Source organism: Thiothrix unzii (assembly GCF_017901175.1).
Taxonomy (GTDB): domain Bacteria; phylum Pseudomonadota; class Gammaproteobacteria; order Thiotrichales; family Thiotrichaceae; genus Thiothrix; species Thiothrix unzii.
In genome coordinates this window covers 2,001,747-2,117,089 of record NZ_CP072793.1, presented here as the reverse complement: position 1 = coordinate 2,117,089, position 115,343 = coordinate 2,001,747, and the positions used below count along the sequence as shown (strand labels likewise).

Genomic DNA, 115,343 nt, shown 5'->3' with positions numbered 1-115,343 from the left:
CAGGAACGCAGCTTTCTGCTGAATCGCACTTACTCCACCACATTGACGGGGTTGGGTTACGACTCGAATAGCCCCACGACCCCTGAAGGTGAATACACCTTGGCACTGAGCGGTGTTACGCAAACCACCTTTACGGTCACAGCGACACCCGTAACGGGAAAAACGCAGGCCAGTGATAGCAAATGCAACAGTATTATTTTAGATCAGCGCGGCGCGAAGTCGGCAAAAGACAGTAGTAATAACGCTTCTACTGTTTGTTGGTAACTTGGAATAAGGGAATACAACCATGAAAAATACACCCCGGAAATTACGTTGGCTGTTATGGCTGGCTCCATTGTTGTTTGCTTCCACCTTGATGGCGGATGAAACGGATATTTATTACGCGCAAAATACTTCCGCAAATCCTAACATTTTGTTTGTGTTGGATAACTCCGGGAGTATGAACTGTACTGATCCGGCAACAGGTACGGTGATCGCTTCATGTTTAAGCGCGGGGAAAAGTCGTCAGGAAGTAATGAAGGATGTATTTTCCCAAGTGTTGACGACTGCACCAACCAATTTGAACATTGGTCTAATGCGTTACGGCGGTCATGGGGAGGATGCGGCGAACGGGGTGAGCTTTCCGGTGAAGCCGATTGATTTGGATAAGGATGGTAACGGTAGTGCGATGTCGATTATTCAGGCAAGTACTCCAGAGGGGCTGGATAACTTACCTAATCCTCAGGGCATGAATCAACCGGTACGTGAGTTTCTCAAAGACGTAGCCAGCGATTGGGGTGCATATGGTTACACGCCCATTGTGGACGCACTGTATGAAGCGACGCGCTATTACCGGGGTGAGGACGTGCTGTTCGGGCGCAAGCTTCCTGATCATATACGAGCTGCACATCCGTCTAGTTATACTGGCACTTTAGATCCGGGCAGCGCGTGTGGCGAGATAACCAGTTGCGTTAAAGATTGGTGGGAATGCTGGCAGACCATTGTGCCGGGTAGTTGTCGTACTGAACAACGTGATGCTTGTACGTGGGGTGTGGTCGCGAATGATGCCTGTTGCTGGGTTCCTGATAGTGTTGATGAAGCAGGTAATGCTTCGGGTGGTTCTTGCACCAGTTACACTTGTCCTCGTTACGATTGTACTGACACCCCCAAACCCACCAATGTTGAAGTGTGTGACCAACAGCTTTGTGATGGTGAACCTACGGGCGTTGCTAAATACAAGACCCCTATAGAACAAGAATGTCAGTCAAATTACATTGTACTGATGTCTGATGGTCGCCCTGAATACAGTGCCTCACGCGGCGGTATTAATGCTTTACCTACGGCTGCAACTGATATTGCAACGTTGACCACTGAAACCTGCGTTGATAGCCCTAACGGTTATAAAAGTGGCACATGCGGGCCTGAGTTAACCAAGTTCTTATTAAATGAAGACCAATCAACGACTTTGGATGGTGATCAGTTTATTCAAACCTTTGCTATCGGTTTTGGTTTGAATGATGTCAATGCTACGAATTATTTGAAAGCGTTAGCGAGTGTACCTGCGGGTTATGCACAAGCAGATGATGCGGATAGTTTGAAACTGGCATTTGAAAACGTGATTAAGCGCGTGCAGGATGAAACTTCGCCTAAATTACAATTATCTGGTACGCCAATCTTTCAAAGTACGGGTGACGGATTGCAACCTGCATTGCCAGCCGCACCGACATTGGCAGAGTTAACCGATTATGAACAGCAAGTAATGACTTCGTTGTTTAATCCAATGAGCTATATGCGCACTTTAGCGGCAGGTGGTTTCTTTGAAGCATCGGATACTGCGACGTTATTGGATGCTTTTAATAGTATTATCAATAAGGTAACGGCTTCGGCTTCTTCATTCAGTTCACCAAGTTATCAGGTGGATCAAGGCTCATTGTTAAGCCATAGCGAGTTTGTGTACATACCAGTTTTTGACCGTAATGTATTGCCTTTATGGCCGGGAAATCTCAAGAAGTTTAAACGTGATAGTACGGGTAAATTAATTGATAAGAATGGTAATGAAGCCGTCGATGCTCAAGGGGTATTTAAAGATAATGCTCAAGATTTATGGAGTGCGACACAAGATGGTAAAGATGTCACTAAAGGTGGTGCTGCCAATAAACTCCCGTTACCAGATGCTCGAAAGTTATTGACGCATACCTCAGATGTTAAACTCAATGTGCCAGTGCTGAATTTAGATAAAACCAATGTTACACCTGTGATGTTAGGGTTGGCAGCATCCGATAATGCGATGCGCGATAATTTGGTAGACTTCATCCGTGGTAAAAAAGCTGATGGCACACCCCGTTATCACATGGGCGATATGCTCAACGGTAAACCACAACTGATTACCGCAGATGATTCTAAACCGTACATTATAGTTGGTAGTAATGAAGGCTATTTGCACGCGATTGATGCTGATACGGGCGTTGAAAAATGGGCATTTATGCCAAAATCTTTACTGAAAAATGTCGATACTTTCTATCAAAATGCCCAGCCGAAAAAGCATATTTCCGGTATTGATGGTGCATTGAATGTATGGCGTTTTCAATATGACGACGATGGTGATAATGTTTTAGATGCCGCAGATCCTTATAAAACTTATGTGTATTTTGGATTGCGTCAAGGTGGTAATGAATATTACATGCTGGATATTAGCACCATTGCCTCTCCAAAAATCGTTTGGTATATTACGGATCAAACTTCCGGCTTTAGTGAGTTAGGGCAGGCATGGTCAAAACCAGCGTTTGCTAAAATGCGTCTAGCTAAAAATAGCCCGGAAAATGCAACTCATGATAGTGAGTTGGTCGATGTATTGGTATTTGGTGGTGGTTATGATCCGGTAAAAAATACGGAAAATACTGCAAGCGTTACTCGTGCAGCAGATAGTAAAGGGCGCAATGTCTATATCGTGCGGGCGGATACTGGCGCGTTAGTTTGGTCATTGCGTGATAATGTAACAGGTGCAGCAGCGAAATTAACAGACAGTATTCCGGGCGATATTCGGGTAATGGATATGGATCGCAACGGTGCATTAGATCGTTTGTATTTCGCTGATACCGGAGGACACGTATGGCGTGTGGATATGGATGTGGATGTCGGCGATTTATTACCCGCTGGTGCAGATACGTTTTACGACTACAGCAAGGCACGTTTGAGTGAGTTTGCTAACGTAGGCGGAACCGCCGTTAATAAACGCATGTTCTTTTATGAGCCAGATATTGCATTAATGCAGCATCAGGGTAAAACCATCTTAACACTGGCCATTGGCAGCGGTTATCGTACCCGCCCGTTGAGTGAAAGTGATGACCGGTTTTACGTGTTCATTGACCGTAACCCATTTAGTCCGCCTGATAGCAGCATTTTCCCGATTCAAGAAAATGCGAAGCTGGTTAGTTTGACTAATGCTGATGGCACAGATAATACGTCTGCAATTGGTGCGAGCAAAAGTCTGTTAACGGAAACTACTTTGCATGGCTGGTATTACGATTTGCCTAACACCGGTGAAAAAGTCTTAGCTCCGGCTGTAACCTTTATGAATAAAGTCATATTTACAACCTTCGCTTCTGCACCTGCCAGTGAAGAAGGTATTGACCCTTGTTCCGCACCACCAAACAGTGCGAGGGCTTATGTGCTGGATTTATTTAATGGCGGGGCAGCGGTAAACCTCGACCGTAAGGATGGTGATGCCGAGCGTTCTGTTATTGCAGGCGTTAATGAAATCTTAGATGCCGCGCAAGTTGTTTTCAGCAAGCCTACAGCAGCGGATGGTACTGCTTGCAAGGCGGGTGATTGCGGAACACAGGTGGCTGAAGTGCGCATTGGTAAAATGAATTTACCTTTGATTGATAATACCAATATTCCTCTTGGTACTAATATGGGTGATATTTTGCCACGGGTGTTCTGGCGCGATGAATTGAAAGGAACTGAATAATGAATTCCTTAACACCGCACCGATCACTGTTGAAAACCTTCATTGCTATTGCCGTCATTTATTTGGCGGCAATGGTGAATGTTAATGCAGCTTCATTAACAATTCATCCTGACGCTCTCAGTAAGTTGAATAATGTTCCTCCTTCATTTGCGAACAAAATGATTGTTATTGATGATGTAGGTAAAGGAGGGGTCAACTATGAGTTCATGGTAAGTCAAACTCAGATTACGGTTCAGGACTGGGTTAATTTCCTGAATGCAGTAGCCCCTAATGCGAGTGGCAATGGGCTGGTTGGTGATCATGGTGCGGGAAGATCAATGTGGAAGCCTTACGAATTTTCTGGTGGGAAATGGAGGGTGAGGTCTCCATTTGATACGGGGGGAGCAGTCAATATTACTTCTAGCAGTAATGCTGGGAATTTACCAATTGATGGTTTGTCGCTCAATCAAGTGGCTCATTATATGAATTGGTTAGCAACCGGAGATGTCAATTCAGGCGCATTTACTTTTAGCGGTACAAGTGGCAATAGCAATATTTCATCATTTAACGCGAATGACCCTAGACCAAGGCTTCCGCTTCAAAGTGAGCTGATGAAAGCGATGTATTGGAATAAGGCAACTCAGAGCTTGAATACTTATCCTACCGGTAATTCACAGCCATCGAAGGCAAGTATCAGCTTTTCAACCGGGATGTATACAGGGGCATCATCGGGAGTTTTGTTCTACGACCCGAATGGGCCTTGGTGGGCGCAAGTTGGACAGGGCACTGGCAATGCTTGGGGACTGCGTGATATGGGGGGGAATCGCCATGAAACAACGTTGCAAAGTAATTTAAATACTACGGTCGTGATAGGTGCTTCTGCTTTTACCCAGATTGATTGTTCGCATCGTACTAATGCGCCAAGTCACTGTCCAAGTAGTTTGGCTGCAAATGAAAAGTCACCGAGTGTGGGTTATCGTGTTTGGGCAGGTGTGCCGAAGAAGTCTGGAAAGATTTCAGTTAAAAAAGTGGTGACAGGGAGTACTACGGATTCAACCCGTCTGTTTGACTTCACGTTGAAGTGCGATGGTACGACGCTTTACGACAAGAACTTTCAGTTGAAGCATAACGAAACTTTTACCTCGGTTTCGATCCCCATAAATACCACATGCACGGTCACAGAAACGCCGCCTAGTGGTGCACCATCCGGTTATACTTACGGTGCGCCGCAATACAGCATGGCACAGCCTGTTACTATCGGTGATAACACGACGCAAACAGTAACGGTCACTAATCCGTTACAACCGTCAACACCTCCACCTGTGATTGGGGGAAGTTGTCCGGCAGGTACAGTGCCGTCACCTGTTAATTTAGTAGTCAATGGTGGATTTACCACATCACCATCGTCTACAGATATTAATCAACATCCGGGAAAAAACAACACAACGCCCGGTTATTTTTATTCGGCTGCTAACTTTTATTCTCAAGTCCAGTATCGTGGTTATAACACCTACCCGACGGATTGGCCTGCGACTGGTGGTGATGGTGGTACAGTCAATAAGTTTTCTATTATAGAGGGTGATTTCTATTTGGAGAAAGGAAGCTGGATTCTTGATCAGAAGCCATTTCCCGGTGATCCAGCTAACAATGTTTCATCAAGTAACACATGGTTTTATTCCAATGGTAACGCTTTAGGTACAGGTGATCCTAGTGGACCACCTTCCGCAGAATATTTAGTATGGGAACAGCATGTTAGTGGACTAGTCGTAGGCAAGACTTATACATTTTCAGCTTATGTTACTGATGTACACGAGTCCCTCACTTCAGATAATCCGATTGTTCGTTTGAGAACAGGCGGGGTAACTGGAAAACCAGATGGTAACATTGTATTTGGTGCTTACGAAGTTACAGCAGCGGAAACGGCAAATAGTAAGCCTTTAAATGGCTGGAAACGCATAGAGCATGTTTTTACTGCAAGTACCAATAGTATGAAGTTCAAGTTTACTTCAGCAGCAAAGAGTTACTCTGGAGACGACTTTGGTCTTACCCAATTGGGCGTAAATGAATGCGTAACTCCCGGCGCATCGCTGACTATCAGTAAAACCGTAACAGGTGATAAGCCTTTGGGTTTTGTCAGCCCCGATTACAACTTGAATCTTACGTGCTCTAACGCGACCTATAACCGCACGGTGAAGCTGAAAGATGGTGCGAATACAGTGATTACTGATATTCCGGCGGGCATTACCTGTTCATTAACGGAAACCTTGCCAGTCCCTCCAGTGGGATATGCGTATGCCGCTCCGATCATTAGTCCGGCATCTGTCACCTTGAGCAATAGCAACCCCAGTGCCATTAGTGTCACCAATACCCTGAGCTGGAAAACAGGTTCGTTAAGAGTGACCAAGCAGGTGACCGATAAACCCGCCGGTTTTACCAGCCCGGATTACGCTATTGTGGTGGATTGTAGCGATAACAGTTTTGACCAAATCGTGTTGCTCAAAGACGGGGCAAGCAAACTGATTGGCAGTATCCCTGAAAATACCACTTGTACTGTTAGTGAACCCACGTTGCCGACGGCTCCAACCGATCACACTTATGTGACACCGGTTATTACCCCAGCGGGCGCGGTAAGCATCTTGGCTAATCAAACAGTGGATGTGACGGTTACCAATAAACTGGAGCAACTGTGTATCGTGCAGGAAGATAATATCCTCAATGGCAGTACTCCAGCTTACGGTGTGGACAACGCTAGTTTATTGGCAAATAACGAATACGTTTACATGCCGTTGATTAAACGCAGCGATACACCGTTATGGTCGGGTAATCTGAAAAAGTTTGCCCGCAAAGATGGGCGTGTTGTGGATAAGAATGGCAAGGAAGTTACCAATGCTTTTGGTGAAATGAACGATGGGGTACAGGACTTTTGGAGCACCACCAAAGACGGTAAGGATATTACCAAAGGTGGTGCTGCCAATAAGTTACCGTTGCCGGATGCCCGTAAGTTGTATACCGATAAAAACAACAGAACGTTAATTGAATTGAAAGCACCGGGTGTCACGCCTGCAATGATGGAAGCACAGGGCGCACCAGAGCGTAATCAATGGCTCGATTTTATCCGTGGTAAAAAAGCTGATGGCACGCCGCGTTATCACATGGGTGATATGTTGACAGGTAAACCAGAACTGGTGTCTTACGATGCTACGACAACGTTAGTATTTATGGCGACTAACGAGGGTTATCTACATGCTATTGATGCGGCAACAGGTGTGGAAAAATGGGCATTTATGCCGAATGCCTTACTGAAAAATGTGAAAATGTTTTATGAAAATGCCTTGCCGGATACACATGTTGCGGGCATTGATGGCGCATTAAACGTTTGGCGTTTCCAATACGATAGCAATAATGATGGTAAAGTTGATGCCAGTGATGCATTTAAAACTTACCTGTATTTTGGGTTACGTACCGGTGGCACGGCGTATTACATGCTGGATATTAGTAACGCCAGTAAACCCGCATTGGTTTGGTACATTAATGACAAGACCAGTGGTTTCAGCGAATTAGGGGAAACATGGTCAAAACCCGCCTTAGCGAAAATGCGTGTGGCTAAACCTAAAACAGAAAATGCGACTCATGACAGTGAGTTGATTGATGTGCTGGTATTCGGTGGTGGTTACGGTATGAGCAAAGGCCGTAACGTGTATATCGTCGATGCAGAAACGGGTGATCGGTTGTGGTCGCTACGTGATATTAGCGGCGCGAGTGACGGTTTAACCCCATCCAGCGAGTTAACCCATAGCATCCCCGGTGATATTCGGGTGTTAGATATGGATCGTAATGGTGCGCTTGACCGCCTTTACTTTGCGGATACTGGCGGGACTGTATGGCGCGTTGATATGGATGTGGATTTACACGACCTGAAACCAACGAGTGCGGACACTTTTTACGATTACAGCAAGGCGCGTTTAAGCAAATTTGCTGAATTGGGCGGAACGGGTTCAGCCAAACGGCAATTCTTCTTTGAACCGGATGTCGCTTTGATGGAATACCAAGGCAAAACGCTATTATTCTTGTCGATTGGTAGCGGTAATCGTGCGTTCGCGCTTGATACCAGTGTGCAGGATCGTTTTTACGTGATGGTTGATCGTGCGCCATATAGCAACAAGCCGGATAGCAGCGTATTCCCGATTAAAGAAGACAGTACCTTGGCAAGTATTGACGATGCCAGCAAGTTAGGCACAGGTTTGGCAGCGAATACGACACTGAAAGGCTGGTATTATGCCTTGCCGAATAGCGGTGAAAAAGTATTAGCCAGCTCAAATACCGTCCTGAATAAAGTGGTATTCACTACCTTCACACCCGGTTCAGTAACGGTGGGGGATTCGTGCGAAAACCGTCAGGCAAAAGCACGTGCTTACGTGGTTGATTTGTTTACCGGGGCGGCGGTTGCTGACTTGGATCGCAAAGGCGGTAAAGAGCGTGCGCTGGTTGCAGCTAAAAACGAACTATTGGATGGTGCGCAATTGGTGTTCCACAAACCCAGCACCGCTGAGGCTAAAGATTGCACGGATAAAACCGATTGTACTCAGCAATTTGTCGAAGTGCGTGTGGGCAGGATGAGCCGTCCGTTGGTTGATAGCAATAACAGTTTGGTTCCGGGTGTAGTGGATGGTAATGATATGGATTTGGGTAAAATCTTGCCACGTGCTTTCTGGCGTGATCACTAAGCAGTGTTTAATTTAACACCCCTCGCTAACAATTCGGTGGCGAGAGTGTTGAGTGTGCAATGAAATAGCAGGAGAGAAATGAATCAGGATGCAGTATTTGCCAGTTATGTTGTGGTTGCATAAGTTGGGTATAAAGTGGAGCGGCAAGGGGTGAATATCTGCCGCTCCAAGGTGAGTTAATGTTTTGGTTTTGTAAGAATCAGCTAAATTGTTTTGAGATCCACTTGAATTTAACTTAATACATCCGTTCAGGATTGAACGGATGCGAAGGGGGTTAATTGACTTTGGTATTAATGTTCAATGTCATCGTTTGTCTGGCGGGGACTGTGCCAACCGTCCAGTCACCAGATGTACTGTTGTAGTTTGCCGTCGCTGGCGCGTGGTCAACGTATGTCAGGGCACTGGGTAGTTTGTCATTGACGACAACACCCGTGGCATCCACGTCACTTTCGTTTTCCAGCACTAGGGTATAGGTTAGTGTATCACCCTTGCGCACCGTGGTCTTACTAGCTGTTTTCACTAGCTTGAGATCGGTTTTTGGAGTGGCGCAGTTGGCTTGTATAGCGGCAGATGCGCTATTGTTACCAGCAACTGGATCGCTTACCCCTGATTGAGTGATGCTGACATTGTTGGTGATGGTGGTACAGCCTGTTGGCGGTGGCATGGAGCTATACCCCACGTCAAACGAGTGATTATTTGCCCCAGCAACAGGAATGTCTACGGCTGCCACAGCCACTTCACCGGAAGCGGGAGCATTCGAGTCAATCAATGTATTACCGCCCGCGTTCGCCGTTGTCAGATTATAGGTTGTGCCGGATACATCTACGCTGGCTGGGAACTTAATGGTGTAAGCTGTGGTCGGTTGCAATTGCGTCAGTCCGTATTTAATGCTGGTGGTATCAGTGCCAGTTGCACTGCTGAAATAATACGTGCCGTCCGCTGCGGTGGTGGCAGTAGCGATGACACTAGCCCCGGAACGCAGTTCCACCGATACGCCCGGAATACCGTTTTCCCCAGCATCTTGTATACCGTTACCGTTGGTGTCGAGCCACACACGGTTGCCGATTTCAATAGGAGCTAATGTACCTAGTGCTTCAAGATCACCCAAGCCGTTGGCCTTTCCGAACGTACTATCATTGTTTAATCCACCATCATAAAGTCTATAAGCTTTTTCAGGGCTTCCTGAATTATTGTTGAGCCACAGAATACCCGCAGACTCTGTTTTTCTATTCCAAGGATTAAAAGGATTCATTGATGTTAATGCTAAATGCCTGCCTGGAATTTGAGCTAAACCTCCGATACTGATCTCACGATGTAAAAATCCTTCCAGAGGAGAGTCATTCAAACCATCCCCCCAGTAAAACTCGCCATCAGGGTAGCCCCAAGCGGGATTTGAGCCGGGACGATTTGAGCCTGCACTGCCATTGTTTTCTAAAACATAATTATTGCTACTACTATCCCACCACAAAGTTACCACATCACCTTCAGTAATAGAGTTATAATTAGCTCCCGGAATATCGTTCCCTCCTTGATCTCCGATACGGTCACGCATACCAGCAATAATGTCATCACCGTAGAATTCAATATCAGCAAACATATACTGTCTTTTTGCATTGCTAACATTTTGGGTTATCCAAGGAATCGCTTTATTCAAGACGGAGCCATTTGGTTCAAACTGCACTACCTTTGCAAACGTCGCGCTTGCCCCTTGTGCCGGGTCAAGTTTATAAATATAAGCGTGGATGTCTGTATCATTTTGTGTAGTTTCAGCGGTGTTCATAATACCGACGTAAACTTGTCCGCGATAATATTTTACCGCCATTGGTCTTATATCGCCGGGGTCAGTACTACCCGGTAACGATTTAGGGAGAGTCCACGTATTGGTCAAGTTACCCGTGTTAGTCTCTATTTCAAGTAGTTTATTATCAAAGGGAGCATTGATTCCGCTCAAAACCCATACATAAAGAAAACGGTGATCATCTGAAATATCCATATCACCAAGGCTGGCTTTACCGGCATAACTTGCTGCTGTTGCATCGTATTGCAGATTCAAGTCTGCTCCATGATAGCTATGTACCACAACTCCAGGAAAATCTGCTACGTCAACAAACAGGCTGGGTGTTCCGGCAACACCAGTTGTTGGGTCAACGTTAAGTTTGTAGATAGCCCCCGCACCTTCAGGGCCAAATCCTGTATGTTTTTTCTGAAAAGCAGATACAAAAAGCGTGTTATTTTTTCTGTCCCATGCAGTGCCATACGTTGAACCAATTTGTCCGTGTGTTGCTAGGGTGAATGGAGAGCCGCCCGGTTGTTCTGGCAAGAAAACGGTATCAGGATCACCACCCCCCGGAGAGCCATAAGAAAAGGGAATGCCAACTAAGGCTGGTTCATCAGTGAACGATCCATTGTAAGCTCTAGCAATTTGTTGGGGGGTCACTAGAATTGGCGTTTGTTGATAATAATCTGCTGGATAGTTGATTGAAAAATTGGCTGTTCCACCAGCCGATGGAAGGAACTGAATTGAAGTATTATTTCCCGTTCCTGTAACAGATGAGAAGTCACCTTGACGCAAGCTTTTGAATTCAACTCGATAAGGTCCAGCAGGTATCCCAGTAAAATTATAACTACCATTGGTATCTGTTTGTTGTATTCCAAGTGACCCTGAGTTGTTAAATAGCTCAACTGTTACACCAGCGACATAGGGTTCAACAAAAGCGTCAGAACCTGTTGTGTTATTTGCACCAGCTACAGAGGTATCTTCACGGATACCGTTGCTATTGTAGTCACGAAATACGATGCCTGACACATCAGCGGCTGCGTAACTGGATGTAAGTGCTAGAAGGAAGAATAAACTAAATTGCTTGCTTGCTTGCTTGCTTGCTTGCTTGCTTGCTTGCTTGCTTGCTTGCTTGCTTGCTTGCTTGCGACTGTTGACGCGAGTAGGTCATATTGTTGTGCCCCATGTTTTATGTATTGTTTGGTAACGTTATCACAGGATATTTAACCTATCAATTATCAAAAGTTAATTAATGATTGCCGTTTATTCTCCGTTAAGCCACTGGCCTAAACTAACCCGGTCGTTGCCTGCTAAATCCGGCAGGCAACGCACCTCAGTAAACCCTGCATCACGCAGTAACGCGGTAACGGCAACCCCTTGATTGTAACCGTGTTCCAACAGCAACCAGCCGCCTTGAATTAACCATGCAGGCGCGTGCTGCACGATATGACGAATATCATCTAAACCATCATTACCTGCGGTTAATGCACTTAACGGTTCAAAGCGCACATCACCTTGCGCCAAATGCGGGTCGTTAGTTTCAATATACGGCGGGTTAGTGACAATCATCGTAAAGCGTTGCGTGGGTAACGCCTCAAACCAGTTGGATTGAATCAGGGTGACATGATGCAGTCCGTGCGACTGTGCATTTTCTCGCGCAACCGCTAATGCCGTCGCCGAAAAGTCGCAAGCGGTAAGGGTTGCATCCGGGCGTTCACTGGCAATAGCTAAAGCAATTGCCCCCGTTCCCGTGCCAAGATCGAGGATGTGAGGTGGTTCTCCCACTGAGGCTGGAGGGAGTAAAGAGAGTGCTGTTTCTACCAATAACTCGGTATCCGGGCGTGGAATCAGGGTATCGGGAGTCACTTTAAGATTCAGCGTCCAAAACTCACGTTGCCCTGTAAGGTGCGCTACCGGCACGCCGCGTAAACGTTGCGTCAGTAATTGCTGAAAGTGAGCTTCACCCGCCGTTGACACACTCTGTTCAGGCCAAGTAAACAACCAAGTTCGCGATTTTTGCAAACAATGCGCCAGTAAAATTTCCGCATCCGCCCGCGCTGATTCCGACATACTTTCTAGTTGTTGCGCCGCATCAAGCAATAATTCCCGTACTCTTACTCCCTGCCCCCCTTGCGGGGGGCGAAGCGACGCGACTAAGCGTCCGGGAAGGGTTGGGGATGGGGGGGATTGGGGGTTACTCATCAGCCAATGCCGCTAACTGGTCGGCTTGGTATTCATTGATTAACGGCTCAATCACCTGATCCACACTACCAGTCATGATTTCTTCGAGCTTGTAAAGCGTCAAATTAATGCGGTGATCAGTTACACGCCCTTGCGGGAAATTGTAGGTGCGGATGCGTTCCGAGCGATCTCCCGAACCGACCAGATTTTTGCGGGTTTCAGCTTGTTCGGCTGCCTGTTTCTGGCGTTCCCCCTCAAAAATGCGGGCTTGTAACAAGCCCATCGCCCGTGCGCGGTTTTTGTGTTGGGAACGTTCATCTTGGCATTCCACCACAATCCCGGTCGGTAAGTGGGTAATGCGAATCGCTGATTCGGTTTTGTTAATGTGCTGCCCACCCGCACCGGATGCGCGATAAGTATCCACTTTCAAATCAGCAGGATTAATGTCGGTGGCTTCCACCTCGTCGAGTTCCGGCATCACCGCTATGGTGGCGGCGGAAGTGTGGATGCGCCCTTGGGATTCGGTAGCAGGCACGCGCTGTACCCGATGCGCCCCGGATTCAAACTTCAAGCGCGAATAAGCCCCGTGACCGATAATGCGCGAAATGATTTCTTTGTAACCGCCGTGTTCGCCTTCGTTTTGGCTAATGACTTCAATTTGCCAGCGACGGATTTCCGCATAACGTGAGTACATCCGAAATAAATCCCCCGCGAAAATCGCTGCCTCATCACCGCCCGTGCCTGCACGGATTTCGAGGAACACGTTGCTGTTATCGTGTGGGTCTTTCGGCAATAGCAGCTTTTGTAATTCGGTGGCGAGTTCCAGTCGTCGCGCTTTGCTGGTTTCGATTTCCTCTTGCGCCATGTCGCGCATTTCAGGATCAGCGAGCATTTCTTGCGCGGCTTCAATGTCATCGCTGGTTTGTTGATAGGCGCGAAAACCTTGTGCAAGCGGTTCGAGTTGACTGTATTCAATCGACAGTTTACGAAATTGCTGTTGATCGCCGATGACATCCGATTCGCCCAGCAGCGCGGCGATTTCGGTGTAACGTTCGTTGAGGTTTTCTAATTTTTGGAGGATGGATGCTTTCACGGTCAATCAGTCATTAGTGTCCGTGGTGGACAGGTTAAAAAGGGCGCGAGCATGAGCCAGCAGCGCGTGGTCGCCATTGCGGGCGGCGTGGTGCATGGCTTGCGTGGCATCATGCGATAATTTGTTGCTCAAGGTGTGGGCTAAAAATTGCAGGGCTTCTTCGGGTGTTTTGCCGTGATGTAATAACGCCAGGGCTTTATCGAGCGTTTCTTGGCGGGTCTGTTCGGTGCGGGCGCGGTATTCACGGATGGTATCCATGTGATCTTGGGCGCGTAACCAAGCCATGAAATTGCTGGTTTCGGTACCAACCATGCCTTCAGCTTGTTCCGCAGCCGCTCGGCGCGATTGCAGATTTTCTTCGATAACCGATTGCAAATCATCGACGGTGTATAAATAAACGTCGTCGAGTTCGGCGACTTCCTGCTCAATGTCACGCGGTACGGCAATGTCGACCATAAACATCGGACGGTGTTTGCGGATTTTGAGGGCGCGTTCGACAGTGCCTTTGCCCAAAATAGGCACAGGCGAGGCGGTGGAGGAAATTACAATGTCAGCCTTGGGTAAATGGTCGGCTAACTCTTGCAGGCTAATGCCTTTGCCGCCGTATTCCGCCGCCAGTTTTTGCGCTTTATCGACACTGCGATTGGCGACTAATACATGGCCAATTTTGTTGGTGGCGAGGTGTTTGCCGACCAACTCAATGGTTTCCCCCGCACCGATTAATAATGCGGTTTGTTTTTCCAACTGGCTGAAAATTTGTTTCGCCAAGCTAACGGCGGCAAATGCCACTGAAATGGGGTTCGCGCCAATGCTGGTTTGAGTGCGTACTTTTTTCGCGGTGGAAAAGGCGTGTTGCATTAAGCGATTGAGGTGATTGCCGGTGACGGCTTGTTCGGTAGCGACTTGCAGGGCGGATTTGAGTTGCCCCAAAATTTGCGGTTCGCCTAATACGAGGGAATCTAAGCCGCAGGCAACACGCAAGGTATGGCGCACCGCTGCTTCGTCTTGATGCAAGTAAAGGTAAGGTTGCAGTTGACTCACTGGCAGGCTGTGCCATTGTGCCAGCCACTCCACCACGCTTTGTACAGATTGCTGTGGCGGGCATACGACGTAAATTTCCGTGCGGTTACAAGTGGATAGGATCACGCTTTCCTGCACAACCTGACGGGCAGAGTGTAACGCCCGCGTCATGGCATCGGGCGAAAAGGACACTTTCTCCCGAATGGCGACAGGTGCAGTTTTATGGTTAACTCCGACGATCAGAATAGGCATTCAGTCACTTATACCAACGATATAATTTTCAGAACCGCGAATTTTCTGCTACGTTATGCACGATTACAAGGTGATTCGGGGAATATACCCTGAAAATCTCCCCGAACTATGAATAGCTACCCGCGCTCGCACCTTCAGGAGATAGACATGCAACGTTTTTCTTGGACTCATCAGACGCTTAAATGGGTTTTCATGGTGTCAAGTATGTTATTTGGCACGGTTGTTTGCGCAGAATCCACACCCGCATCCACGGCAGTTGCTACTTTTAGCAGCCCGATCAGTTATCAAGTGTACAATATTTTGGCGGCAGAAATTTATGTGCGCCAAGCAAATCCCGGACAAGCGGCATTACATTATATTGCGGTAGCGCAACAAGCCAAAGATGCGTCATTAGCGCAGCGTGCCGCCGAATTAGCGACAATGGCAGATGATGCGCAATTAGTCAGTCGCGCTTTGGAGTTGTGGGCGGAAATTGACCCCAATTCATTGGAAGCACGTCAATACCGCGCCTTAAGCCACGTTCAGGCGGGGCGATACGAAGCCGCAGTCAAAGATTTTGTAGTGATCCGCGACCAAATGAAGAAGAAAGACGGTGGTGGTTTTGAGTTAATGGTTTCCTTGCTGGAAATTCAACGCGATGCTCAGCACGCTTATGGCACATTAAAGCATTACGTGGATACGGTGGATCAATCCGCGCCTGCGCAACTGGCTTTGGCAGAAATGGCGAATGGTTCGGACCATTTTGACGAAGCGATAAGTGCGGCACAAGTCGCTAAAAAAAGCGGCACGAAACCGCAAAAAGAACAAGCGTCGCGTTTAATTGCCGAGGCGTTAATGGGCTTAAAACAACCGAATAAAGCGTTGGATGAGTTTGGCCCGGTTGCTCATGCCAGTAAAGACTGGGATTTAAAACTCAGTTACGGGCGAATGCTGATTCTTACAGATCGTCGCTCGGAAGCTACCCCGCTATACCAACAGCTTTACGCGAAACAACCCGAAAACGTCGATATTTTATACACGCTGGGTTTGCTGCATTTAGAGCAAAAACAATTCAATGTGGCGGAACCACTCATCAAAAAATTGCAGGAAGTGCCGGAACGAGCCAACGATGCCAGTTATTTCCTTGGGCAAATTCACGAAGGACAAAAACGTACCAAAGACGCGATTACTGCTTACAAACAAGCCGCGCGAGGCACATTTGCGATGGAATCAGCGCGGCGTTTAACGGCGTTATTGTTCGCTACCGAGGGCTTGGCTCCGGCGCGGGCGTGGATACACGAGTATTTGCCGACGGTGAGCAATGAGGTACACAAAGCCCGCTTATTAGTCATGGAAGGCAAGCTCTTGCACGAGCAAAAGCAATACGCTGAGGCGGAAAAAGTGTTTGCGCAGGCATTGACGGTGAATCCGCTGGATGCCGACGCGCTGTATAACCGCGCACTTAGCACCGAACGTTTGGGGCGTTTTGCTGATGCCGAAAAAGATTTACGCGACGTGATGAGCTTGCAACCTGATAACGCCAGTGTTTTAAACGCGCTGGGTTATATGTTAATGACCAATACTGAACGTTACACCGAAGCGGAAAGTTTAATCCGTAAAGCCATCGTGTTAGCTCCCGATGATGCGCCAGTGATGGATAGCATGGGGTGGATTTTATTCCGCACCGGCAAAGCAGAAGAGGCTGAAGCGTGGTTGCGTAAAGCTTACGAACATTTGCCCGACCCGGAAATCGCCGGTCACTTGGTGGAGGTGCTGTTGGCGCGTGGCAAAGCCGACGATGCTAAACGTTTATTAAAAGACACACTGGCGAAATTTCCCGATGATCCGCTACTGACTAAGCTGAAAGACAAGCTGGTTGGTTTATAATATCGGGTCAATCGTCACACTTAAGGTTCAGGATGGATAACATGAAACAAGGAATCGTGGTTTTTGCACTTTGCACCGCTTTATTAGGCGGGTGCGCAACGCAAGACAAAGCCGCTACGCCAACCACCACGGCTACACCCGCGAGTGCGCAAGCCGCATGGCAGCAGCGTCAAACTGAATTTGCACGGATGACTTCATGGCGTTTGCAAGGGCGCGTCGGGATGCAGTTCCGTGATCAAAGTGCGGCGTTCACCTTGTCTTGGTTACAGCAAGGCAAAGACCAATACGAAATGAACATTAAAAATCCGTTGACGGGTTCTGTTATGGCGTATTTACAGGGCACGTCCAGCGATGTCACTTTGCAGGCTAATGGTAAAACTTACCGTGATGCAAATGCTGAACGTTTGCTGCAATCGCAAATGGGCGTGTCATTACCGCTGGAAGGCATGAAATATTGGGTACGTGGCATACCATCGCCTGATTCTGCGGTAGAACAGGTGAAACTGGACGCTCAAGGTCGCCCGGAAATGTTGCAACAAGCCGGTTGGCACGTGGAATACACCGGCTGGCAAGGCAACGGCTGGAATGCACTTCCTGAAAAAATCAACCTGAGCCGTGCGGTAGAAAATACCAAAGTGAAAGTCATCGCCAAAGAGTGGCAGACGCGCTACTAAGCATGATGTTGACGCTACCCGCACCCGCTAAACTCAACTTGTTTTTGCACATTACCGGCAGGCGTGCTGACGGCTATCATTTGTTGCAAACCTTGTTTGTGTTTCTCGATTTTTGCGATGAAATCAGCTTGGCAGTACGTGCTGACGGCGTGATCCGGCGCACCACTGCATCGACCAGTGTCGCGGAAGCGGCTGATTTGAGCGTGCGTGCGGCGCGTTTACTTCAACAGGCAACCGGTTGCCGTTTGGGTGCAGACATCGGGGTGTTGAAGCGTATTCCTATGGGGGGCGGTTTAGGGGGGGGGAGTTCCGATGCGGCGACGGTGTTACAAGGTTTAAACCGTTTGTGGCAATGTGGTTTAGATGATGATCAGTTGGCAGCCTTGGGATTGCAGTTAGGTGCGGATGTTCCGGTGTTTGTGCGCGGTCATGCGGCATGGGCTGAAGGTATCGGTGAGCAATTAACCCCCGTTGTTGTGCCAGAAGTGTGGTATGTGGTGATTCATCCACGTGTGCATGTGCCTACAGCCGAACTATTTTCGGCGGAAGACTTGACACGCAACTGCCCTCCCATTAAATTAGCCGCCTTCCATAATGGACTGGGCGTGAACGTGTTCCAGTCAGTAGTAGAAAAGCGTTATCCAGAAGTAGCAGAAGCTTCGAGCTGGTTAGCGCGACACGCCAAAGCGGTATTAACAGGCTCAGGAAGTTGCTTGTTTGCCGAAGTTTCCAGTGAAATTGAAGGAACAAGCATTCTTCAAAGATTGCCGGAAAAGTGGTTTGGCTTTGTTGCAAAAGGTCAGGTTGTTTCACCTTTACAGCAACGATTGCTAAGTAATTAGCTAGGGTTTACGTTTTAGATTCAACAGGGCTGTCGCCAAGCGGTAAGGCACTGGATTTTGATTCCAGCATTCCCAGGTTCGAATCCTGGCAGCCCTGCCATTCCTTTGGGTCTAAATACAATTGGTCACGTGACCATCAATCGGTTTTCAACAGGGCTGTCGCCAAGCGGTAAGGCACTGGATTTTGATTCCAGCATTCCCAGGTTCGAATCCTGGCAGCCCTGCCATCCGCTTCAAAAACTCAAGTATGGGTATATCATGTCTGACGATAGAATGATGGTGTTTACGGGTAATGCAAACCCGGAGCTGGCCCACAAAGTCGTCGACCATCTCGGCATTCCCCTCGGTAAAGTCAAAGCAGAGCGTTTCAGCGATGGTGAAGCGCACGTTGAGATTTTGGAAAATGTACGTGGTCGTGACGTTTTTATTGTGCAGTCCACTTGCGCACCAACCAATGATAACTTGATGGAATTGCTGATCATGGCTGACGCACTTTACCGTGCTTCTGCCGGACGCATTACTGCTGTCATTCCTTATTACGGTTATGCACGTCAAGACCGCCGGGTGCGCTCACGGCGCGTGCCGATTTCTGCCAAGCTGGTGGCAGATATGATCTCGACCGGGCATGTTGACCGGGTATTGACGATTGACTTGCACTCTGACCAGGTTCAGGGTTTCTTCGATTTGCCCGTGGATAATATCTATGCCTCCGGCGTGTTATTAGCGGATATTAAAGCGAAAAACTTACCGAATACGATGGTGGTTTCACCCGACGTAGGTGGTGTGGTGCGGGCGCGAGCTTTAGCCAAAGGCTTGGGCGAAGCAGAATTGGCGATTATTGATAAACGCCGTCCTGAGCCGAACAAATCCGAAATCATGAATATCATCGGTAACGTCGACGGTCGCCATTGCGTGCTGATTGACGACTTGATTGATACCGGCGGTACATTGTGCAATGCCGCTGCTGCTTTGAAGCAACACGGAGCCTTGAGCGTGGTGGCGTATGCAACCCATGCGGTGTTCTCTGGTAATGCGGCACGCAATATTTCCGAGTCTCAATTGGATGAAGTCGTGGTGACGGACACCATTCCATTGAGCCAAACCATTAAAGATTGTGCTAAGATCCGCCAGCTTTCGGTAGCCGGTGTGTTAGCGAAGACCATTTTACGCATCAATCAGGACGAGTCAGTTAGCTCGCTGTTTGAAGGGTTATAAGTTTTAGTCCCCGTTCGCGGGTTTTTTCGGTTGCTGTCCGGTCGCGTTCAGTAGCCATTTGTTTGGAGTTCAACATGTCTAAGAAATACGTTTTGCAAGCGCAAACACGTGAATTGCAGGGTAAGGGTGCGAGCCGCCGCCTGCGTCATACTGGTATGGTTCCTGCCGTTATTTACGGTGCAGGTGGTGAAGCACAATCCATTTCATTACGCCACAATGAAATGATTCGTAACCTGCAAGAAGAAGCATTTTACTCACAGATCATTACCGTTGATTTCGGTGATCGTAAAGAGCAAGTGATTCTGCGTGACCTGCAACGCCATCCAGCCAAGCCAATCATTATGCACGCTGACTTACAGCGCATCAGTGATGACCAAGAAATTCGCGTTCACGTTGCACTGCACTTCCTCAACGAAGAAGCATCAAAAGGCGTGAAAGAGCAGGGTGGTGCAGTTAACCACTCTATGTCTGAAGTTGAAGTGTCTTGCTTGCCTAAGAACCTGCCTGAATTTATCGAAGTTGACATGATCAACGTCGAAAAAGGCCAGATTCTGCACTTGTCTGACCTGAAATTGCCAGACGGCGTAAGCCTGCCACAATTGGCACTGGGCGAAGACCACGATAACGCCATCGCGGCGATTCACTAAGGTCAGTACCGATGGGAACCCCGATCCGCCTTATCGCAGGCTTGGGCAACCCCGGTAGCCAGTACGACAAAACCCGGCACAATGCCGGGTTTTGGTTTGTTGACGAACTGGCAAGGCGTTACTCCGGCAAGTTTGCTGTCGAGAAGCGTTTTTCCGGTGAAGTCTGTAAACTGCAAGTTGGTAGCACTACGGTATGGCTGATTAAGCCGATGATGTTCATGAACCGTAGTGGCTTAGCCGTCAAGCAGTTAGCCAGTTTCTACCAAATTCCGGTGGAACAAATTTTAGTAGCGCACGACGAGCTGGATATTGCACCCGGTGACGTGCGTTTGAAACAAGCCGGTGGTCACGGTGGGCACAACGGTTTGCGTGATTGCCATGCGCATTTGAGTGCAGATTATTGGCGGTTGCGGCTGGGTATCGGACACCCCGGCGACCGTAATAAAGTGGTCGATTATGTGCTGTCACGCCCTTCGCAGGACGATGAAATCGTCATTTTACGTGCGATTGACAAGGCAGCCGACCAGATTGAATTGATTTTAGCAGGTGAGATGCAGAAGGCGATGAACGCGCTGCACACTAAGTAAACATAAGCAGGTACAACTCATGGGATTCAAGTGCGGCATTGTTGGTTTACCAAACGTGGGTAAATCCACATTATTCAATGCGTTGACCAAGGCTGGCATTCAAGCCGCTAACTACCCGTTTTGTACGATTGAGCCGAACGTGGGCATTGTACCAATGCCTGATCCACGTTTGGATGCGTTGGCAGCGATCGTTAAGCCGATCAAAATTTTACCGACCACGATGGAGTTCGTGGACATCGCAGGCTTGGTAGCAGGCGCATCGCAAGGTGAAGGCTTGGGCAACAAGTTTCTGGCGCATATCCGCGAAACGGATGCGATTGCGCAAGTGGTACGTTGCTTTGATAACGACGACATTATCCACGTTGCTGGCAAGATTGACCCCGCTTCCGACATTGACACTATCAATACCGAACTGGCGTTAGCAGATTTGGATACGGCTGAAAAAGCGGTGAATCGCCTGACCCGTTCGGCTAAATCCGGTAGTAAAGATTTGGTTGCGCAAAAAGTCTTGGCAGAACGCTTATTCGCGCACTTGTCCGAAGGGCATTCGGCACGCTCGATGGATATGACTCCCGAAGAACGTGCTTTAGCCATCCGTGAATTCCACTTGATTAGTATTAAGCCGTTGATGTTTATCGCTAACGTCAACGAAGACGGTTTTGAAAACAACCCGTATTTGGATCAGGTGCGTGAGATTGCCAAGCGCGAAAATGCTGTGGTTGTGCCGGTATGTGCTGAAATGGAATCAGAGCTTTCGCAACTAGATGATGCGGAACGCGATGAATTTTTGGCAGGTATGGGGCTGGAAGAACCGGGTTTGAACCGGGTGATTCGCGCTGGTTATGACTTGCTGGGTTTGCAGACTTATTTCACCGCAGGGGTGAAGGAAGTGCGGGCATGGACGATTCCGAAAAATGCGACTGCGCCACAAGCGGCGGGTGTGATTCATACCGATTTCGAGCGCGGCTTTATCCGTGCGCAAACCATTGCGTATGAAGATTTCATTGCTTACAAAGGTGAGCAGGGCGCGAAAGAAGCCGGGAAAATGCGTGCGGAAGGCAAGGAATACATCGTGAAAGACGGCGATGTGTTGAACTTCCTGTTTAACGTTTAAGCGGAATTCGCATTGGCAACTTGGTTTGTTTCAGATCTGCATTTAGACGCAAATACGCCTGCGATTGTGCAGTTGTTCGTGGATTTTCTGGCAAGTATTGCTGATGATGCTGAAGCGTTGTACATCCTCGGTGATTTTTTTGAATACTGGGTGGGTGACGATGCGTTAAACACGCCATCTACCGCTGTTTTCCAGTCGGTTATTGATGCCTTGCAACGTCTCAATGAGTCGGGTGTCGCGCTGTATTTTTTACACGGCAATCGTGACTTTTTGGTGAGCGAGGGGTTTGCTCAGGCAACGGGTTGTAGGTTGTTACCTGAGTACTGCGTGATTGATTTGTACGGTACGCCAACGTTGTTGTTGCACGGCGATACGTTGTGTACAGATGATGTGGATTATCAAAAAGTACGTCAGTTATTTCGTAACCCGCAGTGGCAGGCGCAGTTTTTAGCATTACCTTTAGCAGAGCGTATCCGTCAGGCGGAAGCCATGCGCGAACAAAGTCGCCAAGCGATGCAACATAAAAAAACCGAGATTTTGGACGTAAATCCGCAGTTCGTCGTGGAAACCTTGCAGACACACGGCGTTATACGGATGATTCATGGTCATACGCACCGTCCGGCGATTCACGATTTGCGAATTCACGACGACAGCCGCATCGCGCAACGGGTAGTATTGGGCGATTGGCATGATGACAAAATAAGCTATTTGAGGGTGGATTCCAGCTCAATGGTGCTGGAATCTTGATATTAAAGCGTGAAATCAGATGACTAAGCCATGATTCTCTAAACGTGGCATCGAACGAAACGCATTATTCAACTGGTTAGCCCATTCGTGACGTACTGACAATAAATACGGGTTATCAGCATCAAGACGGTAATGACGTGGCGCACGGAATTGATCCCGTGGGTAAATCAGCATTTCAATCGGCGGCCCCACACTGGCATTACTTTTCATGGTGGAATCCATAGAAATTAATGAGCAAATGGCGGCATCTTCCAGTGAGGTATCGCGGGTAATAAAGCGATCCATGACCGGTTTGCCGTACTTGCTTTCACCAATCTGTAAATACGGGGTATCGTCAGACGAGGTAATGTAATTGCCTTGTGGGTATATCATGTAAATATTGGGATTGCGCCCCAGTACTTGCCCACCAAGAATGAGGGTGGCATCATGAATAAAACCCGTTTGCTCGGTATGCTTGCGAATTTTAGCAACCAGCACATCGCCCAGATATTCCGCTATATCGGCGAGGTAGTGCAGGGTATTAACATTGCGTGGCATTCCTTCTTGTACGTCGCGTCGGACTTGCTGGATAACCGCTTGCGTCGTCGCAAGGTTGCCCGCACTCATAATGACCAAACAGCGATCTGGATTTGTCTCACAGCGATGCATTTTGCTGTAGGTGCTTACATGATCAATGCCCGCATTAGTACGGGAGTCAGAGGTCAATACAAGCCCCGCGTCTAGGGAAATGCCTATACAGTATGTCATATCAACTCAGGGTGATTTAAAGTTAACTAAACTTATTAGAGTCTGCGTGCTAGGTCAATGTTCTATTGCGTTTGTTTTTACCGGAAACGCGAATAGTCCGCTTGTACTACACTCCGCAGCGTCTGTTAGTTGAAAGTATTGGGCATGAATCTTGCTAGGTGAATACTAACAATAAGGTTTGCAGGCTGTTGACAGCCGCTATTTACAACATCGACTCATGACCGGAACAAGTCTATGAAAAAAGAATGGAATCAATATGATCCCGGTTCGTTGTATGACGAACTGATTGCTGCGCTGCATCAGCCGCGTGAGGCCAGTTACAAGCTGGTCGAGTACCTACGTCACCTTACCCCCGAACGTTTTCGCCAATGTGTGCAGGAATCCGAGGCTGTTATCCGTGAAATGGGTATAACCTTCACGGTTTATAGCGATGCGGGCAACATTGACCGAGCTTGGCCGTTCGACATTATTCCGCGCATTATCCCCGCGACGGAATGGGATCGCACCGAAATAGGGCTGAAGCAACGCATCCGCGCACTAAATATGTTCATTCAGGACATCTACAACGGCGGAAAAATCCTTAAAGACGGCGTAATGCCCGCTGACATCGTGCTGCAATCGAAAGGTTATCGCCAAGCGTGCATTGGCATGACTCCGCCGCACGGTGTTTGGGCAAATATTTGCGGTTCCGATTTGGTGCGTCACAGCGATGGCGTGTTGTACGTGTTGGAAGACAATTTGCGCGTACCTTCAGGTGTGGCTTACATGCTCGAAAACCGCAATATTACCAAGCGCGTCTTACCGGAAATTTTTAACACTCTGCCGATTCGCCCGGTGAGTAATTACCCTGCGCAATTGTACGAAATGCTCGCCTCATTACGCCCTGATCTGGACGACCCGACCATCGCGCTAATGACCCCCGGTATCTACAACTCGGCTTACTTTGAACACGCTTTCCTCGCGCAACAAGCGGGTTTGGTGTTGCTGGAAGGCGCGGATTTGGTGGTGGGCAACGACAATTATGTCTACATGAAAACCATCAAGGGCTTAGAGCGCGTTGACGTGATTTACCGCCGCATTGATGATGATTTCATCGACCCAGAAGTGTTCCGTGAAGATTCGATGCTTGGTGTTCCCGGTATTATGCGTGCATGGAAAGAGGGCAAGGTTGCCATCGCCAATGCACCGGGATGTGGCGTGGCAGATGATAAAGTCATCTATGCCTACGTACCGGACATGATTCGCTACTATCTTGGCGAAGAGCCGAGCTTGCCGAATGTGCCGACCTACGTGTGCCGTCGTGACGAAGACCGTGCTTACGTGCTGGAACACCTAGCAGAATTGGTGGTGAAACCCGCCAATGAATCCGGTGGTTACGGCATGTTGGTGGGGCCGCATTCCACGCCCGAAAAAGTCGAGGAATTCCGCAAGCTGATTCAGGAAGACCCTAACAATTACATTGCCCAGCCGACCTTGAGCTTGTCGGTCACGCCGACTTCGTGCGAAACCCCGAATCAAGAACGTATCAAGATTGCCCCGCGTCATGTGGATTTACGCCCGTTCATCCTCAGCGGTAAGGATATTTTTGTAACACCGGGCGGTTTGACCCGTGTGGCATTAGTGGAAGGTTCGTTGGTGGTGAATTCGTCGCAAGGTGGCGGCAGTAAAGACACTTGGATTGTGGGCGATGTGCAGGAAGGGGAGGAAGTCTGATGTTATCCCGTGTAGCTGAACGTGTTTACTGGATGGCGCGTTATTTGGAGCGTGCCGAAAAAACCGCCCGCCTAATCAACGTGCATACCTCATTGTTGATGGATTTGCCGGGGCGCATGGAAATCAACTGGTTTACCCTGATTCGCTTGTTCAATGCCGAAAAGGTCTTCAGCGAGCATTATCAATCAGGCAATGAAGCCAATATCATGCAATTCCTGATTGCGGATACTAACAATTCGTCGTCGCTGGCAACGTCCTTGGCGAACGTGCGTGAAAACGTGCGTACCTCGCTGGATGTGTTGCCGGAAGAAATCTGGGAACAAGCCAACCAGATTCATTTGCTGATGGCCAATAGTTTGCCGCGTATTTCTGATCGTTATTCCCGCCAGATTTTCTTGCGTGAAGTGATGAAACATTGCCAGTGCATCCGTGGTGCATTGGATAGTCACATGAGCCGCGACCACAGCTTCGATTTCATGCAAATCGGCAAGCATCTGGAACGCACCGACATGACCAGCCGGATTCTGGAAATGACATCCTTGCTGTTGTCGGATGATCGTAGCGATACGCTACGCAAGTACGACGGCATATTGTGGACAAACTTGTTGCAAGCCTTGAGTGCGCGGCAGATGTATTTGCAGCATATCCATTCACGGGTTGAAGGCGCGAGCGTGATGCGCTTTTTAATGAATGATACGGTGTTCCCCGGCTCGGTTAGCTATTCACTGGCTGCCATGAGTCGCCGGATGCGCTACTTGCCCGATCCTGAAATGCCGATGACGATGGCGTATCGGGTGCTGGAACATTCACAAGCGCAAGATGTTGGCGCGATTCCGGCAGAAAAGGTTCACACCTTGATGGACTATTTGCAGAGCGAGCTGGGTATGTTGCATACCGAGATTGCCAAGACATGGTTTTACCCGGATCACGCCGGACAACAGCAATCACAAGGGCTTTAAATGAGTATTCACGTCGCTTTAAACCATTACACCGGGTATAAATTTGACCGTCCGGTAAGTTTGTCGCCGCATGTGGTGCGGTTGCGTCCGGCGGTGCATTCGCGCACGCCAATTTTGGCGTATTCCTTGAAAATCAAGCCGGAACAGCATTACATCAACTGGCAGCAAGACCCGTTTGGTAACTGGTTGGGACGCTTGGTATTCCCGGAAAAAACGACGGAATTCAGCGTGGAAGTTGATGTGGTCGCCGATATGGTGCGCATCAACCCGTTCGATTTCTTTTTGGAAGAGTACGCGCAGAAATTCCCGTTCAAATACGATGAAACCCTGCAAAAAGAGCTGGTTCCGTATCTGGAAGTGATGGAAGACGGCGAGTTGCTTCAGGAATGGTTGAAAGGCGTAGATTTCAAACAGCCTAATACCGTGATGTTCCTCGTGGCGATTAATAGCCGTTTGCAGGGGGATATTGGTTACAACATCCGCCTTGAGCCGGGGGTACAAACCTGTCAGGAAACCCTGACCAAGAAAACCGGGTCGTGCCGCGATTCGGCGTGGTTGCTGGTGCAGATTTTGCGGCATTTGGGTTTGGCGGCGCGGTTCGTGTCGGGTTATTTGGTGCAATTGACCGCTGATGAAAAAGCCCTTGATGGCCCCAGTGGCCCTGAGGCGGATTTCACCGACTTGCACGCTTGGACGGAAGTTTATCTGCCGGGTGCAGGCTGGGTAGGGCTTGACCCGACTTCCGGTTTATTTGCTGGGGAAGGACATATTCCGTTGGCGTGTACGCCTTCGCCGGGTAGTGCCGCGCCGATTGATGGTTTCACCGATAAGTGCGAAGTCGAGTTCGATTTCCACAATAATGTGCGCCGGATTCTTGAAGACCCGCGTGTGACCAAGCCGTATTCGGATGAGCAATGGGCGGATGTGCTGGCGTTGGGTAATCAGGTCGAAGCCGACTTGGTGCGTGGCGATGTGCGCTTGACGATGGGTGGCGAACCGACGTTTGTTTCCATCGACGATATGGATGGAGCGGAGTGGAACACTGCTGCCTTGGGTGAACACAAACGCGAACGCGCGGGTGTGTTGTTCCGGCGGATGCAAAAAGTGTTTGCGCCGGGTAGCGTGCTGCAATTCGGGCAGGGTAAATGGTATCCGGGTGAACCGTTCCCGCGTTGGGCGTTGGGCTGTTTCTGGCGACCGGATGGCTTGCCAATTTGGAAAGACCCTAGCCTCGTGGCGGATGACCAAAAGGATTACGGCTTTACCGATGCCGATGCGAAACGCTTTATGGAAACCGCGTGTGCGCATTTGGGGTTAGATCACAAATACATTACGCCGGGTTACGAAGACCGCTTGTATTACTTGTGGAAGGAGGCCAGCCAGCCAGCCAATGTGGATTGGTTGACGTTGAATTTGCGTGATAGCCGCCACCGCAATGACTTGGTGCTGGCGTTGCAGCAAGGGCTGGATGTCGCTACGGGTTACGCGCTGCCGTTGCGTTGGGACAGCGTGGCATTGGCTTGGTCAAGTGCTAAGTGGGAATTCCGTCGCGAGGCGATGTATTTGATTCCCGGTAATTCACCGATGGGCTACCGTTTACCGCTGGATAGCTTGCCTTGGACTGCGGAAGATGAGCGCGAAGTCGAGGCGCAGCCTTGCCCGTTTGAAGACCGCCCACCGTTGTCGGATTTCCACGGTGAAGTCGAACAGCGTTATAGCGCGTATGTTGCCCCGCCTGAACCAACTTTGCAGCACGCCGATGCGACTAAGACGATGGTGAAGGAATGGCGTGAAGTACCGCGTACTACCTTGTGCGTGCAGGCGCGTGAAGGACGCTTGCATGTGTTCTTACCGCCGTTGCATTTCCTTGAGCATTATCTGGATTTGATCGCGACGCTGGAAAAGACCTCTGCTGAATTGAAGATGCCGATTTTGCTGGAAGGTTACGAGCCGCCGTCTGATCCGCGCATGAAGTCGTTCAAGGTCACACCTGATCCGGGCGTTATTGAGGTGAATATTCACCCGGCGAAGACGTGGGAAGAATTGGTTCACAATACCGAAGTGCTGTATGAAGAAGCGCGTTTGTCACGCTTGGGCGCGGAAAAATTCATGCTGGATGGGCGGCATACCGGCACAGGTGGCGGCAATCACGTTACCTTGGGCGCGGCTACGCCAAGCGACAGCCCGTTCTTACGCCAGCCGGATGTATTGCGCAGTTTGTTGACGTTTTGGCAGCATCATCCCGGACTTTCTTACCTGTTTTCTGGCATGTTTATTGGCCCGACCAGCCAAGCCCCACGGGTGGATGAGGCGCGGGATGAGAGTTTGTATGAGCTGGAAATCGCGTTCCAGCAAATGCCGCAGGGGCACAATGATCAGCCTTGGTTGGTTGACCGTTTGCTGCGTAACTTGCTGATTGATATTACCGGTAATACGCATCGTGCCGAGTTCTGTATCGACAAGCTGTATTCGCCGGATTCTTTCAGCGGTCGCCAAGGCTTGCTGGAATTCCGTGGCTTTGAAATGCCGCCTCATGCGCGGATGTCGCTGGTACAGATGTTGCTGATCCGTACCCTGATGGTGCGTTTCTGGAACACGCCGTATGCGCATCGTTTGGTGCGTTGGGGCACGGCGTTGCACGACCGTTTCATGTTGCCGCATTACGTGTGGGAAGACATGAAGGATGTGTGTAGCGATTTGCAGGCGGCGGGGTATCCGTTCCAGTTGGAGTGGCTCGCGCCGTTCCATGAGTTCCGTTTTCCGGTGTATGGGCGGGTGCAATACTGCGGTATTGAGCTGGAAATTCGTGCTGCGCTGGAGCCTTGGAATGTATTGGGCGAAGAGTTAAGCAGTGCAGGCACAGCGCGGTTCGTGGATTCGTCGCTGGAGCGGGTACAGGTGAAAATCAACGGCCTGACCGATTCGCGTTACGTGGTGTCCTGTAATGGGCGGCGCGTGCCGATGAAAGCAACCGGCGTAAAGGGTGAGTATGTCGCTGGAGTGCGGTTCCGTGCTTGGCAGCCGCCTTCCGCGTTGCATCCGACCATTGGGATTCACGCGCCGCTGGTGTTCGACATTATTGATACTTGGAACGGGCGTTCGGTAGGCGGTTGTAGTTACCATGTGTCGCATCCGGGCGGGCGTAACCCCGAAGTGTTCCCAGTGAATGCCTATGAAGCCGAAAGCCGCCGCTTCTCGCGTTTCCGTGAAGAACACACGCCGGGTGTAATTGAGCCGAAGTTCTTGTCGGAAGCGACGCGGGCGTTCTATGAGCACGGGGCGAAGCCGCAACCGATGAGTCCGCCGGTGGAAGAGGTGAATGCGGATTATCCGTATACGTTGGATTTGCGGCGATCATAAGAAGGAAATATTCTTGCCAAACGGGCATATGGTCATTCCATATGCCCGATAATCGAGTTAATCAATCTTTACTAAACGTGCATTTACATACATTCCAACGTAGAATCCCTGCCCCATAACTCTAGGGTCGGGCAGGAATCTTACGGATGCAAAACCTCTTCTTTGAACACCCCATTCTGAATTCACCCTATGCCTACCCTTCCCGCCACTGGGAACTGGATGACCAGGGGCAGCCCACCCAACAAATCCTCACACACCGTCGTCGTGCCGACTTCATTACCCCGATCCCCAAGCCCAAAAAGCGCAAGGATGCCGCGCTCCAGCAAGATTTACTGTTTGATATACCAGAGCTAGCAAGTCAGGGGCAAAAATACGACCCCACGTCGCTAATCAATGAATTGCGCAAGTATGTAGATGACTGGCGCAAACTTCCGCCCAAAGACTGGAAGGTGACACCGGAAACCGCTCGCTTGCTGCAACATTGGCGTTCCCACGAATTCAATAGCATCCGCCCGTTTTTCTGTCAGGTGGAAGCTGTCGAAACCGCTATCTGGCTGCTGGAAGTCGCCCCGTCTTCTGGCAACAAAGGCCGCTATTTTCTGGATCATCTGGAAGGTGCGAATCAGGAAGCCAACCCCGAACTGCTGCGGCTGGCGCTGAAACTGGCGACCGGGGCAGGCAAAACGACCGTGATGGCGATGCTGATCGCGTGGCAAACCATCAATGCGGTACGTTACCCCAACAGCAAACGTTTCACCCGTGGTTTCCTGATTGTCGCACCGGGTTTGACCATCCGTGACCGCTTGCAAGTGTTGCAACCCAATGACCCGTACAGCTATTACTAGAGCCGTGAACTGGTTCCCGGCGACATGTTGCCCGATCTGGAACGCGCCAAAATTGTCATTACCAACTATCACGCCTTCAAGCTGCGCGAACGCATGGAGCTTTCCAAAGGCGGGCGCTTGCTGCTTCAGGGGCGCAAGGGCGAGCCGCTCAACACACAGGAAACCGAAGGCCAGATGTTGCAGCGGGTCATGCCGGAACTGATGGGCATGAAAAACATCATGGTGCTGAATGACGAAGCGCACCATTGCTACCGCGAAAAACCGGGCGAAGATGACCTCAGTGCCTTGAAGGGTGAGGATAAAACCGAGGCACAGAAAAACAACGAAGCTGCCCGCCTGTGGATTTCCGGGCTGGAAGCGGTCAAGCGCAAGCTGGGTGTGCTGCGGGTGATGGACTTGTCCGCCACACCGTTTTTCCTGCGCGGTTCTGGTTATGCCGAAGGCACGCTGTTCCCGTGGACAATGAGCGACTTTTCGCTGATGGATGCGATTGAATGCGGCATTGTCAAACTGCCGCGCGTGCCGGTGTCGGACAATATCCCCGGCGGCGAAATGCCCAAGTTCCGCGATTTGTGGACGCATATCCGCACCCGGATGCCGAAAAAAGGCAGGGGCAAAGCCAATACCCTTGACCCGCTCAGCCTGCCAGTGGAATTGCAAACCGCACTCGAAGCCCTGTACGGGCATTACGAAAAAACCTTCCATTTGTGGCAAGAGAGTGGCATCACCGTCCCGCCCTGTTTCATTGTGGTGTGCAATAACACCTCCACTTCCAAGCTGGTGTATGACTTTATTTCCGGTTTCCAGCGTGACAATGATGACGGTTCCAGCAGTCTGGAAAACGGGCGGCTGGCACTGTTCAGGAACTACGACGCACATGGCAACCCGCTGCCACGTCCCAATACCCTGCTGATCGACAGCGAGCAACTCGAATCTGGTGATGCACTGGATACTAATTTCCGCAGCATGGCAGGCGATGAAATCGAACGTTTCCGCTACGACATGCGCGAGCGTGGCGACCACAAGGGCGCGGAAAACATCACCGATCAGGATTTGCTGCGCGAGGTCATGAACACGGTGGGCAAGCAAGGGCGGCTGGGTGAATCCATCCGCTGCGTGGTGTCGGTTTCGATGCTCACCGAGGGTTGGGATGCCAACACCGTCACGCATGTGCTGGGGGTTCGTGCTTTCGGCACGCAATTGTTGTGCGAACAGGTGATAGGCCGTGCCTTGCGCCGCCAGTCGTATGAGCTGAATGCGGATGGCCTGTTCAACGTGGAATATGCCGACGTGCTGGGCATTCCGTTTGATTTCACTGCCAAGCCGGTGGTGGTGAAACCGCAACCGCCGCGCCAAATCATCCACGTCAAGGCGATCAGCCCGGCACGCAACCCACTGGCTATCACCTTCCCACGGGTGGAAGGCTACCGGGTCGAATTGCCGGAAGAACGCCTCAGCGCCACCTTCAACGCAGATTCGCTGCTGGAACTGACCCCAGCACTGGTGGGGCCATCCATTACCCGCAATTCCGGCATTATTGGCGAAGCGGTGGATTTGAACCTCAAACATCTGGGCGACATGCGCCATTCCACCCTGTTGATGAACCTGACCAAACGGCTGCTGTACACCAAGTGGCGCGACCCCGGCGAAGAACCGAAACTGCATTTGTTCGGGCAACTCAAGCGCATCGCCAAGCAATGGCTGGATGGCTATCTGGTGTGCAAGGGCGGCACGTACCCGGCGCAACTGATGTATCAGGAACTGGCGGACATGGCTTGCGAGCGCATCACTGCCGGGATCACGCGGGCAATGGTCGGGGAACGCCCGGTCAAGGCCATGCTGGATGCTTACAACCCGACCGGCTCCACCGCGCACGTCAGTTTTCACACCGCCAAAACCGACCGCTGGGAAACCAGCCCGCAGCATTGCCACGTCAACTGGGCAATCCTCGACAGCGATTGGGAGGGCGAATTCTGCCGGGTGGTGGAAGCGCACCCGCGTGTCAAAGCCTATGTGAAGAACCACAATCTGGGACTGGAAGCGCCCTACCAATATGGCTCCACGCGGCGCACCTACATCCCCGATTTCATCGTACTGGTGGATGACGGGCAAGCCGACCCGCTGCACCTGATCGTCGAGATCAAGGGCTACCGGCGCGAAGATGCCAAGGAAAAGAAGGCGACGATGGAAAACTACTGGGTTCCGGGAGTCAACAACCTCAAGCGTTACGGGCGCTGGGCGTTTGCCGAATTTGGCGACGTGTGGGGAATGGAAGAAGATTTCGCGCAGAAGATAGCAACGGAATTCGACAAAATACTGGCTAAAGCAGCCATTCAAGGAACTGTTTGATGACAAATTTTTCTATGCCGTTAGGCAATAATAGCCTTGCTAGTAAAAGAAAACTTTACCATAATGTGAAGCACATCCGCCCCTTGGCAGTAAGTCCGCTCACCTATTCCGAGCGAGTACCGAACCCCTGGGGCTTTTTTATGTCTGGTGATATTTCCACTGCAATGGTGGAAAGATGAATAAAAGCCGTATCGCAATCCTCATCGACGGCGGTTTTTTCTTGAAACGCCTTGCCCATCTGGTTCCTGAACAAAAGCGGGATACACCGGAAAAAGTCGTGGCCTGCATCCGCAATATGTGCCGCAACCATATCCAGCGCCTGACCGGCACGGGCGATCCCAAAAATACAAATGGGCACAAAGGTGATCAGAAAAACTGGATACAACACGTGTACCGTATCTTTTTCTATGATGCCCATCCCTATGATGGCAAGGCACACCATCCGCTGGACAACCGCCAGATTGACTTCGGCAAATCAGAGGTTGCCCGCTTCAGGACAACACTGTTTGAGTTATTGCGCAAAGAACGCAAACTGGCTTTACGGCTTGGCAAAGTGTCACGGGATCATGACTGGATCATTAATCCTGCATTGACCAAGAAATTGCTGCGTACACGGCAACATCTGGATGTCTTACAAAGCATCGAACAAGCCAGACAGGAAAATGCCAACGGCGATGGCAGCATAACTCTGCACCTAAGTCCCAGTGATGCGGAGAATCTGGTCAAGTTATACGACTTCTGGCAAGCAATGGATAGCAAGTCTGTCACTCTGGGATTGCGGCAAAAGGGCGTTGATATGCGTATCGGGGTGGACATTGCGAGCATTACCCTGAAAAGGCAGGCAGATACCATCGTGCTGGTGGCAGGCGATAGCGATTTCGTGCCTGCTTCCAAACTTGCCCGTCGGGAGGGACTGGAGTTCATCCTTGATCCTATGTGGCAGCAGATCAATGACGACTTGTTCGAGCATATAGACGGATTGCAGTCTGGCCTGCCCAGACCTAATGACAAAACATCTGCTGCATCAGATTCCTGATTGGATATACATTCACATGGCACAACAACCTTCAGACAAAAAAACCGTTTCTGCCCTCAAGCACACCGAGGCCACGCGCAAGAATATCCCCACCGCTGAATACCAGTCGGTGATGCGTCAGGACGAGGCCAATCCGGTACGGGTGGCGTATGAGCGGCGAAACCGTGACCTTGATCCGCAATTGGTGTGGCGGGGCAAGGATGAGCAGGATTGGTCTGATCTGGTGGTGAATGCGCCGCCGTTGTACATTCAGGACAAGGTGCATCCCAAGGTGTTGATTGATGATTTGCTACGGCGTAGCGGGCAGGATGACAAGGCAGCGGAAAACCAGTTTGAGCTGTTTGCCGATTTCAATGGCGTGCCGAGTGAGGAAGCCCGCACCGAGTTCTACCAGCATGATGCCAACTGGACGAACCGCATGATTCTGGGTGACAGCTTGCAGGTGATGGCGTCACTGGCGGAACGTGAGGGCTTGCGCGGCAAGGTGCAGTGCATTTACCTTGATCCGCCGTATGGGATTAAATTCAACTCCAACTTCCAGTGGTCAACCACCAGCCGCGACGTGAAGGATGGCAACAAGGAACACATCACCCGCGAACCCGAACAGGTCAAAGCCTTCCGCGATACGTGGCGTGATGGCATCCACTCCTACCTCACCTACTTGCGTGACCGGCTCACCGTCGCCCGCGACTTGCTCACCGACTCCGGCTCTATCTTCGTCCAAATCGGCGACGAAAACGTCCACCGTGTCCGCGCCGTCCTCGACGAAGTTTTCGGCGATGAAAATTTTTGCGGACTTATTGGCTACAAAAAAACAACAGGAGCGGGTAGCCCAGCTATTGGAACAGACGTAATTGCTTCGGTAAAAGACTATATCGTTTGGTTCGCGAAAAATAAGGAAGCTGTCAAATATCGGCAGCTATATCTTGAAAAAGAGGCTGGTGGTGTAGGTGCTGCGTCTTACAATAGGATTCAAAGTCCTGATGGCTTTGAAGTTCGAGCCTTACGTACTTCAGAAAACTATGAACGTGATTACCGCTCTTCCGGCTGGCAACTTGTCTCATCTGATAATCTCACCTCTCAAACTGGTGTGGAAAGTACCCAGATTTCTGTTGCATTTCATGGACGTGAATTCAAACCAGCTAAAGGTGGATGGAAAACAAATGCTGTGGGCTTGGAACGTCTACGATGTGCATCACGTATTGCCATTGGCGGTTCAGCTCTTCGATATGTTCGACGGCTTGTAGACTTCCCTGTATCGCCAATCAACAATGATTGGAACGACACGAGCACCGGCAGTTTTACTGAAGAAAAGGTATATGTAGTACAGAGCGGGATTAAGGCAGTGCAGCGGTGCATGTTGATGGCTACTGATCCGGGGGATTTGGTGCTTGACCCGACGTGCGGCAGCGGCACAACCGCATACGTGGCGGAGCAATGGGGTCGCCGCTGGATCACGGTGGACACCTCACGGGTAGCACTGGCCTTGGCACGCGCCCGCATCATGGGCGCACGCTACCCCTATTACTTGCTCGCCGACAGCGTTGAAGGCCAGCAAAAAGAAGCCGACATCACCCGCACCATCCCCGCCACCAAACCCACTTACGGCAACATCCGCCAAGGCTTCGTCTACGAGCGCGTCCCCCACATCACCCTCAAAGCCATTGCCAACAACGCCGAAATCGACGTAATCTGGGAAAACCACCAAGCCAAACTCGAACCCCTGCGCCAACAACTCAACACCACCCTAAAGCAAGACTGGCAGGAATGGGAAATCCCCCGCGAAGCCGATGAGAAATGGTCAAAAGCCGCCAAACAACTGCACGCCGACTGGTGGCAACACCGCATCGCCCGTCAGCAGGAGATCGACGCCTCCATCGCAGCCAAAGCTGACTACGAATACCTCTACGACAAACCCTATGACGACAAAAGCAAAGTGCGCGTTGCCGGGCCATTCACCGTCGAAAGCCTTTCCCCCCACCGCGTCCTCGGCGTGGACGAAAACGACGAGCTGATGGATGGCGTCAAAGAATCCGCCAGTGGCTACACGGATGCCCGCGATTTCGCCCAGATTATCCTCGAAAACCTCAAAACCGCCGGAGTCCAGCAAGCGCACAAGGAAGACAAAATCAACTTCATCAGCTTGCACCCTTGGCCGGGCGACCTGATCTGCGCCGAAGGCCGCTACCTTGAAAGCGGCACTGACAGCAGTGAAGAACGCCGTGCCGCCATTTTCATCGGCCCCGAATTTGGCACAGTCTCGCGCCCCGATCTGGTACAAGCTGCCCGCGAAGCCGGTGACGCCGGATTCGACGTGCTGATTGCCTGTGCCTTCAACTACGACGCGCATTCCGCCGAATTCCACAAACTGGGGCGCATCCCGGTACTCAAAGCCCGCATGAACGCCGACCTGCACATGGCGGAAGACCTCAAAAACACCGGCAAAGGCAACCTGTTCGTCATCTTCGGCGAACCCGACATCGACATCCTCGACGCAGGCAGCAACCGTATCCAAGTCAAAGTCAACGGCGTGGACGTATTCAAACCCCAAACCGGCGAAGTCATCAGCGACAACGCCGACGGCATCGCCTGCTGGTTCATCGACACCGACTACAACGAAGAAAGTTTCTTCGTGCGCCACGCCTACTTCCTCGGCGCAAATGACCCGTACAAGGCACTCAAAACCACCCTCAAAGCCGAAATCAACGAAGAAGCATGGGCAACACTCAACAGCGACGTTTCCCGCCCGTTCAAAAAGCCGCAGTCAGGGCGGATTGCGGTGAAGGTGATCAACCATTTGGGGGATGAGGTGATGAAGGTGTTTAGGATGGTGTAAAGTAAAAAACTGAACTATTTTCAACCTTTCATAGGCTAACTGATGATTATTCATTAGTTTTTTAGATATGTTTATATCTTGATGTTCCACTCTTGGGCTTTAGGGAATAGATCTCAAAGGGTACAGTGGGCAATGATTCTCAAATTTTTAAAGAAGCATTTTTCTTTCAGTAAGGCAGAAAAGTAAGAAGACCCGATTCTACTAAAAGCTGTTTACTCCATAAGGATATTTACTGCTCAATGAAAATGACATTGACTTCATTGAAGAACCATCTGGTAAAGAATGGTCTTTAGCTGATGAGATCAATCTTTTCAAGTCAGAAAATGAAGCTGTAAATGTGAAGGCACAGCAATATCCGCGAAAAACGAATTAACTTTCCTTAGACTGCCTATTTTACGGCTTACCGCACATAGTAAAGATTCTGCTATTGCAACTTCGACAATGCAGAAAGATGTCATACACAATCGGACTTTTAGTCCAGAACAGGCAAGACTGGAAAGAATGGATCAAGGTGAATGCGGATTATCCGTATACGTTGGATTTGCGCAGAGGCTGAACTGGGATTTTTATCCTGCTTCCATCACCCAATCAGAGTCTGTCAAATAAACTGTGTAACACGTTTTTCATAGGGCGGAGAGCGGAACCCGCTCTTCACCGAACATAAGTAAAAAAGTCTGCAAAGCGGGTTTCCAGTGGTGAATGACCGACCACTTTTGCGAGGCTTCGCGTACCGCCAAATACAGGCTTTTGAGGGCTGAACTGTCATTGGGAAAGATGCGCCGGTTGCGGGTAAACTTGCGCAAACTCATGTTCAGGGATTCAATCGCATTGGTGGTGTAAATCACTTTGCGGATCTCCGGCTGGAACTGGAAAAACGGGATGACATTCGCCCAGTTACCGCGCCATAGACGCACGACTGCTTTGTATTTGTTACCCCATTCGGTGTCGAGGGCTTCCAGTTCGTGTTCGGCTTCTTCAGCAGTGCTGGACTGGTAAATGCGCTTGAGGGCAGCGACCACACCTTTGGTATCCTTGGCGGTGACGTAGCGCAAGCTGGCGCGAACCATGTGTACCATGCACAACTGGGTCAGCGTTTTGGGAAGACCGCGTTGACGGCTTCAGGCAAGCCGTTTAAGCCATCCATGCACGCCACGTAGATGTCTTGTACGCCCCGGTGGCGTAGTTCCGTCAAGACCGATAACCAGAACTTGGCACCTTCATTTTCTGCCAACCAGATGCCCAACACGTCCTTTTCACCGCGTAAGTTGACCGCCAATACCACATGGGCTGATTTATTGATGACCTGCTTATCTTGTTGAACTTTAACGACAATCCCATCGAGCCAGACAATCGGGTAGATATTATCCAGTGCTCGCGTCTGCCACGCTTTAGCTTCGCCCTGAACGGCTTCGGTTACTTCCGCGATCAGCGTATGCGAGATGTCCACCCCGTACAGGCGTTTGATCGTGTCTTCGATGTCGCGGGTGGTCATGCCTTTGGCGTACAGCGTCAGGATGTGTTCTTCCATCCCTGCTAACCGTATTTGGCGTTTTTGTATCAACTTCGGCTCAAAGCTGCCATCACGGTCACGCGGTGTCTCTACCTGCAACTCACCAAATTCGCCTTTGATGGTCTTGTTGCCTTTGCCGTTACGGGTATTGCTGCGCCGTTGCCCGGCTTCGCTACGCTCACCCTTGTCGTAGTTTAGGTGCACATCCAATTCGGCTTCCAAGCTGCGGTTGATCATCCGCTGCAAGAGCTGGCTGTAAAGGTTTTTGACATCAGCAGGCGTTTTGCAATCGCTGAGTAAGTCATCCATGAGTTTCGGGTCGAGGCGTTCCATGTTACTGCTCCTTCTTGGGATTCACGTTATATAGCAGTTACACAGTTCAGTTTACAGTCTCCCCAATCATCCACACTCTTCAGCTCACTGCTGAAATTGATACCGACCAACACCTTCGGGCGTTGGTCGTCGCGGAATGCCCCTGCATAATCGCGGCTTTTAATCTGCTCCATCGCCACTTGCGCGGTTTTATCCAGCTTGAATTCGAGAATGTAGATATGCGTGGCAGTCTTTACCACACAATCGACTCGCCCATTATTCTCGTTCACCTCTGCCTCGGCGTATTGCCCCAAATAAAAGAATGTCAGGTAAATCAAGCTGTGGTAGTACGCTTCACGGTCTTTAATGAAAATCTGGTAAGGGATTTTCTTGAACATGGTTTTAATGACCTCAATCAGTGCTGGCATGTCGTTATCGTCGAAGGCATCACTGAGTTGCACTACCATCGGCGTGGTATAGGCTGGCTCGACATGCGCCCATTCTGCCATCAGGAAAATCAGCATGGCATTGCGCACTTCGCGGTTGGGGTAATCCAACCAATACATGCCGCGCTTGTCTTTGCTTTGCAGGGTCAAATAGCCAGTCTGGAACATCACCGGAATCAGTTGCAAGGTCTCCAGATCGTAGTTTCCAAGCATTAATTCATCGACTTTGAATTTATCGAGTCGATAAACTTTATCGCGGTGCATCAGTTTAGGGAGAAACGTGGGTGTACCGGATTCAAACCAGAAATTACGGAAATCCCCGTTAGCAAACAGGTTCAGCACCGAAAAAGGGTTGTAGAGCGAGGTTTGTAAATCCCACGTATAGCCGTTGTACCAATACCGAATTTTTTCCAGTAATTCGGCACGACTGAGTTGGCAGTATTGTTCCAATTCGGGCATATACGGTGCGAAATAATGCTCTAACTCTTGCTGGGTGTAGCCCGTCAAGGTAGCAAAACGGCGGTGCATGGTTAAATCCGCCAGATTATTCAGGTCAGAAAAAATCGACACGCGGCTGAACTTTGACACACCCGTAATCAGCAAAAATTCCAGATGCGGGTCGCTGTCTTTGAGTACCGAATAGAAGGTTTTCATCACCTGTTGGTTGGTTTTTGCCAGCGGAATATCGTCGAGGTAGTCAATCAACGGCTTGTCGTATTCGTCGATGAGCAGAACGACCTTACCATGTTTGGCAGCGAGCTTTTCCAGCAATTCGGCGAAGATGCGGGCAATACCACCGCTATTATCCGAATGGATGCCGTAATTGTTGGCAATGCTTTGTAATTGCAAGCGGATAGCTGCATCCAATCCCAAGTCGCGGTAGCCCATGCTGGCAAACGATAGGTGGATGACCGGATGTACCTTAGCCCAATCCCACCGATCCGCAACCCACAAGCCGTCGAACAGGGCGCGATTGCCTTGGTAAATTTCCTTGATGGTGGAGAGCAGCAGGGATTTACCGAAACGACGTGGGCGCGACAGGAAGAAATATTTTCCCATCGTGATTAATTGGTGGATAGCTTCTGTTTTGTCCACATACAGGCAATCACGGCTGCGAAGCTCAGAAAAGGTTTGGATACCGACGGGTAGGCGTTGCAACATGGCGATGCTCTGTTTTCAGTGGCGATGAGATTAGGATAGCATTTTCTGGAGTAAGCCCCCAACTTGCTGATGTCAACCCGGAGCGGGGCGGGCTTGATGCCTGCCTCGCTTGCGCTTATAGTCAGAGTACCTAAATTACTAGAGAGCGCGTCTATGACTGCGATCACTATTCAAATACCCGATTCCGTTTTACCCGTGTTACACCTAGACCCCGCAGGATTTGTGCAGGAAATGCGCCTTGCCGCTGCCATCAAGTGGTATGAATTACGGCGCGTGTCGCAGGAAAAGGCAGCAGAAATCGCCGGAATCAGCCGTGCTGATTTCATCACTGCATTGTCGTTGGCGAAGGTTTCACCTTTCCAGCTAACAGAGGATGAGGTGCGCGAGGAATTGCATGACCTCTACTAAACGTGTCGTCATCAACGCTTCACCGCTGATTACCTTGTGCCGTAGCCAGTTGCATGTCCTGCTGCCGCAATTGTTTGATGCGGTGTATGTGCCAGATGCGGTATGGCAGGAAGTCGTTAATGGTGGCAAGGATGATGCGGCTGCCCGTATTGTCCCTACTTTGGATTGGTTGCAACGTTTGCCACCTGTCGAGGTTGCGCTGGACATCCAACGCTGGAATTTGGGAGCGGGTGAGTCGGCTGTTATGCACCATGCCCGTGAGTTGACAGCAGACCGTGCCATTCTGGATGATGCCGCTGCTCGTCGTTGTGCGCGTAGTATCAATGTTGCCATGACGGGAACGTGTGGCGTGATTGTGTTGGCGAAGCGGCGCGGATTACTACCTAAGGCAGAACCAGCATTTCGGCAATTACAGGCGGCTGGGTTGTGGTTGTCAGAGGAGTTAATTGCCTCATTGTTACAAGAGGCAGGCGAAGCTTCTAGCTGATGCTACTCAACTGCCGATCATGCCACAGCCCCAACACCACCAGCGCAACCACCGCACCCAGCAACGCCAGTGCCATATCGGATTGCGTATCCCACACATAACCTTGCGTGCCTAAAAACGCTTCAGCCGATTCGCCCGACAATTCAGCGACTGCCCATTCAATCAGTTCGTAGAGCGCACTGAACGCGAGGCAAAAGCTGACGATGAAAAAGTTCATCCAGCCGCGCCCGTTGACGATGGCTTTACGGATGAGGATTTCGCGGGCAATCATCGCAGGCACGAAACCTTGCACAAAATGCCCCACTTTGTCGTAGTTGTTGCGCTCAAAACTGAACCATTCTTTGAACCAGTCAAACAGCGGCACTTCGGCGTAGGTGTAGTGCCCGCCAACCATTAAAATCACGCAATGTAATAGGATGAGCGCGTAGATCAGCGGTGTGAGCGGGAATGATTTCGCGGTTAATGCCAGCACCACGATCCCGATTAACGCGGGGGCGACTTCCAAAAACCAAGTGAAATAATCTTTCGGATTGATGCCAGACCACACTAAGGTGGCGGCAAAAATCCCAATCCACAGTACTTTAAACGGTGTCATACGCTTGCCAAATTACCTTTAGTTTCGAGCCATTGTTTGCGGTCGCCAGCGCGTTTTTTTGCCAGTAACATATCCATCATCAGATCGGCTGCGTCGGTGTCGTCGAGGCTGAGCTTCACCAAGCGGCGGGTGTCGGGGGAAATGGTGGTTTCGCGCAATTGCAGCGGGTTCATTTCGCCCAAGCCTTTAAAGCGGGTGACGGCGACCGTGCCGCGTTTCTTTTCGGCGGCGATAATGTCGAGCCGCGCCTGCTTTTCAGCTTCGTCCAGCGCGTAATAGACTTCCTTGCCAATGTCGATGCGGTACAGCGGTGGCATTGCCACAAACACATGACCAGCTTGAACTAAGGGTCGGAAGTGTTTGACAAATAAGGCACAAAGCAGCGTGGCAATGTGCGCCCCGTCCGAATCCGCGTCGGCGAGAATGCACACTTTGCCGTAGCGCAATTGGCTCAAATCGACATTACCCGGTTCTACGCCGATGGCTACGGAAATGTCGTGTACCTCTTGCGAACCCAGCACTTGTTCGGAATCCACTTCCCACGTATTCAGGATTTTACCGCGCAACGGCATGATGGCTTGGAATTCACGGTCACGCGCTTGCTTGGCGGAACCGCCTGCGGAATCGCCTTCCACCAGAAATAATTCGGTGCGGGTGGTGTCTTGCGAGGAACAATCCGCGAGTTTACCGGGGAGGGCAGGGCCTGCGGTGACGCGCTTGCGGATGACTTTTTTGCTGGCTTTCTGGCGTTTGGTAGCGTTATTGATCGCTAATTGCGCGAGTTGTTCGCCGATCACGGTGTTGTTGTTGAGGTAGAGGCTGAACGCGTCTTTGATTGCGCCGCTGATGAAACTCGCGGCTTCGCGGGAGGATAGGCGTTCTTTGGTTTGCCCGGCGAATTGCGGGTCTTGCATTTTGAACGACAGCACGAAGGCGATATTTTCCCACACGTCATCGGGGGTGAGTTTCATGCCGCGTGGCAACAGGTTGCGGAATTCGCAGTATTCACGCAACGCATCGGTGACACCCGTGCGCAAGCCGTTGACGTGTGTGCCGCCTTGCACGGTCGGAATCAAGTTCACGTAGCTTTCTTGGATGGCTGTGCCGCCTTCGGGCAACCACAGCAATGCCCAATCGAGCGTTTCACGCGGCGCGGTGAGTGAGCCGGTGAACGGATCTTCGGGCAGGGTGATGAATTCGCTGATGGCTTCGTTGAGGTAATCGCGTAAACCGCTTTGGTAATACCATTCGGTCACTTCGGGTTCGGCGGTCGAAGCGTCGGTGAAACGGATGCGTAAGCCGGGGCAGAGTACCGCTTTTGCGCGTAAATTGTGCTTGAGGGCTTTAACGCCGAATTTTACGGTGTCGAAGTATTTGCCATCCGGCCAGAAATGCACGGTTGTGCCGGTTTCGCGCTTGCCTGCTTTGCCGATGACTTCGAGTTCGCTGGCTTTGTTACCGTCGGCAAAGGTCATGCGGTAAAGCTGGCTGTTGCGTTTGATGGTGACTTCGAGCTTGCGCGACAAAGCGTTGACGACGGATACGCCCACGCCGTGTAAGCCGCCGGAGAATTGGTAATTCTGGTCGGAAAACTTGCCACCTGCGTGCAGGGTGCAGAGGATGACTTCGATCCCCGGTTTGCCTTGTTCGGGGTGGATGTCGACCGGCATTCCGCGCCCGTTGTCGGTGACGGATACTGATCCGTCGGCGTGCAGGGTTACGTCGATTTGGTTGGCGTGTCCGGCGAGGGCTTCGTCTACGCTATTGTCGATGACTTCTTGCGCCAGATGGTTGGGGCGCGTGGTGTCGGTGTACATGCCGGGGCGTTTGCGCACGGGGTCGAGTCCGGTGAGGACTTCGATGGAAGAGGCGTTGTAAGTGTTGTTGGTCATTGGTTTTCTTAGTTTCTGTTAAGGTTTAACGTGAAATTAAACGCCGAGTTTATAGAGTACCAGCGAAAGTGTGGTTTGTTTGGGTTGCCTCACTCCGAACTATCCCCCCATCCCCAGCCCTTCCCCCGCAAGGGGGGCAGGGAGCAAGAGACAATGCGTTCCAGTCGTCAATGTCTGTCGTTGGCGCAAAAAGATTACCGACAATTTGTCCTTTTCCTGCAATACGTGTTGAGGGTCGGCGTTTGGTACTGCGTTGTAAGTGAGGTATGTGCATGAGAATCCCTGTTTACGTTTAGGCATCTTCTGCCGTGCTGTGGTATGCCTCGTAGATTTCTTTAACCGTTTTGCCGTTGAATGTCCAGTAGGGCGAAGGTTGTAGTGGGTAGTTATCCGCTAAACCTAGCACTTTGCGGGTGGCGGCGGTGAGTGAGCAGATAACGCCATTCAGGTTAACTTTACGTTCGTCCAGCACGGTAACTTGTGCTTGCCCGTCTTTGAAGACGAGGATTGAGCCAGCCGGAATGTTTAATTCTTGGAAATTCATGCGGGGGCGGCGGGCTTCTTTCAGATGCTGGGCTGATTGCTTGTCTACGGCTTCCACGTCGGCTTCGATTTGTTGCTCGAATTGGGTGGTGATGTCATCCACTTTCAGCAGTTTTAAAACGGCAATAACCCGCTCGGCTTCGATGCTGAAAAACTCGCGATTGGGGTTGGTGCGGTCACGTCCAAAAGCAAAGTGCAGTGCTTTTTCAACCTCGCTGGCATCTTTGACTTGGCAAGCAAACGCACAATCAAACGGCACGGGAACGCCTGTGCTGTAGAGTTGTTTCATGCGCTCGCTGACTTCCAACTGTGTGGTTTTACCGATTTTAACCAGTCCGGGCATCGCGGGATTGGTTAACACATAGACGATTTGGGAGGTATTATCAGCCATGGGTTGCTTCCTTGAGCACTTGCCAGTTTTTGTTTTCTACCCACACGAAGCGGCAACGTCCGTTGCTGCGCCTTGCCCACAGTTCACCGATTTGGCGTTTTTCTTTGTCGTGTTCGGCTATGTGTTTGCCTTTGTATTCGACGGCTAGTGTTATACCGACGGCTTGTTTGCCAATCCAATTGAGCGTGGGCAAGGGCTATTCCTTTGAGCGATACGGTTAGTGCGCGTCAACATAGCGGGTTAAGGCGCATCCGTAAAGTGTCGGCTGAATTCAAAACATCCTTAACCCTTCACTGAATACCTTACGTTGTGAGACACGTTCATTATATGCATTGAGTGCTGCACGATTTTCTGACAGCCACTCTTCACTTTTTTTCTTGTGTACAGGGGCGATAGCCGCAACTTCCAGCCGCTTCGATATTTTAGCTTTGTAAATCAATGGGATTTTCACGATGAGTCTCCGCTTTTGCAGTAGCTTAATGCGTATTGCTGATGCGCATCAAGCATGGGTTTTACTCGCGTAGTGTTACCTGCATCTTTACCACTTTTTGTTTGCTGCTATTTATCCAAAGTCATACAACAGTGCGACAATCCTTGTAAATCATTAGCAGGAATTTTCGTATGTACAAGCAACTGTTTGCATTAGCCATGAGTTTTTTTAGTGCGGCACAGGTGATGGCAGAGCCGGTGAAAGGTGCTGTGACGGATAACGGCTGCCCCGCCGCGTTGAATTTCAGCGTGCGTGCGTTGGGTGAAGATAAGCCGGTGAATTTGTGCGAAACCTACAAGGGCAAGGTGGTGATTATCGTCAATACCGCGAGTAAGTGCGGTTTTACCCCGCAGTTTGAGGGTTTGGAGAAGCTGTACAGCACTTATAAAGACCGTGGGTTGGTGGTGTTAGGGTTCCCATCCAACGATTTTGCTGGGCAAGACCCCGGTTCGGAACAAGAGATTAAGGACTTTTGCGAGTTGACTTACGGGGTGAAGTTCCCGATGTTTGAGAAAACCCATGCGGCAAAGGCGAATGCTTCACCGATTTATCAGACTTTGGGTGAAATGGCGGGGGAATTTCCCAGTTGGAATTTCCACAAGTACGTGTTGAATACCAAGGGTGAATTGATTGGGAGTTTTTCCAGCTTTGTCACCCCGCAAAGTGACAAGCTGATTAAGTTACTTGAGGCGAATTTGCCGCAAAAATAGTGCGAATTGCGGCGCGTTAAAGCAGTTTGGCTTTGAATTTACGGCCTTTGATGGTGCTGTTGAGCAGGCGCGTAATGGCTTGCTTGGCAACGCTGCGTTCGACCGCGACGTAAGCGGCGTAATCCAGCACGTCGATTTTGCCGACTGCTTTACCATTGATCCCGCCTTCGCCAGTGAGTGCGCCGAGAATGTCGCCAGCACGCACTTTTTCTTTGCGTCCGGCGGCAATGCAGAGCGTGGCATTGGGCGGTTGGCGCGGGGTTAGCTGGCTGCCTTTGAGAGCGGAAATCACTTCAAACGGCAATTCGGCTTTTTGGGCAATGCCAATGTCGGCGAGTTTGTGGCGTTCGGCATCGGTCAATAGGTTGAGTGCTAAACCTTCTTTGCCTGCGCGTCCGGTGCGTCCGACGCGGTGGGTGTAAATCGCCGGGTCGTGTGGCAATTCGTAGTTAATCACGCACGGCAGGTCTTCAATATCCAACCCGCGTGCGGCTACGTCGGTGGCAATCAACAGGTTGAAGCTGTGGTGTTTGAATTGCACGAATACTTCGTCGCGGTCGCGCTGTTCCATTTCGCCGTGCAGGGCTTTGACGCTGAAACCGAGTTGGCTGAGGTGTTCGGTAATTTCGCGCACCCCGACTTTCATATTGCAGAAAATCACGGCGGAACTGGGTTTGAAATGCGCCAACAGGGTTTCGAGGGCTTGCAGGCGTTCGCTTTTATTGCAGATAAACGAGAGTTGGTTAATCGCATTTGCTTGATGCAGGGTGTCAGCTTTGACTTGTACCGGCGTGCGTTGAAATTGCGCACTTAAACGCTTGATGTCATCGGGGTAAGTGGCTGAAAACAGCAAGGTTTGACGGTATTTTGGAGTGAGGCTAATGATTTTGCCGATGTCTTCCATAAAGCCCATTTCCAACATGCGGTCGGCTTCGTCAAGCACGAGGGTGTGGATGTGGCTGAGGTCGATGGTGCGTTTGCCGATGTGGTCGTTAATCCGCCCCGGTGTGCCGACAATGACGTGCGCTCCGTGTTCGAGCGAGGCGGCTTGCGGCGCGAGTGGTTGCCCACCGCATAATACCACGACTTTAACATTGGCTTGATAGCGCGCTAAGCGGCGGATTTCATTGGCAACTTGGGTGCTGAGTTCGCGGGTGGGGCATAGCACTAAGGCTTGCGAGACGAAGTTTTGCGGGTCAAGTTTGGCGAGTAAGGTAATCCCGAATACGGCGGTTTTGCCACTGCCAGTTTTGGCTTGCGCGATTAAATCCGCACCTTGTAAGGCGTGGGGCAGGGCTTCGGCTTGAATCGCGGTCATGTGCTGATAACCGAGATTTTCGAGATTGGTCAGTTGGGTTTCGGGCAGATTTAAGGTGGCAAACGAAGTGGGCATGAGGCAGCTCTTGAATAAATGAGTGCTGCATGATAGCGGTTTTTCGCGGGTATTTGCCAACACTTATACTGAAGTAACACAATACCTGCATTAGAAAATACAAGGATTTCGGTATGAAAGTCAGCATTATTGGTGGAACAGGGTTCGTTGGCACATACATTATCGACGCTTTGTTACAGGCGGGGCATACGCCGCGAGTGCTGGTGCGCCCCGGTAGTGCGGGTAAACTGACCGCCGCCGCGCAATGCGAAACTGTTCCCGGCGATATTCGCGACACGACGGCGTTGGACGCTTGTTTGCAAGGCGCGGATGCGGTGATTTACCTCATCGGTATTTTGCGCGAATTTCCGGCAAAGGGCATCACCTACGAAGAAAGCCAGTTCAACGGGGTCGAGCGCACGGTGGCAGCGGCGCAACGTCAGGGCGTGCAACATTTCATCTTAATGAGTGCCAATGGCGTGAAAGCGGGCGGCACGAAATACCAAGATACCAAATTCCGTGCGGAACAATGCGTGCAAGCGTCGGGTTTAGCGTGGACGATTTTCCGCCCTTCGGTGATTTTCGGTGATCCGCGTGGCAAAGCCGAGTTCTGTACGCAATTGCAAAAAGAGTTGGTGTTACCGCCAATCCCCGCGCCGTTATTTTTTGCTGGGGTGAATATCCTGCAAGCGGGCAAATTCGAGATGCAGCCAGTACACGTGGAAGATGTGGCTCAAGCGTTTGCAGCGGCGGTGGATAATCCAGCGGCATTGGGCAAAACCTTCGCGCTGTGCGGGGCGGATGCGGTGAGTTGGAAACAGATTATCCAAACCCTAGCGCAAGCATCGGGGCGTAGCGGCAAATTAGCAGTGCCAGCACCGGCTGAAATCCTCAAAGTGGTAGCGGGCGTGTTGGATAAACAAGCGTGGTTTCCGATTACCCGCGACCAGATTGTGATGTTGCTGGAAGGTAATACCTGTAGCGATAGTGCCGCATGGCAAACGTTTGGCATTGCGCCAAAACGCTTTGCGCTGGAGAATTTGGGTTACTTGGCGTGAGTAGGGGTGAATTACTGCTATCTCCTACCTTTGTGGTATGGTAACAATCACCTACTTAAGCTAGTTTGATGACTTTGAAGGTTTGAGGCAAAACAGATGTCCGCAGAACATTCCACGGAAAAACGCATTTTGATGGCGATGCGTAAGACACTCGGTAAAATTATTCGTGATCTCACCCCGTCAGATTCTGCGGTGCAGTATCCGCTGTCTGACGATACGGTTGAAGACGTGAAAAAGTGTTTTGACCTGATTGCGGCGCGTGAGCGTGAGCTGGCGCAACAAGCCGGTTTAAACGTGCAAGACCGCCCGCACTTCATTGATGAAGAGCGCACTACCAATATCGTGTCCATGCAAGGGCTGAAAAAAAGGGCTGATTGATGCAACAGTTTAGCGATACTGAAATGAGCGCGTTAACCCAAGCGGTTGTGCATCATTTAGATGAGTGGAAAATCAGCGCGGAAGCCATGTTGTGTGTGTTAGGGCTGCCCGAAGAGGTGCGCCCGCGCCATATGCAGCAATACCGCCAAGGCGATAAAGCGTTCCCGCAAACCGAAGACATTATGCACCGCATTGATCATTTGGTGGGGATTGCGGATGCCTTGCGCACTACTTTTCCGTTTAGCAGCCAGATGCGGGTAATGTGGTTGCAAAAACCGCATCGGCGTTTCCAAAAACGTTCGCCGTTGACCGTCATGCTGGATGAAGGCACGGACGGCCTAATGAAAGTGCGCATTGAAGTCGACTGTGCCTACGGCTATGCGATCAACGACGCGCTTCAGGCGCAAGCCATGAAAGCGACGGCGTAAACACGCCTTGCTTGAATTTGTCGTTCCCGGTTTGTTCCAGCCGCTGCGTTTGTGGCGGTCGGATTTCGCGTTTGAGCCAGCCGCACCGGGTATCTTGCGTTTGTGTGCGGGGGCGCGTCGCGTTGCTGTGCCGGTGCGGGGTTTAGAAAATACCTTATTTGCTGCTTTGGGGCATTGCGCCGACGACGAACTGCCGATTGCTTATTACCGTTATTGCCTAGATTTTGGTGTGTCACCAACGGAACCGTTGGTCTGTGCTGATCCGGTGTGGATGCGCAGCGGCATTGATCAAGTTACCTTAAACGCCACGTTACCCACCCCAGACCACGCCGCCGCAACCCAGTTACAAGCGTTACTCAATGCGCATTTGGCACAAGACGGCTTGCGTTTGGTGAGTCAGCACCCGCAGCGTTGGTATTTACTCGGCTCGGCGTTAACGGGTGAAACCGCGCCGCGTACCGTGCCGTTGTCGCAGGCGTTGGGGCAAAGCGTGTTTGCGTTATTGCCGCAACAGAACCGCCGTTACTGGCATCGCTTACTCAATGAAATCCAGATGTTGTTACACGATAATCCGCATGGCATCAATGCGCTGTGGTTGTGGGGAGTAAGCGATTGCGCTCAACCGCCGGGTTTAACCCCGCGCTGGGATTCGGTGATAGGGAATAGTGTCACCGCGCAAACGCTGGCATTGGCAGCCAATGTGCCGTATCAGGCGGCTACCGCATTGGCACAAACTGATTATGCCAGCGGCAAGCATTTGGTCATTTTGGAAGATTTAGCCTTGCCCGCATTGGGTGATAATCCGACAGTGTGGCAAACGGCGTTGGACGCGCTGCAAACCGCTTGGTTTGAACCCGCCTTGGCGTATGCGCGTAACGGTCAAGTCACCCTAAGCAGTGCTGACGGGTGCGAATGGCATTGCCAGCCGCCAGCCGCTTGGCAATTCTGGCAGCCGCGTTTGGCTAGTTGGGCGCAACTTCTTGAATCTGCGTGATAATGCTCTCAAACCCACCGTCTTTAAGCTGGGTATAAACGCTTTGCCCCAAACGTAACGGTGCGGTTTCTTTAATCACGGCTCCGTGTGCATGTTGGCGCACAATGCTATAACCGCGTTCCAACGTCGCTAACGGACTCAGTGCGTGTAATTTCCCTACCTGCATCTGCAAACGATCCTGCGCCTTTCCCAATTGCTGTTGTAAACGTTGCTCCAACGCTTGTTGCCAATGCTCTAGGCGTTGTTGTTGCTGGCGAATCTGGCGCAGTGGCGATTGCGTGTGTAAGCGTGTTTGCGCGTGTGTCAGGCGTTGCGCATGGGTTTGCAAACGGCGGTTAAGCGCGGTGCGTAAGCGCAATTCCAGTTCATCGACGCGCTGAAAACGTTGTTGCAGGCGTTGTGTCGGGCGTTGATTGGCGAGGCGTTGTTGCAAACGTTGCAAATGTTCGTTGGCGTGCTGTAAGCGGCGTTGCTGGTGGCGTTGCAATTGCCACAACAGGCGTTGCGCGTGGGTTTGCAACGCGCCCATGTCCGGGCTGACTAATTCTGCCGCCGCCGATGGCGTAGGAGCGCGGACATCCGCCACGAAATCAGCAATGGTAAAGTCGATTTCATGCCCCACGCCGCTGATAACCGGCAAGCTGCAAGCATGAATCGCGTGCGCTACGCTGGCTTCATTAAATGACCACAAGTCTTCAATAGAACCGCCGCCCCGCGCCACAATCAATACGTCGCAACGCTGTTCGCGGTCGGCTTGGCGAATCGCATTCACAATTTGCTCTTTAGAACCTTCGCCTTGCACCAATACCGGATAAACCACTACCGGAATTTGCGGGCAACGGCGTTTCAATACGTTCAAAATATCGCGCACTGCCGCACCCGTGGGCGAAGTAATCACACCAATGCAGCGCGGAAATGCGGGTAACGGGCGTTTGTGTTCGGGGGCGAATAAACCTTGCGCTTGCAGGGTGTGTTTGAGTTCCTCGAACTGGCGTTGCAATGCACCAACTCCGGCATCTTCCATGTGTTCGATAATGAACTGGTATTCACCGCGCGGCTCGTATAAACCGACTTTGCCGCGCACCAACACTTTCAAGCCGTTTTTGGGTGCGAGTTTGAGGGTGGCGGCACGTCCTTTAAACATGGCGCAGCGCACTTGCGCACCCGCATCTTTCAGGCTGAGGTAAAGATGACCAGAAGACGCACGGATAAAGTTTGAAATTTCGCCTTCGACCCATAAAGCGGGGAAGCCTTGGGCGAGGTGTTGCCCGACTTCGGCGTTGAGTTGGGTGATACTGAAAATGATACGTTCGGTTTGCATGGGGTCACTCTATAAAAAAAGCCGGGGAATGTCCCGGCTTTTTCCACAACAAACATCGTGAGAGTTGATGTGTTAGCTCTTCGCGCCCGCTGCCGCAGGGCCAGCCGTTTTAGCTTTTTCAGCTTGCTCTTGGCCTTGCTTACCCGCAGTTTCAACGGCTTTAGCAATTTTCAGTGCGTCTTCTTTCTTGCCATCGTTAGCCGCTTTGATAGCGTCTTCTAACTGTTTGCTGGCAGATTTGCCACCCCAGTTCCACTCAAAGCCTGCTTTTTTAGCAGCATCGTTAGCCGCTTGTGCCGCGTCGATTGCTGCTTTTACGTCAGCATCAGCGTCAGCTTTCAGTGTTACTTTTTCTTCTGCTTTAGCAGCTTCAGCCGGTTTAGCGTCTGCTGGTTTTTTGTCATCAGCAGCCCATGCAGTAGAAGCCATAACAGATAATGCCACCGCAGCGAATAGTGCTTTCAAGTTCATGTGAGTTCCTCCTCTCCTAGAATTACGTCAATGAGATAAATCAAATTGCTTGAATTACTCTGGGGCGTATTGATAGCAGTTTACCGCTTCGAGGTCAAACTCTATAATGACGTGCTTATTTCTCACAGACGGACATAAGCCTCATGCGAATCCTTCAGGAAGCCCTTACCTTCGACGACGTTCTGTTAGTGCCTGCACACTCCACAGTTTTGCCTGCCGATGCCAATCTGAAAACCCCTTTGACCCGTGATCTTTCCCTAAACATTCCGCTGTTATCTGCTGCGATGGATACAGTGACCGAAGCTCGCCTAGCGATTGCGCTGGCGCAAGAAGGCGGGATGGGCATTATTCATAAAAATATGAGTATTCAGGCGCAAGCAGATCAAGTGCGCACGGTGAAAAAATACGAAAGCGGCATTATTAAAAACCCGATTACGGTTGCTCCTGATACTACCATTAGCGATGTGTTGGCGTTGACCCGTGCTAATAATATTTCCGGCGTGCCTGTCGTACAGGGCGAAGATTTGGTCGGTATCGTCACCGGACGTGACCTGCGTTTTGAAACCAAGCTGGATCAACCCGTCAGCACCATCATGACCCCCAAAGAGCGGTTGGTAACGGTCGAAGAGGGCGCGAGTAAAGGCCAAATCCGCAAATTGCTGCACACCCACCGTATCGAAAAAGTGCTGGTCATCAACGATAAATTCCAGTTACGCGGTTTGATTACCGTGAAAGACATCCAGAAATCCACCGATTTCCCGAATGCGTGTAAAGACGATCAAGGCCAATTATTGGTCGGTGCAGCGGTTGGCGTGGGTTACGGCACGGAAGATCGGGTGCGTGCGCTGGTCGAGGCGGGCGTGGACGTGATCATTGTTGACACCGCGCACGGGCATTCGCAAGGAGTGTTGGATCGGGTGAAGTGGGTTAAAGACAACTTCCCGCAAGTCCAAGTCATCGGCGGCAATATTGCCACGGGTGAAGCAGCATTAGCTCTAGTGGCAGCGGGTGCGGATGCGGTGAAAGTGGGTATCGGCCCCGGTTCCATTTGCACCACTCGAATCGTTGCGGGTGTCGGCGTGCCGCAAGTGTCTGCGGTAATGAATGTGGCGAAAGCACTGCAAGGCACGGGCGTACCGTTGATTGCTGATGGTGGTATCCGCTATTCCGGCGACATTGCCAAAGCCTTGGCGGCGGGGGCGCATACCGTGATGTTGGGCGGGATGTTCGCGGGGACGGAAGAAGCACCGGGCGAGGTGGAATTGTTCCAAGGGCGTTCGTACAAGTCTTACCGTGGCATGGGTTCACTGGGGGCGATGGCGAAGGGTTCTAGCGACCGTTACTTCCAGGATGGTTCGGAAAATGCGGCGGATAAGCTCGTGCCGGAAGGGATCGAAGGGCGTGTGCCGTACAAAGGGCCGCTTGCACCAATTATTCATCAGATGATGGGCGGTTTGCGTTCCAGCATGGGGTATGTGGGCTGCAAGGATTTGGAAGAGATGCGTACCAAGCCGCAATTTGTGCGGATTTCCAGCGCGGGTATGCGTGAATCACACGTTCATGACGTGACTATTACTAAAGAATCGCCTAATTATCGGGTGTAAGAACCCCTCACCCCCAACCCCTCTCCCTCAAGGGGCGAGGGGAGTAAGAGAGTTGTTATGACACAGAATATTCATGCTGACCGCGTACTCATTCTTGATTTCGGTTCGCAATATACGCAGTTGATTGCACGGCGTGTGCGCGAGGTTGGGGTTTATTGTGAGATTTACCCGTGGGATGTGGAAGCGGAAGCGGTTGCGGCATTCGGTGCGAAGGGCATTATTTTGTCCGGTGGCCCTGAATCGGTGACGGATGCGGAACCACCAAAAGCACCTGAGAATGTGTTTACGCTGGGTGTGCCGGTGCTGGGCATTTGCTACGGAATGCAGACGATGGCGGTGCAACTCGGTGGTGCGGTGGAATCGTCCAGCCATTGCGAGTTTGGTTATGCGCAAGTGCGGGCGCGTGGGCATACCGAATTGTTGTGTGAAATCGAAGACCATGTGACTGCCGACGGTTTTGGTTTGCTGGATGTGTGGATGTCGCATGGCGATAAAGTCACCGCGATGCCGGAAGGCTTTAAGCTGATGGCAAGCACCGATTCCGCGCCGATTGCGGGGATGGCGGATGAAGCACGGCATTTCTACGCGCTGCAATTCCACCCTGAAGTGACGCATACCAAGCAGGGCAAGCGCATTTTACAACGCTTTGTGCAGGGCATTTGCGGTTGTGCAGGGTTGTGGACGACGGCGAATATTATCGACGAAAACATCCGTACCGTGCGTGAAAAAGTGGGTTCGGATGAAGTCATTCTGGGCTTGTCCGGCGGGGTGGATTCGTCCGTGGTCGCGGCTTTGTTGCACAAGGCGATTGGTACGCAATTGACGTGCGTATTCGTGGACACTGGCTTGTTGCGTTACCGTGAAGGCGATCAGGTGATGGCGATGTTCGCCGAACACATGGGCGTGAAAGTGATCCGTGTGGATGCGGAGGAACGTTTCCTGTCAGCTCTCGCGGGTGTCACTGACCCTGAGAAGAAGCGCAAGATCATTGGCGGGTTGTTCATTGATATTTTCGATGAGGAATCGTCCAAGTTGACCAGTGCGAAATGGTTGGCGCAAGGCACGATTTACCCCGATGTGATCGAGTCTGCTGGGGCGAAAACGGGCAAGGCGCATTTGATTAAGTCACATCATAATGTCGGCGGTTTACCAGAAAACATGAAGCTGGGGCTGGTCGAGCCGTTGCGTGAATTGTTTAAGGATGAAGTGCGCGTGATGGGCGTGGAACTGGGTTTGCCGCCGGAAATGGTTTACCGTCATCCGTTCCCAGGCCCCGGTTTGGGGGTGCGGATTCTGGGTGAGGTGAAGAAGGAATACGCGGATTTGCTGCGGCTGGCTGACCATATCTTCATTGAGGAACTGCGCAAGCATGATTTGTATGACAAGACTTCGCAGGCGTTCGCGGTGTTTTTGCCGGTGAAATCGGTGGGCGTGACCGGCGATGGGCGGCGTTATGATTACGTGATTGCGTTACGGGCGGTGGAGACGATTGACTTCATGACGGCGCGTTGGGCGCATTTGCCGTATGAGTTGTTGGATCTGTTGTCGCGGCGGATTATCAATGAGATACGCGGGGTTTCTCGTGTGGTTTATGATATTTCGGGGAAACCTCCGGCTACGATTGAGTGGGAGTAAGAAGAGAAAAGACCCTCACCCCCAGCCCCTCTCCCGCGAAGCGGGCGAGGGGAGTAAGAGGGGATGGGGTTAGTCGTAGTGGTAGCGGCAGGCGATGATGGTTAGGTATTCGTCGTCTGCTGCGTAGACTATGAGGTTAGTTTCATCAATGCGGCGTGACCAAAAGCCTGCTAGGTTGTGCCGCAGTGGTTCGGGTTTGCCTAAGTTCAAGTTGATTAACAACCCACTGCGTTTACGTTATATTCCCTGTGGGTGTGTCTTATAACCTCGCAACAGGAATCCCAACTGTGCCGCCAGATATTTTCATCAGTTTTGCTCACGTCGATGATCAGTCGTTTGCTAATCAGCAACAGGGCTGGATTACGCATTTCACCAACCATTTGCGTAATGAATTAAACCGGCGGATGGGTCGCAAAGACAATTACCATTTTTGGAAGGATTTCCGCTTGCAGGGTAATGATGCGGTCACGCCGGAAATTGAGCAGCAGGTGACGCAAGCAAATAAGTAACTAGCTAGAAGTTTCCACGTATAAGATCCTGCTGGTGTAAACTGGTAGTTTGTCACTTAAGAATGTCCGCACCGATGAAATTTGCCCAGCCGATCCCTGAAGAAATCCGCGTGACCTTGCAGGAAATGTATATGAACCACCCTACATTCCGCTGTCGTCAACGTGCGCAAGCAATTTTGTTGAGTACACGCGGCTTTACCCTTGCGGAACTGTGGTCAATCTTGGATGTACGGCGCGATGCCATCAGTGAGTGGCTCGACCGCTGGGAACATGAAGGGCTGCTGGGACTTTACGACCGTCCCCGCTCTGGTTGCCCCCGGATATACACAGAAGCTGAAGTAGCGTTGTTGAAAACCCTAGTGGACGAAGAGCCACGCCAAATCAAGACGGCTCAAACCAAACTGGCTGATCTAACCCAGAAAGTAGCCAGTACCAGCACCTTGAAACGCCTGTTAAAAAAAAGTTCCACTACCTCTGGAAGCGGATGCGTAACTCATTGAAAGATAAACGTGACCCCGTGGCTTTCAAGCGTGAGCAGGAAATTCAAGCATTACTCCACCAGCAAGCGGCGGCTGGCAAGTTGCTTATTTACTACTTCGATGGTTCAGGTTTTACCACAACTCCTTGCGTCCCTTACGGGTGGCAGAAACGGGGGAAACACGCAGGCTACTCACAGCTCAGAGCAAACGCTTGAATGTCTTGGGTTTTATGAGCCTAGACAACGATAGTTTTTTCCACACGGTGGAAGGGCGCGTTGACTCACAAGCTGCCATCGCCGCCTTTAATGCCTTTGCTGACCGTTATGCCGAAGAATTTGCACAAACAAAAATACCTTGCTTGGTTATTCTGGATAACGCCCCGATACAAACCAGCAAAGCCTTTCTTGGTAAACGTGAAGATTGGATGTTGGCGGGAATTTGCTTACATTTTTTGCCAACCTACAGCCCTGAACTCAATCCTATCGAAATACTCTGGCGAAAAATCAAATATGAATGGTTGCCGCTGGATGCCTATAAAAGCTACAAGGACATGAAGGAACTGGTGTTAGCTATACTGGCTGGCTTTGGCGAAAAATACACGATAACTTTTGGATAATTACTTACGTTGGTGATTCTGTTTTCCACGGGCTGGATGGCTTCGCCGTGGTGTCAAAAGGAACTGGAGCTGTTTCAAAGCAGTCACCCCGACCTCAGTAAGCGCATCTTCGTGGTTGAGCTGGAGCGCGTAGCGATGGCTGACAAACCCGTCATTATGCAGGATTTGCTCAATTACCCGTTTTGGCGTGTGACCGATAAAGACCGGGTGCGGCAGTTAGGCTTCCCCGTGCCGCAAGCCACTGACACCGATTATTTCGAGCGGCTGGTGGATTTGTCGTATGACATTGCGGCTACCTTGAAAACGCTGCAAACCAGCACTGCCCAACCTGCCGAACCACCCAAAGCCACGGTGTATGTCGCGCCAGTGGATTACCCCTTGTATAGCCATCGTTCCAACCTGATCAGCGAGTTAAAGCAATTTGGTATTGCCGCTTTGCCTGCTGCCAACGCGCATGACCTCAATATCGACGCGAATTTGGCGCAATGTTCTCACTTCGTGCAATTGCTGGATGCGCATTACACGATGGGGATTCCTTGTAACCAGCATTTCACCGCTGAGGTGGCGAAAAAACCGATCCTGCAATGGCGTGACCCCAAACTCGATTACGCGGGCGGGCATGTGCCGGAAGAACAGCGCAGGTTGTTGGAAGGGAAAACAGTGATTGCTGCGCCGTTGGCAGATTTCATTCGGATGGTGCGCGAAGCGGTGTTGCCCAAACCGAAACCTGTCGATGAAGAAACGCCGAAAGTGAACGGTGAAAAGATGGTGTTTGTCCACGCAGCGCAAGAGGATTACGCACGTGCAGATTGTGTGGCGAATACCTTGTGTGACAAGGGCTTTTCGGTTGTATTACCCGTTTACCAAGGTAAACCTGAACGTATCCGCTCAAGCATTGAACGTGGCTACCAGCGTTGTGACGTGCTGTTGATGTTGTACCAGCAAGCATCCCCGGATGTCGTGGATGACTTTTTATATGATGCGCAGGCGGCAATCGTGAGACGGGAGAGCAAGCCTAGGATTCTGATCTGTCAGGACGCTGAAGCAGAAAGCTTGTCGGTGCGTTTGCCCGGAATGAGAACATGGGTGTGTAACAGCGAGTTCGATGAACACTGCCTTGAACAGTTTTTGGCGGAGGTGGAAGCATGAGCCGCCCTAAACTCCAGCCATACCCCGGTTTACGGGCGTTTGAACGCTACGAATCGCGCATTTTCTTTGGGCGGCAGCAACAAGTCGATGACCTGCTGGCGCGGCTCAAGCAACACCACTTCTTGGCGGTGCTGGGCGCATCCGGCAGTGGCAAATCGTCGCTGGTGAAAGCCGGGTTATTGCCGGGGCTGGAAAAAGGCTACATGGGCGAAGTCGGTTCGCGCTGGGCGATTGCTGAAATGCGCCCCGGTGATCAACCGTTTGTGCGGCTGGCAGAAGGGTTGTTGGCGGATAAGGTGTTTGCGGAAGTGCAGGGGATGGAGGGGAATTCCGCCGCACTTGCCGCCGAATTACGCCGTGGCTCTCGCAGCCTGCACGAAATCCTCAATCACGCGCCGTTGCACGCAGGCACACGCTTGTTGGTGCTGGTTGACCAGTTTGAGGAAATGTTTCGCTTTCGGGAGCAGGAGGAAAATCAGGCGGCGGCATTCGTCGCGCTGTTGTTGGAGGCTTGCACCCACCCGGATGTGTACGTGGTTATCACCATGCGTTCCGATTTCTTGGGGGCTGCGGCGGAATTCCACTGCTTGCCGGAGGCGATCAACGCCGGGTTGTACCTCACGCCGCGTTTGTCGCGGGAACAGTTGCGTGATGCGATTAGCTTGCCTGCGCAATTGTTTGGCGGGTCGGTGGAAGACGCGCTGGCAAACCATCTGTTGAATGAGGCGGGCAATGACCCCGACCAGTTGCCGTTGTTGCAGCACGCGCTGATGCGGTTGTGGGAAAACGACGCGGATAAAATCCTCACGCTCGTTGAATACCGGGGCTTGAGGGGTTTGCGCGGGGCGTTGAATGACCACGCGGAACAGGCGTGGCAGGAACTGGATACTGACGGGCAGGCGGTTGCCGAAGCGATGTTCCGCGCCCTCACCGAACGCAGTAAGGATGGGCAGGACATCCGCCGTCCGCTCAAGGTGCAGGCGTTGCTGGACATGACCGGGGCGGATTTGCCGACCCTGACGCGCATTGTCGATACTTTCCGCCAGCCGGGGCGCAATTTCCTGATGCCGCCACCGCAAGTGGCGTTGACGGCGGATACGGTGCTGGATATTAGCCATGAAAGCCTGATCCGCCAGTGGCAGCGGCTGCAAGGCTGGGTGGTGGCGGAAGGCGACAAGGCAGCGATGTATTTGCGGCTGCTGGAGGGGGCGCAGCGTCATGCGGATGGGCGTGGGGAGTTGTGGCGCGGGACGGATTTGGCGGTGGCGCGGGAGTGGCGGGAGAAGACGCAGCCCAATGGGGCTTGGGCGGGGCGTTATACCCCTCACCCCCCGCCCCCCTCTCCCTCAAGGGGCGAGGGGGAGAAAGAGGTAGGTGGGTTTGGATTGGCGATGCAATTCCTCAACGAGAGTGAAACCGAGGAGCAGCGTATCCGCGAGGCAGAGGAAGCGCGGCGCAAGGCGGAATTGGCGCAGGCGCGGCGGCGGTTTGGGTTGTCGTTGGTGGGTTTGCTGATTGCGGCGGGCTTGGCGGTGTGGGGGGCGGTTGAGCGTAACCGTGCCGAGGAACAGACCGTGCAGGTGCGCAAGACTGAGCAGGCGCGTACCGAAAGCCTGTTTGACTCCACCCTGACCCACGCCTCACTGCTGACCAAGGTGGAAGATTTCGCGGCGACTGCCACCAAGCTGGACAACACCCGCCCGCTGGATGCGGACATCCCCGCGCCGCGCCGCCATGCCCGCGACCTGCTGGCGGGCTATACCACCATTATGGGCGGGGCAGCGCAAGCCACCTTGCAGGATGGCGACCAGCGTTTGCCGTCATTGAATGGCGATGTTGCCATCAGCCCGGACGGGCATTGGCTGGCAGCCTCCGGCGAGCGCGGCACGGTGGCACTGTTTGAGCGAGCCAGCGGCAAGCTGGTGCAGAAGCTGGAGGGGCATAACGCAGAAGGCAGGTCAGCAGAAACTTCTGTTTATGATATTGTTTTCCACCCGAACGGGCAGTGGCTGTTTTCCGGCGGTGCGGATGGGCAGGTTATCCGCTGGGCATTGCCGCAGGCGGGGCAAGCCGCCAAGGTGTTGCAGCAGTGGCCGACAGACAGCAAGGTGTGGGCACTGGCGTTGACCCCGGATGGCAAGGTGCTGGCGAGTGGGCATGGGGGTGGCAAGATTCGGTTGTGGGAAAGCGGGGAGGAGCAAGAGGAAGAGGGTTCGCCGAAGTTGTTGCAGGTGTTGGAAGGGCATAGCAAGATGATTGCCGAGGGACGGAGTTTGACTTTCAGCCCGAATGGGGAACGGCTCGCCAGTGCGTCTTATGACAATACCGTGCGTTTGTGGGATTGGCGCAAAGGCAGCAGTTTGCAGGTGTTGGCAGGGCATAATGATGCTGTGCAGGGTGTGGCATTCAGCGCGGATGGGCAAACCTTGGCAAGTTCCAGTGCCGACCAGAGCATCATCCTGTGGGATGCAGCCAGCGGGCAAGCACTGCGGCGGCTCAAAGGTCACCAGAATATGGTATTTGGTTTGCAATTCCTGCCTGACGGGCTGCTGGCTTCTGCCAGTAGCGACAACACCATCCGCCTGTGGGATGTGGCGACCGGCATTACCCGGCGCATCCTGCAAGGGCATACGGCGGCAGTGACGGGTTTGGCATTGTGGCAGGAGCAAGCAAGCGTGCTGCTGTACAGTGCCAGCACTGATGGCACGGTGAAACGCTGGGGTGGGGAGTTGCCGGGGCAGTGGCTGGTGGATTTGCCGGGTGAGCCATTGGGGAATGCCGTTAATTCTGCCGGAAACCGTTTGGCTGTTTCATTTGCGGATGGTGTTGTCAGGCTTTATTCCATCCCGGAGATGGCATTGCTGTCCGAAACAAAAGCGCACAGCAGCCAAATATATTCCTTGAACTTTAGCCCTGACGACTCCCGTTTGGCTACAGCGGGGTTTGATACAGTGGCAAAAGTGTGGGACGTAAAAAATGACAAACTTTCCCTTTTCAAAGAATTGAAAGGGCATACGGATGCTGTTTTCCGCTTGGCTTTCTCCCCCGACGGTTCCCGCCTCGCCACCGCCAGCTACGACGGGCGCATCGGCCTGTTTGATCTGGCGGGGGATGGGAAAACGCTGTTTGAAGCGCATGAGGGCAAGGTCCCTGCCGTCAGTTTCGCCCCGTCAGGCAACGTTTTGGCAAGTGTCGGAAATGATGATTTCAAGCTCAAACGCTGGGATTTGACCACCCAACCACCGACCGCCACCACGCTTGCCACCGCAACCGATGCTATTCAGTGGGGCAGCCTCAGCCCGGACGGTTCCCAGCTTGCCAGCGTGGGGCGCGATGCCACCGTCAGCGTCTACCCCACCAGCGGTACTGGCACACCCCTGCGCCTGAACGGGCATGAACAGGCGGTGTTGAAAGCCATTTTCAGCCCGGACAGCCGCCAACTGGCAACGGTGAGTAGTGACATGACCGTGCGGCTGTGGGATTTGGACACGCAAAGCGAACTGTTCCGTTTGCGTTTGCCGACAGAGTTTTCTACACCTTCGCCGCTTTGGGACTTCGACTTCCGTTGTACGCCGACAGGTTGCTGGATTGCCGTGCCGCTCACGTCGGGGAAGCTGGCGTTGTATAACTTGGGGAAAATTGATTATTGAGTTTGGGTGTGAACAAAATCCATACATTTGTTCACGCCCCTTCTGTTTCCGTTTGTTGACAGATGCCGTTGACCCATTGGCATCTCTGCCCAAATCCTCTATGATGAATGTTGCAATGCACAAAACTAACTAAGGCTCGTTGCGTCGATTCTGCCATAGAGCGGAAAGCGCGGAGTTCTTGAGGGGATTCAAAGTGTTTCACAGCATTTATATAGCCGGGGCAGAACCCCGCAGCGGTAAGTCGCTGATCGTATTGGGTATGATGGAAATGTTACGGGCGATTACGCCCAATGTGGGTTTTTTCCGCCCGGTCATTACCGAAAATAATGGGCGCGACCCGCTGATTCATTTGGTGTCTAAACGCTATAACTTGGGGGCAACAGGTACGGATTTGTACGGTTGCACTCAAGATGTTGCGCACAAAATGGTTGCCGCAGGGCAGCATGAGGAATTGCTGAAGCTGATTTTGGCGAAATATCGTGCAGTTCAGGAGCACTCAGACATCGTGGTGTGCGCCGGAACCGATTTTGACGGGGCGAATTCAGCACTGGAATTGGATTTTAATGCGGAATTAGCCAACCATTTCGGCTGTTTATTTTTGCCGGTTATCAAAGGCCACGGGCGCACTGCGGGTGAAATTGCAGATGCGGTCAATTTATTGGAAGCGCATTTAGCCGCTGGGCAGCATTGCGAAGTGTTGGCAGCGTTTGCGAATCGCGTTCCCGTGGAGGAAGTCGCGGCATTGACTGAATTGCTGCAAGGCTCACGTTTTCCCGCCTATGTTTTGCCAGAAAATCACTCGTTGGAACGCCCTACGATTGGGGAAATTGCCCGCGCTTTGCATTTGGAATGTTTGTACGGCACGCGCCAGTCGATGACCCACGAAGTCTCGCGTTACAAAGTGGCAGCGATGCAAGTGCAGGATTTTTTAGGGCATTTGGAAAGTTGCAGTTTGGTGATTACCCCCGGTGATCGCTCTGACATTGTGTTGGGGTGTTTGGCGGCGGATGCCTCGAAAGCGTACCCGATGATTGCGGGCATTGTGTTAACGGGTGGGCAGCAACCCGCGCCGGAAGTAAGCAAATTGCTGGAAGGCATGAAGCCGCAACGCTTGCCGATTTTAATCTCGCCTTGGGATACGTTTACTACCGCGCTCAAAGTGAATGCGGTGGAAAGCAGCATTTTGCCGTCGGATGAGCGCAAAATCGCGGTGGCCTTGGGGATGATGGAATCGTGCGTGGATATGCATCAGTTACGCCAACTGATTATTCACAATGTCGGGCAGCGCATGACCCCGTTGATGTTTGAATACGAGTTGATTCAACGCGCAAAATCGCAGCGCAAACACATTGTATTGCCGGAAAGTAACGACGAGCGGGTGTTGCGTGCGGCGGAAATTTTGTCGTTGCGTGATGTCGTGGATATTACCTTGCTGGGTATTGAGGATGAAGTGCTGGCAAAAGCCGCGCATTTGGGACTGAAATTACGCAATGTGCGCATTATTGAGCCGCGTACTTCTGAATTGCGCCCGGTGTTTGCCCAAGCGTATTACGATTTGCGGCGGCATAAAAATGTGACGATGGCTTCGGCGTGCGACACGATGGTGGACGTGAGCTATTTCGGCACGATGATGGTGCAACTGGGTTACGCCGATGGCATGGTATCGGGGGCGATTCATACCACGCAACACACGATTCGCCCGGCGTTTGAAATCATTAAAACCAAGCCGGGTTGTAATCTGGTGTCGAGCGTATTTTTCATGTGTTTGGAAGACCGGGTATTGGTGTACGGCGATTGCGCAGTGAACCCCAATCCGAATGCTGAACAATTGGCTGATATTGCGGTGACAGCGGCGGATACTGCGCAAATGTTCGGGATTGAGCCACGTACTGCGTTATTGTCGTATTCCACCGGGGAATCCGGCAAGGGCGATGATGTGGAAAAAGTACGCGGTGCGGTGCAGCTTGCGCGGGCGCGTCGCCCCGATTTGAAGTTGGAAGGGCCGATTCAATACGATGCCGCTGTCGACCCTGAAGTAGCCAGTTCTAAAATGCCGCACAGTGAGGTGGCGGGGCAGGCAACCGTGTTTATTTTCCCGGATTTGAATACCGGCAATAACACCTATAAAGCGGTGCAGCGTTCGGCGAATGCGGTGGCGATTGGCCCGGTATTGCAGGGTTTGAATAAGCCGGTGAACGATTTAAGCCGGGGTTGTACGGTGACGGATATTGTGAATACGGTGGTGATTACCGCGATTCAGGCACAGCAGGCGGTAGTATGAAAATTCTGGTATTGAATGCGGGCAGCTCGTCGATTAAGTACCAAGTATTTGCGATGGCTACTGCGGAAGTCTTGCTCAAAGGCGTGATTGAGCGCATTGGTGAAGCGGGTAGCGATGTGCCGACCCATCACCAAGCGTTGCAGCATGTTGCGCAGCATTTACAAGCGCAAGGGCTGGAAATCAACGCGATTGGGCATCGGGTGGTGCACGGTGGTGAACATTTTCAGCAGCCAGTGGTGATTGATGCCACGGTGGTGGCGGCGATTCGGGCAATGATTCCGTTGGCTCCGCTGCATAATCCGGCGAATTTGGCGGGTATCGAAGTCGCGCAGCAATTGTTTCCGCAGGTGTTACAAGTGGCGGTGTTCGATACCGCGTTTCACCAAACTATGCCGCCGGTGGCGTTTCGGTATGCTGTGCCTGCTGCGTGGTATCAGCAGCATCAGGTGCGCCGTTACGGTTTTCATGGCACTTCGCACCAATACGTGATGCAGCAAGCGGCGGCGTATTTGCAATGCGATGTCAGTGGTTTTAATGCGATTACCTTGCATTTGGGTAACGGTTGCAGCGCGACGGCGATTGCGGGTGGGCAAAGCGTCGATACGTCAATGGGTATGACTCCGCTGGAAGGTTTGGTAATGGGAACGCGCAGTGGCGATCTTGACCCGGCCTTGCATTTTTATTTGGAGCGCGAATTGGCATTGCCTGCGACAGCGTTGGAGCCGTTACTCAATAAGCACAGCGGTTTAAAAGGCTTGTGCGGGGTGGGCGATATGCGCGAAGTGCAAACGCGGGCAATGGCTGGCGATACGGATGCGCAATTGGCGGAAGCGTTATTTGTGTACCGCATTAAAAAATACATCGGTGCGTACATGGCGGTGTTAGGGCGGGTAGACGCGCTGATTTTTACCGGCGGTATTGGCGAACATTCCGCCCGGATTCGTGAGCAAGTGTGCGCGAATTTGCAAAGTTTGGGCATTAGTTTGGATAGCGTGCGCAATCAGCAGCCTTGCAGCAGCATTGTCGAATGTCAGCAAGCGGGCGCGGCGTTGAAAGTGTTGGTAGTCCCGACCAATGAAGAGTGGGCAATTGCGCTGAGTACCGCAGCCTTTGGGTGAATTTATCGGACGCTTCGCCTACACTAGTCGCATTAAGTTACAACAACAAGTAGAGGCAAGCGATGAGCCAAGAAGAGATTGTCGAGCGTATTAGCAAATTAGAAGCACAGTTGCAGGCTCTTAGCCCCAAGGAGCAAGAGCAAGTGAAGCACCCCATCGAGAAGGTGCGGACAGTTGCCAAGTTTTTCCTGTCGTATTGGACGTTGTTTTCGTTCCTGTTTGCTTTAGTCGTCATGGTTTACGTGAAATACACGTTTGATATTGATTACTTTGAAAATTACCGCAGCGTTTCTGAAATCCGCAGTTTGTCAGATTTTCACCGTAAAATGGGTGATGAATTCATTGGTAAAACCGAGTGGCAAGCCGCCGAAGATGCCTATCAACAAGCGTTAGATATTGATAAAAATAATATTCAGGCGGCTTACGGTTTGGTTAAGTCGCAAGTGTTTCAACCCTTGGAAGGGCAAAAGCATTATTTCCCTGAAGTGGTGAATACCCGGCTGAATTATTTGATGGATTTTTTTCCGAACGATTATTTATTGTCTTATTTGCGTGCTACCTATTACGTGGATAAGAATGATTTAGCCGAAGCGCGTCAGTGGTTTGAGAAATCCATGAAGGAAAACCCGGATTACTCATGGAACCATGTGGCACTCGGCTATATTTTGCAGCAAGAGGGCAACTTCCAAGGTGCGCTGGAGAGCTTTCATAAAGCAGTGAAGCTTGATCCTGAGAACGAAGTCGCCACTGGTAATTTGGGTTTTGCCTATCTGTACACCGGGGATTTTAAGGAAGCGATTAAATACTTGCAGATTGCTTCTGATATTTCGCCGCGCTTTTCTAATTATTTCGGGATTGCGGATGCGCATGTGTATTCAAAAGATTTTGCCACTGCACTGGCTTACCGTGAGGTTAATCTAAAACAAGCAGTTGCAAATGATCCGGCGATGGAACGCTTTTTAGGTGTTAATAGCTTGTGGATGTATAACTACATGCCGCTACATCCCGGCGATAAGGAAACGATTAAGCAATTTATTCAAGATACCGGCGTGGAAAAACAACGGATTATGGTTTATTTTGCGGTGAGTTTTGATTATGCCTTAAATAAAGATTTCACCAAGGCGGATGAAATGTTTAAAAAGGGCATCGACGCGGATAAAGACAAAGCCTACCGTGATTTTTTCATCAACCGGATTAACTCTATGCAGGCATTTGTAGAGCCTGATGCCGCAACCAATGAATGGCTGGAAGCACGTAAAGCTGAATTATCAGGGGCTGAACAGTGATTGTTCACGATGCAGTGCTGGATTGCCGTTCACTGGCGGAATTCTCGCAAGGGCATTGCCTTGGCGCGTGTTGCATTCCGGCGGCGGAATTGGCGGGTCGAATGCACGAATTACCCAAAACCAGCGTTCCGTTGCAACTCTACGGCACATCAGCGGATTTGCTAACCGCCAGTGAATTCCTCACGGCAAAAGGCTATCAGGTAACGCAACAAAACCTTTGGACACCCGTGTTGGAAATCGCGCTTAAAGCCAGTCAGCAGTGGGAAAGCGGAATGCAATCGCAACGTTTGTGGGAACCCGCGCCGCTGTTGGTGCGTTTCGTACACGAGTTTATGCCGCAATTTAAGCTGCAACCGGGGCAAGGTTTGGATATTGGCTGCGGGGCAGGGCGCGACGCTGTGTATTTAGCCATGCATGGCTGGCAAATGACCGGCATTGACTATTTACCCGGTGCGTTGCAACGAGCGCGACAGTTAGCAGCAAGTCAACAAGTTGCACTTAATACGCTGGCGGTGGATTTAGAAACCGGAAAAGACCCGTTTACGGCGTTTACAACGGGTCAATTTGAATTAATTTGTGTGGCACGTTATTTACATCGCCCACTTTTCCCTTGGATTAAACGTATTCTCAAACCCGGCGGTGTGTTGATTTACCAAACGTTTATGCAAGGTGCGGAACAGTTTGGCAGCCCGCGTAATCCTAATTTTCTGTTAAAATCCAATGAGTTGTCGAAGATTTTTGCAGGCAGTGAAATTTGGCTGGATGACGTGGAATATCTGGATGATGGTCGTCCGGTTTCCGCGTTTATTTGCCGTTACGAATGAATGCACGTTTGTATGATTAATTTTGTGACTAATATCACAAAATAATGGTGAACAGGTCACAGAAGGTAAAAGCCGTAATCGACATAATGGTTCACATGGAGAGCAGGGAAATAGACCTGAAAGTCCATTAAAACCACCGTAGATTTGTTGATTAAGGAGTGATTATCATGAAAGCGTTCAAAGTTGCCATCACCACTGCACTGTTAGCCATTGCCGCTGCTCAAACTGCCCAAGCTGCTGACCCTGTATTTTTCAAAGCCCCAATCCAAATGGCGGGCACAGGTTGCGCTCCGGGTTCTGTGAGTGTGGTTGGTGAAAATACCTCATCCCTGACTATGTTGTTCAGTACCTATGATGCAGGTAAAAATGCAGTGAGCGGTTTAGCGCGTTCTTCTTGTAACTTCGCTGTACCTGTACATGTACCTCAAGGCTACCAGTTGTCAGTAATGACCTCCGACTGGCAGGGTTTCGTACAAGGTAACGGCAGATTCACTCGTGCTTATGGCACAAGCCTCAATCCGAATACCGTTAATCCGGGCGTTAAAAGCTTAAGTTCCGCTAGTGGCGCAGGTTGGCAGGCGATAGATGGTTTGATGCACGCCACCGCAGTGAATGGTTGCGCTGGTGGTGATTTCAACTTACGGGTTAACTCCAGTGTTCAGGCGGTTGGTAGCAACAGCTACGTGGTAGTGGATACGCTGGATATGAACAACAAAGTTGTGTTCCACCTGAAATGGAAAAAGTGCTAATAGCAACGGTTTCCTTGTGAAAAAGTCCCCCTTTGTTGGTACAGCAGAGGGGGATAGGGAGGATTTGTCATGGAAGTTCAGACAGTTAGTGAAAAATCAAAAGGATACGTTTGGATATTGCTAGGCGTTCCCGTGTTATTTGCTTTGCTTGCACTGCAAAATGCACAAGCTGCACCAGTGTCACTCAGTGCGTTGCAATACGCCGGAACGGGGTGTAGTTCTGCTAATGTTAGTGATGTTGATGTATCAAAACGTGTCAAAACGTTAAGTTTCAATAAGTTCAAAGTAGGTTCTGCTGCGGGGCAATTGCGGGCAAGCTGCAATATGGCACTTCCCGTCACCATACCTAACGGTTATCAAGTAGCATTGTCCGCCAGCTTTAAAGGTTATATAAAAGGCGATGGACGGCTAGTCAGAAGTTACGGATCAAGCCTTAATCCAAACGGTGCAAGTTTTACCAGCAAACTCGCATCGGTACGTGGTAAGGGTTATTCGCAAATTGATAATGTTTCTACACAATGGTCTGCTTGTGGTCGTGATTCGTCGTCACTTAATTTAAGATTGAACAGTTCTATTCAGGTATTGAATAACGTCAGTAGTATGAAAGTTGATAAAATGACAGTGCGGCTTAATGTGCGTCCGTGCCGTTAGTTTGATCATTTGATTTCAGGAGAACATTGATGATGCAGCGTTTAGCAGCACTCTTATCGGTCAGTGTCTTGGTCTTGCTGGTGGCGAATCCGGCGGAAGCCAATCGCCGAGCTTTGTTCAAATCCCCGCGTGCTTTTATGGGTGCAGGTTGCGAAGCTGGTTCCGTGGTCGTGGCGGGTGATAATAGCGAGTCAGTCAGTGTGTTGTTTGGTAAATACGATGCGGGGCGCAGTTCACGCAGCGGTACGTTGCGCACCCATTGTGAATTTTCTTTACCGATTTCTGTGCCGCCAGGACAGCGTTTGTCGGTGTTGACCGCAGAATGGCAAGGTTATGTGAAAGGTCGTGGCGGTTTTAGTCGCCGTTATAGTGCGGTTGGCCCGCGTCAGCGTCCTTGGCGTGTTGACCGCTATCAGTCACGCGAAGGCATGAATTACCTGCAACGTGACGATATGTACCCGCGTGAGGTCAATGCAGATTGTAAGGGTGGGGAGTTCAATCTTCGCATCAACAGTGAAATCATTGCAGCGGGTAACGACAGTTACATTGCTGTCGATACCGTCGATTTACACAATCAAGTGGTGTTCCGCTTGAATTGGGTTCCCTGCCAATAATTCCCGCGTGCTTCAATTTCTGTTCTCTGGCACTACCTCGTCAGGAACAGGAAGCTCATCCACACCCTGAACGTCTGGGGTAAAGCTATTACCACTGTTATTGCCTGTTCCGGCTGGATTCTCAAATCCGGTGGGTGCGTCGTTTGCAGGCGGTGGATTCGCAACTTCTGGTGCAGACTCAATCAATGTTGTCGGGTCGGATAATGGCGGAGCCGGTTCGACTGGCGGGTTGACTTGCGGCTGATCCAACAATGTGGGTGGCATTTCCACCGATTCAGGAATGGCTGGTGTAGTGGCAATCGGTAAATCGGGTGACACTGGGGCTTCTGTGACCGGCACGGGTACAGGTGTTGCGGGTGGCGGTTTTACCGTTTCAGCAGGTGCAGGCACTACGGGTGTTGTTGTATCCGCTGCTGGTGCTGGTGCAGTTTCGGGTTGCGGAGTGCTGGGTACGGTTTCTGTGGGCGCGGCAGGCTCTGCTGGTGCTGGTGTTACAGCAGCGGGAGCGGGTTGTTCGGTTGTTGGCGCAGCGACAGTGGCAGGTGCAACCGCTGGCGGTTCTGTAGGTACGGTTGCAGGTGCGACTGCTGGCGGTTCTGTGGGTGCGGTTGCAGGTGCGCCCGGTGCAGTCGTTGGCTTGTCGTTTTCACCCCGGCGTTTTTCCGGTGGCTGACGCGGTGTAGCGTTGGTGGCAGACGGCGCGGGTTTGGTGTTATCTGCGGCTGACGCAGGGTTGGTTGACGGGAAAATCCCTTCCAACTGCTTATCACGGTAACGTTTTTCCAGATCTAATTGGTTTTCTACCATATCATCAAGGGTGTAACGCCCAATCAATTTCTGGCTGTCATTGAGGTAACGGCGTGCCTCATCGTTATTGCGTTTTTGCAGTGCGCCGCTGGCTTGCTCGTGTTGTTGACGGATAATGCGTTTGAGTAATTTCGTGCCTTCAGGATGGTCGGGGTATGCCTCAAACAAGGCACTCAGGTAGCCGACCGCACTTTCGCTACGCTCATCGCCTTGCATGACATTATTGTAACCCATCGCGCGTTCGGCACTTTGCAGGTAATGCTTGGCTTTATTGGTTTCTTGGGTGCTTTGATCAGCTTGTATTTCTAGCTGCGCTTGGCGTTGCACACTGTCAGTGAGATTGAATTCGGTAATCAGTTTGTCCGAGTCTAACAGCACTTCGTTGGCGGCATCGTAACGTCGCGCTTTTAGCAAACTCTCCGCTTCACGGTGCAGGTCGTCGACCATTTGCAGCGACAGTTTTTTAGCGGTGATGTTTTCGGGGTCAAGCTCTAATACTTGGGTTAAGTAATTCGCAGCAGCGGGTCTGGTGATGTCATTACTGAGCAGTTTACCTTCACGCACGGCGGTTTGTGCCTGCTTTAACCAAGTATCAATTTGCTTTTGCTGTTCGGCGGTTTTTGCGGTGTTGGCAGCGGTCGCCGCAGCTAATTCGCTGGCAACTTGCGCTTGCACTTCACGTTGCATTGCGGCAAGGCGGTCAGCATCTTCCTGGGCTTTGGCGGCGGTTTCTGTGGCGCGGCGTTCGGCTGCGGCTTGTGCAGTTTCCTGATCAGCTACCGGCGGCAAACCCGGTTCGTTCACCAATGTAGGTGTTTGACCAGGCAGGGTTTCTTCGGTGGTGGGAATGACGCTGTTGGCGGGTAAAGCCGCTTCGGTTGGAATCGCCGCAGGTACGGGTTCGTTATCGCTGAAAATCTGGTAGCCCGCATAAGCCACGAGACTAAGCACACTGAACGCTGCTACTGGCAATAACAAGCGGGGGCGGGCGCGTTGTTGCAAGCCTTGTAATAACAGCGGTGGGCTGGTTTGGCGTTGCTCACGTTTAAGGTTCATGCCTTGACGCAAGGCCGCCCACATTTCCGGTTTTAATTTGGCAATGACTGCTGGGGAAGCGTTACGCACGGCGGCTTCGAGCGTGGTTTGGTTCCCAAACGGGGCATGACCTTGGAATAAATAGTAAGCGATGCACGCGAGTGAAAACGTATCATCGCGTGATTCCGCCTGATCACCCAAAGCGACTTCGGGGCTGATGAAACTGGAATGAAACGTTTGGCGATTTTGCGGATTACTGATAATGCCATTGCTGGCAAGGCGCAACGCTGCCACCACCGGGGCGTTTAACAGGCAATACTCATGACCGTCGCCGAGTATCGCGCCCGGTTCGAGGAACCCGAAAACCCCTTGCGGCGGGTGCGAGCCAATCGCGTGCGAAATCCCGTAGAGAATCTCGAATGCCTCATTGGGTGGCATTCCCCGATCATCCAATTCCTGCAAGCGTTCTGAGAGCAGCATACCCCGGATGTTTTGCAAGACCAGCCAGCGCGTGCCGTCGGTTTCTTTACCGTCAGCAAGGATGGTGGGTTGCGTCGCATTTTCTTGTTGGTAAGCCGGAAGCACTTGGCGCAATGCCTGTTCAAACACGCTATTACGCGCCAATGCTGGCAGCACGGTAAAGATTAAAGCATTACAGGCTGCGTCATCGGGTTGGGGTTTGTGCTGATCACACGCCCAATAGACTTTGCCTAATGCCGTTTCTGCCATGCAGCGACGCAATACGTAACGTTCGCCCACCAAGGGAAGGTCAGACAATGGCGTATCCGCCGCCTCTGCTGCTGGATGATGTGAGAAAGGCATACGTGCAAAACTCCTGCCGATGACAGCCGCTAATCAAAATGGGCTGATTATAAAGGATATACCATCCTTAATCATACAACATGATGTCCCCGATAGAATGCGCCCATTGTGCGAAAGCAGGTATACCAAAAATTTCGTCGCCCACCGCCCGCAGCATGTCTGACACCAACATCACGCCCATTTCTTTGAGCGGAAACGCTTTAGCGTAATTCAAAATATGCCCGTAAACCGTTGCGGCTTCCGGTGTGCCACGTGCTCGAATGGCTCGCCCCACCAAAGCTGAGGCAACTGCGTATTGTAAGTCCACTTCCTTCGGGGCTTTAATCTCTTCGCCGCGCATAATCGCATCGAGATCAGGCATTTGATCAAGGCTATCGACGAAGGCTTTCAGCTCAATACCCGCCGCAGGGCCGACGCAGGCTTGCAATGTACCCAACAATAATGCGGGTGAATCCCCAAACTTTTGCAAGGCGCGATGCACGAATTCCCACGAACGCGGGGTCGGAAATGCTACCGGATTGTGCGCCGGATCAAAGTTAAACAACTGTTCCGGGCGGAAGCGCAAAAACCCGATAATGCGTTCATCAATGCCGTTTTGGTAAGCCCAAGCCACCCAGTCATCAAGGTTTAAATCCACCTCGAAATGCGAAAAGCGATTCGCCAACGGTGCGGGCATGGTGTACGTCACCCCGCGATCCCCTTGGCGGTTTCCTGCTGCAAAAATTGCCCAGCCATCCGGCACGCGGTAATCGCCTAAACGCCGATCCAAAATAAGCTGATACGCCGCCGCTGAGACACTCGGCACTGCTGAAGTAATTTCATCCAAAAACAAAATGCCCTGCGCACCGTGGCGTTCGGCATTCGGCAACATCGACGGAATCGCCCATTCCACCAACTCACTGTCACGAAACGGAATGCCGCGTAAATCGCTGGGTTCCATTTGCGATAAACGCACGTCAATCACTGGCGCGTTATGGCGTGCACCGATTTGCGCCACGATTTGTGATTTGCCCACACCCGGCGGCCCCCACAACATTACGGGGGTATGGTAGCCCTGTAACGTGCCTAAGAATTCCTTATCGAGAATGGTGCTGAGGTGCGATGGGCGCATGGAAAATCCTTATGTTTGGTAACAATGGGGGATGATGATAAGGATAGTGGGGTGGAGTGCAAATACCCACGAAGAAACCCCAACCTCTTGGGCCGGGGTCGTCTTGTTGGCTTTAGTGTTTATTCGTCAGTCGATCCGTCAGCGCGTAAAGCACGCCGGATAATACGAAGGTGAGGTGAATTCCCACCATCCACGCGAGTTGTTCGGTGTTGATGTTATTAGCACTAATAGACATGAAGGTTTTGAGTAATTCCACCCCGGAAATGGCAACGATGGAACCAATCAGTTTCAGTTTGAGATCGGTGAAGCCAATGTGTCCCATCCAGTCCGGGCGGTCGGTATGTTCGTGTAGCTCTTCCATTTTCGAGACGAAATTTTCATAACCGCTGAAAATAATGATGATCAATAGGTTCATAATCAACGAAACATCGACGATAGACAGTACCCCGGTAATAATGGTGTTACCGTCCGCTACCCAGATGTTGATGACCAGTTCCCACAGTTGTTTGCCCGCTTTGATCATCAATACCACTAAGGAAATGACCAAGGCCAAGTAAACCGGAGCCACTAACCAACGGCTGGTAAATAGGAAATGTTCAAAGTGATTTTCTAACTTTTTCATGGGTTGTAGTCTTAATCCAGTACGTAAGACACCACGCCGTCAGCCAACTTGGGTTCAAACCAAGTGGATTTCGGGGGCATCACATCGTTATTATCCGCAACCGCCATCAGGTCTTGCATACTGGTGGCAAATAATGAAAACGCCACAGCCATTTCACCACTATCCACGCGCTTTTCCAAACCCGCCAAGCCACGAATGCCGCCGACGAAATCAATGCGATCGTCACGACGCGGGTCGCTAATGCCCAGCACCGGTTCGATTAAATAACGCGCTAAACGGCTGACATCCAGACGCGCTACCGGGTCATCATTGGGCATGAGGTCGGCATTCAGGGTCAGTTTGAACCATTGCCCGTCCATGTACATGCCGAACTCCCCAGGTTGTGCAGGTTTAACTGGCGTGGCAGACGGTTCCAGTTGGAAGTTTTGCTCAACAGCCGCGAGGAATTGGGAAGGCTCCAAATCGTGTAAATCTTTGATCACGCGGTTGTAATCGAAAATTTTCATCTGGTGCGCCGGGAAAATCACCGATAAAAAGTAAGCCGAACCCTGTTGATTATCCCGCATTTTAGCAATGCGTGACGCAGCGGCAGAACGGTGATGCCCATCAGCAATGTACAGCGCGTGCATCGCATTAAACGCATTCGTTAACTGCGCCAACGCTTGCGCATCATCAATTACCCACAAGGTGTGTTGAATGCCATCATCAGCCGTGACATCCAACGCGGGCGCGGTTTGCATCGCGGCAGCAAGGATTTGATCGACTTCAGGCGCGTCGGGGTAAGCCAGCAATACCGGGCCGGTTTGCGCATTGACGGCATCAATTTGATTAACGCGGTCGTCTTCTTTTACCGGGCGGGTGAATTCGTGTTTGCGAATCCGGTTAGTGTCGTAATCGGCTACTGACGCGCCAGCCACCAAGCCGGTTTGTTGGTGTTCGCCCATAATCAGGCGGTAAGCGTAATAACACGGCGCGTCATCACGGATTAACAAACCCGCTTCAATGGTTTTTTGCAGGTTTTCTGCTGCTTTGGCGTAAACCGTGGGGCTGTACGGGTCAGTGTCAGCAGGTAAGTCAATTTCAGGTTTGGAAATGTGCAGGAAACTCCAAGGTTTACCCGCTGCACGTTCCCGCGCTTCGGCAGTGTTTAACACGTCATAAGGCGGTGCAAGTACCTCCGCGCCACGACCCGCAGCGGGGCGTAACCCGCGAAATGGTGCAATCAAACTCATTGTAGCAATCCTTGTGTAGCAAGCTAAAAATTTGACGCATTATAGCGGTCATCAGTTGCTACCGCTATTACCCCGCCATGATCTTGAAAGGTGTCGATTTTGCTGGATAAATGCAGGATTCTTGTTAAGATGGAGCGATAGATAAAATTAATAAAACAAGACGATGACAACTCAAACACAAGCTCCTCTACGGGGTGACGGCTTTATTAGTCGTTACGTTGTATACATCCTCTCTTTTCTGCTGTTGATTGGTTCAGGCATGGTGTTTTGGTACAGCTACCAGAAAAATCATTCAATCAATCAAGAAATTGCAGTGTACGAAGCCAGCCAATTCGCGGGTTCGGTGTCGCGTTTCCGCACGTTTTATTCTGAACATTTTGTGCCGCGTGCCAAAGAAAGTGGTTTGGAGATTACCCACGATTACCTGCATCGCAAAAATGCCCTGCCATTACCGGCGACGATGATGCTGGATTTCGCTAAGTTTCTTTCAGAGGGTAATCCCAGCGAATACCAAGTGCGCTTTTACAGTGATAAACCCTTCCCTTGGCGCAAAGACGGCGGAGCGCGGGATGATTTTGAGCACTGGGCATTAAAAGAATTGCGTAAAAACCCAGAGCAGGCAGTGTGGCGTTTTGAAGGCGAGCAAGGTGAGCAGCGTTTGCGTTACGCGCGGGCAGATCGTTTGAGTGAAAGTTGTGTCGGTTGCCATAACAGTTACCCGAATACCCCGAAAAACGACTGGAAAGTAGGCGATGTGCGCGGGGTATTGGAAGTTAGCCGCCCGTTGAGCGGTTTTGAAAATGCCACCAAACAAGCCATGATGGAATCGTTTTTGATGCTGTTGGGTTTGGGGTTGGCGATGCTGTCGGTGTTGATGCTGGCGTTACGCGGGTTGCGCGGCTCGTTGAAATCCACGCAAGCGTCGGAAGCAGCGGCGCGTTTAGCCAATCATAAACTGATGCTTGGTATTGAAGAGCGCGAACGTTTAGCAGAAGACCTCAAAGCCAGCCAAATCAAAACCCGTACCATTGTGGATTCGGTGTTAGATGCGATTGTGGTTATCAACTCCAAGGGCATTATTGTGGAAACCAATCAGTCGGTATTACCGATTTTGGGTTACACCCCGGAAGAATTGCTGGGGAAAAACATCAGCATGGTGATGGAAGGCGATCATCACCGCGAGCATGATCATTACATCCAGCGTTATTTACAAACCGGTGAGCAACACATTATTGGCAGCCCGCGCCAGCTTACCGTCAAACGCAAAGACGGCAGCCTGATACCGATTGATTTGTCGGTGAATGAAGCGCGTTTTGGGGATAATTTGGTATTTACCGGGATTATTCGGGATATTAGCCTGCGCTTACACGCCCAGCAGGAATTGGCGCAAGCGCGTGATGCGGCGTTGGAATCGGCGCGGTTAAAGTCTGAATTCCTCGCCAATATGAGCCACGAAATTCGTACTCCCATGAATGGGGTGATTGGCATGACTGAGTTATTGCTCGATAGCAAACTCACCCAAGAGCAACATGATCAGGTGCATACCGTGCAGCAAAGCGCGGAATCGTTGCTGCGCATCATCAATGACATTCTCGATTTTTCCAAGATTGAAGCGGGTAAATTGTCCGTCACTGCCACCTCTTTTGAACTCTTGCCCATGATCGAAGGCGCGATGGATTTATTGGTGGAAAATGCCCACGCGAAAGGCATTGAGTTGGCGTTGCTGATTGAACGCGATGTGCCAGCCGCTATCGTGAGTGACCCGTTACGCTTGCGCCAGATTTTGCTCAATTTGCTCAGTAATGCGATTAAATTCACTGCACGTGGGCATGTGGTGCTGAAAATCAGCGTGCAAACTGCGCCAGTGGAAATCGGGGCGCAGGCGGTGCTGTGTTTTGAGGTGATGGATACCGGGTGTGGCATCCCCGAAGAGGCACAAGCCAAACTGTTTACCGCGTTTTCACAAGTGGATGGTTCCGTTACGCGCCAGCACGGTGGAACCGGTTTAGGGTTGGCGATTAGCCGTCAACTGGCGCAATTAATGGGTGGCGATGTCGGTTTAGTGAGTCAGGTTGGCGGCGGCTCTAACTTTTGGGTGTCGATTAGCGTCGCCATCAGTAAATTGAGCCAGATACCGGTGTTGCAAAGCGTGCCTGCGGTGTTGGTGTGGGGGGCAAAGCCATTGCTCAACCCTTATTATGAAGCGCAGTTACACCAATGGGGCTTAGAGCCGGTGATGGTGGATAGTTTCAATAGCCTCTTATTGACGCTGGAAACTAACCCGCTGTTTGATCTGATTGTGTTGGATGCGGATGTGGCTTACCACAAACCGGAGCATCCCTTGGGTATGGTGGCGGTCATGCAAGCAGTACGCGAACACACTCAAGCATGGGTAGTGATTTACGGCACGGGGCGGCAAGTGGCAACACTGGAAACCGTGCGTTTGGGGCGGCGGGTGCAACTCGTGACCAAGCCGATTAAGCATTCCAGCGTGTTGCGTTATTTAGCGCAATGGCAAGCGAAACTGGATGCCAACGCAGAAACCATGAGCAACGACGTAGATGCTAACCTTGTTGCCACGCTACCCACAGCGGAAGTTGTGCCGATACGGATTTTGTTGACCGAAGACCATTTAGTGAATCAAAAAGTCGCGTTGGCAATGCTCAAAAAGTTGGGTTACACCCATGTCGATTGCGCGATTAATGGTGAAGAAGCATTGCAAGCGGTGCAGCGGCAGCGTTACGCGGTGGTGTTAATGGATTGCCAAATGCCGGGAATGGATGGCTACGAAGCTACCCGCCAAATCCGCAAGTTGGAAGACGCTTGCTATCAAGAATTGCCGATTGTGGCACTGACCGCCCACACCATGAAGGGGGACGATCAGAAATGCTACGAAGCGGGGATGAACGACTACCTGTCCAAACCGGTGCGCCTAGAAGAATTGCAGCAAAAGTTGGAAAAGTGGCTCAAAGTGCAGCACAAACAAGCAGCTTAATCTTGTAAGAATTCGCCGCTTTGATGCTGCCACATTTCGTAATAACGCCCGCGTAATGCCAGCAATTCGCTGTGTGTGCCTTGCTCGATAATGCGCCCGTTTTCCAGCACCACAATGCGATCCATGCGTAAAATTGTGGAGAGCCGATGCGCAATTACCACGGCGGTTTTATCCGCAATCAGGTCGAAAATAGCCACTTGGATTTGCTGTTCGGTAAGGGAATCTAACGCGCTGGTGGCTTCGTCCAGCACCACAATCGGCGCGTTTTCCAAAAAGGCGCGGGCTAAGGCGACGCGCTGTTTTTCACCGCCCGACAGTTTCACCCCGCGTTCGCCCACCAAAGTATCAAAGCCTTGCGGGAGTTTGTCGATGAAGGTTAACGCACGGGCTTTTTGCGCTACGTCGCGTAAGGCTTGCTCCGAAACGGTTTTACCCAAAGTAATATTGTCGCGAATGCTGCGGTGGAACAGTTCTGGTTGTTGCGGCACGAGGGAAATTTGTTGGCGCAACGAAGCCAGCGTAAAGCCCGAAGCAGCCATACCATCCAGCAAAATATCGCCGTGTTGTGGCTCGATAAAGCGAAACAGCAACTTAGTGAGTGAGGTTTTGCCCGAACCGGATTGCCCCACCAACGCGACTTTTTCACCGGCACGGATGTGCAAATTAAAGTCGCTAAACAACCCCGCCGTGCCGTAAGCAAAGCCGATATGGTCGAACACAATGTCGCCACGTGTAATGTGGCGGGCTTGGGTGTGGGGTAAATCTTGTTCCACTTGAGTTTCGCGGAATACGGCTGACATTTCCCGCGCATCTGCCAGCACGCTAAAGAACCGCCGGAAATTCATTCCGAAGTCCCATAAGTGACGAATTAAGATTAATAAAACCGTTTGGAATAGCACGAACTCACCGATGTTAAACGTGCCGGATTGCCATTGATCGACCATCAAATACAACAAAATCAATTCAATGCTGAACACCAAAAAACCCTGCACCGCAAACGACACAAAGGTTAACAGCCAAGCGGTATTGCGTTTGTGGTAAGACTCTTCGGCGATATTGCTGATATTTTCACGCTCCTGAGTTTCCAGCGCGAAACTTTTCACGATGAAAATATTGCTGATGCCGTCGGAATATGCCCCGCCGAGTTTGGAATCCATTGCCGCAACGCGCACGTCATAGCGCAGTTTCCACACCAGATAACCGCCGCTCCAGCCCAGAAAAACCGCTACCCAGATCAGGAAATACAGCGCGAAACGCGGTTGTTGCTGGTAAAAAATCACGAAAGCCACCGTGATTTGCAGCAAATTACCGTAAAACTGGAAGATCAGCCAATCCATCACCGTTTCAAACGCCTTGATGAAACGATTCGCTTGTTTCACCAGACTGCCCGCGAAATTATTCTCAAAAAACGGGTATTGTTGGCGCAATAATACATCGAAACAGCGTTTATCAAGCTGCTTTAAACCCCAGCTTTGGAACATGATCATGCCCAATTCCAACGCCCGCCAGCTCAACCAGATAGCGGTGTAAATCAGCATAATGCTCAATAAAGTGTCGAGCAATGACGCATGAATGTCGGGCGCGAATGGCTTCGACAGATTATTAGCGATGTCCTTGTAGTACAACGGAACCAGCATTTCCAAACCAGCCGCGCCGGAAATACCCAGCATAACCACGAGGAACCAGCCCCACTTGCGCCGCACGATAGTGCCATATTCACGAAAGATAATATCCATGCGCGAATGTTAGCAGAATGCCAGTGGATTGCTTGATAAAAGGCACGGCATTGCACGCTTTAGAGGGAGAAACTAGTGGTAACAAGGTAGCCATTACCTTGTGGCGCGGTAACGCATAACAGAATGCAGGAGATAATAATATGCAAGCAATGACTAGCCGAAAAATGCTCACCTTGGCAGTGGCGTGTGCCTTATTCACAGTGAATGACGTTTGGGCAGCCGTTTCTGTACGGGATCGCTGCGAACAGGCGTTGACGATGATGGGCGTAACCACCGCCGAACGGGGTGATCGCGGTTGGGCTTCGTTGTGCGCCGGAGTGATTAAAAACGAACCCATTACGCGCTACGGTAAATGGTATGGCCCCGGTTATTGGGGCGGTGGTGAGGATGCCGATAAAGCCGGGTTGGATGCGCCCGTGGATTCCTTGGATGAAGTGGCGCAACGTCACGATTATGGGTACTTGGTGGCGGAAAAGTACGGCAAGATTTATGGCAAGCAATACGAATACAAGCTCAAAGCGATGGCTGATAAAGTCGCGGTGCGCGATGCCATGAAGTTACCCGAAGATCCGAGTCAGTGGGAAAAAGTACCCGCCGATATTGAAGCCGCCAAGCGATACCACGACCGCATTATTACCGGCTTCATTTTGGAATCTGACATTTACAAAAACTTGGCTGATGCCACCAAAGTGGGCGATGTGGTAACTAGCCCGTTTATTACCATGTTCGATCAGATTGATTATTCCCATGTACCTGACTTGGAAAAATTTGACCGTGAAGTTGCCAGCTACATTAACGGCTGGAAAAAAGACGTAGCCAAGCACGCGGAAGAAGACAAGAAAATCAAAGAAATGGCAGACAAACGCAAAGCTGATCAGGAAAAAGAATTCAAAGAGGCAGAGCTGAAAGAACAAGCCGACAAAAAGCGTGCAGCCAGAGAAAAAGCCGAGGCCGAAGCCGCTAAAAAACGTCTGGAAGAAAAAATCAAAGACAGCAAAAAAGAGCCGGAAGAAAAACCCGAAGCGGATGCTGACAAGAAAAAAAGCTACGCCGATATGACCCCTGAAGAGCGGCGCGAAGCCCTGAAAAACAACGACCCCGAAGCGTGGGAAGCGGTAAAAGCGGGGCTAACGGGTGAAGACAAACAAGCAGATGCCGACAAGCCCGACACGGAAGATGAGGCTGATGCCGCTAACCCGCCACCGCCTAGCGATGCGGATGCGGAAATAACCCCGGTTAAAGTAACTGCGTCCGGCTCGATGGATGGCGACTACAGTGCAGGTGGTTTTACCAATATTGTGACCACCACTATTACCGTATCGTTTTGGAACGTGGGTAGCCAAGTGCCCGGTTATGGTGAAGCCTCATTGAAACGGCGTTCGGTGGCCTCGCTCAACGGCGTGAGTGAAGAAGAATCCTGTGGTGGCACGTTCTCCGGTGGCCCGAATGGCGTGCTCAGTTTTTCCGGGGCGTGTGCGGGTACGAAACTAAGCCTGCGCGGTGGCAGCAGTATTAGTGCTGATGGGGTGACGTTGAGCGTGTCCAACCCGGATGCGTTTAGCGCGTGGGAGAAATAACGCGAGGTTTTGGTGCGTATTCTGCGCGTTTAGCGTCAATTGAATAATTTTACTAAACTGCTTATTATAAGTGGACAGCTAAAAAGGAGTACAAATTTATGCAAGTCATAGGTATCAAGGAACTTCAAACCAATCCGGGTAAACTGACCAAGGCATTTCAGGACAATGACTACCTTTTAATTACCAAACACGGTCAACCGCTAGGGCTGGCATTGCCTTTTGCTGAAGGTGTGATGGAGCAGGGGTTATTGCCGTGGTTTGCCATCAAAGGCTTTCAAAGTGGTGATTTGAGTTTGGGACAACTCAGCAAAGCACTCGGTAAAAATCAACACGAAACCATCAAGTTATTGGATTTATTGGGCGTTCCTGTTGCTGATTACGATTTTTCCGAAGATTTGGTGGCAATTGAGAAGCTGTTGGCGGCATGAAAGTTATCGTCAGTGATACCACTAGTTTGATTGCATTGGAAGGTTTGCAGGCACTGGACTTGCTGTGTGCGGTGTTTGATAGCATCCTGATTCCACACGCGGTATTGAATGAACTCGTGGCAGGTTCGCCCGATATTATCCATAAAATCAAGGCAACAGCCTGTATTGAAATCATCCGGCTTGAGCCTTCCGAGCAACTTAGCAGCCTTCAATTTGTGTTGGATGCAGGTGAGGCGGAAGCCATTACCTTAGCCTTGGAACGTCAACTCCCGATCTTGATTGATGAGCGCAAAGGACGGGCAATTGCCCAGCAAAAACACCTGATCGTCACAGGTTTTGCGGGGTTGTTGCTGTTGGCAATCAGGAAAAGCGTGTTACAGCCAGTATCTGCGCAAGCTCTGCTTGATCAAGCAATCCGCAATGGTTTTAGGATGTCTGACAAGCTTTATCAGCAGGTTTTGGCAGCTTATCGAGTGGGGTAGGGTGTTACCGCCCACTCACCGCCAACTTCTTGCCATTCGTCGGGCAATCGCAGGCTGTAACGTTACATTCGGCTATTGTCTGGGGCAGTTTAAGGAGTTATCCCCAATGACGAATGACATCAAAATCATCCTAGTGGTGCTTGTTGTAACCTTTATCTTAATGCTGTTAGCCAACAATGATTGTTGGGGGAATTGCCGCGACCTATGGAGCTGGTTTTCCATTTCGCGTTAAGGTTTGAAGGTTTTTTGCGCGATTCTTCGCTATACTCGCCGCCAATGACAGCCACATTTTAGCGAGGGAATGCCGTGTCAAAGATTACACAAGCGTTGTTACTGTTTGTTCTATTTATCACCCCGTTTGCCCATGCCGAAGAGCCGCTCAGAGTAGGGATCAAACCCTCTGAGCCGTGGGTTATGTACGATGCCACCAAGCCAGCCGCCGAGCGTCAACCCAGTGGTTTCAGCGTGGAGTTGTGGCAGGAAATTGCGAAACGCTTGGGGCGCACTACCGAGTGGGTCTATTTTGACACCACCAATGATTTGGTGAGTGCGGTCGAAAAACAGCAAGTTGATGCTGGTATTTCTGCACTCACGGTGACGGCAGAGCGTGAAAAGCGCGTCAATTTTTCTAACTCAATGTATGAATTGGGTTTGCAAATCATGGTGTCGCCCGAACACCAACAATCTAACCCGTTTTTAGTCATGCTCACTGAATTAGGTAAGCTGTTTACTTGGCAAAGCGGTTTGCTGTTGTTGTTGATGTTGATCACCACCGCCCACATCCGCTTGTGGATTGACCGCCACGACAAACACCACGCCACCATGCCAGCCGGTTATGTCGCGGGGATTCGTGAATCGTTTTGGTGGGGTTTGACCATGTTATTGACGTGGGAAACGCCGCACAGTCGCGGGTTAGCGCGGGTGGTGGACTTGTCTTGGCACTTGTTAGGGCTGATTTTAATGAGCGTGGTGACAGCAGTAGTGACCACCGCGCTGACAGCACAAGCCGTGAGTGGCACGATTCGCACCGAGAAAGATTTGCCCGGTAAAACCGTTGCCGCTGTTGCTACCGATGCGCCGCGTCAATGGCTGGAACAAAACGGCATTAACGTAACACCCGTGCAAACCTTGGATGAGGGCATGGCGCGGTTACGCAAAGGCGAAGTCGATGCACTGGTACACGATGGCCCGCGCCTATTGTACTTAGCGAATCAGGCCAATCAAAAAGCTGGTAAATCGGTGTTAGCGGTCGTGCCAGTGAGCTTTAACCCGCAAAGTTACGGTATCGCCTTCCCCGATAACAGCCCGTTGCGCGAGCCAGCAAACCAAGTGCTGATGCAATTGCGCGAAGTGGAAAGCGGTAACAGTTTCCACCAAACCTTGCGCGAAAAGTGGTTACGCCAAGAATAAACGATCCGCGTAGGGGCGTAGTGGATACGCCCCCTTCGTGTCCGTTATTTAGTCGCGGTAACGCCGGGTAATGTCTTGGTACGCATCAATGCGCCGATCCCGCAAGTAAGGCCACCAGCGGCGTACTTGTTCGGTGCGATCCATATCCAAGGTGACGACCAATTCGGTGGTGCTGGTGGTATCCGCCTGCGCCAGCAATTCCCCTTGCCAGCCGACAATCATGCTCGAACCCCAAAATTGACTGCCAGCGGTTTGCGCACTGGGGTCGCCTTCAAAGCCTACCCGATTGGCACTTAATACCGGAATATTGTTGGCTACTGCGTGGGAACGTTGCACCGTGATCCATGCGTCGCGTTGCCGCGCTTGCTCTTCCGGGGTGTCTTGCGGGTTCCAGCCAATCGCGGTGGGGTAAAGCAGTAATTCCGCTCCAGCTAAAGCCATTAACCGCGCTGCTTCGGGATACCATTGATCCCAACACACCAATACGCCCAAGGTGGCGAGGCTGGTTTTAATTGGGGTAAAGCCCAAATCGCCGGGGGTGAAATAGAATTTCTCGTAGTAACCGGGGTCATCGGGGATGTGCATTTTGCGGTATTTCCCCGCAATGCTACCGTCAGTATCCAGCACCACTGCCGTATTGTGATACAAACCCGTGGCGCGTTTTTCAAACAAGGAACACACAATCACAATCCCCAGTTCCGCCGCGAGTTGCCCCAAGGTATCGGTGCTAGGGCCGGGAATGGTTTCGGCTAAATCGAAGTAATCGGTGTCTTCCACTTGGCAAAAATACAGCCCGGTGTGTAATTCCTGCAACATCACGAGGTTTGCACCTTGCGCGGCGGCACGCCGGATGCCTTGAATGCTGCTGGCTAAATTAGCAGCGTAATCGGCGCAATTGCTGTGTTGTACCACAGCGACGGTGAGTGGACGGCTCATGCAGTGACGACCTCGTGTGGAATTTGCATAGTGACGCAGTGGAGACTGCCGTTTTGGGCAATCAACGCACGGCAATCAATCGGAATAATGTCATGCTGCGGAAATGCCGCTTGGGTTTGCGCAATCGCTATCGGGTCGGTGCGCTCATCGCCATACACCGGCAATAATACCGCACCATTAACGATTAAAAAGTTCACGTAACTGGCGGGCAAACGTCGTCCGTCTGCATAAATACCCGCTGGCAATGGCACTGGCAACAAGCGATACGGCGTGCCATCCGCTTGACGCAATGCCTGCAACTCGGTTTGCATTGCCTGCAACGCGCCGTAGTGTGAATCGCTAGGGTCATCGCAACTCATGTAAATCAGGGTGTGCGCATCGGCGAAACGTGCCAGCGTATCAATGTGTGCGTCGGTGTCGTCGCCTTCCAGATGCCCGTTTGCCAGCCACAAAATCCGTTCCACCCCTAAACTGCTGCGCAATTGGGTTTCAATCTGAGCGCGGTCGAGGCTAGGGTTGCGATTGGGGTTAAGCAGGCAAATCTCGGTGGTGAGTAACGTGCCTTGCCCGTCAGTTTCGAGACTGCCGCCTTCCATGACCAGCGGGTGTGCTTCGAGCGTTTGACCCGTTAGCAACGGGTGTTGCAACAGTTTGGCATTGACCGCATTATCTAAGGCCGCGTCGAATTTGCCGCCCCAAGCGTTGAAAGTGAAGTCCAATAAGCGCGGTTTGCCCGCGACCAGCACCGTAATAAAGCCAAAATCCCGCGCCCAAGTATCGTTGTAAGGCATTTGCACGCAATGCACCCGCCCGCGCTCGCTGCTGCTGGCAGCTAAAACGCTTTCAATGTGGGCTTGATGCGCATCATCATGGCATAACAATAACACGGCTTCGCGTTGGCTAATCGCCTGCACGATTTCGGTGTAACAGATTTCGGCGGCGGCGAGGTTATCCGCCCAATCGGTGTCGGGGTGAGGCCAAGCCAATAGCACACCCCATTGGTTGTGCCATTCGGGAAGAAAATTGCGTGATTCCATCAATATACCTTTGCTAATGCTGCATTAAACGTCGCACTGGGGCGCATCACCGCCGCTGTTTTTGCCGGATCAGCATAATAATACCCGCCCAAATCCACCGCCTGACCTTGCACCGCATTCAACTCCGCGACAATCGTTTGCTCATTTGCCGTTAATGCTTGTGCCAGCGGCGCGAACTGTGCGGCTAATTCTATATCATCTGTTTGTGCTGCCAAGGCTTCCGCCCAGTACATCGCCAGATAGAAATGGCTACCGCGTGTATCCAACTGCCCGGTTCTGGGCGACGGTGACTTACGGTTATCCAATAGCTTGCCGGTTGCTAAATCCAGCGTCGTTGCCAGAATCTTGGCACGTGGACTGCCTGTCTGGATAGCGACTTCTTCCAGTGATACCGCCAGTGCTAAAAATTCACCTAACGAATCCCAACGCAAGTGGTTTTCACCGGTCAATTGCTGTACATGCTTCGGCGCGGAACCACCCGCACCGGTTTCAAACAGACTGCCACCCGCCATCAACGGCACAATCGACAGCATTTTGGCACTGGTTCCCAACTCCATGATCGGGAACAAATCCGTCAGGTAGTCGCGCAAAATATTGCCCGTCACGGAGATCGTATCCATGCCGCGTACAATCCGCTCCAAGGTGAAACGCATCGCCCGCATTTGCGACATAATGTGAATTTCCACGCCCGTCAGGTCATGGTCTTGCAGATACAGGTTCACTTTTTTGATTAATTCGGCTTCATGTGGACGGTACGGATCAAGCCAGAATACCGCTGGGGTGTTCGACTGACGCGCCCGATTTACCGCCAATTTTACCCAGTCACGTATTGGCGCGTCCTTCACTTGGCACATGCGCCAAATGTCACCCGCTTCGACGTGTTGTTCCATCAGCACTTTGCCTTGGTCATCCACAATCCGCGCCACGCCATCCGCAGGCACTTCAAACGTCTTGTCGTGCGAACCGTACTCTTCCGCCTGTTGTGCCATCAAACCCACGTTAGGCACAGAACCCATTGTTGCCGGGTCAAACGCGCCGTTGGTTTTGCAGAAATTAATCATTTCCTGATAAATACGCGCAAAGGTGCTTTCAGGAATCACCGCTTTGGTGTCCTTGAGCTTGCCATCCACGCCCCACATTTTGCCGCCATTGCGGATCATCGCAGGCATGGACGCATCCACAATCACATCATTCGGCGCGTGCAAATTGGTAATGCCTTTGTCGGAATCGACCATCGCAATTTCCGGCTGATTGGCGTAACAAGCTTGAATATCCACCTCAATTTCCGCGCGTTTTTCCGCAGGCAGCGACTGAATTTTCTCGTAAACACTGCTCATGCCATTGTTTGGATTAACGCCCAACTGCGCAAACAGTTCGCCGTGTTTGGCAAATAAATCCTTGAAAAATACCTTGACCGCATGACCAAACACGATGGGATGCGACACTTTCATCATGGTGGCTTTGACGTGCAGGGAAAGCATAATGCCGGTTTCTTTCGCATCTGCTAATTGCTCTTCATAGAACGCGCACAAGGCTTTTTTGCTCATGAACATGCCGTCGATGATTTCGTCTTTCAGCAGCGAGGTTTTTTCCTTTAAGCGCATGACTTGACCATTCGCCATCACCAGTTCCATGCGTACATCGCAATTACGATCCATCGTCATGGACTTTTCGCTGGAATAAAAATCACCACGACGCATAAACGAAACGTGAGTACGTGATGCCGGACTCCATTTACCCATCGAATGCGGGTTTTTCTGCGCGTAACGTTTCACCGCTGGTGGTGCACGCCGGTCGGAATTACCTTCACGCAATACCGGGTTCACCGCGCTGCCTAATACTTTGGCGTAACGGGTCAGCAACTGCTTTTCAGCATCCGTTTGCGGGTTTTCGGGGTATTCCGGCACGGCAAAACCCTTGGCACGCAGCTCGGTAATCGCGGCTTTCAATTGCGGCATTGAGGCACTGATATTGGGTAACTTAATGATATTAGTGTCTGAAACTTGCGTCAGACGACCCAATTCCGCCAGATTATCCGGTACACGTTGCGTCTCAGTCAGGTAATCGGGGAATTCCGCCAGAATACGCGCTGCCACTGAAATATCACTTTGCGTGACCTCAATACCGGCGGCTTGCGTAAACGTTTTAACGATGGGTAATAACGAATACGTTGCCAGCAACGGTGCTTCATCGGTGAGTGTATAAATAATGGTCGGATTTTGAACGGTCATGCGCTTCCCCTAGCGGTCAAGATACAAAAATTGGCGCATTATCATATCACGTTGTTTTGCGTATATCACTTTAGAGATATGACTTGAATCAATCTTGCGTCAATAAATGCTTTTTAAGCCTCCCCTGACACAGAGGAGGCTGGGAAGGGTTTCTTAAAGGATCGCGAATGCTTGTTCCAGATCCGCAATAATGTCGTCGATGTGTTCGATCCCAACACTGATGCGGATAGTTTCCGGGCGTACACCCGCTCGCAGTTGTTCGTCTCCGGTCAACTGGCGGTGAGTGGTGGAAGCAGGGTGGCAAGCCAGTGATTTTGCGTCGCCAATATTGACCAAGCGTTTAATCACTGATGTTACGCAGTCCGACCTCTCCTCGACTATATTTCAGGTATGAATCAAACACGTCTTGACCTCTACACCGACTACCTGACCGTGACCTTTGGCTACGCCACAGCAACGGGTTTATCCCAATTATTGGACGGCGAAATTAGCCACGATGCGATCAGTCGTTTTCTTTCGGGAGATGAGTACACCTCGAAAGACCTGTGGAAACAGGTAAAAAAGACCGTCAGGGAGGTCGAATCAGCCGATGGCATCCTGATCATCGACGATACGGTGCAAGAAAAGCCCTACATGGACGAAAACGATCTAATTTGTTGGCATTACGACCACTGCAAAGGGCGTAATATCAAGGGAATCAACTTGTTAAACTGTCTATATCATAGCAATGGTGCATCCATTCCTGTTGCATTTGAACTGATACGGAAACCGTTCCGTTTCTGTGACATCAATACACGCCAAGAAAAGCGGTGCAGCGATGTCACCAAAAATGAGCAAATGCGCTCCATGATTGACACCTGCATTCAAAACCAACTGACATTTTCATGGGTGTTGAGCGACATTTGGTTCGCCTCCGCCGAGAATATGGAACACATCAAGGAGAAACGGCAAAAGGACTTCATTATGGCATTGAAAAGTAACCGATTAGTGGCATTGAGCGAAGTAGACAGCAAGGCAAAACGTTACACACGACTCGACCAATTGGTATGGACAGAACAAAAAGCCATCAAGGGCTGGTTGAAGGGGCTAACCTTCCCCGTCAAGCTCGCCCGGCAAGTCTTTACGAACAAAGACGGCAGCAGCGGCATTTTGTATCTGGTCTGTAGCCGCTTGGCAGCAGAGTGGGACGAAATCACGACAACCTACCAAAAACGGTGGAAAGTCGAGGTCTTCCATAAATCGCTCAAATCCAATGCTGCCTTTGCGAAATCCCCTGCCCACACCGCTAAAACACAAGCGAATCACTTATTCGCCTCCATCGTCGCCGTCTTCAAAATGGAGTGTTTGACCATCAGCAAGCATCTTAACCACTTTGCCTTGCGTTCAAAGCTCTACGCCAAGGCAATTCGGGGCGCTTTTGATGAGCTACAGGTGCTTAGGGCTGCGTAACATCAGTTAATCATCTGCAATTGGTCGTAGAACTTAATGCCTGCGTCAAAGCCGCCTTTGATCCCGAAGGTCATGAGGGATGCGGGTTTGCCATCGAAGTATTTTTGCGCCAGCGCGTGATACTTGTCTTCAGGCAATGCTGCAAAGTTAACCCATTCGACTTTCGGGTGGTTTTGCAGGTATTTAGCGACGGCAATAGCGTTATCGCAGTGGCGTTCCATCCGCAATGCCAGTGTTTCTAACCCTTGCAAAATCAAGAAGGCATTGAAGGGCGACAACGCCGAGCCGGTATTGCGCAATGGCACTGTCCGCGCCCGCCCGATATAAGCTGCCGCACCCAACGCTTCGGTGTATACCACGCCGTGATAAGAGGGTTCAGGCTGATTTAATACCGGGTAACGTTCTTTGTGGTCTGCCCAAGGGAATTTGCCGGAATCGACAATAATCCCCCCGAGGGAATTGCCGTGCCCGCCGATGTATTTGGTGAGGGCGTGTACTACGATGTCCGCGCCGTAATCAATCGGCGTACACAAAATCGGGGTTGCCACGGTGTTATCGACGATGACCGCGACCCCGTGTTTGTGAGCCGCGCTGGCAATGGCTTCGATGTCAACGATATTGCCCGCTGGGTTGCCGATGGTTTCGCAGAAAACCGCTTTGGTTTTGGCATCAATCAGCTTTTCAATGGCTTCCGGGCTGTCGTTTTCCGCAAAACGCACTTCGATACCCTGTTTAGGCAACATGTGCGCAAACAAAGTATACGTGCCGCCGTACAGTTGCGGGGTAGCAACGATATTGTCGCCCGCTTCCGCAATCGTCAGGATCGCGTAATTGATTGCCGCCATCCCGGAGCTGACGACTAATCCGGCTAAACCGCCTTCGAGTTCCGCTACCCGCTTTTCCAGCACGTCGTTAGTGGGGTTCATCAAACGTGTGTAAATGTTGCCCGGAACTGCGAGGTTGAACAAATCTGCGCCATGCTGTGCATTGTCAAACTCGTAAGAAACGGTTTGGTAAATCGGCACAGCAACCGATTTGGTAGTCGGGTCGGTGGTATAGCCACCGTGGATTGAAATAGTTTCTTTTTTCATGGATGAGTCCTCCTTTGGTTGGAGGTGAAGGTATACCACAGCGTCGGCGATTTTGCATGGTTCATTGCCTGTGTGCATCTTCCTCAAATAGCTCGCAAATGCTCCAGCGTTTCTGGATACTTTTCAACCAAACGCATTAATAGAACCGCATGAGGATTAGGTTTACTACGCCCTTGCTCCCAACTTTCTACGGTGCGCGGGTTTGTACGTATCGCATTAGCGAATACAGAGCGCGACAAGTGGCGAGATTCACGTAATTTCAATATTTCACTGGGCTGAATTGCAGGCGATTCGAGTACCTCTAATTGCACTCGTTTCAAGGTGATTTTGCCCTCACGCTCTGCTTTGAGTGCTTCAACACCTTCCATCAATTCGTCAAATAAATTACGTTTTTTCATGCTAATCACCTTATTCGGACATGATGTTATTGTGGATAGCGCAACTTCAATTCGGATTCAAGGAATGCCTTAAACGCCACTTTTTGCTTGCTGGTCAAGTCGCTTGCCTCATCCTTATCATAAATAGCGAACAACAAGAATTCCAAAGCATTGGTTTGGTAGTAGTAAATAACCCTCAAACCACCACGCTTACCTTTTCCCCGCCGCTTGTCTTCAAAACGAATTTTCCGCAAACCACCTGTACTCGCAATGACATCGCCTGCTTTGGGACTTTCGATTAATAAACGTTGAAAATCCCTGTACTCATCGTCGTTCAGATAATCCTCACGAAATCGCTCAAAAGATGGTAACTCCACAAAACTGGGCAGTTGAGGCATAACTTTTCTCTAGTATCACTTTGCAACAACTATACGATAACTTCGTATAGTTGACAACGAAAGGGAGTCTGAACTTGCTTGCGTAACACAGCGTCGGCGATTTTGCATGGTTCGTTACTTTTGTGCATCTTCTTGGGCTATTGCGCGGTATAATTTGCTGCATAATCAAAAATCTGAGGATGTCGCTATGCCGCACCTGTTATTGCGCCTGTTGTTGTGTGTATTGCTGTTGGTAGGAAGCAGTGTTCATGCCAAACCGTTGACCCCCGAACAAGTACCGGAGCCGCTCAAACCGTGGGTAGGCTGGGTGCTGGATGAACACCCCGATTACCAATGTCCTTATTTGTATAACGCGGAGCAGCGTCAGTGCGCTTGGCCGGGGCGATTGGAGCTGCAATTAACCGATCAAGGCGGCACATTTACCCAGCATTGGCAGGTGTATGGCGAAACTCAGGTGCGTTTACCCGGTGATGCGCAACATTGGCCGCAGCAAGTGCGTCAAGGCGAGAATACGACGTTAGCCGTGACGGAAGAAGACGGTTATCCGGTGATTACTTTGCCCGCTGGCAGCCACGATTTGAGCGGGCAATTCGTCTGGGATAAATTGCCGGAAGCGTTATTTGTAGCTCCTGATACCGGTTTGGTGCAGTTGAGTGTGAACGGTACGCCGATTGCCGCCCCGGAATTTAATACAGCGGGCAGTCTGTGGTTAAGCCGTACTCAGCAAGAAGCCAGCGAAGACAATCTTGATGTGCAAGTATTCCGCAAAGTTCACGACTCCCACCCGTTAGACGTTACCACCAGCATTCAACTGCGCGTCGCAGGCAAGCAACGCCATGTAGAACTGGCTCCGGTATTGCTGGAAGGTTTTATCCCGTTGCGTTTAGATAGCCCACTGCCGACACGCATGGGGCAAGACGGTAAGTTGCAAGTGCAATTGCGCCCCGGCGAATGGACGCTGACCTTAACCGGGCGTGCTTTGGGGAATGTGCAGCAATTAGCGTTACCTGCGAGTGCCGCACCTTGGCCTAGTGAAGAAGTGTGGGTGTTTGAAGCCGATCCGAGTATGCGTCAAGTCCAGGTTGAGGGCGTGAATAGCGTTGACCCCAGCCAAACCCGTTTACCGGAAGCTTGGGCAAGTTTGCCCGCGTATTTATTGACCGCTGGTACCGCAATGCAATTGGTGGAACAACACCGTGGAATGGCAGATAGTCCCGCGCAAATTCGGTTAAATCGTCAGTTGTGGCTGGATTTCGATGGCAAAGGTTACACCCTGCAAGACCAGTTAAGCGGCACATTAGCCCAGCAATCGCGCTTGGAAGTGTTGCCGGAAATGCGTCTGGGGCGGGTGAGTCTGGATGGTGAACCGCAATTGATTACCCGTCCGCCAGAAGGTCAAGCCGATGGGGTGGAAGTACGTCAACGTGCGTTAAATCTGGAAGCGGATAGCCGTTATGAAGCAGGTAATGCGCAATTGCCGGTAAGCGGTTGGCAGCAGGAATTGCAGCAGGTGCAAACCACTTTGCATTTACCACCGGGTTGGTTGTTGTTTGCGGCACAAGGCACGGATAATTTGCCTGCCACTTGGTTGCAGCAATGGGATTTGCTGGATTTGTTTTTGGTGCTGCTGATTGTGGTGGCTACCGGGTATTTGTACGGCTGGCGATGGAGTGCCGTAGCAGGTGTGGCGTTGGTATTGACTTGGCATTTGGATGACGCGCCGCAATTCATTTGGTTGAATTTACTGGCGGTGGTGGCAATGTTACGTGCGTTGCCCGCAGGTGCGGTGCAGACTTGGCTGGAACGTTACCGTTGGGCGAGTTTGCTGATGTTGGTGCTGATTATGTTGCCGTTTACTTTGTCGACAGTGCGCATGGCAATGTACCCGCAGTTAGCTGGTCATGAAGGCGTGAGTGGCGGTTTTGGCGGTGTGCTTGAAGGTGAAGCCGTGCCTGCCGCAGCACCTGTTGCCGTGCCCGCACCTATGCCCGCCGCGCCAGTTGCTGATATGGCAGCGGATGCAGTAACTGAGGTGGCAGAAATGCAGCAACAAGTCGAGCAACGTGTCGCTGCCAAAGTCAAAGCAGCGGTAGAACCGGGGAGTAATGAATACAGTGATGCCGGTTCGTCTTACCTGAAATCAGGGATTGATGCGAAACGCGAAGCCAATTTGCGCAATATTGACCCTAACAGCATGATTCAGACCGGGCCGGGTTTACCGCGTTGGCAAGGGAATCAAGTGGTGCTGGAATGGTCGGGGGTGATTACCCCGGATGAGCGCGCGAATTTGTGGCTATTGCCGCCTTGGGCATATTCCTTGTTGAAAATCATGGGTGTGATTGTGATGTTTTTATTGGCATTACGTTTGGCAATGGCGGCAAAACCGGGTGGTGGCTGGTGGCAACGTTTACGTCATCCGGCGACTTGGTGGCAAGCCAGTGCGTCGGTGTTACTGATTTTACCGTTATGGATGGGGCAGCCGCCCGCCGCATTTGCCGCAGAACCGCCGTCTCCGGCACTACTGGAAACCTTGCAAGAGCGTTTATTACGCGCCCCGGATTGTTTGCCGGGATGTGCGCAAATCGACGCGATGGATATGCAATTACAAGCTAACGCGCTGCAATTGCGCTTGCGGGTACACGCCGCCGAAACCGTCGCGTTGCCATTGCCGGGAAGCCAAAGCACGTGGATGCCGCAAACTGTATTGCTGAACGGTGCGGCGACAACCGCGTTGCGCCGTGATGAAGAGCAGCGTTTGTGGGTGGTGTTAACGCAAGGCCAGCACGAAGTAGTGTTGCAAGGTGAATTGCCCAGCCGCAGCAGTTTGGCATTGCCGTTACCGTTGAAACCGCATCGGGTGATTTGGCAGGGTGAAGGCTGGCAGGTGGATGGGTTGCGCGATAACGGGGTTCCCGATGATCAGTTGCAACTCAATCGTACTGCCGCGTTGGATAATGCCACCACGCAAGATTCCCCGACATTGCCCGCGTTTGTGAAAATTCAGCGGCGGTTGGATTTGGGGTTAGACTGGTACGTGGTAACAACCATTAGTCGGGTGTCTGACAGTGCCGCGCCGATTAGTTTAGCGATTCCGTTATTGCCCGGTGAACAGCCGTTGAGTGAGCAATTCGCGCTTAAAGACAATGCCTTACAGGTGAATTTAAAGCCGCAACAAGACAAGCTGGAATGGACTTCGCGCCTGCCGCCGAGCACCACCATTGCCTTGACTGCGAGCAATAATCCGTCATGGTTGGAAGAGTGGCAAGTTGCAGCCAGCCCGGTGTGGCACGTTGAAGCCAGCGGTTTACCGGTCAATGCTTACCAAGAAGATGCCAAGCAGGGCGTATTGTTGTGGAAACCTTGGGCTGGTGAAACCTTGCAATTGGCAGTCAATCGTCCGCAAGGCACTGCCGGACAAACCGTGACGATTCTCGCCAGTCAGGTAAATATTGAAGTGGGCAAACGCGCCCGCGACGTGAGTTTGCGCCTGAATTTACACAGCAGCCGGGGTTCACAACACCCGATTACCTTGCCGGAAAATGCGGTATTGAAAAGCCTGACGGTGGATGGCGTTAAACAGGCGATCCAGCAACAGCAAGGCAAAGTCATGCTGCCATTATTGCCGCGTAAACAAGAAGTAGTGCTGGAATGGCAGGAAACGGGGGCGATTCCATTGCTGTACCGTTTCCCGACGCTGGATTTGGGCTTGCCGAGTGTGAACAGCGAATTCCGTTTGGTAATGCCGCAAGACCGCTGGGTATTGTGGACGCACGGGCCATTGCTGGGGCCTGCGGTATTATTCTGGGGAATGCTGGCGGTATTGTTGGTGCTGGCGATTTTACTGGGGCGTTCGGGTTTGACCCCGTTGAAAGCTTGGCAGTGGTTTTTGCTGGGTGTCGGGTTAAGTCAAAGCAGCCCGTATTTAATGGTGTTGCTGGCGATTTGGTTGATTGCGCTGGCAATGCGCGGCAAATACAACAAGGTGTTGCCGTATTGGAAATTTAACCTGATGCAAGTGGCGTTGGTGTGCCTGACGGTGTTGGCATTGCCTGCATTGATTGGTGCGGTTGCCAATGGGTTGCTGGGTTTGCCGGATATGCAGATTGCCGGTAACGGTTCGTGGGCGCAGCAATTGCTGTGGTATCAGGATCGTTCCGCGCCAGTGTTGGTGCAACCAGTGGCGGTGAGCGTGCCGTTGTTGTTTTACCGCTTGCTGATGTTGGCTTGGGCATTGTGGCTGGCAGTCGCCTTATTGGGTTGGTTACGTTGGGGTTGGCAGGCATTGAATCACGGCGGTTTGTGGCAAGCCACGCCACCGCGTGCGCCGAAACCCTCTGCAACACCAACAACACCAGCGGTGGAGAAAGCGGTCAGTGCAGAGTGATGAAACTTGGATGCGCTACGCCTTAACGTTAGCCGCTAAAGCTGCTGCGCAAGGTGAAGTGCCGGTGGGCGCAGTGATTATTCGTGACGGGGTGGTGCTGGGTGAAGGTTGGAATCAGCCTATTACCTTGCACGACCCTTCGGCACACGCGGAAATGCTGGCAATGCGTGCGGCGGGTGTAGCGGCAGGGAATTACCGTTTGCCGGACACGACCTTGTACGTGACGTTAGAGCCTTGCCCTATGTGTGTGGGGGCGATGATTCATGCGCGGATTGCACGGGTGGTGTTTGGAGCTTTTGACCCGAAAACGGGGGCGGCGGGGAGTGCGTTTGATTTATTGACAGATCAGCGTCACAACCACCGGGTTAGTGTATCCGGTGGCGTGTTGAGCGAGGAATGCGCGGAAACCTTACGGGCTTTTTTCCGCGCACGCCGTCTGGCTTTAGCGACGAATACCCAGTAAACGTTCCCACCAAGTTAATGGACGTGGCGCAGGTGCTGGCGTAGGGCGCGGAGTCGGTACTGGCGTTGGTACTGGAACCGGAACCGGGGTAGGGCGCGGTGTTGGTACGGGAGCCGGTGTCGGAACCGGAGTAGGTACGGGTGTTGGAACCGGCGTAGGAGTCGGGGTCGGTGCGGGTATTGGTGTAACCGTTCCTGCCCGTGAGAACTTAATCATCTGCTCAACAATCGCTGCCAATGGCGAACCTTGCGCACTCGCTGCTGCTTTAGCAGATGCACGCCATGCTGCTGGCACAGCTTCCGCTTGCTTCCATGTGCCGGTTGCTTGAGTTTCGTAATTGGTTTGGGCGCGTGAGGTTTTGCCGGGTGTCCACAGGAAATCGGGGTGTCTGTTTTGATACCACTCGCCGCCGATAATGACTTTATTCGCATCCAACTCAAGATCGTAATAGTACGTGGCTTTTTGAATCGCATCGTGGCTAGGGTTGTCGTCAGTGCGTTGGCTGGGGCGGGTTTCAACCACGTAAGACACCACCATTTGCACCCCGATAACAAACTTGGTAGCAGGGCTACGGAAGGCGCGGAATTTGTCGTTAGTGAAATCACCAATCGCCACGGTTGCAGCGGCTAATGTCGCTTGAGCTGTGTTGGTTTTGGGATTGTAGTAACGGTATTCGTAAGCGTAAGTCGGTTGATTCCACACTTCGTAGTCAAACGTTACGTCCAGCACCATGCTGCGCCGTGACACCCCGATTTGGTTCACGACTGCCATGTGCCAAGTGCCGGGATTGGTGTCAAAGCATTGTGCAGACGTGGTGCGCCCGGTAACAGGGTCGCTGGTTGGGTCTTTGTCGTTACAACGCCCGCCAATGAACTTCGTGGAGCTGGCAGCATTTGCCCACAATAACGAACCCAATGCCTTAATGTCAGACGGGTAAAACGTAATCGGCACATTACTCGGTGTCTTCAAGGTAATCGCTTTGGTAGGGCGGCCTAGCATGTACGCCGCCGGAGCCCAGCCGTGACAAATCCCCATCCAGCTTTCAACTTCACCATTGGCATCGTAATAACGTTTGCCTTCTGCCCAGCCGTAACGGGTTAATGATTCACCCGCATCACCGACCAAGGCATCGTATTTTTCCGCCGGGGATAGTTGATTAATGCGTGCGGCACTGCCACTGGTGAGAATCGCGGCTGATGGCTTCGCGCGAATGTAATCTTGGTTCTTTTTCCAGTCTGCATCCGCTGGGAAGTTAGGATCGGCGTAACGCGCACCCAATACCCCTTTGTAAATGGCCCAATAATCATCCGACCAAGGGGATTCATCCAAACTGGCTTTCATTAATCCGGCAGCTTCGATGTCTTCAAGCTTTTTGTATTTGAAGGTATCAACCAGATTTTCAGCTTTATCATTGGCAGCAACAGCGGCACGGGTTGAAACCTCGCCGTTATCCAGCAGCATTTGCTGGCGTTGCTCGTCACGCGCATCAATGTAGGCTTGGCTGATGATTGCATCGTCTGAAAACAGCGTCGCACCTTGGGTGGGGTTGCCTGCTGCATCCTGCTTAGGGACTTGGCGATTCATGAACGTTATGGGGTCTTGGGTAAACGCTTTGAGATCGTCGTTGAGTTGTTGTTCTCTATCGTGGGACATACTGACTGCTCCTTGTCGATTGCGATAATGCTGCCATTAGATACGTTAGTGTTATGTGATTATGGTACTGAGTATAGACGCAATGGGCAGAGCTGGGATGAAAAGTGCGAATTAGTAGACAGGTGGTCGTCAATGCTCACCGTCATGACGAATCACATGCTCCCAACCGGCAACCCAATCAACCCCAACCTGTTGATTAATGCTGTAGTCAAAGTCCGGGTCATCTTCGTCGAAAAACTCATGCGCAATCACAGTTAAACCGTTTTCCAGCAAAATTTGCGAGTTCAGGGTTTGCCCGGTGTAATTGCGTTCAATCACTTTACCGGGGAAGCCTTGGCGGGCAATGCCATCGTTACGGCAATCAATGCGCAAATCTTCGGGGCGCAAAATCACATTAACCAACTCGCCGGTTTCAAAACGTTGATCCGCGCGAATCTCTTTTTCCACGCCATCAATCGTAGCAAGGTAATGGTAATCGCCGAGTTCGCGCACAATGGTGGCGGTAAACACATTGCTTTCGCCAATGAACCGCGCCACGAATAAATTACGCGGGGATTCGTAAATTTCGCGCGGTGTGCCGACTTGTTGCGCCTGCCCGTTGTGCATCACCATGACGCGATCCGACATTGACAAGGCTTCTTCTTGATCGTGGGTAACGTAGATAAACGTAATGCCCAATTTGCGTTGTAACTGCTTGAGTTCCATCTGCATTTGCTGACGCAGCTTATGATCGAGCGCACTCAGTGATTCGTCCAGCAACAGCACTTTCGGGCGGTTAACCATCGCTCTGGCAATGGCGACGCGCTGTTTTTGCCCGCCGGATAATTGATGCGGTTTACGGGTGGTAAACTCGGTTAATTGCACTGTGGTTAATGCTTCGGCAACACGCACCGCAATGTCTTGAGGGTTCACGCCTGCCATTTTCAAGCCAAACGCGACATTATCGAACACGCTCATGTGCGGAAACAGCGCGTAGCTTTGAAATACGGTGTTAACCGGGCGTTTTTCCGCAGGTACACCGCTTAATTCCACCCCATCCAGCAAAATATTGCCTTCATCGGGCTGTTCAAAGCCTGCAATCATCCGCAATACGGTAGTTTTACCGCAACCGGACGGCCCTAACAGCGTAAAAAATTCGCCGTGCTGAATCGTCAGGTTAAACCCGGACAGCACTTCTTGTGCGTCAAAACGTTTGGTAATGCCAGCAAGGGTGAGCAGCGGATTATTCACGAAAGTTTCACCGTTGAGAGAGTGGGTGCGGTGTCCCGCAAGCTGAAATGCAATCGTAACCCCATAGCGTTAATCACTTTCAGAATAGTGGAAAACTCAGGATTACCTTCACCCGATAACGCCTTGTAAAGACTCTCACGTGCCAACCCGGAATCACGTGCCAGTTGTGACATTCCACGGGCGCGGGCAATCACGCCCAACGCTTTGGCAATGAATTGCGGATCATCTCCCGCCTCTTCCATGCAAGCTTCCAGATAGTCCTGCATATCTTCATCGGTCTTTAAATAGGCAGCAGTATCGTAACGGCTGAATGTTGTACTCATGGATTTTCCCCCTTCCACAGATCGGCAACTACCTTTGCTCGTTGAATATCACGCTGTTGGGTGGACTTGTCACCACCACACAACAGCACTACCAATGCCTGCCCCCGTTGCATGAAATATAACCGATAACCGGGGCCATAATGAATGCGTGCCTCACTCATTCCTTCACCTATCGGTTCGGCATCACCAAAGTTTCCATCCGCCATGCGATCAAGCCGCGCATAAATACGCGCCCGCGCCTGTCGATCTTTCAGACCAAGCAGCCAATCTGAAAACACCTTACTTTGGATAATTTCTATCATTAAACCGTATCCTATGGTTAACACCACAAGCATAGCAAGTATTGAGCATAACGTGGTGGTTTTTGCTTAGAAGATTTCAGCGGATGGAGGAGGTAATGAACTTGCACTGGCGGCCCCAACAGGAATCGAACCTGTAGCTGCCCCTTAGGAGGGGGCCGTTTTATCCATTAAACTATGGAGCCAGCGTGCAGGTTGTGCATTCTATACGTTATCGGATGCAGCAGCAACGCGGTGTAACCCAAGGCGCGATGCGGGGATTTCAATACCGTCTTGGCGGAATGCTTTATCAATCGCCAGATTCAAGTCGCTGGTCACTCCAGTGCGTGCTTCGATATTCGTTACGAAACAGCGTAATTCAAATTTCAGTGAGTCCTCGCCGAACCCCCGGCATAGCACGTTGATGCGCATGGCTTCGTCGCTTTTTACGACGGTGGGGTGTGCGTCGGCGACGGCTTGTAAAATGTGCATGACCCGTTCTGAATCTGAGCCGTAAGCCACGCTGATGGGAATAATAATGCGCCCCACGTTGTCATTGAGCATCATATTGGTGACTTGCCCGGAAATAATTTCCGAATTCGGCACAATAATATCGGAATGATCAAACGCCTGAATGGTGGTTGAGCGAATGCTAATGTCGCGCACGTAGCCTTCAGCATTGCCGACTTTGATCCAATCGCCTTTGCGAATCGGGCGTTCAAACAATAAAATCAGGCCGGAAACAAAGTTATTCACGATGTTTTGTAAGCCAAAACCGATACCGACGGATAATGCCCCGGCGATAATCGCGAGGTTTTTGAATTCAATCCCAGCGACGGATAAGCCCAGTAAAATAGCCAGTAAAATCCCAATATAACCGGAAACCGTGGTAGCCGTTTCTTGTGCGCCACGGCTTAATCCGGTGCGTTGCAGCCAGTTTTCCGCGACGTGTGTTTTCAGTACATGGGTCATGCTGATCAGCAGCGCAATTACCAGCAAGCCGCCGATAATACGCAACGGTTCCAGTTTAAAACCGGCAATTTCAAAACCGCTATCCAGCCGGTTCAGCAACAGGGTGAGGTATTGCTCCGGCATTCCCCACAGGCGTAGCAGCAATAATACCGAAATGCCGGTAATGCTCAGTGCCAGCGTCAAACGCAACCACACCATACCCGGTACAAATTGGTTCGCTTTTAAGCCTAAATGCTGGCGAATGTGCTGTTGCCAAGGAGCGCGGCCTTCGTCAAGACCATCAAAGATTTCTTTGGGAATTTGTAACAACAGCCATGCCGTTAACAATACCACCAGCGATCCGGTTACGCCGCTGATTAACAGGTGCGCAAAATTGCGATAACCCAGCCATAAACTACCGATGGCAACGAGCAAGGCCACCACCGCCAGCAAATACAAACGGGTGTAGCGCAAAAAAGCCAAACGCCCCGATAACAGCCACAACACCCGAATCAAGCCTAATGCCAGCAGCGTCCCGCCAACAATGTGCGCTAAACCCAATAAATCATTGTCAGGCAGTGGCGGTATACCCAGCGGATGCAGTTGGAATGCGATCAGCACGCAAGCCAGCGACAGCAAATACGGCATAAACTGTTGCCCGTATCGCCAAGTCTGTCCCAGCGTCGGGCTGGTGGTAGTTAATGCAAGCTGGCGAGCCTGATGCGTATTCCGCGCCCGTTTGCGCCAAAACAGCCCCAGCACCAAGCCACCCACACCGTAAAGCAGCGCGATGGGCAAGTGAAGCCAAGCAATTTCCGGCTGCCACAAGGTATTCGCGGTATTGATAATATCCAGCTTCCACACTTCCGGCTGTAACAACGCTTCTAAGTGACTCAGTATTGAATGCGTTGGGGTCAGCAGTTGATCGTGTAACAGGGTTTGGCGTGATTTACTGATTTCTTCCAGCAAGGTATTGATGCGCAAACTAAATAAACGGCATTGCGACAATACTTTTTCCGCAGCTTGGCGGCTTTGTTCCAATTCTTTGCGCTTATTTTTAATGTCGGGTAAATCGTCACTGCTGGCAGCACCGAGGCTCTCAATCGCTTGCTGGGCTTGGGTTTGATTTTGGGTGTAATCGCTTAAACAGGTTTGCGCTTGTTGCGCTAAATGGGTGCTGGCGGTTGCCAATTGCTCTAGTTGCGTTACGTCATCTTTGTTTTGCGCAAATGTTTGTTCAGCCGCGTCTACTTGCCGCCGTAAATCGTCCAGTAATGCATTTGCCGTCAAGGTATCCGCCGCGTATCCCGGCAATGCGCACATCAACCAGAGGATAAACCCAAGTAAGTAATGATGAAAATAGTCCCGCATAATGTCCGCTTGATTGCTTTATTCCAATTAAAGGATAACATCGCAGGCCAATGAATTGGGATAAACTTGGCATCATGTGTGATTTTCAGCGGATAAAAGTAGGGGTCAGCGCGTGCCTGATTGGGCAGGAAGTGCGTTATGACGGCAGCCACAAGCGTGACGGTTATATCACGGGAACCTTGGGTCAATACTTCGACTTTTTGCCCTTATGCCCGGAAGTCGGTGCAGGGTTGGGGATGCCGCGCCCGACGATTCGTTTAATCCGCCGCGATAGTCAAATACGGGCGGTCAATGTTAAAGATGCCAGCGTCGATCACACCCAAGCCTTAGCCCATTATCTGGATAAAGTAGTGGCGCAAGTCAGCGAGGTTTGCGGTTATATCCTCAAAAAAAGCTCACCCAGTTGCGGGATGGAACGTGTCAAAGTTTACGATCCGCTAAAACCCAACTTACCCCCGGAACGTGATGGCGTAGGCTTGTTTGCACAGGCATTGCGGGCGCGTTTCCCGCTGTTACCGATGGAAGAAGAAGGGCGGTTGTGTGACCCGGTATTGCGTGAAAATTTCATCGGGCGGGTATTTGTTTATCACCGCTGGCGCGATTTGCTGGCAACGGGATTAACGCCTGCATCACTGGTCGATTTCCATGCGGATCACAAATACATGCTGATGGCGCACGATCAAGACATTGCGCGTCAATTAGGGCAAAAAGTGGCGCAAGCCGGTGCGGTCACGGATTTAGCAGCATTGGGTGAGGAATACATTATCTTGCTGATGGCGGCGTTATCCAAACGGGTGACACGCGGTCGTCATGCGAATGTGTTAATGCACCTAATGGGTTATTTGAAACCGCACATTGACGCGCTGGATCGTGAAGAATTACTCGACACCATTCACCAATACCGCCAAGGCTATGTGCCGCTGGTAGTGCCGGTGACATTATTGAAACACCATTTTCGGCGGCATCCGCAGCCTTATATCGGGCGGCAACACTACCTTAGCCCGCATCCGGGTGAGTTGATGCTGCGTAACCAGTTGTAGGTCGGGGCGTTGTTGTGCCATTCTCTTGCCTTTGTGTTGTCATGTAGAGCTTGTGGGTAATGAATAGTCTGGAATGGCGGGTAACAGCATCGTTAGCGGCGATTTACGCAGTGCGAATGCTGGGTCTGTTCATGATTTTGCCGGTATTTGCTTTGTATGCCGAAACCTTACCGGATTCGACCCCTTGGTTAGCGGGTTTAGCCATTGGGATTTACGGCCTGACGCAGGCCATCTTTCAAATTCCACTGGGGATTTTATCCGATAAAATCGGGCGTAAGCCGGTGATTATTGGCGGCTTGCTGGTGTTCGCATTGGGAAGTGCGGTGGCTGCTTTAGCACATAGTATGTGGGTAATCGTGCTGGGGCGGGCGATTCAGGGTATGGGCGCGGTAGCTGCACCGACGATGGCTTTAGCGGCGGATTTGATTCGTGAAGAGCACCGGGTGCGCACCATGGGAATTATCGGTTTAACTATCGGTGTCTCTTTCATGCTGGGGATGATTATCGGCCCCTTGGTGAATCAATTTGGCGGCGTGCCAAGCATTTTTTGGCTAACCTTATTATTAGCATTGAGTGGAATTGCACTGGTGGTATTCGCGATTCCTAACCCTGCCCGCACCTTGCAACACCGCGATGCCGGGATTATGAAAGATTATTTGGGTAAGGCTCTTGCGAATGTCGCGTTGCTGCGCATGAACGTGGGGGTGTTTATCCTGCATTTGGTGATGACCGCGAACTTTCTGGTATTGCCGACGATTTTTGAACAGGAGTTGGGCTTACCCAGCAGCGAACACTGGAAAGTCTATTTGCCGGTGTTTTTGGGGTCGTTTTTACTGTCGATTCCATTGATTATTATGGCGGAAAAGCAACATAAAATCCGCCCGTTACTGTTGATGGCAACCGTGTTGTTGATTGTGGCGGAACTAGCAATGGCAGCGGGACACGCCAACGCTACCTGGTTATTTGTGGCGTTTTTACTATTCTTTATTGGTTTCAACTTTCTGGAAGCGGTGCAGCCTTCGTTAGTGGCGAAGTATTCGGCGGTGAATACCAAGGGAACCGCGATGGGTATCTTTAGTAGCTCACAATTTCTGGGTATTTTTGCCGGTGGCTCACTCGGTGGTATGGTGAACCATGAGTGGGGTGTCACGGGTGTGTTTGTGTTGAGCGCGGCGATTGCGGCGGTGTGGTTGCTGGTGGCATTGAAATTACCTCCGCCGACTTTTTATACCAGCCGTATTGTGAAGCTCGACCCGTTGTTGTTTTCAGATAAACAACGCTTGCACGATGCGTTGCTGGCAGTTCCGGGGGTTAAAGAGGTAGCGGTGGCAGCGGATGAGTGCGTCGCTTATCTGAAAGTTGATAAGGCCAGTCTGGATCAATCCGCACTGGATGCATTCTCAAGCCCATCAGCGTAAAATCGCCGAACATTTTAGAGCAAGGATAAAACATGGCACGTGGTATCAATAAGGTTATTTTGGTTGGCACGGTGGGTAGAGACCCCGAAATGAAGTACACACCCAGCGGTGATGCGATTGCAAACATCAGTATAGCCACTAGTGAGTCATGGAAAGACAAAAATACTGGTGAGAAAAAAGAAGTCACCGAATGGCATCGCGTGGTTTTTTACCGTCAGTTAGCAGATATTGTTGGCAAATACGTGCGTAAAGGCCAACAAGTGTATATCGAGGGCAGTTTGAAAACGCGCTCTTGGGAAAAAGACGGTCAAAAGCATTATGCAACTGATATTGTTGCCAGCGAAATGCAAATGTTAGGTAGTCGTCAAGGTAGCGGTATGGGCGCGGGCAGTTACGACGAAGCTCCACGCAGCAGCAATAGTGGCGGTGGTTACGGTAGCGCACCTGCTGCACAACAGTCAGCGGCTCCGCAAAGCAGCCATAATGACCGTGGTTTTGAAGATTTTGATGATGATATTCCGTTTTAAAAAACACCTAAGTCAAGGTGCGGCGTAATTTCGCGGCCTTGTGCGCATCGCTTTGGTGATAGTGAGTTTGAGTAAGGAGAGGGTATGTCGAACATTAAAGGCAAAGGGCATTGCCAATCGTGCCAGATACGGCATTTGAGTATTTTTGCCCAATTGCCGATAGACCGACTGGTGGAAATCCAAGTATTTCAGCCATCGGTCGTGGTGTATGCCCCCGATGAAACGGTTTATCACCAAGGCGATAGTGCCTTAAATGCATTTACCCTGCGTAAGGGTTTAATTAAATTAACCAAGACCTTACCTAACGGACGTACCCAGATTGTCAGGGTGTTACGCACCGGTGATTTGTTCGGTTTTGATGGTTTTGCCAACGAACCCTACAACCACACCGCAACTCCTTTAAGTGAAATTGAAGTGTGTCGCCTGCCTTTGGGCGAACTCATGGAGCTGAAAAAGCAGAACCCTGAAATTGAAAACACCATGATGCGCCGCTGGATTCAGCACTTACGTGAAGCCGAAGACATGATGCTGGAATTAGGCGCGAAAAAAGCTCCCGAACGTTTGGCCTCGTTTTTAATTCGCTGGTGCGAAGGCACGGGCGGCAGTTGGGTAGTTTTACCTTTGTCACGCGGTGAAATCGGCGAGTTATTGGGCTTAACGATTGAAACCGTCAGTCGCTTTTTGTCGGATTGGAAACGCCAAGGTTTCCTCAATGAGCAGCGTGGTAGCATTCAAATACAAGATGTCGATGGCCTGCGCAAAATGGCGTGTGCCAGCGGTAATTGTTGAGTCACCTGGGTTATGCTGGCTGAAGCTAACCTCAATCTTTACATCACTTCAGCGCACCCGTGCCCGTATTTAACGGGTCAGCAAGCCATCAATTTATTGGTCGACCCGTGCTATCGGATGAATCCGGCGTTGTATGCGCGTTTGCTCGATAGCGGTTTTCGGCGTAGTGGTGACGATGTTTACCGCCCACATTGCCAAGCCTGCCAAGCGTGTGTGTCAACCCGCATTACGGTGGCTGATTTCGTACCGAACCGTTCCCAGCAGCGTAATTGGCAACATAATCATGATATTACGGTGCACATCAATCGCGGTGAAGGTTTTAAACCGGCTTACGACACGCTTTATCGCCACTATATTAATCACCGGCATTACGGTGGTGGGATGGACGCGGATAGCACCGAAACCTTTGCCAGTTTTCTGTTGAGCCGTTGGTGTACCACCATGCTGGTGGAGTTTTATGCGGAAGAACAGTTATTGGCGGTGGCAGCCGTCGATGAATTGTCGAGCGGTTTATCATCGGTTTACACGTTTTTTGACCCGCAAGTGAGTCAAAAGCGCGGTTTAGGCACTTATGCGGTATTGTGGCAAATCGCTTTTGCACAGACGCAAGGCTTGCCTTATGTTTACCCCGGTTACTGGATTGAAGCGTCCCCGAAGATGCGTTACAAAACCCAGTTTCAACCTATCGAGGGTTTAATTAATGGGCAGTGGCAGGCATTAAAAAAATAGACAGGTCGTCTGGAAGTTAATGGCTTTGGCGGATTTTCGTGCTATGTTTCGGTAAAACCTGTCACCCTAGCGCGAGAACAATAATGCTTAAAACGTTTACGCTGCACACTATTTCGCACCAACAACAAACTGCTGAAAATGGCCTGATTACATGGGAAATGCTTGACGAGCAAAGCAAATTACGTCAGGTAAAAGGCATTACCTCACTGAGTCAGCAAGGTTTTATCAAGAACGTACAGTCGGTACATCGCCGCGAAATGCCTTTAGTCGAAATCCTCTCGCAACGCGGGGAAGGCGATACTTTTAGCATCGACTTTTCGCTATTCAATCAAACGTTCGACTATCAGCCACGCGACGTATTTCCGCCTAGCATCCCGCCCGCTGGCAATCGCCTGAAAAACGGGCTAAAGATGCTGTTTCAACTGCCGTTTCGGCGTTAGTGGCGGAAGTGGCGCATACCCGTAAACACCATTGCCATGCCGTGTTCGTTCGCCGCCGCAATGACTTCTTCATCGCGCATGGAACCACCCGGTTGAATCACCGCTTTGATACCTGCGGCGGCGGCACTGTCGATACCATCGCGGAACGGGAAGAATGCATCTGATGCCATCACGGAACCCGGCACAACTAAACCAGCGTGTTCGGCTTTGATGGCGGCGATGCGTGCTGAATTGATACGGCTCATTTGACCCGCGCCCACACCAATCGTCATATTGCCGCTGGCGTAGACAATCGCGTTGGATTTAACGAATTTGGCAACCTTCCAGGCAAATTGCAGGTCGAGCAACTCGGCATCCGTTGGTTGGCGCGTAGACACGACTTTCAGCTCATCCAGCAACGCGATGTCAGCCGTTTGCACCAGCAAGCCACCGTTAACCCGTTTGAAGTCGAGACGATTAGCCACTTCTGAACCCCATTGATCCACGGTCAACAAGCGCACGTTTTTCTTGGCAGCGACCACCGCAACAGCTTCAGGCGAAACCCCCGGTGCGATAATCACTTCTACAAACTGACGATCCACGATCACTTTTGCGGTTTCGCCGTCTAGCGGTTGGTTGAATGCAATAATGCCGCCGAAGGCGGATTCAGGGTCAGTGCTGTAAGCGCGGTTGTAGGCTTCCAGCAAATTCGCGCCGATGGCAACGCCGCACGGGTTAGCGTGCTTGACGATAACGCAAGCCGGTGCGCCGTCGAATTGCTTGACGCATTCGAGTGCGGCATCGGTGTCGGCGATATTATTGTAAGACAATTCCTTGCCTTGAATCTGGACGGCGGTAGCAATGCTGCCTTGCGGGGCGTTGTATTCCGCGTAAAACGCGCCAGCTTGATGGCTGTTTTCACCGTAACGGCAATCTTGTTTCTTCTCGACTTGCAGGCTGAAAGTGCGTGGGAAAGTCGCGGGTGCTGCATGGCTGGCTTCGCCGACCCGTGCGCCGAAATAGTTGGCAATCATGCCGTCGTAACGTGCGGTGTGTTCAAACGCCTTAATCGCCAAATCAAAACGGGTAGCAGGGGTGATGCAACCTGCGCTGGCTTCCATTTCCGCCTGAATACGCGCGTAATCGCCGGGTTCAGTCACGATAGTCACGTGCGCGTGGTTTTTGGCACTGGCGCGAACCATCGTGGGGCCGCCGATGTCGATATTTTCAACCGCGTCTTCAAAGCTGCAACCGGGCTTGGAAACGGTGGCTTCAAACGGATAAAGGTTAACCACGATCAGGTCGATACGCCCGATGTTATGTTCTGCCATGACCGCATCATCTTGTCCGCGACGTGCCAAAATGCCGCCGTGAATTTTCGGGTGCAGGGTTTTCACGCGCCCATCCATCATTTCCGGGAAGCCGGTGTAGTCGGAGACTTCGGTGACGGGTACGCCATTATCCGCCAGCAGCTTGGCAGTGCCGCCCGTGGACAGTAAATGCACGCCTTGGCTGTGCAGGAAACGGGCAAATTCGAGTACGCCCGATTTGTCAGAAACGCTTAACAGAGCGCGGGTGACGGGCAGGTTAGAGGCGGTTGTCATTACAGTTTTTCCTTCACAAAATGGATAATGTCAGCAACGGGGATTTTCACTGCATCGCCACCGCTACGTGCTTTGTATTCAATTTCACCGGCTTGCAAGCCGCGCTCGGAGATAATCAGGCGGTGCGGAATGCCCAGCAATTCATGGTCGGCAAACATTGCACCGGGGCGTAATGCACGATCATCCAGCAATACATCCACGCCTGCTGCTTGCAATTGCGCGTAAAGTTCTTCCGCTTTCGCTGCCACATCCGGCGATTTCTGCATATTCAGCGGCGCAATCACCACGGTGAAAGGCGCAATCGCCGCAGGCCAACGAATGCCAAATTCGTCGTTATTTTGCTCAATCGCCGACGCAACCACGCGGGAAACGCCGATGCCGTAGCAACCCATGGTCATCACTTGCGCCCGACCGCTTTCATCCAGCACCGTGGCGTTGAGTTTTGACGAATAGGTTTTGCCCAACTGGAAGATGTGACCGACTTCAATACCGCGCACGATAGACAGCGTGCCGCAACCATCGGGGCTGGGGTCGCCTTCGATTACGTTACGCAAATCAGCAACTTGCGGCAGCGCGACATCGCGTTCCCAGTTGATGCCGAAAAAGTGTTTGCCGTCGACATTCGCGCCTGCGCCGAAGTCGGACATATTCGCTACAGTACGGTCAGCGATGACCGGAATTTTTAAACCGACCGGGCCTAAAGAACCGGGGCTTGCACCGATGAGTGGGCGAATTTCATCTTCGCGGGCAAAGCGCAACGGCACAGCAACGCCGGGGATTTTTTCCGCTTTGATTTCATTTAAGGTGTGATCGCCACGTACCAACAGTGCGACGAAATCGTATTCTGCGTCTTCGGCGGCTGCCACGATCAGGGTTTTGACGGTTTTTTCAATCGCCATGCCAAATTGTTCCACCAATTCTTCGATGGTTTTGGCGTTTGGCGTGTCGACTTCGCGCATCGTTTCAGTGGGCGCGGCGCGTTCGGCAATCAGGCAAACCGCTTCTGCCAACTCGATATTAGCGGCGTAGTTGCTGCCACTGGCGAACGCAATTGCGTCTTCACCGGAATCGGCCAACACGTGGAACTCGTGCGAAGCGTTGCCCCCAATCGAGCCAGTATCGGCTTGTACCGGGCGGAAATCCAAGCCCAAACGCTGGAAGATGCGCGAATACGCCGCAAACATGGTGTCGTAGGTTTCTTGCAACGATTCCTGGGTGGCGTGGAAGGAGTAGGCATCCTTCATCAAGAATTCACGCGCACGCATCACCCCGAAACGCGGACGCACTTCGTCACGGAATTTGGTTTGAATCTGGTAGAAATTGATCGGCAACTGTTTGTAGCTGCTCAATTCCTTGCGGGCGTAATCGGTAATGATTTCTTCGTGGGTCGGGCCGTAGCAGAAATCGCGCTGGTGACGGTCACGAATGCGCAGTAATTCCGCACCGTACTTTTCCCAACGCCCGGATTCTTGCCACAACTCGGCAGGTTGCACCGACGGCATTAGCACTTCGATAGCACCCGCATTGTTCATTTCTTCACGCACAATGGCTTCGACCTTGCGCAGCACGCGCAAGCCATACGGCATCCATGTATACAAACCGGATGCAAGGCGGCGGATCATGCCAGCACGCAGCATTAACTGGTGGCTGACAACTTCAGCGTCTGCGGGTGTTTCACGCAGGGTGGTAATAGGAAATCGGGAAACTCGCATGGTTGTATCTTAAGTCTGAAGTAAGAAAGCGGTGATTATAGGATTCACAGCGCGTTTGCGAAACCTTTTTGGCATCACAGTGCGCTTGACCATTATTTATTCCACTTCAACGACCAGCTTGGTGTACTCATGGTGTGATAGCGGGGTTTGCCACGATACTTGGCTTTTAAGAAAATCACTTAACAACGCTGTTCACTCTTGGTAAACGCCCATTATCTATATATAATTAGGTTGTTATATATAGGAGTGTGCCACATGCAAGCCGGACTCGCCGAAATCCAGAAAAACATCGCCATTCTCACCACGCTCACCGAGCCGTTGCAGATCGTGGATAAATGCCGTAAGCAAATCATTGCCACAGTTTACCCGCGTCTTGCTGCTCATAACGCCCAACGGCTGGCTGGCAAATACCGCCAGCGTATCCCAACCGCTTTACGTGCCGTCTCGTTTGAAGAAGTCCGGGAGGCTGCCCTGTTAGCTGCGATGAAGGAAAAATATGACGTTGCTAATTGATACCAATATCATCATTCGCTACCTCGTGGGCGACCATGCGGAATTGCTGGCAAAATCCACCGAACTGTTTGCACGGGTTGAACGCGGTGAGCAAGACATTATCATTCTTGATAGCGTAGTGATGGAGGCATTTTTTGTCCTGACTAAATTCTACCAACTGCCCAAGGCGGAAGTGATCGACGACCTCAAGACCATCCTCGCCTTCGCAGGAGTGATCAATGACGACAAGTTCCAGATCATCGAAACGTTGAACCTCGTCCTCTACAAGAACATCGACTTTGTGGATGCGCTATTGTGCGTGAAGAGCAAACTATACGGACTGGAACTGTTCAGTTTCGATGACCGTTTGAACAAACGTTGTTCGTGACATGATCACCCCATCGAGATTCGCATGATTTGTTAATGCCCCGGCTTGCAAATCGCCTTATTGAGAACCGCACGGCTGGTTAAGGTAATCAGCAGCACCACCAACACGGTCAGTAACGCCAGCAAACCAGTCGCGATCCACTGATACGCAACCACTTGTGATTTTTCATACATCACAAAGCTCGCAATCGTAATCGCCGCCGTCGGGAACGAATACGCCCACCAAGGCAACCCAAATTTCAACTTCGCAAACCGCCCGAATTGGCTCAGTAACAACAGTGTCAGGAACAGCCCAAAGAAATACAGCACCCGCGCAAACGCATCCAACTCATTTTCCAGCCGCATATAAGCAATAAAACCCACCGCTGGTGGCGCAATTAAAATAAACAAAGTCGGCAGCAAAAACGCATCAATTGCCTGATGAAAGATCATGCGGTTAAACACCAAGGTCATTAAAATCAGCCAGAAAAACATGCCGATGCTAAAGAAAAACCACGACACATCCACAAATCCAAGCGGTACACCCGCCACTGGCACAAGCACATTCCCCACCGCTGGAATGAACCATGCTGGGTTAATGTGCTGAATCTGGAAATGTTCGTGGTGCATCCATTTATTCACCACATACAGGGTAAATAACAGATGCAGCAACGCTCCTGTCGCCCAGATAGGCAGTACGAAACTGACGTTCATTCCCTGTAATGCGGTCGCAATCAGTAACAAACTGATCGAAATTGTCGGAAAAAAACTCAGTTTGACCGGATGCGCTAACTCCTGCGCCACGCTTTGCGGATGCCGCCAAAGTTTACTGAGGTAAATCACCAGCATCAGGCTGAATACCCCGACCGTCAGGCCAACCAGCCAAGGGGTAATTCCCAGATCAAGCTGAAATACATGCTGGGCTTTTTCCCACGCAATCGTCAGACCCGACAAGCCCATTACCACCGAAAAGAAGGAGATCGGGAAAAAGGCTAAACGCCCGTGTGGTGTAGGAGTGTGTTCCATCATGCCAATCCTCAGTCGTTGATGACCAATGCTTTTTTTGTTGCATCATTTGTTTCATGGGTGTTCCCTCTGAAAAGTCAGAGAGCTAAAAGTAGGGGCGATTCTAGCGGTTGGTGGCTGGTTTGGCATTGAAAAATAGCAAACTAAAGCACTAAGGTATTGCACCGCTTATCGCCGCGCGGCAATCGGGGTTCTCATGATGTAAGTCAATAAATACTCAACAAAATCTTGCGATTTAGCAAGGTTGATTGGTGTCCTGCGCTTCAGACTAAGCCTTAATAAATAGATGTCAATGAACATCGTTGTATCGCGCTAGTAGGAGTCAAACGTGCAGGAATCAAATCAATCCGGCAAGGCATCGCGCCGCGCCTTTCTCAAAAGCATGATGGGAACAGCCGTCGTTTCAACGGCTGCGTTAAGCCTTGATGCGCAAGCGCGTATCCATGCCCCCCACGAGTTGGAAACCCTCAAGGATTACGAAGAACACTGGGGGTTTTGTGACATGTGTTACTGGCGATGTGGCTTGAAAGTCCGCAGCCGTGACGGCAAAGCTTTCAAAATCGACGGCAACCCCGAACACCCGCTCAATCGTGGGGTGGTGTGTGGCAAGGGTAATTCCGGCATTCAGGTGGCGTTTGCGCCCAACCGTTTGAAGCAGCCAATGGAACGTACCGGCGCACGCGGCGACAATAAATGGCGACCGATGCCGTGGGATGAAGCACTCGACAAAGTAGCGCACGAACTCAATAAGGTGAAGGAAAAATACGGCCCGCAAGCATTGGTAATGATTGGTCACGGTACGTGGGAAAAGCCCTATCACCGCCTTGCCCACGCTTTCGGTACACCTAACACCACCAGCCCGGTGTTCGGTTTGTGCTGCGGGCCACGCGGCGTTTCCAATACGCTGATTGCGGGCAAAAACCTGACCGGCAACGAAACCATCGACTTGGAAAACTGCAAATACTTCCTGATGATGGGGCGAAACATTACCGAATCCTTGCACAACGGCGAAACCCTCGGCTGGATTGACGGGGTGGCTAATGGCGCGAAAGTGACTTATGTGGATCCGCGTTACACCATCACGGCCTCCAAAGCCGATGAGTGGCTGTCGATTCGCCCATTGACTGACCATGCCTTTCTGCTGGCACTGATCCATGTGGTGATTAAAGGTGGTCTGTACGACAAGCAATTTGTCGCCGAATACGTCACCGGCTTGGATGAACTGACTGCCAAGGTCGAAAAATATACCCCCGAATGGCAGGAAGAAATCACTACAGTTCCTGCCGAAACGGTGCGCCGCATTGCGCTCGAAATGGCGCAGAAAGCACCTGCCGTTTTTGTTTACAGCCCGCGCCGTTTAACCCGTACTTCCAATGATCTTGGCACGGGGATGAGCATTTCGATCCTCAACTCGTTGTTTGGGGTATGGGATCGCAAAGGCGGTATTTTCACCCCGCAAACCATCAAAGTGCCTGAGATTGATTTGCCGGAATTCCCGCACGCGCATGTCAGCCGTGAAGAAGGGCATGGCGATTTTGATTTTGCCCACAACCCGTTTGCGGTTGACGTTGAAGGCAAAATACAGCGTGCCGATGGTGCAGGCGTGCCGGGGCGTTGGCCGCTGGCTAACCCGCAATACGGTTTGACCAATGAAATGTGGAAGGCAATGGCGGAGCAAGACCCTTACCCGCTGAAAGCCTTGCTGACGGCTGGCGGCAATGGTTTTACCAATAGCACCGACTATGACACGGTGCGCAAAGCCTTGCTGAACATGGATTTTTACGTCGCCGCAGACGTGAGTCCCAATGAAATGAATAGCTATGCCGATATTATCCTGCCCGAAGCCAGCTATTTGGAGCGGTATGACGACTTGCAGATCGGTGGCGCACGCGAAGGTTTCATTGCCTTGCGTGAACCGGCGATGCAACCGCTGCACGATACCAAAGGCTCGTGGGATATTTGCAAAGCTTTGTCGCAACGCTTGGGGCTGGAGGCGTATTTTCCGCACGATTCGGTGGCGGATATGCTGGATGACCGCTTGAAAAAAGCCGGTTATTCACTCGCGGAACTGAAGGAAAAAGGCATTATTAAAAAGCCCGCCGATGATGCGATTAACTTCCCGCGCGAAATGGGCGGTAAGTCGGTTTTCCCGACCCCCAGCGGCAAGATCGAGCTGATTCCCAGCCAGTTACAAGCGTTAGGGATGGAGGATGCGATTGAGTGGGCAGAGCAGCCTCGCCCCAAAGACGGTGAATTCCACTTCACCTTTGGGCGGGTGGGTTTCCATACCCATGCGCGGACTCAGGACAATATCTGGTTGAACTATTTCATGCCGGAAAACTTGCTGTGGATACACCCCGACGCTGCCGCCAAACTCGGCATTAGCGATGGCGAGACGGTGGAGGTCAAGGATCCCAAAGGGCGTGGTGGCAAGATTGCTGCCAAAGTCACGCCGCGTATCCGCCCGGATACGGTGTTCACGGTACACGGTTTTGGGCATTGGGATACGCGCATGACCACGGCGGTTGGCAAAGGCTTGTCGGATTCGTTGCTGGGATCGGATAACCGTGAAAAACACATTGGCAGTATTTCGATGGGTATGAACATGGTCACTGTGACTAAAGTCTGAGGAGGCGAATAACATGGTTGCAAAATACGTGATGTTGGCGGATACCACCCGCTGCATTAACTGCAAGGCGTGCGAAGTCGCTTGCCGTGCGGAATGGGATACCCCGCTGGGTTACTCGCGTGACTGGGTGAAGGAAGTCGAATACGTCAATGCCAAGGGGTTGCCGGAAGTGCAATTATTCCCCGGTCGTTGCCAGCATTGCGACGACCCGCCGTGCGTGGAGGTTTGCCCCTCCGGTGCGTCTTGGAAGCGTGAGGACGGCATTGTGCTGGTCGATCATGCCATTTGTTCCGGGTGCGAATTGTGCGTTCCGGCTTGTCCGTATGAAGCGCGGTGGCTGAATCCGGTGACGAATACCATTAGCAAATGCACGTTCTGCCAGCCGCGCATCGACAAGGGCTTGCAGCCTGCGTGCGTGGATACGTGTGTGGGGCGTGCGCTGATTTTTGGTGATGCCAATGACCCGAATTCTGAAGTTTCCCAATTGCTGAAAGCCAAAGAATGGCAAAAACTGGTGACGGATGAGGTCAATATCGGCCCCAACCATTATTACTACACGGCGGGCAAAGCGATTCCTGACACGGTGATGCCGAAGCTGAATGAGCGGCATTTGTCCGGCAAGCTGATGGAAAACATCGTTAACCCGCTGGGGACACTGGGTATCGGCGGGATGATGGCGGTATTCCTCGGTGCAGGTATTAAAAAATTGATCGACCGTCGCCAAGACGTGAGTAACAAGGAGGGCAGCCATGAGCAGCATTAAACCCACCATTAAGGTACGCACCAAGGATGTGATTGCAATCCACTGGTTCAACGCTTTTTTCTGGCTGACGCTGGTATTGACTGGCTTTGGCATTATTTCCGGCGATTTTGTGCGCCTTGCTCCGGCATTCTGGCCGACATTCCTGCAAAACGTGCTGGGGGGCAATGCCAATCTGGTGCTGCTGCACGGCATCGGTGGCATGGTGTGGGCAGGCGTGATTGGCGTGTACGCGCTGTTGAATGCCAAGCGGGTGGTGTTGCCGTTTCTGAAAAATGTGCTGGTGTTAACGCCTAAGGCAGCTATCGCGGATGTGAGTTCGATGGTGATCACGCTGGCGCATTTATTTGGCTTGCTGAAACACAAAAGCGTGCCACCGCAAGGGCGTTACAACGGGGCGCAACGTTTGCTGGGGACGATGATTATTGCGTGTTCGCTGGCGATTGCGGTGACGGGGATGTATTTGTTCCTCAGCCCCATGCTTCTGGATTTTGCTGCATCAGCGGGGGTCTTGGGGGGCGTGTTCCGCTGGGCGTTGGTGATTCATTTGGCAGCGGTGTTGCTGGTATTGTTGGGCTTGGTGGCACATATCTATTTCGCGGTGGTGGAAGAGCCGGAATCGCTGGAAACCATGAAGTCGGGCGAGGCGGAAGTTGCGTTTATCAAGCACCATAATCCCTTGTGGTATGCGGAGTTGGAGCGCGAGGGGAAGGTTTGAAAGCACTACTATTGTCTGGCTATCGACGGTAGCCAGACGGT

At 51.4% G+C, this 115,343-nt stretch carries 93 protein-coding genes, 3 tRNA genes and 3 pseudogenes (1 of these 99 only partly in view); 62 read left to right on the top strand and 37 right to left on the bottom strand.

The features are described from left to right. From J9260_RS10510 to J9260_RS10500, 4 genes and pseudogenes are all read left to right on the top strand, one after another. A protein-coding gene (locus tag J9260_RS10510) for a type IV pilin protein (protein WP_281419386.1) crosses the window boundary here: on the top strand, positions 1-264 show its 3' portion. 171 nt of this gene lie to the left of the window's left edge; only the last 264 of its 435 coding nucleotides appear in the window; the start codon falls outside the window, past its left edge; the stop codon is at positions 262-264. Between the two features lie 22 nt (positions 265-286). Beyond that, on the top strand, positions 287-3,949 hold the full coding sequence (locus J9260_RS10505) for a pilus assembly protein (RefSeq protein ID WP_210217735.1): 3,663 nt from the start codon (positions 287-289) through the stop codon (positions 3,947-3,949). Further along, a pseudogene (locus J9260_RS18900) lies at positions 3,949-4,755 on the top strand (SUMF1/EgtB/PvdO family nonheme iron enzyme); the annotation flags it as partial. The gene J9260_RS10505 and the pseudogene J9260_RS18900, both read left to right, overlap by 1 nt. A 114-nt stretch (positions 4,756-4,869) precedes the next feature. Continuing rightward, positions 4,870-8,652: a DUF5979 domain-containing protein gene (locus tag J9260_RS10500; RefSeq protein ID WP_246499391.1), complete on the top strand. Its 3,783-nt coding sequence runs from the start codon at positions 4,870-4,872 to the stop codon at positions 8,650-8,652. A gap of 274 nt (positions 8,653-8,926) precedes the next feature. Here J9260_RS10500 and J9260_RS10495 read toward each other — a convergent pair whose 3' ends face one another. From J9260_RS10495 to hemA, 4 genes are all read right to left on the bottom strand, one after another. Beyond that, complete coding sequence (locus J9260_RS10495; RefSeq protein WP_210217733.1) at positions 8,927-11,458, bottom strand: SdrD B-like domain-containing protein; 2,532 nt, start codon at positions 11,456-11,458, stop codon at positions 8,927-8,929. A 234-nt stretch (positions 11,459-11,692) separates the two neighbouring features. Further along, complete coding sequence (gene prmC, locus J9260_RS10490) at positions 11,693-12,631, bottom strand: peptide chain release factor N(5)-glutamine methyltransferase (RefSeq protein WP_210217732.1); 939 nt, start codon at positions 12,629-12,631, stop codon at positions 11,693-11,695. Further along, positions 12,624-13,703 carry a peptide chain release factor 1 gene (prfA, locus tag J9260_RS10485; RefSeq protein WP_210217731.1) on the bottom strand — a complete coding sequence of 360 codons (1,080 nt, stop codon included), beginning with the start codon at positions 13,701-13,703 and terminating at the stop codon, positions 12,624-12,626. The genes prmC and prfA overlap by 8 nt, the downstream gene beginning before the upstream one ends. A 6-nt stretch (positions 13,704-13,709) precedes the next feature. Beyond that, the gene (gene hemA, locus J9260_RS10480; RefSeq protein ID WP_210217730.1) at positions 13,710-14,975 is read right to left on the bottom strand and encodes a glutamyl-tRNA reductase; all 1,266 of its coding nucleotides are present in this window, start codon (positions 14,973-14,975) and stop codon (positions 13,710-13,712) included. 147 nt (positions 14,976-15,122) lie between these two features. On the opposite strand from hemA, the gene J9260_RS10475 reads away from it, so the two are divergent. The 10 genes from J9260_RS10475 to J9260_RS10430 all read left to right on the top strand — a co-directional run bounded on the left by J9260_RS10475 (position 15,123) and on the right by J9260_RS10430 (position 22,667). Next, positions 15,123-16,841 carry a tetratricopeptide repeat protein gene (locus tag J9260_RS10475; RefSeq protein ID WP_210217729.1) on the top strand — a complete coding sequence of 573 codons (1,719 nt, stop codon included), beginning with the start codon at positions 15,123-15,125 and terminating at the stop codon, positions 16,839-16,841. Positions 16,842-16,882: 41 nt separating this feature from the next. Then, entirely contained in the window at positions 16,883-17,515 is a 633-nt protein-coding gene (gene lolB, locus J9260_RS10470; RefSeq protein WP_210217728.1) for a lipoprotein insertase outer membrane protein LolB, read from the top strand. A 2-nt stretch (positions 17,516-17,517) separates the two neighbouring features. Further along, on the top strand, positions 17,518-18,357 hold the full coding sequence (ispE, locus tag J9260_RS10465; protein WP_246499389.1) for a 4-(cytidine 5'-diphospho)-2-C-methyl-D-erythritol kinase: 840 nt from the start codon (positions 17,518-17,520) through the stop codon (positions 18,355-18,357). Positions 18,358-18,382: 25 nt separating this feature from the next. Then, positions 18,383-18,457 (top strand) — tRNA-Gln (locus tag J9260_RS10460). 52 nt (positions 18,458-18,509) lie between these two features. After that, positions 18,510-18,584, top strand: a tRNA-Gln gene (locus J9260_RS10455). Between the two features lie 31 nt (positions 18,585-18,615). Beyond that, on the top strand, positions 18,616-19,572 hold the full coding sequence (locus J9260_RS10450; protein WP_210217727.1) for a ribose-phosphate pyrophosphokinase: 957 nt from the start codon (positions 18,616-18,618) through the stop codon (positions 19,570-19,572). A gap of 74 nt (positions 19,573-19,646) precedes the next feature. Then, on the top strand, positions 19,647-20,219 hold the full coding sequence (locus J9260_RS10445) for a 50S ribosomal protein L25/general stress protein Ctc (RefSeq protein ID WP_210217726.1): 573 nt from the start codon (positions 19,647-19,649) through the stop codon (positions 20,217-20,219). An 11-nt stretch (positions 20,220-20,230) separates the two neighbouring features. Beyond that, a complete protein-coding gene (pth, locus tag J9260_RS10440; protein ID WP_210217725.1) occupies positions 20,231-20,806 on the top strand; it encodes an aminoacyl-tRNA hydrolase in 576 nt (191 codons plus the stop codon). Between the two features lie 19 nt (positions 20,807-20,825). After that, entirely contained in the window at positions 20,826-21,920 is a 1,095-nt protein-coding gene (ychF, locus tag J9260_RS10435) for a redox-regulated ATPase YchF (RefSeq protein ID WP_210217724.1), read from the top strand. 12 nt (positions 21,921-21,932) lie between these two features. Beyond that, positions 21,933-22,667 (top strand): UDP-2,3-diacylglucosamine diphosphatase, encoded by a 735-nt coding sequence (locus J9260_RS10430; protein WP_210217723.1) that lies wholly within the window; start codon positions 21,933-21,935, stop codon positions 22,665-22,667. 15 nt (positions 22,668-22,682) lie between these two features. Here the strand turns inward: J9260_RS10430 and J9260_RS10425 are convergent, their stop codons facing one another. Next, positions 22,683-23,414 carry a proteasome-type protease gene (locus J9260_RS10425; RefSeq protein WP_210217722.1) on the bottom strand — a complete coding sequence of 244 codons (732 nt, stop codon included), beginning with the start codon at positions 23,412-23,414 and terminating at the stop codon, positions 22,683-22,685. A 234-nt stretch (positions 23,415-23,648) separates the two neighbouring features. Here J9260_RS10425 and J9260_RS10420 point away from each other — a divergent pair, with 234 nt between their 5' ends. The 8 genes from J9260_RS10420 (at position 23,649) to J9260_RS10385 (ending at position 36,512) form a co-directional block, all read left to right on the top strand. After that, a complete protein-coding gene (locus J9260_RS10420; protein ID WP_210217721.1) occupies positions 23,649-25,127 on the top strand; it encodes a circularly permuted type 2 ATP-grasp protein in 1,479 nt (492 codons plus the stop codon). Continuing rightward, entirely contained in the window at positions 25,127-26,086 is a 960-nt protein-coding gene (locus J9260_RS10415) for an alpha-E domain-containing protein (protein WP_210217720.1), read from the top strand. Before J9260_RS10420 ends, J9260_RS10415 begins: the two co-directional genes overlap by 1 nt. Beyond that, positions 26,087-29,446, top strand: a complete 3,360-nt coding sequence (locus J9260_RS10410; protein ID WP_210217719.1) for a transglutaminase family protein — start codon at positions 26,087-26,089, stop codon at positions 29,444-29,446. It begins immediately after the preceding gene. A gap of 146 nt (positions 29,447-29,592) precedes the next feature. Further along, positions 29,593-30,291 (top strand): DEAD/DEAH box helicase family protein, encoded by a 699-nt coding sequence (locus J9260_RS10405; RefSeq protein WP_210217718.1) that lies wholly within the window; start codon positions 29,593-29,595, stop codon positions 30,289-30,291. A 9-nt stretch (positions 30,292-30,300) separates the two neighbouring features. Next, the gene (locus J9260_RS10400; RefSeq protein WP_425520117.1) at positions 30,301-32,640 is read left to right on the top strand and encodes a BPTD_3080 family restriction endonuclease; all 2,340 of its coding nucleotides are present in this window, start codon (positions 30,301-30,303) and stop codon (positions 32,638-32,640) included. Then, positions 32,640-32,819 (top strand): hypothetical protein, encoded by a 180-nt coding sequence (locus J9260_RS10395; protein WP_210217716.1) that lies wholly within the window; start codon positions 32,640-32,642, stop codon positions 32,817-32,819. Before J9260_RS10400 ends, J9260_RS10395 begins: the two co-directional genes overlap by 1 nt. Then, positions 32,816-33,676, top strand: a complete 861-nt coding sequence (locus J9260_RS10390; protein ID WP_210217715.1) for an NYN domain-containing protein — start codon at positions 32,816-32,818, stop codon at positions 33,674-33,676. Before J9260_RS10395 ends, J9260_RS10390 begins: the two co-directional genes overlap by 4 nt. 16 nt (positions 33,677-33,692) lie before the next feature. Beyond that, a complete protein-coding gene (locus tag J9260_RS10385) occupies positions 33,693-36,512 on the top strand; it encodes a site-specific DNA-methyltransferase (RefSeq protein WP_210217714.1) in 2,820 nt (939 codons plus the stop codon). 623 nt (positions 36,513-37,135) lie between these two features. Here J9260_RS10385 and J9260_RS10380 read toward each other — a convergent pair. Both J9260_RS10380 and J9260_RS10375 read right to left on the bottom strand, forming a co-directional pair. Beyond that, positions 37,136-38,355, bottom strand: a pseudogene (locus tag J9260_RS10380) (IS256 family transposase). A 26-nt stretch (positions 38,356-38,381) separates the two neighbouring features. Further along, positions 38,382-39,941, bottom strand: a complete 1,560-nt coding sequence (locus J9260_RS10375; protein ID WP_210217713.1) for an ATP-binding protein — start codon at positions 39,939-39,941, stop codon at positions 38,382-38,384. Positions 39,942-40,094: 153 nt separating this feature from the next. On the opposite strand from J9260_RS10375, the gene J9260_RS10370 reads away from it, so the two are divergent. Together J9260_RS10370 and J9260_RS10365 are read left to right on the top strand one after the other, a co-directional pair. After that, positions 40,095-40,349: a UPF0175 family protein gene (locus tag J9260_RS10370; RefSeq protein WP_210217712.1), complete on the top strand. Its 255-nt coding sequence runs from the start codon at positions 40,095-40,097 to the stop codon at positions 40,347-40,349. Then, positions 40,336-40,836, top strand: a complete 501-nt coding sequence (locus J9260_RS10365) for a PIN domain-containing protein (protein ID WP_210217711.1) — start codon at positions 40,336-40,338, stop codon at positions 40,834-40,836. The genes J9260_RS10370 and J9260_RS10365 overlap by 14 nt, the downstream gene beginning before the upstream one ends. Here the strand turns inward: J9260_RS10365 and J9260_RS10360 are convergent. The 5 genes from J9260_RS10360 to J9260_RS10340 all read right to left on the bottom strand — a co-directional run bounded on the left by J9260_RS10360 (position 40,829) and on the right by J9260_RS10340 (position 44,708). Next, entirely contained in the window at positions 40,829-41,431 is a 603-nt protein-coding gene (locus J9260_RS10360; RefSeq protein ID WP_210217710.1) for a DUF2238 domain-containing protein, read from the bottom strand. The two genes, J9260_RS10365 and J9260_RS10360, sit on opposite strands and share 8 nt — an antisense overlap. Further along, the gene (gene parE / locus J9260_RS10355; RefSeq protein WP_210217709.1) at positions 41,428-43,323 is read right to left on the bottom strand and encodes a DNA topoisomerase IV subunit B; all 1,896 of its coding nucleotides are present in this window, start codon (positions 43,321-43,323) and stop codon (positions 41,428-41,430) included. Before parE ends, J9260_RS10360 begins: the two co-directional genes overlap by 4 nt. A gap of 292 nt (positions 43,324-43,615) precedes the next feature. Then, positions 43,616-44,257, bottom strand: a complete 642-nt coding sequence (locus J9260_RS10350; RefSeq protein WP_210217708.1) for a GIY-YIG nuclease family protein — start codon at positions 44,255-44,257, stop codon at positions 43,616-43,618. Beyond that, positions 44,250-44,450 (bottom strand): hypothetical protein, encoded by a 201-nt coding sequence (locus J9260_RS10345; protein ID WP_210217707.1) that lies wholly within the window; start codon positions 44,448-44,450, stop codon positions 44,250-44,252. Before J9260_RS10345 ends, J9260_RS10350 begins: the two co-directional genes overlap by 8 nt. Before the next feature lie 78 nt (positions 44,451-44,528). After that, positions 44,529-44,708, bottom strand: coding sequence for a type II toxin-antitoxin system CcdA family antitoxin (locus J9260_RS10340; RefSeq protein WP_210217706.1), 180 nt, complete (start codon positions 44,706-44,708; stop codon positions 44,529-44,531). A 170-nt stretch (positions 44,709-44,878) separates the two neighbouring features. On the opposite strand from J9260_RS10340, the gene J9260_RS10335 reads away from it, so the two are divergent. Next, positions 44,879-45,457 carry a glutathione peroxidase gene (locus J9260_RS10335; protein ID WP_210217705.1) on the top strand — a complete coding sequence of 193 codons (579 nt, stop codon included), beginning with the start codon at positions 44,879-44,881 and terminating at the stop codon, positions 45,455-45,457. Positions 45,458-45,473: 16 nt separating this feature from the next. Here J9260_RS10335 and dbpA read toward each other — a convergent pair whose 3' ends face one another. Next, entirely contained in the window at positions 45,474-46,850 is a 1,377-nt protein-coding gene (dbpA, locus tag J9260_RS10330) for an ATP-dependent RNA helicase DbpA (RefSeq protein ID WP_210217704.1), read from the bottom strand. Positions 46,851-46,963: 113 nt separating this feature from the next. Here dbpA and J9260_RS10325 point away from each other — a divergent pair, with 113 nt between their 5' ends. From J9260_RS10325 to J9260_RS10310, 4 genes are all read left to right on the top strand, one after another. After that, complete coding sequence (locus J9260_RS10325; RefSeq protein ID WP_210217703.1) at positions 46,964-47,887, top strand: NAD(P)H-binding protein; 924 nt, start codon at positions 46,964-46,966, stop codon at positions 47,885-47,887. 96 nt (positions 47,888-47,983) lie between these two features. Beyond that, positions 47,984-48,265, top strand: coding sequence for a segregation and condensation protein A (locus J9260_RS10320; protein WP_210217702.1), 282 nt, complete (start codon positions 47,984-47,986; stop codon positions 48,263-48,265). Further along, positions 48,265-48,693 (top strand): DUF2384 domain-containing protein, encoded by a 429-nt coding sequence (locus J9260_RS10315; protein ID WP_210217701.1) that lies wholly within the window; start codon positions 48,265-48,267, stop codon positions 48,691-48,693. The genes J9260_RS10320 and J9260_RS10315 overlap by 1 nt, the downstream gene beginning before the upstream one ends. A gap of 7 nt (positions 48,694-48,700) precedes the next feature. After that, a complete protein-coding gene (locus J9260_RS10310; RefSeq protein WP_210217700.1) occupies positions 48,701-49,687 on the top strand; it encodes a hypothetical protein in 987 nt (328 codons plus the stop codon). Here J9260_RS10310 and xseA read toward each other — a convergent pair. Continuing rightward, a complete protein-coding gene (gene xseA, locus J9260_RS10305) occupies positions 49,656-51,008 on the bottom strand; it encodes an exodeoxyribonuclease VII large subunit (RefSeq protein WP_210217699.1) in 1,353 nt (450 codons plus the stop codon). The two genes, J9260_RS10310 and xseA, sit on opposite strands and share 32 nt — an antisense overlap. Before the next feature lie 72 nt (positions 51,009-51,080). After that, a complete protein-coding gene (locus J9260_RS10300; protein ID WP_210217698.1) occupies positions 51,081-51,479 on the bottom strand; it encodes a hypothetical protein in 399 nt (132 codons plus the stop codon). Between the two features lie 143 nt (positions 51,480-51,622). Here J9260_RS10300 and guaB point away from each other — a divergent pair, with 143 nt between their 5' ends. Beyond that, positions 51,623-53,083: an IMP dehydrogenase gene (guaB, locus tag J9260_RS10295; protein WP_210217697.1), complete on the top strand. Its 1,461-nt coding sequence runs from the start codon at positions 51,623-51,625 to the stop codon at positions 53,081-53,083. A 57-nt stretch (positions 53,084-53,140) separates the two neighbouring features. Next, the gene (guaA, locus tag J9260_RS10290) at positions 53,141-54,718 is read left to right on the top strand and encodes a glutamine-hydrolyzing GMP synthase (protein WP_210217696.1); all 1,578 of its coding nucleotides are present in this window, start codon (positions 53,141-53,143) and stop codon (positions 54,716-54,718) included. Positions 54,719-54,787: 69 nt separating this feature from the next. On the opposite strand, the gene J9260_RS10285 is transcribed toward guaA, so the two are convergent. Further along, positions 54,788-54,928 (bottom strand): Txe/YoeB family addiction module toxin, encoded by a 141-nt coding sequence (locus J9260_RS10285; protein ID WP_425520091.1) that lies wholly within the window; start codon positions 54,926-54,928, stop codon positions 54,788-54,790. Between the two features lie 77 nt (positions 54,929-55,005). Here J9260_RS10285 and J9260_RS10280 point away from each other — a divergent pair, with 77 nt between their 5' ends. The 12 genes from J9260_RS10280 (at position 55,006) to J9260_RS10225 (ending at position 68,644) form a co-directional block, all read left to right on the top strand. Continuing rightward, positions 55,006-55,227, top strand: a complete 222-nt coding sequence (locus tag J9260_RS10280) for a hypothetical protein (RefSeq protein WP_210217694.1) — start codon at positions 55,006-55,008, stop codon at positions 55,225-55,227. Between the two features lie 74 nt (positions 55,228-55,301). Continuing rightward, positions 55,302-55,727, top strand: a complete 426-nt coding sequence (locus tag J9260_RS10275; protein WP_210217478.1) for a helix-turn-helix domain-containing protein — start codon at positions 55,302-55,304, stop codon at positions 55,725-55,727. Positions 55,728-55,866: 139 nt separating this feature from the next. Beyond that, entirely contained in the window at positions 55,867-56,322 is a 456-nt protein-coding gene (locus J9260_RS10270; RefSeq protein ID WP_210217479.1) for a transposase, read from the top strand. Positions 56,323-56,334: 12 nt separating this feature from the next. Next, on the top strand, positions 56,335-57,471 hold the full coding sequence (locus tag J9260_RS10265; protein WP_210217693.1) for a toll/interleukin-1 receptor domain-containing protein: 1,137 nt from the start codon (positions 56,335-56,337) through the stop codon (positions 57,469-57,471). Next, positions 57,468-61,121 (top strand): nSTAND1 domain-containing NTPase, encoded by a 3,654-nt coding sequence (locus tag J9260_RS10260; RefSeq protein ID WP_210217692.1) that lies wholly within the window; start codon positions 57,468-57,470, stop codon positions 61,119-61,121. Before J9260_RS10265 ends, J9260_RS10260 begins: the two co-directional genes overlap by 4 nt. A gap of 193 nt (positions 61,122-61,314) precedes the next feature. Next, the gene (gene pta, locus J9260_RS10255; protein WP_210217691.1) at positions 61,315-63,402 is read left to right on the top strand and encodes a phosphate acetyltransferase; all 2,088 of its coding nucleotides are present in this window, start codon (positions 61,315-61,317) and stop codon (positions 63,400-63,402) included. Further along, positions 63,399-64,520 carry an acetate/propionate family kinase gene (locus J9260_RS10250; RefSeq protein WP_210217690.1) on the top strand — a complete coding sequence of 374 codons (1,122 nt, stop codon included), beginning with the start codon at positions 63,399-63,401 and terminating at the stop codon, positions 64,518-64,520. The genes pta and J9260_RS10250 overlap by 4 nt, the downstream gene beginning before the upstream one ends. Before the next feature lie 62 nt (positions 64,521-64,582). After that, on the top strand, positions 64,583-65,806 hold the full coding sequence (locus tag J9260_RS10245; RefSeq protein ID WP_210217689.1) for a tetratricopeptide repeat protein: 1,224 nt from the start codon (positions 64,583-64,585) through the stop codon (positions 65,804-65,806). After that, positions 65,803-66,630 (top strand): methyltransferase domain-containing protein, encoded by an 828-nt coding sequence (locus tag J9260_RS10240; RefSeq protein ID WP_246499387.1) that lies wholly within the window; start codon positions 65,803-65,805, stop codon positions 66,628-66,630. Before J9260_RS10245 ends, J9260_RS10240 begins: the two co-directional genes overlap by 4 nt. A 167-nt stretch (positions 66,631-66,797) precedes the next feature. Then, complete coding sequence (locus J9260_RS10235) at positions 66,798-67,379, top strand: DUF4360 domain-containing protein (protein ID WP_210217688.1); 582 nt, start codon at positions 66,798-66,800, stop codon at positions 67,377-67,379. Positions 67,380-67,448: 69 nt separating this feature from the next. Next, positions 67,449-68,030 (top strand): DUF4360 domain-containing protein, encoded by a 582-nt coding sequence (locus J9260_RS10230; RefSeq protein WP_210217687.1) that lies wholly within the window; start codon positions 67,449-67,451, stop codon positions 68,028-68,030. 29 nt (positions 68,031-68,059) lie between these two features. Then, positions 68,060-68,644, top strand: coding sequence for a DUF4360 domain-containing protein (locus J9260_RS10225; protein ID WP_210217686.1), 585 nt, complete (start codon positions 68,060-68,062; stop codon positions 68,642-68,644). Positions 68,645-68,656: 12 nt separating this feature from the next. Here the strand turns inward: J9260_RS10225 and J9260_RS10220 are convergent, their stop codons facing one another. From J9260_RS10220 to J9260_RS10205, 4 genes are all read right to left on the bottom strand, one after another. Further along, positions 68,657-71,308, bottom strand: a complete 2,652-nt coding sequence (locus J9260_RS10220; protein ID WP_210217685.1) for a serine/threonine-protein kinase — start codon at positions 71,306-71,308, stop codon at positions 68,657-68,659. 67 nt (positions 71,309-71,375) lie between these two features. Then, positions 71,376-72,419, bottom strand: coding sequence for an AAA family ATPase (locus J9260_RS10215; RefSeq protein WP_210217684.1), 1,044 nt, complete (start codon positions 72,417-72,419; stop codon positions 71,376-71,378). Between the two features lie 112 nt (positions 72,420-72,531). Further along, complete coding sequence (locus J9260_RS10210; RefSeq protein ID WP_210217683.1) at positions 72,532-73,041, bottom strand: TIGR00645 family protein; 510 nt, start codon at positions 73,039-73,041, stop codon at positions 72,532-72,534. Positions 73,042-73,052: 11 nt separating this feature from the next. Next, positions 73,053-74,273, bottom strand: a complete 1,221-nt coding sequence (locus tag J9260_RS10205) for a DUF1015 domain-containing protein (protein ID WP_210217682.1) — start codon at positions 74,271-74,273, stop codon at positions 73,053-73,055. A gap of 163 nt (positions 74,274-74,436) precedes the next feature. Between J9260_RS10205 and J9260_RS10200 the strand changes: the two genes are divergently transcribed. After that, complete coding sequence (locus J9260_RS10200; RefSeq protein ID WP_210217681.1) at positions 74,437-77,268, top strand: PAS domain S-box protein; 2,832 nt, start codon at positions 74,437-74,439, stop codon at positions 77,266-77,268. On the opposite strand, the gene J9260_RS10195 is transcribed toward J9260_RS10200, so the two are convergent. Continuing rightward, positions 77,265-79,004, bottom strand: coding sequence for an ABC transporter ATP-binding protein (locus J9260_RS10195; RefSeq protein ID WP_210217680.1), 1,740 nt, complete (start codon positions 79,002-79,004; stop codon positions 77,265-77,267). The two genes, J9260_RS10200 and J9260_RS10195, sit on opposite strands and share 4 nt — an antisense overlap. Before the next feature lie 140 nt (positions 79,005-79,144). Here J9260_RS10195 and J9260_RS10190 point away from each other — a divergent pair, with 140 nt between their 5' ends. The 4 genes from J9260_RS10190 to J9260_RS10175 all read left to right on the top strand — a co-directional run bounded on the left by J9260_RS10190 (position 79,145) and on the right by J9260_RS10175 (position 82,901). Beyond that, a complete protein-coding gene (locus tag J9260_RS10190) occupies positions 79,145-80,581 on the top strand; it encodes a hypothetical protein (RefSeq protein ID WP_210217679.1) in 1,437 nt (478 codons plus the stop codon). Between the two features lie 98 nt (positions 80,582-80,679). Then, on the top strand, positions 80,680-81,009 hold the full coding sequence (locus J9260_RS10185) for a UPF0175 family protein (RefSeq protein ID WP_210217678.1): 330 nt from the start codon (positions 80,680-80,682) through the stop codon (positions 81,007-81,009). Further along, a complete protein-coding gene (locus J9260_RS10180; RefSeq protein ID WP_210217677.1) occupies positions 81,006-81,491 on the top strand; it encodes a PIN domain-containing protein in 486 nt (161 codons plus the stop codon). Before J9260_RS10185 ends, J9260_RS10180 begins: the two co-directional genes overlap by 4 nt. 306 nt (positions 81,492-81,797) lie before the next feature. After that, a complete protein-coding gene (locus tag J9260_RS10175; RefSeq protein ID WP_210217676.1) occupies positions 81,798-82,901 on the top strand; it encodes a transporter substrate-binding domain-containing protein in 1,104 nt (367 codons plus the stop codon). Between the two features lie 48 nt (positions 82,902-82,949). Here the strand turns inward: J9260_RS10175 and J9260_RS10170 are convergent, their stop codons facing one another. The 4 genes and pseudogenes from J9260_RS10170 to J9260_RS10155 form a co-directional block, all read right to left on the bottom strand. Further along, positions 82,950-83,837, bottom strand: a complete 888-nt coding sequence (locus J9260_RS10170; RefSeq protein WP_210217675.1) for a carbon-nitrogen hydrolase — start codon at positions 83,835-83,837, stop codon at positions 82,950-82,952. Further along, positions 83,834-84,874 (bottom strand): agmatine deiminase family protein, encoded by a 1,041-nt coding sequence (locus tag J9260_RS10165; protein WP_210217674.1) that lies wholly within the window; start codon positions 84,872-84,874, stop codon positions 83,834-83,836. Before J9260_RS10165 ends, J9260_RS10170 begins: the two co-directional genes overlap by 4 nt. Next, positions 84,874-87,105, bottom strand: coding sequence for an NADP-dependent isocitrate dehydrogenase (locus J9260_RS10160; protein ID WP_210217673.1), 2,232 nt, complete (start codon positions 87,103-87,105; stop codon positions 84,874-84,876). Before J9260_RS10160 ends, J9260_RS10165 begins: the two co-directional genes overlap by 1 nt. A gap of 153 nt (positions 87,106-87,258) precedes the next feature. Further along, positions 87,259-87,453: pseudogene (locus J9260_RS10155) on the bottom strand (PLP-dependent transferase); the annotation flags it as partial. A gap of 42 nt (positions 87,454-87,495) precedes the next feature. On the opposite strand from J9260_RS10155, the gene J9260_RS10150 reads away from it, so the two are divergent. Continuing rightward, on the top strand, positions 87,496-88,554 hold the full coding sequence (locus J9260_RS10150) for an IS701 family transposase (RefSeq protein WP_210217672.1): 1,059 nt from the start codon (positions 87,496-87,498) through the stop codon (positions 88,552-88,554). Between the two features lie 2 nt (positions 88,555-88,556). On the opposite strand, the gene J9260_RS10145 is transcribed toward J9260_RS10150, so the two are convergent. The 3 genes from J9260_RS10145 to J9260_RS10135 all read right to left on the bottom strand — a co-directional run bounded on the left by J9260_RS10145 (position 88,557) and on the right by J9260_RS10135 (position 90,420). After that, entirely contained in the window at positions 88,557-89,645 is a 1,089-nt protein-coding gene (locus J9260_RS10145) for an O-acetylhomoserine aminocarboxypropyltransferase/cysteine synthase family protein (RefSeq protein WP_246499385.1), read from the bottom strand. A gap of 83 nt (positions 89,646-89,728) precedes the next feature. Then, on the bottom strand, positions 89,729-90,043 hold the full coding sequence (locus J9260_RS10140) for a helix-turn-helix domain-containing protein (protein ID WP_210217671.1): 315 nt from the start codon (positions 90,041-90,043) through the stop codon (positions 89,729-89,731). A gap of 26 nt (positions 90,044-90,069) precedes the next feature. Then, a complete protein-coding gene (locus J9260_RS10135; protein ID WP_210217670.1) occupies positions 90,070-90,420 on the bottom strand; it encodes an addiction module toxin RelE in 351 nt (116 codons plus the stop codon). Between the two features lie 187 nt (positions 90,421-90,607). Here J9260_RS10135 and J9260_RS10130 point away from each other — a divergent pair, with 187 nt between their 5' ends. Then, positions 90,608-94,804 (top strand): hypothetical protein, encoded by a 4,197-nt coding sequence (locus J9260_RS10130; RefSeq protein WP_210217669.1) that lies wholly within the window; start codon positions 90,608-90,610, stop codon positions 94,802-94,804. Positions 94,805-94,814: 10 nt separating this feature from the next. Beyond that, complete coding sequence (gene tadA / locus J9260_RS10125; RefSeq protein WP_246499762.1) at positions 94,815-95,267, top strand: tRNA adenosine(34) deaminase TadA; 453 nt, start codon at positions 94,815-94,817, stop codon at positions 95,265-95,267. Here the strand turns inward: tadA and J9260_RS10120 are convergent. From J9260_RS10120 to J9260_RS10095, 6 genes are all read right to left on the bottom strand, one after another. Next, on the bottom strand, positions 95,247-96,920 hold the full coding sequence (locus tag J9260_RS10120; RefSeq protein WP_210217667.1) for a hypothetical protein: 1,674 nt from the start codon (positions 96,918-96,920) through the stop codon (positions 95,247-95,249). The two genes, tadA and J9260_RS10120, sit on opposite strands and share 21 nt — an antisense overlap. A gap of 129 nt (positions 96,921-97,049) precedes the next feature. Further along, positions 97,050-98,150, bottom strand: coding sequence for a spermidine/putrescine ABC transporter ATP-binding protein PotA (gene potA / locus J9260_RS10115; protein ID WP_246499383.1), 1,101 nt, complete (start codon positions 98,148-98,150; stop codon positions 97,050-97,052). Next, entirely contained in the window at positions 98,147-98,473 is a 327-nt protein-coding gene (locus J9260_RS10110; RefSeq protein WP_210217666.1) for an addiction module antidote protein, read from the bottom strand. The genes potA and J9260_RS10110 overlap by 4 nt, the downstream gene beginning before the upstream one ends. Beyond that, positions 98,470-98,775: a type II toxin-antitoxin system RelE/ParE family toxin gene (locus J9260_RS10105; RefSeq protein WP_210217665.1), complete on the bottom strand. Its 306-nt coding sequence runs from the start codon at positions 98,773-98,775 to the stop codon at positions 98,470-98,472. The genes J9260_RS10110 and J9260_RS10105 overlap by 4 nt, the downstream gene beginning before the upstream one ends. 107 nt (positions 98,776-98,882) lie before the next feature. Then, positions 98,883-98,957, bottom strand: a tRNA-Arg gene (locus tag J9260_RS10100). Positions 98,958-98,976: 19 nt separating this feature from the next. Continuing rightward, entirely contained in the window at positions 98,977-101,073 is a 2,097-nt protein-coding gene (locus J9260_RS10095) for a mechanosensitive ion channel domain-containing protein (RefSeq protein ID WP_210217664.1), read from the bottom strand. Positions 101,074-101,123: 50 nt separating this feature from the next. Between J9260_RS10095 and J9260_RS10090 the strand changes: the two genes are divergently transcribed. The 6 genes from J9260_RS10090 (at position 101,124) to J9260_RS10065 (ending at position 106,016) form a co-directional block, all read left to right on the top strand. Continuing rightward, positions 101,124-102,113, top strand: a complete 990-nt coding sequence (locus tag J9260_RS10090) for a YbgA family protein (RefSeq protein ID WP_246499381.1) — start codon at positions 101,124-101,126, stop codon at positions 102,111-102,113. 59 nt (positions 102,114-102,172) lie between these two features. Then, positions 102,173-103,531 carry an MFS transporter gene (locus tag J9260_RS10085; protein WP_210217663.1) on the top strand — a complete coding sequence of 453 codons (1,359 nt, stop codon included), beginning with the start codon at positions 102,173-102,175 and terminating at the stop codon, positions 103,529-103,531. Between the two features lie 32 nt (positions 103,532-103,563). After that, positions 103,564-104,058 (top strand): single-stranded DNA-binding protein, encoded by a 495-nt coding sequence (ssb, locus tag J9260_RS10080; protein ID WP_210217662.1) that lies wholly within the window; start codon positions 103,564-103,566, stop codon positions 104,056-104,058. 84 nt (positions 104,059-104,142) lie between these two features. After that, positions 104,143-104,847 carry a Crp/Fnr family transcriptional regulator gene (locus tag J9260_RS10075; RefSeq protein ID WP_210217661.1) on the top strand — a complete coding sequence of 235 codons (705 nt, stop codon included), beginning with the start codon at positions 104,143-104,145 and terminating at the stop codon, positions 104,845-104,847. Positions 104,848-104,859: 12 nt separating this feature from the next. Beyond that, positions 104,860-105,576, top strand: a complete 717-nt coding sequence (locus J9260_RS10070) for an arginyltransferase (RefSeq protein ID WP_210217660.1) — start codon at positions 104,860-104,862, stop codon at positions 105,574-105,576. Positions 105,577-105,659: 83 nt separating this feature from the next. Beyond that, positions 105,660-106,016 (top strand): hypothetical protein, encoded by a 357-nt coding sequence (locus J9260_RS10065; RefSeq protein WP_210217659.1) that lies wholly within the window; start codon positions 105,660-105,662, stop codon positions 106,014-106,016. On the opposite strand, the gene purH is transcribed toward J9260_RS10065, so the two are convergent. After that, positions 106,013-107,599, bottom strand: a complete 1,587-nt coding sequence (purH, locus tag J9260_RS10060) for a bifunctional phosphoribosylaminoimidazolecarboxamide formyltransferase/IMP cyclohydrolase (protein WP_210217658.1) — start codon at positions 107,597-107,599, stop codon at positions 106,013-106,015. The two genes, J9260_RS10065 and purH, sit on opposite strands and share 4 nt — an antisense overlap. After that, on the bottom strand, positions 107,599-109,311 hold the full coding sequence (locus J9260_RS10055; RefSeq protein ID WP_210217657.1) for a proline--tRNA ligase: 1,713 nt from the start codon (positions 109,309-109,311) through the stop codon (positions 107,599-107,601). The genes purH and J9260_RS10055 overlap by 1 nt, the downstream gene beginning before the upstream one ends. A 255-nt stretch (positions 109,312-109,566) precedes the next feature. Between J9260_RS10055 and J9260_RS10050 the strand changes: the two genes are divergently transcribed. Then, positions 109,567-109,824, top strand: coding sequence for a hypothetical protein (locus J9260_RS10050; protein WP_210217656.1), 258 nt, complete (start codon positions 109,567-109,569; stop codon positions 109,822-109,824). Continuing rightward, entirely contained in the window at positions 109,808-110,191 is a 384-nt protein-coding gene (locus J9260_RS10045) for a type II toxin-antitoxin system VapC family toxin (RefSeq protein WP_210217655.1), read from the top strand. The genes J9260_RS10050 and J9260_RS10045 overlap by 17 nt, the downstream gene beginning before the upstream one ends. A 32-nt stretch (positions 110,192-110,223) precedes the next feature. Here J9260_RS10045 and J9260_RS10040 read toward each other — a convergent pair whose 3' ends face one another. Continuing rightward, complete coding sequence (locus J9260_RS10040; RefSeq protein WP_246499379.1) at positions 110,224-111,195, bottom strand: SLAC1 anion channel family protein; 972 nt, start codon at positions 111,193-111,195, stop codon at positions 110,224-110,226. A gap of 328 nt (positions 111,196-111,523) precedes the next feature. On the opposite strand from J9260_RS10040, the gene J9260_RS10035 reads away from it, so the two are divergent. From J9260_RS10035 to J9260_RS10025, 3 genes are read left to right on the top strand one after another with little or no spacing between them, the layout of a single operon-like run. Then, positions 111,524-113,824, top strand: coding sequence for a molybdopterin-containing oxidoreductase family protein (locus J9260_RS10035; RefSeq protein ID WP_210217653.1), 2,301 nt, complete (start codon positions 111,524-111,526; stop codon positions 113,822-113,824). A gap of 13 nt (positions 113,825-113,837) precedes the next feature. Then, on the top strand, positions 113,838-114,587 hold the full coding sequence (locus J9260_RS10030) for a 4Fe-4S dicluster domain-containing protein (protein ID WP_210217652.1): 750 nt from the start codon (positions 113,838-113,840) through the stop codon (positions 114,585-114,587). Continuing rightward, positions 114,574-115,302: a cytochrome b/b6 domain-containing protein gene (locus J9260_RS10025; RefSeq protein WP_210217651.1), complete on the top strand. Its 729-nt coding sequence runs from the start codon at positions 114,574-114,576 to the stop codon at positions 115,300-115,302. The genes J9260_RS10030 and J9260_RS10025 overlap by 14 nt, the downstream gene beginning before the upstream one ends. Positions 115,303-115,343: the final 41 nt, after the last annotated feature.

Coding starts and splice junctions, on each gene's coding strand:
- J9260_RS10505 (WP_210217735.1), top strand. CDS start 287: ATGAAAAATACACCCCGGAAATTACGTTGGCTGTTATGGCTGGCTCCA.
- prmC (WP_210217732.1), bottom strand. CDS start 12,631: ATGAGTAACCCCCAATCCCCCCCATCCCCAACCCTTCCCGGACGCTTA.
- hemA (WP_210217730.1), bottom strand. CDS start 14,975: ATGCCTATTCTGATCGTCGGAGTTAACCATAAAACTGCACCTGTCGCC.
- J9260_RS10475 (WP_210217729.1), top strand. CDS start 15,123: ATGCAACGTTTTTCTTGGACTCATCAGACGCTTAAATGGGTTTTCATG.
- lolB (WP_210217728.1), top strand. CDS start 16,883: ATGAAACAAGGAATCGTGGTTTTTGCACTTTGCACCGCTTTATTAGGC.
- ispE (WP_246499389.1), top strand. CDS start 17,518: ATGATGTTGACGCTACCCGCACCCGCTAAACTCAACTTGTTTTTGCAC.
- J9260_RS10450 (WP_210217727.1), top strand. CDS start 18,616: ATGTCTGACGATAGAATGATGGTGTTTACGGGTAATGCAAACCCGGAG.
- J9260_RS10445 (WP_210217726.1), top strand. CDS start 19,647: ATGTCTAAGAAATACGTTTTGCAAGCGCAAACACGTGAATTGCAGGGT.
- pth (WP_210217725.1), top strand. CDS start 20,231: ATGGGAACCCCGATCCGCCTTATCGCAGGCTTGGGCAACCCCGGTAGC.
- ychF (WP_210217724.1), top strand. CDS start 20,826: ATGGGATTCAAGTGCGGCATTGTTGGTTTACCAAACGTGGGTAAATCC.
- J9260_RS10425 (WP_210217722.1), bottom strand. CDS start 23,414: ATGACATACTGTATAGGCATTTCCCTAGACGCGGGGCTTGTATTGACC.
- J9260_RS10420 (WP_210217721.1), top strand. CDS start 23,649: ATGAAAAAAGAATGGAATCAATATGATCCCGGTTCGTTGTATGACGAA.
- J9260_RS10415 (WP_210217720.1), top strand. CDS start 25,127: ATGTTATCCCGTGTAGCTGAACGTGTTTACTGGATGGCGCGTTATTTG.
- J9260_RS10410 (WP_210217719.1), top strand. CDS start 26,087: ATGAGTATTCACGTCGCTTTAAACCATTACACCGGGTATAAATTTGAC.
- J9260_RS10405 (WP_210217718.1), top strand. CDS start 29,593: ATGCAAAACCTCTTCTTTGAACACCCCATTCTGAATTCACCCTATGCC.
- J9260_RS10395 (WP_210217716.1), top strand. CDS start 32,640: ATGACAAATTTTTCTATGCCGTTAGGCAATAATAGCCTTGCTAGTAAA.
- J9260_RS10390 (WP_210217715.1), top strand. CDS start 32,816: ATGAATAAAAGCCGTATCGCAATCCTCATCGACGGCGGTTTTTTCTTG.
- J9260_RS10385 (WP_210217714.1), top strand. CDS start 33,693: ATGGCACAACAACCTTCAGACAAAAAAACCGTTTCTGCCCTCAAGCAC.
- J9260_RS10375 (WP_210217713.1), bottom strand. CDS start 39,941: ATGTTGCAACGCCTACCCGTCGGTATCCAAACCTTTTCTGAGCTTCGC.
- J9260_RS10370 (WP_210217712.1), top strand. CDS start 40,095: ATGACTGCGATCACTATTCAAATACCCGATTCCGTTTTACCCGTGTTA.
- J9260_RS10365 (WP_210217711.1), top strand. CDS start 40,336: ATGACCTCTACTAAACGTGTCGTCATCAACGCTTCACCGCTGATTACC.
- J9260_RS10360 (WP_210217710.1), bottom strand. CDS start 41,431: ATGACACCGTTTAAAGTACTGTGGATTGGGATTTTTGCCGCCACCTTA.
- parE (WP_210217709.1), bottom strand. CDS start 43,323: ATGACCAACAACACTTACAACGCCTCTTCCATCGAAGTCCTCACCGGA.
- J9260_RS10350 (WP_210217708.1), bottom strand. CDS start 44,257: ATGGCTGATAATACCTCCCAAATCGTCTATGTGTTAACCAATCCCGCG.
- J9260_RS10335 (WP_210217705.1), top strand. CDS start 44,879: ATGTACAAGCAACTGTTTGCATTAGCCATGAGTTTTTTTAGTGCGGCA.
- dbpA (WP_210217704.1), bottom strand. CDS start 46,850: ATGCCCACTTCGTTTGCCACCTTAAATCTGCCCGAAACCCAACTGACC.
- J9260_RS10325 (WP_210217703.1), top strand. CDS start 46,964: ATGAAAGTCAGCATTATTGGTGGAACAGGGTTCGTTGGCACATACATT.
- J9260_RS10320 (WP_210217702.1), top strand. CDS start 47,984: ATGTCCGCAGAACATTCCACGGAAAAACGCATTTTGATGGCGATGCGT.
- J9260_RS10315 (WP_210217701.1), top strand. CDS start 48,265: ATGCAACAGTTTAGCGATACTGAAATGAGCGCGTTAACCCAAGCGGTT.
- xseA (WP_210217699.1), bottom strand. CDS start 51,008: ATGCAAACCGAACGTATCATTTTCAGTATCACCCAACTCAACGCCGAA.
- J9260_RS10300 (WP_210217698.1), bottom strand. CDS start 51,479: ATGAACTTGAAAGCACTATTCGCTGCGGTGGCATTATCTGTTATGGCT.
- guaB (WP_210217697.1), top strand. CDS start 51,623: ATGCGAATCCTTCAGGAAGCCCTTACCTTCGACGACGTTCTGTTAGTG.
- guaA (WP_210217696.1), top strand. CDS start 53,141: ATGACACAGAATATTCATGCTGACCGCGTACTCATTCTTGATTTCGGT.
- J9260_RS10275 (WP_210217478.1), top strand. CDS start 55,302: ATGAAATTTGCCCAGCCGATCCCTGAAGAAATCCGCGTGACCTTGCAG.
- J9260_RS10260 (WP_210217692.1), top strand. CDS start 57,468: ATGAGCCGCCCTAAACTCCAGCCATACCCCGGTTTACGGGCGTTTGAA.
- J9260_RS10250 (WP_210217690.1), top strand. CDS start 63,399: ATGAAAATTCTGGTATTGAATGCGGGCAGCTCGTCGATTAAGTACCAA.
- J9260_RS10245 (WP_210217689.1), top strand. CDS start 64,583: ATGAGCCAAGAAGAGATTGTCGAGCGTATTAGCAAATTAGAAGCACAG.
- J9260_RS10235 (WP_210217688.1), top strand. CDS start 66,798: ATGAAAGCGTTCAAAGTTGCCATCACCACTGCACTGTTAGCCATTGCC.
- J9260_RS10230 (WP_210217687.1), top strand. CDS start 67,449: ATGGAAGTTCAGACAGTTAGTGAAAAATCAAAAGGATACGTTTGGATA.
- J9260_RS10225 (WP_210217686.1), top strand. CDS start 68,060: ATGATGCAGCGTTTAGCAGCACTCTTATCGGTCAGTGTCTTGGTCTTG.
- J9260_RS10220 (WP_210217685.1), bottom strand. CDS start 71,308: ATGCCTTTCTCACATCATCCAGCAGCAGAGGCGGCGGATACGCCATTG.
- J9260_RS10215 (WP_210217684.1), bottom strand. CDS start 72,419: ATGCGCCCATCGCACCTCAGCACCATTCTCGATAAGGAATTCTTAGGC.
- J9260_RS10210 (WP_210217683.1), bottom strand. CDS start 73,041: ATGAAAAAGTTAGAAAATCACTTTGAACATTTCCTATTTACCAGCCGT.
- J9260_RS10205 (WP_210217682.1), bottom strand. CDS start 74,273: ATGAGTTTGATTGCACCATTTCGCGGGTTACGCCCCGCTGCGGGTCGT.
- J9260_RS10200 (WP_210217681.1), top strand. CDS start 74,437: ATGACAACTCAAACACAAGCTCCTCTACGGGGTGACGGCTTTATTAGT.
- J9260_RS10195 (WP_210217680.1), bottom strand. CDS start 79,004: ATGGATATTATCTTTCGTGAATATGGCACTATCGTGCGGCGCAAGTGG.
- J9260_RS10190 (WP_210217679.1), top strand. CDS start 79,145: ATGCAAGCAATGACTAGCCGAAAAATGCTCACCTTGGCAGTGGCGTGT.
- J9260_RS10185 (WP_210217678.1), top strand. CDS start 80,680: ATGCAAGTCATAGGTATCAAGGAACTTCAAACCAATCCGGGTAAACTG.
- J9260_RS10180 (WP_210217677.1), top strand. CDS start 81,006: ATGAAAGTTATCGTCAGTGATACCACTAGTTTGATTGCATTGGAAGGT.
- J9260_RS10170 (WP_210217675.1), bottom strand. CDS start 83,837: ATGAGCCGTCCACTCACCGTCGCTGTGGTACAACACAGCAATTGCGCC.
- J9260_RS10165 (WP_210217674.1), bottom strand. CDS start 84,874: ATGGAATCACGCAATTTTCTTCCCGAATGGCACAACCAATGGGGTGTG.
- J9260_RS10160 (WP_210217673.1), bottom strand. CDS start 87,105: ATGACCGTTCAAAATCCGACCATTATTTATACACTCACCGATGAAGCA.
- J9260_RS10150 (WP_210217672.1), top strand. CDS start 87,496: ATGAATCAAACACGTCTTGACCTCTACACCGACTACCTGACCGTGACC.
- J9260_RS10145 (WP_246499385.1), bottom strand. CDS start 89,645: ATGAAAAAAGAAACTATTTCAATCCACGGTGGCTATACCACCGACCCG.
- J9260_RS10140 (WP_210217671.1), bottom strand. CDS start 90,043: ATGAAAAAACGTAATTTATTTGACGAATTGATGGAAGGTGTTGAAGCA.
- J9260_RS10135 (WP_210217670.1), bottom strand. CDS start 90,420: ATGCCTCAACTGCCCAGTTTTGTGGAGTTACCATCTTTTGAGCGATTT.
- J9260_RS10130 (WP_210217669.1), top strand. CDS start 90,608: ATGCCGCACCTGTTATTGCGCCTGTTGTTGTGTGTATTGCTGTTGGTA.
- tadA (WP_246499762.1), top strand. CDS start 94,815: ATGCGCTACGCCTTAACGTTAGCCGCTAAAGCTGCTGCGCAAGGTGAA.
- J9260_RS10120 (WP_210217667.1), bottom strand. CDS start 96,920: ATGTCCCACGATAGAGAACAACAACTCAACGACGATCTCAAAGCGTTT.
- J9260_RS10110 (WP_210217666.1), bottom strand. CDS start 98,473: ATGAGTACAACATTCAGCCGTTACGATACTGCTGCCTATTTAAAGACC.
- J9260_RS10105 (WP_210217665.1), bottom strand. CDS start 98,775: ATGATAGAAATTATCCAAAGTAAGGTGTTTTCAGATTGGCTGCTTGGT.
- J9260_RS10095 (WP_210217664.1), bottom strand. CDS start 101,073: ATGCGGGACTATTTTCATCATTACTTACTTGGGTTTATCCTCTGGTTG.
- J9260_RS10090 (WP_246499381.1), top strand. CDS start 101,124: ATGAATTGGGATAAACTTGGCATCATGTGTGATTTTCAGCGGATAAAA.
- J9260_RS10085 (WP_210217663.1), top strand. CDS start 102,173: ATGAATAGTCTGGAATGGCGGGTAACAGCATCGTTAGCGGCGATTTAC.
- ssb (WP_210217662.1), top strand. CDS start 103,564: ATGGCACGTGGTATCAATAAGGTTATTTTGGTTGGCACGGTGGGTAGA.
- J9260_RS10075 (WP_210217661.1), top strand. CDS start 104,143: ATGTCGAACATTAAAGGCAAAGGGCATTGCCAATCGTGCCAGATACGG.
- J9260_RS10070 (WP_210217660.1), top strand. CDS start 104,860: ATGCTGGCTGAAGCTAACCTCAATCTTTACATCACTTCAGCGCACCCG.
- J9260_RS10065 (WP_210217659.1), top strand. CDS start 105,660: ATGCTTAAAACGTTTACGCTGCACACTATTTCGCACCAACAACAAACT.
- purH (WP_210217658.1), bottom strand. CDS start 107,599: ATGACAACCGCCTCTAACCTGCCCGTCACCCGCGCTCTGTTAAGCGTT.
- J9260_RS10055 (WP_210217657.1), bottom strand. CDS start 109,311: ATGCGAGTTTCCCGATTTCCTATTACCACCCTGCGTGAAACACCCGCA.
- J9260_RS10050 (WP_210217656.1), top strand. CDS start 109,567: ATGCAAGCCGGACTCGCCGAAATCCAGAAAAACATCGCCATTCTCACC.
- J9260_RS10045 (WP_210217655.1), top strand. CDS start 109,808: ATGACGTTGCTAATTGATACCAATATCATCATTCGCTACCTCGTGGGC.
- J9260_RS10040 (WP_246499379.1), bottom strand. CDS start 111,195: ATGGAACACACTCCTACACCACACGGGCGTTTAGCCTTTTTCCCGATC.
- J9260_RS10030 (WP_210217652.1), top strand. CDS start 113,838: ATGGTTGCAAAATACGTGATGTTGGCGGATACCACCCGCTGCATTAAC.
- J9260_RS10025 (WP_210217651.1), top strand. CDS start 114,574: ATGAGCAGCATTAAACCCACCATTAAGGTACGCACCAAGGATGTGATT.